At 72.4% G+C, this 115,343-nt stretch carries 82 protein-coding genes (1 of these 82 only partly in view); 42 read left to right on the top strand and 40 right to left on the bottom strand.

Annotation, left to right across the window (positions count from 1 at the left end; translation table 11 throughout):
• Positions 1-370: 370 nt before the first annotated feature.
• Positions 371-1,954, bottom strand: coding sequence for a chromosomal replication initiator protein DnaA (dnaA, locus tag BBK14_RS21435; RefSeq protein WP_071065017.1), 1,584 nt, complete (start codon positions 1,952-1,954; stop codon positions 371-373).
• Positions 1,955-3,062: 1,108 nt separating this feature from the next.
• On the opposite strand from dnaA, the gene rpmH reads away from it, so the two are divergent.
• The 10 genes from rpmH to BBK14_RS21390 all read left to right on the top strand — a co-directional run bounded on the left by rpmH (position 3,063) and on the right by BBK14_RS21390 (position 15,313).
• Positions 3,063-3,200, top strand: coding sequence for a 50S ribosomal protein L34 (gene rpmH, locus BBK14_RS21430; RefSeq protein ID WP_071065016.1), 138 nt, complete (start codon positions 3,063-3,065; stop codon positions 3,198-3,200).
• Positions 3,201-3,232: 32 nt separating this feature from the next.
• Entirely contained in the window at positions 3,233-3,598 is a 366-nt protein-coding gene (gene rnpA / locus BBK14_RS35680; RefSeq protein WP_020464713.1) for a ribonuclease P protein component, read from the top strand.
• Positions 3,595-4,101: a membrane protein insertion efficiency factor YidD gene (gene yidD / locus BBK14_RS21425; RefSeq protein ID WP_071065015.1), complete on the top strand. Its 507-nt coding sequence runs from the start codon at positions 3,595-3,597 to the stop codon at positions 4,099-4,101. The genes rnpA and yidD overlap by 4 nt, the downstream gene beginning before the upstream one ends.
• A 12-nt stretch (positions 4,102-4,113) precedes the next feature.
• Positions 4,114-5,499, top strand: a complete 1,386-nt coding sequence (yidC, locus tag BBK14_RS21420; protein WP_071065014.1) for a membrane protein insertase YidC — start codon at positions 4,114-4,116, stop codon at positions 5,497-5,499.
• Positions 5,500-5,730: 231 nt separating this feature from the next.
• Positions 5,731-6,324, top strand: coding sequence for a Jag family protein (locus BBK14_RS21415; RefSeq protein WP_071065013.1), 594 nt, complete (start codon positions 5,731-5,733; stop codon positions 6,322-6,324).
• Positions 6,325-6,476: 152 nt separating this feature from the next.
• A complete protein-coding gene (locus BBK14_RS21410; RefSeq protein ID WP_071065012.1) occupies positions 6,477-8,654 on the top strand; it encodes a hypothetical protein in 2,178 nt (725 codons plus the stop codon).
• Between the two features lie 535 nt (positions 8,655-9,189).
• The gene (locus BBK14_RS21405; protein ID WP_241831725.1) at positions 9,190-11,484 is read left to right on the top strand and encodes a GH92 family glycosyl hydrolase; all 2,295 of its coding nucleotides are present in this window, start codon (positions 9,190-9,192) and stop codon (positions 11,482-11,484) included.
• A 571-nt stretch (positions 11,485-12,055) separates the two neighbouring features.
• Positions 12,056-12,976, top strand: coding sequence for a 16S rRNA (guanine(527)-N(7))-methyltransferase RsmG (gene rsmG / locus BBK14_RS35675; RefSeq protein WP_083391135.1), 921 nt, complete (start codon positions 12,056-12,058; stop codon positions 12,974-12,976).
• Positions 12,977-13,148: 172 nt separating this feature from the next.
• Positions 13,149-14,387, top strand: coding sequence for a ParA family protein (locus tag BBK14_RS42920; protein WP_071065010.1), 1,239 nt, complete (start codon positions 13,149-13,151; stop codon positions 14,385-14,387).
• Positions 14,384-15,313, top strand: a complete 930-nt coding sequence (locus BBK14_RS21390) for a ParB/RepB/Spo0J family partition protein (RefSeq protein ID WP_071065009.1) — start codon at positions 14,384-14,386, stop codon at positions 15,311-15,313. The genes BBK14_RS42920 and BBK14_RS21390 overlap by 4 nt, the downstream gene beginning before the upstream one ends.
• An 88-nt stretch (positions 15,314-15,401) precedes the next feature.
• Here the strand turns inward: BBK14_RS21390 and BBK14_RS21385 are convergent, their stop codons facing one another.
• From BBK14_RS21385 to BBK14_RS21340, 10 genes are all read right to left on the bottom strand, one after another.
• Positions 15,402-16,040 carry a GNAT family N-acetyltransferase gene (locus BBK14_RS21385; RefSeq protein ID WP_071065008.1) on the bottom strand — a complete coding sequence of 213 codons (639 nt, stop codon included), beginning with the start codon at positions 16,038-16,040 and terminating at the stop codon, positions 15,402-15,404.
• Between the two features lie 273 nt (positions 16,041-16,313).
• Positions 16,314-17,567 carry an N-acetylmuramoyl-L-alanine amidase gene (locus BBK14_RS21380; RefSeq protein WP_071065007.1) on the bottom strand — a complete coding sequence of 418 codons (1,254 nt, stop codon included), beginning with the start codon at positions 17,565-17,567 and terminating at the stop codon, positions 16,314-16,316.
• A 634-nt stretch (positions 17,568-18,201) separates the two neighbouring features.
• Positions 18,202-18,528 carry a thioredoxin gene (trxA, locus tag BBK14_RS21375; RefSeq protein WP_071065006.1) on the bottom strand — a complete coding sequence of 109 codons (327 nt, stop codon included), beginning with the start codon at positions 18,526-18,528 and terminating at the stop codon, positions 18,202-18,204.
• 96 nt (positions 18,529-18,624) lie between these two features.
• Positions 18,625-19,671 (bottom strand): thioredoxin-disulfide reductase, encoded by a 1,047-nt coding sequence (gene trxB / locus BBK14_RS21370; protein WP_083391147.1) that lies wholly within the window; start codon positions 19,669-19,671, stop codon positions 18,625-18,627.
• A gap of 179 nt (positions 19,672-19,850) precedes the next feature.
• Positions 19,851-21,320, bottom strand: a complete 1,470-nt coding sequence (locus tag BBK14_RS21365) for an anti-sigma factor family protein (protein ID WP_071065005.1) — start codon at positions 21,318-21,320, stop codon at positions 19,851-19,853.
• Positions 21,321-21,326: 6 nt separating this feature from the next.
• Positions 21,327-22,211, bottom strand: coding sequence for an RNA polymerase sigma factor SigM (gene sigM / locus BBK14_RS21360; RefSeq protein WP_071065004.1), 885 nt, complete (start codon positions 22,209-22,211; stop codon positions 21,327-21,329).
• A 77-nt stretch (positions 22,212-22,288) separates the two neighbouring features.
• Positions 22,289-24,235, bottom strand: coding sequence for a protein kinase family protein (locus BBK14_RS21355; RefSeq protein ID WP_071065003.1), 1,947 nt, complete (start codon positions 24,233-24,235; stop codon positions 22,289-22,291).
• A 629-nt stretch (positions 24,236-24,864) separates the two neighbouring features.
• Complete coding sequence (murJ, locus tag BBK14_RS40400; RefSeq protein WP_338045484.1) at positions 24,865-28,332, bottom strand: murein biosynthesis integral membrane protein MurJ; 3,468 nt, start codon at positions 28,330-28,332, stop codon at positions 24,865-24,867.
• A complete protein-coding gene (locus tag BBK14_RS21345; RefSeq protein ID WP_071065002.1) occupies positions 28,329-31,076 on the bottom strand; it encodes a DUF6049 family protein in 2,748 nt (915 codons plus the stop codon). The genes murJ and BBK14_RS21345 overlap by 4 nt, the downstream gene beginning before the upstream one ends.
• Complete coding sequence (locus tag BBK14_RS21340) at positions 31,073-31,498, bottom strand: NUDIX hydrolase (RefSeq protein ID WP_071065001.1); 426 nt, start codon at positions 31,496-31,498, stop codon at positions 31,073-31,075. The genes BBK14_RS21345 and BBK14_RS21340 overlap by 4 nt, the downstream gene beginning before the upstream one ends.
• Before the next feature lie 252 nt (positions 31,499-31,750).
• Between BBK14_RS21340 and BBK14_RS21335 the strand changes: the two genes are divergently transcribed.
• Complete coding sequence (locus BBK14_RS21335; RefSeq protein ID WP_071065000.1) at positions 31,751-33,271, top strand: CCA tRNA nucleotidyltransferase; 1,521 nt, start codon at positions 31,751-31,753, stop codon at positions 33,269-33,271.
• A gap of 42 nt (positions 33,272-33,313) precedes the next feature.
• On the opposite strand, the gene BBK14_RS21330 is transcribed toward BBK14_RS21335, so the two are convergent.
• Positions 33,314-34,738: an MFS transporter gene (locus BBK14_RS21330; RefSeq protein WP_071064999.1), complete on the bottom strand. Its 1,425-nt coding sequence runs from the start codon at positions 34,736-34,738 to the stop codon at positions 33,314-33,316.
• A 287-nt stretch (positions 34,739-35,025) separates the two neighbouring features.
• On the opposite strand from BBK14_RS21330, the gene BBK14_RS21325 reads away from it, so the two are divergent.
• Entirely contained in the window at positions 35,026-36,792 is a 1,767-nt protein-coding gene (locus tag BBK14_RS21325; RefSeq protein WP_241831723.1) for a substrate-binding and VWA domain-containing protein, read from the top strand.
• 102 nt (positions 36,793-36,894) lie between these two features.
• Here BBK14_RS21325 and BBK14_RS21320 read toward each other — a convergent pair whose 3' ends face one another.
• On the bottom strand, positions 36,895-37,968 hold the full coding sequence (locus BBK14_RS21320; protein WP_020464691.1) for an inositol-3-phosphate synthase: 1,074 nt from the start codon (positions 37,966-37,968) through the stop codon (positions 36,895-36,897).
• A 158-nt stretch (positions 37,969-38,126) separates the two neighbouring features.
• Positions 38,127-38,816 (bottom strand): PadR family transcriptional regulator, encoded by a 690-nt coding sequence (locus BBK14_RS21315; RefSeq protein ID WP_071064997.1) that lies wholly within the window; start codon positions 38,814-38,816, stop codon positions 38,127-38,129.
• Positions 38,817-39,265: 449 nt separating this feature from the next.
• Here BBK14_RS21315 and BBK14_RS21310 point away from each other — a divergent pair, with 449 nt between their 5' ends.
• From BBK14_RS21310 to BBK14_RS40395, 14 genes are all read left to right on the top strand, one after another.
• Entirely contained in the window at positions 39,266-39,673 is a 408-nt protein-coding gene (locus BBK14_RS21310; RefSeq protein WP_020464689.1) for a DUF5318 family protein, read from the top strand.
• A 327-nt stretch (positions 39,674-40,000) separates the two neighbouring features.
• A complete protein-coding gene (locus BBK14_RS21305) occupies positions 40,001-43,750 on the top strand; it encodes a transglycosylase domain-containing protein (RefSeq protein WP_071064996.1) in 3,750 nt (1,249 codons plus the stop codon).
• Between the two features lie 87 nt (positions 43,751-43,837).
• Positions 43,838-45,688: a glycosyltransferase family 87 protein gene (locus BBK14_RS21300; RefSeq protein ID WP_071064995.1), complete on the top strand. Its 1,851-nt coding sequence runs from the start codon at positions 43,838-43,840 to the stop codon at positions 45,686-45,688.
• Positions 45,685-46,899, top strand: coding sequence for a glycosyltransferase family 39 protein (locus BBK14_RS21295; RefSeq protein ID WP_071064994.1), 1,215 nt, complete (start codon positions 45,685-45,687; stop codon positions 46,897-46,899). Before BBK14_RS21300 ends, BBK14_RS21295 begins: the two co-directional genes overlap by 4 nt.
• A gap of 169 nt (positions 46,900-47,068) precedes the next feature.
• Entirely contained in the window at positions 47,069-47,326 is a 258-nt protein-coding gene (locus tag BBK14_RS21290) for a hypothetical protein (RefSeq protein ID WP_071064993.1), read from the top strand.
• Positions 47,327-47,448: 122 nt separating this feature from the next.
• Positions 47,449-47,775 (top strand): 30S ribosomal protein S6, encoded by a 327-nt coding sequence (rpsF, locus tag BBK14_RS21285; RefSeq protein WP_020464685.1) that lies wholly within the window; start codon positions 47,449-47,451, stop codon positions 47,773-47,775.
• Positions 47,776-47,838: 63 nt separating this feature from the next.
• Positions 47,839-48,420 (top strand): single-stranded DNA-binding protein, encoded by a 582-nt coding sequence (locus BBK14_RS21280; protein ID WP_071065061.1) that lies wholly within the window; start codon positions 47,839-47,841, stop codon positions 48,418-48,420.
• A 62-nt stretch (positions 48,421-48,482) separates the two neighbouring features.
• Positions 48,483-48,719, top strand: a complete 237-nt coding sequence (gene rpsR, locus BBK14_RS21275) for a 30S ribosomal protein S18 (protein ID WP_006543269.1) — start codon at positions 48,483-48,485, stop codon at positions 48,717-48,719.
• A gap of 11 nt (positions 48,720-48,730) precedes the next feature.
• Positions 48,731-49,177 (top strand): 50S ribosomal protein L9, encoded by a 447-nt coding sequence (gene rplI / locus BBK14_RS21270; RefSeq protein ID WP_020464683.1) that lies wholly within the window; start codon positions 48,731-48,733, stop codon positions 49,175-49,177.
• A gap of 942 nt (positions 49,178-50,119) precedes the next feature.
• The gene (dnaB, locus tag BBK14_RS21265; RefSeq protein ID WP_020464682.1) at positions 50,120-51,478 is read left to right on the top strand and encodes a replicative DNA helicase; all 1,359 of its coding nucleotides are present in this window, start codon (positions 50,120-50,122) and stop codon (positions 51,476-51,478) included.
• 121 nt (positions 51,479-51,599) lie between these two features.
• On the top strand, positions 51,600-51,971 hold the full coding sequence (locus BBK14_RS21260) for an antibiotic biosynthesis monooxygenase family protein (protein ID WP_020464681.1): 372 nt from the start codon (positions 51,600-51,602) through the stop codon (positions 51,969-51,971).
• Positions 51,972-52,001: 30 nt separating this feature from the next.
• Positions 52,002-53,330 (top strand): hypothetical protein, encoded by a 1,329-nt coding sequence (locus BBK14_RS21255; protein WP_071064992.1) that lies wholly within the window; start codon positions 52,002-52,004, stop codon positions 53,328-53,330.
• A gap of 360 nt (positions 53,331-53,690) precedes the next feature.
• On the top strand, positions 53,691-55,544 hold the full coding sequence (gene ilvD, locus BBK14_RS21250; protein WP_071064991.1) for a dihydroxy-acid dehydratase: 1,854 nt from the start codon (positions 53,691-53,693) through the stop codon (positions 55,542-55,544).
• Between the two features lie 267 nt (positions 55,545-55,811).
• Positions 55,812-57,296 carry a glycoside hydrolase family 16 protein gene (locus BBK14_RS40395; protein WP_241831722.1) on the top strand — a complete coding sequence of 495 codons (1,485 nt, stop codon included), beginning with the start codon at positions 55,812-55,814 and terminating at the stop codon, positions 57,294-57,296.
• 87 nt (positions 57,297-57,383) lie between these two features.
• On the opposite strand, the gene BBK14_RS21240 is transcribed toward BBK14_RS40395, so the two are convergent.
• The 4 genes from BBK14_RS21240 to egtA are packed head-to-tail and all read right to left on the bottom strand — an operon-like array spanning position 57,384 to position 62,380.
• Positions 57,384-58,571, bottom strand: a complete 1,188-nt coding sequence (locus BBK14_RS21240) for an L-histidine N(alpha)-methyltransferase (RefSeq protein ID WP_071064990.1) — start codon at positions 58,569-58,571, stop codon at positions 57,384-57,386.
• A 43-nt stretch (positions 58,572-58,614) separates the two neighbouring features.
• Entirely contained in the window at positions 58,615-59,358 is a 744-nt protein-coding gene (egtC, locus tag BBK14_RS21235) for an ergothioneine biosynthesis protein EgtC (RefSeq protein ID WP_071064989.1), read from the bottom strand.
• Positions 59,359-59,411: 53 nt separating this feature from the next.
• The gene (egtB, locus tag BBK14_RS21230; RefSeq protein ID WP_071064988.1) at positions 59,412-60,995 is read right to left on the bottom strand and encodes an ergothioneine biosynthesis protein EgtB; all 1,584 of its coding nucleotides are present in this window, start codon (positions 60,993-60,995) and stop codon (positions 59,412-59,414) included.
• Complete coding sequence (egtA, locus tag BBK14_RS21225) at positions 60,977-62,380, bottom strand: ergothioneine biosynthesis glutamate--cysteine ligase EgtA (RefSeq protein WP_071064987.1); 1,404 nt, start codon at positions 62,378-62,380, stop codon at positions 60,977-60,979. The genes egtB and egtA overlap by 19 nt, the downstream gene beginning before the upstream one ends.
• Positions 62,381-62,984: 604 nt before the next feature.
• Here egtA and BBK14_RS21220 point away from each other — a divergent pair.
• Complete coding sequence (locus BBK14_RS21220; protein ID WP_020464673.1) at positions 62,985-63,776, top strand: nuclease-related domain-containing protein; 792 nt, start codon at positions 62,985-62,987, stop codon at positions 63,774-63,776.
• 103 nt (positions 63,777-63,879) lie between these two features.
• On the opposite strand, the gene BBK14_RS21215 is transcribed toward BBK14_RS21220, so the two are convergent.
• The 6 genes from BBK14_RS21215 to BBK14_RS21190 all read right to left on the bottom strand — a co-directional run bounded on the left by BBK14_RS21215 (position 63,880) and on the right by BBK14_RS21190 (position 72,880).
• Entirely contained in the window at positions 63,880-65,721 is a 1,842-nt protein-coding gene (locus BBK14_RS21215) for a conjugal transfer protein TraC (protein WP_241831721.1), read from the bottom strand.
• On the bottom strand, positions 65,718-67,220 hold the full coding sequence (locus BBK14_RS21210) for an SCO6880 family protein (RefSeq protein ID WP_071065059.1): 1,503 nt from the start codon (positions 67,218-67,220) through the stop codon (positions 65,718-65,720). The genes BBK14_RS21215 and BBK14_RS21210 overlap by 4 nt, the downstream gene beginning before the upstream one ends.
• A 7-nt stretch (positions 67,221-67,227) precedes the next feature.
• Positions 67,228-68,667, bottom strand: a complete 1,440-nt coding sequence (locus BBK14_RS21205) for a TrbL/VirB6 family protein (protein WP_071064986.1) — start codon at positions 68,665-68,667, stop codon at positions 67,228-67,230.
• Entirely contained in the window at positions 68,664-69,452 is a 789-nt protein-coding gene (locus BBK14_RS35670) for a hypothetical protein (protein ID WP_083391133.1), read from the bottom strand. The genes BBK14_RS21205 and BBK14_RS35670 overlap by 4 nt, the downstream gene beginning before the upstream one ends.
• 72 nt (positions 69,453-69,524) lie before the next feature.
• Entirely contained in the window at positions 69,525-69,962 is a 438-nt protein-coding gene (locus BBK14_RS21195) for a DUF6112 family protein (RefSeq protein WP_071064984.1), read from the bottom strand.
• Positions 69,959-72,880 (bottom strand): hypothetical protein, encoded by a 2,922-nt coding sequence (locus tag BBK14_RS21190; RefSeq protein WP_157904313.1) that lies wholly within the window; start codon positions 72,878-72,880, stop codon positions 69,959-69,961. The genes BBK14_RS21195 and BBK14_RS21190 overlap by 4 nt, the downstream gene beginning before the upstream one ends.
• Before the next feature lie 540 nt (positions 72,881-73,420).
• On the opposite strand from BBK14_RS21190, the gene BBK14_RS21180 reads away from it, so the two are divergent.
• The 3 genes from BBK14_RS21180 (at position 73,421) to BBK14_RS21170 (ending at position 75,461) form a co-directional block, all read left to right on the top strand.
• Positions 73,421-73,732, top strand: coding sequence for a helix-turn-helix domain-containing protein (locus BBK14_RS21180; protein ID WP_235013835.1), 312 nt, complete (start codon positions 73,421-73,423; stop codon positions 73,730-73,732).
• 74 nt (positions 73,733-73,806) lie between these two features.
• A complete protein-coding gene (locus tag BBK14_RS21175) occupies positions 73,807-74,445 on the top strand; it encodes a hypothetical protein (protein ID WP_241831720.1) in 639 nt (212 codons plus the stop codon).
• A 26-nt stretch (positions 74,446-74,471) separates the two neighbouring features.
• Positions 74,472-75,461, top strand: a complete 990-nt coding sequence (locus BBK14_RS21170) for a C40 family peptidase (protein WP_071064980.1) — start codon at positions 74,472-74,474, stop codon at positions 75,459-75,461.
• 15 nt (positions 75,462-75,476) lie between these two features.
• Here the strand turns inward: BBK14_RS21170 and BBK14_RS39030 are convergent, their stop codons facing one another.
• From BBK14_RS39030 to BBK14_RS21155, 4 genes are all read right to left on the bottom strand, one after another.
• On the bottom strand, positions 75,477-75,635 hold the full coding sequence (locus BBK14_RS39030; RefSeq protein WP_165938629.1) for a hypothetical protein: 159 nt from the start codon (positions 75,633-75,635) through the stop codon (positions 75,477-75,479).
• A gap of 460 nt (positions 75,636-76,095) precedes the next feature.
• On the bottom strand, positions 76,096-77,721 hold the full coding sequence (locus tag BBK14_RS21165) for an FAD-binding oxidoreductase (protein WP_071064979.1): 1,626 nt from the start codon (positions 77,719-77,721) through the stop codon (positions 76,096-76,098).
• Between the two features lie 33 nt (positions 77,722-77,754).
• Positions 77,755-80,049, bottom strand: coding sequence for a serine/threonine-protein kinase (locus tag BBK14_RS21160; RefSeq protein WP_071064978.1), 2,295 nt, complete (start codon positions 80,047-80,049; stop codon positions 77,755-77,757).
• A gap of 59 nt (positions 80,050-80,108) precedes the next feature.
• Entirely contained in the window at positions 80,109-82,823 is a 2,715-nt protein-coding gene (locus BBK14_RS21155; protein WP_071064977.1) for a protein kinase domain-containing protein, read from the bottom strand.
• Positions 82,824-83,222: 399 nt separating this feature from the next.
• Here BBK14_RS21155 and pgi point away from each other — a divergent pair, with 399 nt between their 5' ends.
• The 3 genes from pgi (at position 83,223) to BBK14_RS21135 (ending at position 86,136) form a co-directional block, all read left to right on the top strand.
• Complete coding sequence (pgi, locus tag BBK14_RS21150; RefSeq protein ID WP_071064976.1) at positions 83,223-84,875, top strand: glucose-6-phosphate isomerase; 1,653 nt, start codon at positions 83,223-83,225, stop codon at positions 84,873-84,875.
• A 157-nt stretch (positions 84,876-85,032) separates the two neighbouring features.
• Positions 85,033-85,380: an STAS domain-containing protein gene (locus BBK14_RS21145; RefSeq protein WP_071064975.1), complete on the top strand. Its 348-nt coding sequence runs from the start codon at positions 85,033-85,035 to the stop codon at positions 85,378-85,380.
• A 432-nt stretch (positions 85,381-85,812) separates the two neighbouring features.
• Positions 85,813-86,136 (top strand): hypothetical protein, encoded by a 324-nt coding sequence (locus BBK14_RS21135; protein ID WP_241831719.1) that lies wholly within the window; start codon positions 85,813-85,815, stop codon positions 86,134-86,136.
• A gap of 33 nt (positions 86,137-86,169) precedes the next feature.
• Here the strand turns inward: BBK14_RS21135 and BBK14_RS21130 are convergent, their stop codons facing one another.
• Genes BBK14_RS21130 through BBK14_RS21120 form a run of 3 tightly spaced genes read right to left on the bottom strand, consistent with a single transcriptional unit; the run spans position 86,170 to position 90,952 of the window.
• On the bottom strand, positions 86,170-87,264 hold the full coding sequence (locus tag BBK14_RS21130; RefSeq protein ID WP_241831718.1) for a right-handed parallel beta-helix repeat-containing protein: 1,095 nt from the start codon (positions 87,262-87,264) through the stop codon (positions 86,170-86,172).
• Positions 87,265-87,302: 38 nt separating this feature from the next.
• Positions 87,303-89,675: a right-handed parallel beta-helix repeat-containing protein gene (locus BBK14_RS21125; RefSeq protein WP_241831717.1), complete on the bottom strand. Its 2,373-nt coding sequence runs from the start codon at positions 89,673-89,675 to the stop codon at positions 87,303-87,305.
• Positions 89,672-90,952: a glycosyltransferase family 2 protein gene (locus BBK14_RS21120; protein WP_071064972.1), complete on the bottom strand. Its 1,281-nt coding sequence runs from the start codon at positions 90,950-90,952 to the stop codon at positions 89,672-89,674. The genes BBK14_RS21125 and BBK14_RS21120 overlap by 4 nt, the downstream gene beginning before the upstream one ends.
• Before the next feature lie 368 nt (positions 90,953-91,320).
• On the opposite strand from BBK14_RS21120, the gene BBK14_RS21115 reads away from it, so the two are divergent.
• A complete protein-coding gene (locus tag BBK14_RS21115; RefSeq protein WP_071064971.1) occupies positions 91,321-92,718 on the top strand; it encodes a UDP-glucose dehydrogenase family protein in 1,398 nt (465 codons plus the stop codon).
• Complete coding sequence (locus tag BBK14_RS21110; RefSeq protein ID WP_071064970.1) at positions 92,715-93,692, top strand: polysaccharide lyase; 978 nt, start codon at positions 92,715-92,717, stop codon at positions 93,690-93,692. The genes BBK14_RS21115 and BBK14_RS21110 overlap by 4 nt, the downstream gene beginning before the upstream one ends.
• Positions 93,693-93,719: 27 nt before the next feature.
• Here BBK14_RS21110 and BBK14_RS21105 read toward each other — a convergent pair whose 3' ends face one another.
• From BBK14_RS21105 to BBK14_RS21090, 4 genes are all read right to left on the bottom strand, one after another.
• Positions 93,720-96,920 (bottom strand): adenylate/guanylate cyclase domain-containing protein, encoded by a 3,201-nt coding sequence (locus BBK14_RS21105; protein ID WP_041255187.1) that lies wholly within the window; start codon positions 96,918-96,920, stop codon positions 93,720-93,722.
• Between the two features lie 104 nt (positions 96,921-97,024).
• Positions 97,025-97,819 (bottom strand): ABC transporter permease, encoded by a 795-nt coding sequence (locus tag BBK14_RS21100; protein ID WP_071064969.1) that lies wholly within the window; start codon positions 97,817-97,819, stop codon positions 97,025-97,027.
• A complete protein-coding gene (locus BBK14_RS21095; RefSeq protein WP_071065056.1) occupies positions 97,810-98,748 on the bottom strand; it encodes an ATP-binding cassette domain-containing protein in 939 nt (312 codons plus the stop codon). The genes BBK14_RS21100 and BBK14_RS21095 overlap by 10 nt, the downstream gene beginning before the upstream one ends.
• Positions 98,749-98,926: 178 nt before the next feature.
• Positions 98,927-99,382, bottom strand: coding sequence for a MarR family winged helix-turn-helix transcriptional regulator (locus BBK14_RS21090; RefSeq protein ID WP_071064968.1), 456 nt, complete (start codon positions 99,380-99,382; stop codon positions 98,927-98,929).
• Between the two features lie 268 nt (positions 99,383-99,650).
• On the opposite strand from BBK14_RS21090, the gene BBK14_RS21085 reads away from it, so the two are divergent.
• Complete coding sequence (locus BBK14_RS21085; RefSeq protein ID WP_020464648.1) at positions 99,651-100,271, top strand: nitroreductase family protein; 621 nt, start codon at positions 99,651-99,653, stop codon at positions 100,269-100,271.
• Positions 100,272-100,849: 578 nt separating this feature from the next.
• Complete coding sequence (locus tag BBK14_RS37225) at positions 100,850-101,530, top strand: hypothetical protein (protein ID WP_071064967.1); 681 nt, start codon at positions 100,850-100,852, stop codon at positions 101,528-101,530.
• A gap of 6 nt (positions 101,531-101,536) precedes the next feature.
• Here the strand turns inward: BBK14_RS37225 and BBK14_RS21075 are convergent, their stop codons facing one another.
• A complete protein-coding gene (locus tag BBK14_RS21075; RefSeq protein ID WP_198541370.1) occupies positions 101,537-104,884 on the bottom strand; it encodes a patatin-like protein in 3,348 nt (1,115 codons plus the stop codon).
• A gap of 194 nt (positions 104,885-105,078) precedes the next feature.
• Here BBK14_RS21075 and BBK14_RS21070 point away from each other — a divergent pair, with 194 nt between their 5' ends.
• Together BBK14_RS21070 and BBK14_RS21065 are read left to right on the top strand one after the other, a co-directional pair.
• On the top strand, positions 105,079-106,908 hold the full coding sequence (locus tag BBK14_RS21070) for an acyl-CoA dehydrogenase (protein ID WP_071064965.1): 1,830 nt from the start codon (positions 105,079-105,081) through the stop codon (positions 106,906-106,908).
• A 212-nt stretch (positions 106,909-107,120) separates the two neighbouring features.
• Entirely contained in the window at positions 107,121-107,486 is a 366-nt protein-coding gene (locus tag BBK14_RS21065) for a DUF6458 family protein (RefSeq protein ID WP_235014220.1), read from the top strand.
• 52 nt (positions 107,487-107,538) lie between these two features.
• On the opposite strand, the gene BBK14_RS21060 is transcribed toward BBK14_RS21065, so the two are convergent.
• From BBK14_RS21060 to BBK14_RS21045, 4 genes are all read right to left on the bottom strand, one after another.
• Positions 107,539-107,775, bottom strand: a complete 237-nt coding sequence (locus tag BBK14_RS21060; RefSeq protein ID WP_018504030.1) for a hypothetical protein — start codon at positions 107,773-107,775, stop codon at positions 107,539-107,541.
• 247 nt (positions 107,776-108,022) lie between these two features.
• Positions 108,023-109,780 carry a dihydrolipoamide acetyltransferase family protein gene (locus tag BBK14_RS21055; protein ID WP_071064964.1) on the bottom strand — a complete coding sequence of 586 codons (1,758 nt, stop codon included), beginning with the start codon at positions 109,778-109,780 and terminating at the stop codon, positions 108,023-108,025.
• 11 nt (positions 109,781-109,791) lie between these two features.
• Positions 109,792-110,829: an alpha-ketoacid dehydrogenase subunit beta gene (locus tag BBK14_RS21050; protein WP_198541377.1), complete on the bottom strand. Its 1,038-nt coding sequence runs from the start codon at positions 110,827-110,829 to the stop codon at positions 109,792-109,794.
• A 170-nt stretch (positions 110,830-110,999) separates the two neighbouring features.
• Positions 111,000-112,079, bottom strand: a complete 1,080-nt coding sequence (locus tag BBK14_RS21045; RefSeq protein WP_071064963.1) for a thiamine pyrophosphate-dependent enzyme — start codon at positions 112,077-112,079, stop codon at positions 111,000-111,002.
• A gap of 222 nt (positions 112,080-112,301) precedes the next feature.
• On the opposite strand from BBK14_RS21045, the gene BBK14_RS21040 reads away from it, so the two are divergent.
• The 3 genes from BBK14_RS21040 to BBK14_RS21030 form a co-directional block, all read left to right on the top strand.
• Positions 112,302-113,249, top strand: a complete 948-nt coding sequence (locus BBK14_RS21040; protein WP_071065054.1) for an LLM class F420-dependent oxidoreductase — start codon at positions 112,302-112,304, stop codon at positions 113,247-113,249.
• Positions 113,250-113,678: 429 nt separating this feature from the next.
• Positions 113,679-114,974: a CapA family protein gene (locus BBK14_RS21035; RefSeq protein ID WP_071064962.1), complete on the top strand. Its 1,296-nt coding sequence runs from the start codon at positions 113,679-113,681 to the stop codon at positions 114,972-114,974.
• Between the two features lie 330 nt (positions 114,975-115,304).
• A protein-coding gene (locus BBK14_RS21030; RefSeq protein ID WP_071064961.1) for a hypothetical protein crosses the window boundary here: on the top strand, positions 115,305-115,343 show its 5' end (the start). The gene runs 921 nt beyond the window's last position; only the first 39 of its 960 coding nucleotides appear in the window; its start codon is at positions 115,305-115,307; the stop codon falls past the right edge of the window.

Here is a 115,343-nt window from a genome sequence, read left to right as displayed (position 1 = left end):
CGCTGTGCATTGCGCGCGGAGCCGTTCGAGCCAGGAGTTTCGGGAAAATCCGAAATCAGAAGTCCGGCAAAAGTGTCAAAGCCCCCACGCGGCCTCCCCGGCCCGGCAGCGCGAGAACCTCAACCCGAACAAAGTGGTCGCTCCGGTTTCTGCCGTGGCAGGTGGAGTTCGGTGTGCGGGCACGTGCCGGGCACGGTGCCACGGCCAGAGCCAGGGCCTCGAGACGAATCCGCCCCGGACGTGATTCCGGCCCCGGAGCGGGATCAAAGATGAAGCCGCCCCCGGACGCGCCGCCGCCCCCGGGCGCTACGCCAAGCGGCTCAGTCGATGCAGAGTGTGYACACCGAAGGGTGCCGAGAGTGATCGAGAGTCAGGCGTGTCGGGCCTGGGCGCGGATGCGGTTGGTCAGTTCGGTTACCTGGTTGTAGATCGCCCGGCGTTCGGCCATCAGACCGCGGATCTTCCGGTTGGCGTGCATCACGGTGGTGTGGTCCCGTCCGCCGAAGTGCTGGCCGATCTTCGGGAGGGACAGRTCGGTGAGCTCACGGCAGAGGTACATCGCGATCTGACGGGCTGTCACCAGGACCCGGCTGCGCGACGTCCCGCACAGATCCTCCATGGAGACACCGAAGTACGCCGCAGTGGCGTTCATGATGGCCGCGGCGGTGATCTCCGGGTTGGCCGCGTCAGGGATGAGGTCGCGCAGCACGATCTCGGCGAGTGTGCGGTCGACGTGGGACTTGTTCAGGCTGGCGAACGCCGCGACCCGGATGAGCGCCCCTTCGAGCTCGCGGATGTTGCGCTCGATGTGTGTGGCGATGTACTCGAGGACGTCCGGGGGGACCGGCAGCCGCTCGGTGGCGGCCTTTTTCGAGAGGATGGCGATCCGTGTCTCGAGGTCGGGCGGCGTGACGTCGGTGATCAGCCCCCACTCGAATCGGCTGCGCAGGCGGTCCTCGAGGGCCGAGAGCTGCTTGGGCGAGCGGTCCGAGCTGATGACGATCTGCTTCTCGGTGTCGTGCAGGACGTTGAAGGTGTGGAAGAACTCCTCCTGCGTCCGCTCCTTGTTCTCGAGGAACTGGATGTCGTCCACCAACAGGACGTCGATGTCGCGGTAGCGGCGCTGGAACGCGAGCTGACGGTCGTCGCGGATCGAGGCGATGAAGTCGTTGGTGAACTCCTCCATGCTCACATATTTGATCTTGCTCTCAGGATAGAGCTTGACCGTGTAGTGGCCGATCGCGTGCAGCAGGTGAGTCTTGCCCAGCCCGGAGTCACCGTAGATGAACAGCGGGTTGTAGGCCTTCGCCGGGGCCTCCGCGACCGCCACGGCGGCGGCGTGTGGGAAGCGGTTGCTGTCACCGATGACGAAGGTCTCGAACAGGTAGCGGGGATTGAGTCGGGCTGGTTCGGACGGGCGAGGCGACGGGTCGCGGCCCAGGCCCGGGGCCATCCGCCCGGGGGGCGCCCCGTCGACCCGACCCTCGAGACGTCCGTCGAGACGATCTTCGCTCCGGCGGTCCTCGCCTCGGTGCTCCTCCCCCGGCCGGAGCTCGTGGCCGGTTCCGAGGAGCGAGCGGGGGCCGCCGCCGGGGTCGGTGCCCGGGAGAGTGAGGGGACCGGTCATCGGTTCCGGGTCCGGCGTGTGCTCGACGGTGACCGCGACCCGGATCTCCCGGCCGTAGGCCGTGGACAACGCGGTGGAGAGGAACGGTCGCAGCCGGGAGTCGAGCAGGTCCTTCGTGAACTCGTTCGGCGCGGCGAGCAGCGCGGTGTCCTGGACGAGGCCGAGTGGACGGGTCAGCCTCAGCCACGCGCGCTGCTGGCCGGAGAGCGTCCCGTCCGCGACGCCCGCCACTGCCTGCTCCCACACCGCCGACAGGTCCGGCTCCGAGGTGGGCGCGGCTCCCCGGGACGGCTGACCGGCGACGGAGTCGGCGCTGAGGTCGGTCACAGGGGGGCTCCTTGTGGCTCTTCGTGGCTCTCGGGCGGGACCACACGACCGCCGGGAGCCGGAGTCGCTGGCTGGCACTGTGGTCACTTTGCGTCGGTGGGCGTCAGCTGTGTCGGGCCGGCGACACTGCCGACCGGCGGTGGGGCGGTTCCGGCCGGTGGTGCGGTGCCCGACCAGGTGGTGGTGCTGTGCCGACGACAGTGCCGTGCCGGCGGCGCCGCCGTGCCGGCGGGACCTGGCCGCTCGGGTGGACGCGGCCATCGGCCGACGACGCTGTCGGGCGGGCTGATCGGGGACGGGTGCCGCCGGTGGTTCAAGTCTGGTTCGTGTCCGGTTCGTGCGCTGGTGGTCGAGAGGTTCCCGGTGGTTAAGAGGGTGATGGTGACAGGATGCGCGGCTGTTGTGTAGCCGAGGATTGTTCCGTGTCGCCGCGGTCGATGGACGTGGACCCCCGGCGTGAGGGCACCGGACCCGCCGGGCGCGCGGGCGGCGTGCTGCTCCTCCGAAGGCGGTTCTCCACATCGTCGTCCACAACCTGTGCATGGACATGACACCGCATCCGGCGTGGCGTCGGCGACCGGCCCACGAAGTGGACGACAGCCGCGCGGACCACTGGGCGGACCACTCTAGGGGGTGCGCCGGCGAGACCGGTCGGTGATGGTGCCCCCACCCGCGTGGTCCCCTGCCTGTGGAGTCCGCCAGCGTCCGCCCATGGAGTCCGCGTGGTCGGAGGAGTGGCAGGCGGTTCACGGACCGGGTTGTGGACAGAGAGTCAGACGTTAACAGCCGTCCCGGGGCACCCGATCCAGGGTGCCCCCACGGTGTCCGTCCGGCAACCTTGTCGTGGCCTGTGGTCCGGACGGAGCCGGCGTTGGTGGCATCGTGTGTAGGCTAGGGCGAACCACGGCGGCGGTCGGCTCGTGGGCCTGGCTTTGTGCTGGGCCTGATCTCGCGGGCCTGACCTCACGGACGTGGGCTCCGGCGACAGGTCTCCTCGGCTGAGGGCTCCTGGCGGTCGGTCGCCCGGGTTCTGGTCCCGTCACCAAGGTTCCAGCCACGACCGGCGTCCAGCCGGTTTCCCACCCGCCTGTGTCTCCGGAGTTCTCACGTGAGTAAGCGCACCTTCCAGCCGAACAACCGCCGGCGGGCCCGCACCCACGGGTTCCGGCTCCGGATGCGGACCCGCGCGGGCCGCGCCATCCTGTCCGGCCGTCGCAGTAAGGGCCGCAGCCAGCTCTCCGCCTGACGGCGGAGTGAGCGCGCCCGCCGCCGTCAGTCATGCTCCCCCGGGGCTCCCGAGTTCGTACCAGGCAGGAACACGCCCTTGTCGGGCGCTCCGGCCGGCGCGTTCGGGCAGGGTCAATCGTTGTCCACAGCGTGCAAACCGATGTGGACGGCCCGCCTCGAGCCGGGTTCGTCGTCGGCCGCCGGGTGGGTAACGCGGTGGTGCGTAACCGCGTCCGCAGGCGGCTGCGCGAGCAGACGCGCTCACGGCTGTCCTCGCTGCCACCGGGAACCGCTGTCCTGATCAGGGCGTTACCCGATGCGGCGGGTTCGTCGTCGGCCGATCTCGGCCGTTCACTCGACTCCGCCTTTCGTACCGTCCGTTCCCCGCGCCCCCAGCGATCGGCGCGGTCGGGATGAGCGCGGTCGCCGGCGTGGGCATCGCGGTCGCCGTCCTGGCGTTCGTCGATCTCGTTTTCGTCGCCCTCGCGGCGTCCGCCAGGTTCGCCACGCTGGCCAGGACGTCCGGTGACGCGGTGCGGGGCCCGCTGGCCTGGATCCTCGTCGCGGCGGTCAGGGTCTACCGGGCCGGCTGGTCGGGGCGGAACGCGGGCTGTTGCCGCTTCGAGCCGTCCTGTAGTGCCTACGCGCTGACAGCGGTGACCCGCCACGGCGGCGTCATCGGTGGCCTGTTGGCCATCCGCCGGCTGTTGCGCTGCCAGCCGCTTTCCGCGGGTGGTTACGACCCGGTGCCCGGTGAGGCGCCCGGAGGGTCCGTCGATCCCGGCACCGATCGGTGCCGGACGGCCTCGGGTCCGGTGGGCGCCGTCGACTCGGGTACGAGGCACGGGCATGGCACTGCGTCCCTCCACCGGGGGACGCGTTCCGAGATCGTCGGTTCCCGTCGCGGAACGCGGGTGTGAGGAGACAGTCTGGTGTTGGATCCGCTTTATCATCTCGCGGCGAACGCGATCGTCTTCTTCCACAGGGGTCTCGGGCCGATCTTCGGCGCGGACAGCTTCTTCGCGTGGGCGTTGTCGGTCATCCTGCTCGTCATCGCCGTCCGCATTCTGATCTTCCCGCTGTTCGTCAAGCAGGTGAAGTCCCAGCGGACCATGCAGATGATGCAGCCCCGGATCAAGGAGATCAAGGAGAAGTACGGGCACGACAAGCAGCAGATGCAAGCGGAGATCATGAAGCTCCAGAAGGAGCATGGCAATCCGCTGCTCGGCTGTCTGCCGATCCTCCTGCAGATCCCGCTGTTCATCTCGCTGTTCCACGTCTTCACCCACCTCGCTCCGATGAACGAGGGCCCCGGCGGCTCGCTGGTGTGGCGCCCACGGGTCGGTCTGTCCGCCGACCAGGTGGAGCAGATCGCCGAGGCGAAGCTCTGGGGTATCTCGCTGTCGAGCGAGTTCGGCTCGTCCCAGGATTCGCTGGACTTCCTGGGCGCGAACGGGACGAACGTCAAGATCCTCGCGATCGTATTGATCGTCCTGATGGGGGCGACGACCTTCCTCACCCAGCGTCAGATCATGGCGCGGACCGGGCCGGTCGATCCGCAGCAGGCGATGGTCCAGAAGATCCTGCTGTACGGTTCGCCGCTCATGCTGGCGATCTTCGGGTTCCAGTTCCCGATCGCCGTGCTGCTGTACTGGCTGACCACGAACCTGTGGAGCATGGGGCAGCAGTTCTTCGTCATCAAGAAGATGCCGCCGATCAAGCCGCTCGGTGCGGGCGGCAAGGTGCCCGGCGCCCGGACGGCGCCGACTGACGGTGCCGCCGTCTCCCGGCCTGCCCCGGGTGCCCGCGCGGGCGCGAAGTCGAAGAGCCGTCCCCGTCCCGCCACGACGTCCCTGACGAAGGGCGCGGATTCCGGCGCTGGCGGCCAGGCGGCGGGTGAGAACGGGCGAGACTCCGGTTCGGGGGTCTCTGTCGGCTCCGGTGAGCGAGTGTCGAGCGCCCCGCCCGGAACCCGCTCCCGATCCGGCTCGTCCGCCAGCAAGCCGAAGACCCCGGCCAAGGCAGCCGGATCGAAGGCCACACCCAAGGCCACGACACCCAAGGCCACGACGGCCGAGGCCGCCGGCGGCGCGGGGAAGGCGGCCGCCACGAGCGAGATCGCGGACTCCGGCCGGGAAACCACCCCCGGTTCGGCGACGGCGGCAGCGGGCACGTCCCGGTCGAACGGTGTCGCGGAGTCGGAGGGCGCCTCCCGATCCACTCCGCCGCCGGTTCCCGCGGGGATGCGCCGCGCCCCCGGTGGGTCGCGGCCGGCCAAGCGCCGGGGGAAGGGCAAGCGACCGGGCGGGCGTCGCTGATGAGCTGGCGGTTGCCGCGCCCGGCCAAGCGCCCGGTCGCCGCCTGGAGGCCTGGCCCGGCATCGGTCCCGGTCCCGACCACAGGCATCGTCCGGGCTGGACGGCCCGTCCGGCCTGGACGCCCCGGTTCGTCCCGGGCGGTTGCCCCCCGTAACCGCCGCGCTGACCCCGCGGCGCCCGGACGTCCCGTACGCTCGGCATCGCCGCCCCCTTTCCCCTGGAGTAACGCTGATGACCGGTTCGGCACCTGACCTGGCCGTGGAAGGACCCGAGGCCAACGAGGACGGCCCGACGGCCGGGGCCGACACGACCGCGGTCGAGGACACCACGAGCTCGAACGGCTCGCACGGCTCCGACGAGCGCCGGCTCGCCGACCTCGAGCAGGAAGGCGAGATCGCGGCCGACTACATCGAGGGCCTGCTCGACATCGTCGACATGGACGGCGACCTCGATCTCGACGTCGAGGGCGGGCGTGCCGTCGTCGCCGTGGTCGGGGACGGGCTGGACAAGCTGATCGGGCCCGGCGGTGAGACCCTCGAGGCGCTGCAGGAGCTGACCCGGCTCGCCGTGCTGCAGAAGACGGGTGTCCGCAGCCGGCTCATGCTCGACGTGGGCGGTCACCGCGCCCGTCGCCGCATCGAGCTGCGGAAGGTCGCGACCAACGCCGCGGAGCGGGTCGTCGACACCGGCGAGCCCCAGAAGCTGGCCGCGATGACGCCCTTCGAGCGCAAGGTCGTGCACGACGTGATCGCCACGATCGACGGCGTGCGCAGCGAGTCCGAGGGCGAGGAGCCCACCCGCCGGGTCGTCGTTCTGCCTGACTGACGGCCGTGTACCGTCGCCGGAGCTTGTCCGGGGCAGGGAACCGACCGCGGATCTGACGCTCGCGCACGGTTCTGACACCGTGCGCGGCCGTGATGCCGTGGGCGTCCGCTGCCCTGGACGTCGGATGCACGGCGAGGGGAACGAGGGCGCCAGTGGTGCTGCCGAGAGTGGGCGGGCCGCCACCGGAACCGACCACGACGCCCGTGACCATCGCCGCCGAGCTCGGTTGGTTCGGTGGGCCGGCTGACCTCGGCGGTATCGGCGAACACCCGTCCGCGGCGAGCGGGCCCGCGCTGCTGGAGCGGGATTCCGCGTCCGCTGACCTCCCTCCCCGGGCCCGGCCATGGGGCTGGCTGCGACTCCGGGCTCGGCCGCGACAGTGGGCCTGGTCGCGGCTGTGGCTGCCGGGATTCGTCGCGCTCGCGCTCATCGCTCTCGTGGTGCTGCTGCGCGCCTACCTCGACCGACCATTCTGGTACGACGAGATCTGGCGCGGGCATTTCGTCAGTGAGCCGGTGGGCACCCTGTGGTCTGAGCTGGCCGCCGCGAACACGCCGTCGGCCCTGGGATGGCTGAGCGTCACCCGGCTCTCCGGGGATCTGTTCGGCTGGCACAGCTGGGCGTTGCGGCTGCCGGGCTTCGCCGCGCTGCCGGCGCTCGGCGCGCTGACGGCCGTTCTCACCCGGCGGTTCTCCGGAACCGTGGCCGCCCTGTTCGCGGTGTGTTGGCTCTGCCTGAACGCGACCTTCCTCGACCTCGCCACCCAGCTCAAGCCGTACACGATCGAAACCCTTGCCGCGGTCGCCGTCGTCCTGCTGTGGCTTGGCCCGGCGCCCGGTTCCGGAATCGGCTTCGGAGCCGGCGGTGTTCACAGCGGCGGGGACGTCCGTCCGCCCGTCCGTCTCGGCTCGGTTGACCGTGGTCGTCTTGTCCGCCGGACGGCAGCTGGCGTGATCTCCCTGTTCTCCGTCCCGGCGATCTTTCTCGTCATTCCGCTCGCGGTGATGGACGTCCTGCCCGGCCCGGACCGGCGGCGGAGGATCACCGAGACGCTGCCGAGTGTGGTGCTCGTCGCCGCGCACACGCTTCTCTTCATCGGCCACCAGTCCGCGCAGCGCGCCGGGGGTTACTGGGACACGCAGTTCCTGGCCGGGCGGAACCCCTGGCAGGCCGTGAGTTTCGTCGCCGAACAGCTGTGGCGGTTCGGCACCGGCTCACCGCCTGGGATCGACCAGTTCGATCCCAGTCTGGTGCCCGGATTTGTCGATCTTCCGGGGTACCTGCCGGGGCTGTTGGCCCCCGTGATCGTCCTGCTCGGGGCGATTGGCGCCGCCGCGCTCGCCCGCCGGTCGGACGGCCGCCGCGTGCTCGGCGCTCTCGCCGGGGCGGAGCTGCTCATGCTGGGCGCGAGCGCCGCCCGCTTCTGGCCGTTCGGGCCGACGAGGACGAACCAGTTCGTCGTGCCGATGTTCATCCTGGTCGTCGTGGTTGGTGGGGATCGCGTCATCCGCCTCGCCGCCCGCCGGGCGGGTCGGGCCTGGCACGCCGTCCGCTGTTCGGGTGCCGTGCCGGCCCCCCGTACATCGCGAGACCCGGAGGTCACCGACGCCGCCGACGTGACGGCCGTTCCGGATCACCCGGATAGTTTCGCCGATCCGCTCGTCCCGCGTGTCCTGGATGTCGGGCGCGCCCCGGCCGCCCGGTGCGTGGTCGATGCGAGCGGTGCGGTGGCGGTGATCCTGCTCGTGGTCCTCGCGGCGGGCGTGGCGCTGTCGGGTGCTGTGTCCGGTGACAGGCTCGTCTGGGAGCGGCGGGATCGGATGCGCGGCCTCGACCTCATGGTGGACGCGGCGGTGGCCACCCGGCGGCTGGTTCGTCCCGGGGATCTTGTCGTGGTCGGCGGCCGGCTCGCCCGCCCAGGCTGGATCTACGCGATGGAGGTCAGCACGGACGCCCCCCGGGCGCCCGAAGGTCTCCCCCGGCCCCGCGTGGAGCGTGCCCCCGGAACCGCCGCGGGCGGGACCGGCGCCGGAACCACCTCCAGGACCGAGCCGCCCCGGGTGGTCCGTGCGGAGACCGTTTTCGTCGATCCCGGCCTCCGTGATTCCGTGGGCCGACTGGTGCCACTTGCTGTGCAGCTGGAGATGCCTCGCCGACCCGGACGTCTCGTCGTCTTCGTCTTCGATATCGATGCGGCCGCGATGGCTCCGGGGCTGGCGGCGTTGCGGGATGAAGGCTGGTGCCCCGGTGAGAGCTGGCGGTTCCGGCTGACCGGTTCGGTCACGGTCTACTCCGACTGCCCGAAGCCTTCAGTCGCGAGCCGCGGATGAGAAGGCCGACCGGGCCCGAAGAAGGCGTTCAGATTCCATCCGCTGTGGCCGTTGGACGGGTCCGGGGGACCTGTGTCGGTGCTGCTGAGCATGGGTAATGTCCTCAGGTGCGCGATCCGGTTCGCGATGCTCAGCGACGGGCGTGGGCAACGCGAGAGCCGGTGATGCCGGGCAACTCCTCGCGTTGCAAGGGGTATGTCCTGCCTTTGCCAGTCGTGAGGCGGTCGATCCGATATCCTCGAGGAGGATGCGGTCGCCACTGATCCCGACTGGCGGTGTATGCGCATAGCCCAATATGCGTCCAGTCCGGACCGCAGAAGAGAGCTCCGCCGGACCAGAGCCTCCTGGTCCGGCCTCCGTAACAGGTCGCGAGCATGGAACAGTGCTGCCCTGGCGGACGGAGATGGCCTGAGACTCGCCGTATTTTTTTACCTGACCGGCCGCGTCGATGACCGTCGGAAAGGGATTGTGCGTGTCTGTCGGAGGTTGGCGTGCCCGCACGGTCGCATCGGTTGTACTGTCTCTGCTGGTCGCAATGGCCGCGGCCGCGGGTCTACTCATCGAAATGCGGCCGGGTGCCCACGGCAGAACTACACGGGCATCAGACCTCGCGACTCAGACCGCGGACGCTGTCTCCGCAGGCGACGACCTGGCCAAGTTTGTCGACCCGTTTATCGGCACTGCGCAGCAGCGTCATGATGTCATACCCGGCGATGGGGTCGCGGGTGCCTTTCCAGGAGCCGCGGCGCCGTTCGGGATGGTCCAGTGGAGCCCGGACACCAACGGACGGGCGGCCGCGGGGTCAGGCGGGTACCGGTACACCGACTCGGTAATAGACGGATTCAGCCTGACCCACTTACATGGCACGTCGTGTCCTGCGGCCCAGGATATTTCGATCATGCCGTCTACCGGCTCCTATCCCTTCTATCCACCCACCGGCGCCGTGGACGAGCCATCGTTGTGGGGCGCCGGATTCTCTCATGGCGACGAGTCGGCCACACCCGGTCGCTACAGCGTTCAGGTCACCTCCCCGGTGGGTGATCGGATAGGTGTGGATCTCGCCGCCGGAGCCCATGCGGCGATTGGTCGCTTCTCGTTTCCGGCAGGCGTGGCGGGATCCCTGGTCCTCGACGTGGGACGCCGTGCCGACGGCGCCGGCCGGGCGGACCTGCATGTGGACTCCGCCACCGGGGAGGTTTCAGGCTCGGTGACCAGCCGGGTCTTCTGCCGGCAACCAGCCGTCAGCACGCTTTACTTCGTCGCGAGACCCGATCGGCCGCCGGCGGCTGTGGGCACCTGGTCGGCGGGGCGATGGTCACTGAGCCCGGACGTGGCCGACGAAGGAGGACCCACCGCGACGTCGCGTTCCGCATCGGTCGGAGTCTGGCTGAGAATGCCACCGGCAGCAGACGGAGCGGTCATGCTCCGTGCTGCTGTGTCGTATACCAGCGTCGAGGGGGCGCGCGCCAACCTCGAGGCCGAGTACCCCAGCAGTGTCGACGCGGTCGCGAGCGCCACCCGCGCCGAATGGAACCGGAGGCTGTCGACCGTGTGTGTCGCCTCCGCGCCACGGTCCGAGTTACGCACCCTGTACACAGCGCTCTATCACGCGATGCTGGGCCCCGGTGCCGTCAGCGATGCCGACGGCACCTACCGTGGCTGGGACGGATCCACCGCCGCCGCCCAGGGATGGACCGCACGCAGCGGGATCGCGGGCTGGGACGCCTACCGCAGCTCGTTCCCATTACTGGCGATGCTGGCTCCGGACGTCGCCACCGACACCGCATGGTCGTTGATGGCCGGCGCCATGCAGACCGGGTCGGTGCCAGGATGGACTCTCGCGACCAGTCGGCCCGACGTCATGCCTGGCGACGGCGGCACGGTCCTGCTTGCCGAGGCGGTGGCTCTCGGGTTGCCCCTTGACCCAGCACAGGCTTTGGCCGCCGCGCTGGCCAGCGCGGCCCGCCGCCCGTTCGCGGCCGAGTACGACCGACTCGGCTTCGTCCCGGTCGGCCACGCCGGCCCCGCGGATGCTGTGTCCATCACTCTCGAGTACGCCCTCGCGGACTTCGCGACAGCGCAACTGGCACTTGCCGCGAACCGGCCCGAAATCGCGGCTACCTTCACCGAACGGTCGACGCGCTGGCGGTCGGTATGGGATCCGGTCAGTAAGCTGCCCGCCCCGCGCAGCACGGACGGTGGCTTTCTACCGGTGGAGCCGACGACCCTGCCCGGCTACACCGAAGGCACCGCGGCCCAGTACTCATGGCTGGTTCCGCAGGATCCCGATGGCCTCGCCGAGGCGATGGGCGGACGGCGCGTCGCGGTCGCCCGGCTCGCCGACTTCCTCGCCCGGCTCGACGACGGCCCGATCGGGGCACATGCGGAGATGGGAAACCAGCCCAGCCTTCTCGTACCCTGGCTCGGTGGATCGTTCGGCGCCGTCGATCTGACGATCGACGCTCTCGACCGGACGCGCCGGACTTTGTTCCGGGATACTCCCGACGGTCTGCCCGGGAATGACGACACCGGGGGCCTGTCCGCCTGGTACGTGCTCGCCTGGCTTGGACTGGGCCCCGTCCAGCCGGGAACAGACCTGCTCATCGTCACTCCGCCGGTCGCCCCATCGGTCGAGATCACCCTTCCTCACGGACAACTTCGGTTGGTGAACCAACAGGTCGGCGGGGTGGATGGTCGCACACCGGTCGGGCTGAGACGTGACGGCGAGCCGCTCCCCGGGCCCTGGACCCGGTTTCGTGATCTCAGCGCAGGAGCGACTCTGACCTGGTCACTGTCCGATCAGCCGACCGTCCGGGGTACACAGAACTGACCGGATCATCGTCGACGCGGTGTCCTGCAGCCAGGCGGAAGATCCGGGCCAACCCGCTCCTGTGCGCCAGACCGCTGATCGAAAGATCTATTACTTTGCGTAGCGGGGATCGTCTCGCAGAGCCAGGTCGGCGACGTTGGTCGGAGTTTGTGTCAGTGCTGGTTTGATGCGGGTGAATCTGTCCGCCGGCTTGGTGATCGACTCCGCCTGCTCCGCTCGTCCCGCCGCGAGCGATGGATGATTCACGGGAAACATCTGCCCGCGGTGTCGGGTTTCTGGCGCCGAATTCCCGACACAGCACCTATCAGAGGCATCACCTGACGCGCCAGCACGGGTCCACCGGGGATGCTGGTGTGGTGCTTTCGCGTCGCACCCTCCCGTCTCGCCCCGAGCCGCCGCGGCCGCCTGCCGCTCGCTCGTCCATTCCGGGATGTCCGGACCGTCCGCTCTCAGCCCGGGGCGGGCCACATCCGAGCCTGGATCCGCGTGCCTGGCGCGCCTTCGTGACCTGGTCGACAGCTCGGACCGCTCAGCTGGGCCTGCCGGGTGTTCCTGTGGTTGAGGTGAATCGGTGACACCGCCCGAAGGGACGGCGGGTGGCCTCCGCCCCGACTCCTCCCCCGGCGATCCGCTGCCCCCGCCGTCGGATTCCTCGGCTGCGCCGGCGACGACATCCGAAGGCCCGACCGGCGCCGCCGAGGTGGTTCCCGACGCCGCTCGGACCGTCTTCGGTGATCGTTTCGGTCTCGCGGTGCGGTATGTCGAGATGCTTTCGACGGCAGGAGTCGAGCGAGGGCTGATCGGTCCGCGGGAGACCGGCCGGCTCTGGGAGCGCCACCTTCTCAACAGCGCGGTCCTGGCCGAGGCCGTCCCCACCCGTTCCGCCTCCCCCGGCTCTGACGAGGCCGCCTTCGAGGTCGTCGACGTCGGCAGCGGCGCCGGCCTTCCCGGAATTCCGCTCGCGCTCGCCCGCCCCGACCTGAGGGTGACCCTGCTCGAGCCGATGGAAAGGCGCTGCCGTTTCCTCGCGGAAGCCGTGGCCGAGCTCGGTCTGGCGGGTCAGGTGGAGGTCGTACGGGGACGAGCGCCGGACGTCGCCGAGCTGCCTCCGCATCGCACATTCGACGTTACGGTGGCGCGCGCAGTAGCCCCTTTGGGACGTCTTGGCGCGGTACTGCTGCCGATGACCCGTCCGGGCGGTGTCATGCTTGCACTGCGCGGTTCGCGAATCCTTGAGGAATTGCAGGCCGCGCGTAGTGATCTCGATTCCCAGGGTTGGCGCGAGGTGAACGTCATGACGTGCGGGGCTGGCCTGGTGGACGAACCCACCCGTGTTCTGTGCGCGACGCGGTCACCTCAGACGACCCAAGGGGACGGCGGGAGGGGACGGCGCGGCGCGGATGACCGGCAGGCCAGACGGACGACACAGCCACGGCGACCACGGGAGGGCACTCGTGATCGACCGGCACGTGGGAGGTCCCGTTCCACGTGAAACAGCGATGCCATATCAGACGGCGAGGGCACCTGAAGCAGCGTCGGCGGGTCGAGGCGGCCTGGCACACGGGGGGAGTCCGGGTGACACGTCCGGCCTCCCGGGCCTGGACCCCCTTGACTCCTCGACCCCGATCGGAGCGGCGGCGGCAGCAGCGGTGGAAGCACTGACGATGGAACGACGACGACCCTTTCCTCGACCCAGCCGGCGACGTGTCATCACTGTCGCCAACCAGAAGGGTGGCGTCGGTAAGACGACGACCACCGTCAATCTGGCCGCCGCACTGGCCATGCACGGAGTCCGTGTACTGGTCGTGGACCTGGACCCGCAGGGGAACGCCTCCACGGCGCTCGGTGTGGACCACCGGTCCGGCACTCCCTCGATCTACGAGGTGCTGCTCGGTGACCGCCCACTMGACGAGGTCGTCGTGCGGTCCAGCGAGTCCAGCGGGCTGTTCTGCGCACCGGCGACGATCGACCTCGCGGGCGCCGAGATCGAGCTGGTCTCGATGGTCGCGCGGGAGACCCGCCTGCGTCGGGCCATCGACGGCATGCGGAACGAGGTCGACTACGTCCTCATCGACTGCCCGCCGTCGCTGGGGCTGCTCACGGTCAACGCGCTCGTGGCGGCCCGGGAGCTCCTGATCCCGATCCAGTGTGAGTACTACGCGCTGGAGGGCCTTGGTCAGCTGCTGCGTAACGTCGAGCTGGTCCAGGCCCATCTCAATCAGGAGCTCCGGCTGTCGACCATCCTGCTGACCATGTACGACTCGCGCACCCGGCTCGCCGATCAGGTCGTGCACGAGGTGAAGGAGCATTTCGGGGACAGGGTGCTGAGCACCACGATCCCGCGCAACGTCCGGCTGGCCGAGGCGCCGAGCTACGGTCAGTCCGTCCTGACCTACGACCCCGCCTCCCGCGGGTCGCTGTCCTACCTGGCCGCTGCTCGCGAGCTCGCCGAGCGCGGAGTCGACCCGGCTCCACGTGGCACCGCCGGGAGCGCCCGCGATGGGGCTCCCAGCGGCCCCATCCCGACCGGTGGGGCTCCGGTGAACGGCCACTCCCCCGCAGGGCACGCGCCGCCCACCGGCCGCGGCACGGGCGCCGTCCAGGCCAGCCCTGACCGGCACGGCCCGCCGTCCGGCTACGGCGCCGCCAATGGATACGGCGCTGACGACAGCTACCCCGCCGACGACGACCGGTACGGCACGCCCGCCGACGGCTACGACTCGCCGGGCGGTCACGCCGCTCCGGCCGGGCCGTCCACGCCGGACGGCTTTGCCGTTCCGGACGGGCCGATGGTCCCGGGTGCACCCAGCACCCGGGACGGGTACGGACGGCCCAACGGCTACGGCCCGCACGGCGGTGCCGCGGGTCCTGGCGGTCCGAACCTGAACGGGGCCGGTCGATGACGGCGCGGCGTGGTGGTCTGGGCCGTGGTCTTGGCGCGCTCATTCCGGCGGCCGCCGAGCCGCAGGACGGCTACCAGAGCAACGGCCTGGACCACACTCCGGCAGCGGCTCCCGTCCCGGTCGCGGGCGCGGTCTTCCGGGAGATTCCGGTGGACTCGGTGACCCCGAATCCGCGCCAGCCACGCACCCACTTCGACGAGGACGCCATCGCGGAGCTCGCCGCGAGCCTGYGCGAGGTGGGGCTACTGCAGCCGATCGTCGTCCGGGAGCTCCTGCCCGGCCGCTACGAGCTGGTCATGGGCGAGCGGCGCTGGCGCGCGTCGAAGCTCGCCGGGCTGGAGCGGGTGCCCGCCATCGTCCGGGACACCGCGGACGACGCCATGCTGCGCGACGCCCTGCTGGAGAACCTGCACCGCCAGCAGCTCAACCCGCTCGAGGAGGCCGCGGCCTACGAGCAGCTGTTGCGTGACTTCGGGGCGACCCACGAGGAGCTGGCCGGGCGCCTGGGCCGGTCGCGCTCGCACGTCACGAACACGATTCGCCTGCTCGGGCTGCCGCCGGCGGTGCAGCGTCGGGTGGCGGCCGGAGTGCTGTCCGCCGGGCACGCCCGCGCACTGCTCTCGCTGGAGGACCCCGACGCCCAGGACAGGCTGGCGACGCGCATCGTCGCCGAGGGCCTGTCCGTGCGGGCGGTGGAGGAGATCGTGGCCCTCGGCGAGGAGGGGCCCCRCAAGCGGGCTCCGCGCGGGCCGCGGGCGGCCGAGCCGGCGCTGACCAGCATCGCCGACCGCCTGTCGGACCGGTTGGAGACCCGGGTCAAGGTGGACATGGGCCGCAGCAAGGGCCGCATCACCGTGGAGTTCGCGACGATCGAGGACCTGGAGCGGATCGTCGAGGTGATGTCCCCGAACTCGAAGGTCTCCTGACCTCGGTACCATGCCTCGGGGCGCACGTGGCAGACACGTGCGCCCCGAGGCATGTCCGGGGTGTGTGCCCGTCCCGGTGCGGTCCCGCTCAGACGGTGCCGGGGACGGGGTTCACCTGGCGCAGGACGCCTTCGGGATTCATCGAGCCGAGCAGGCGCTCCAGGGCGACCTCGACGTCCTCCCGCCAGCTGACGGCGTTCTTCACCTCGAGGCGCAGGCGGGGCCAGCGGTGGTGCGGGCGAACCGTCTTGAACCCGACCGCGAGCAGGTAGTCGGCGGGCACCACGCAGCGGGTGCCGGAGTCGCGCAGGTCGCCGAACGCCTCCAGAGCGCGGTAGCCGCGCCGCGTGATCTCCTTGGCCACCGACTGGATGAGCACCCGGCCCAGGCCCTGGCCGGTGAACTCCTGGACGATCTGTGTGGTCATGAGCAGCACCGCGTCCGGGCTGACGGGGCTGGTCGGGAACGCCACGGAGCGCGGGACGTACGCCGGCGGCGCGAACATGACGAACCCGGCCGGGACGTTGTCGATATACACGACTTTTCCGCAGCTACCCCATTCGAGAAGCGCCGCCGAGACCCATGCCTCCTTCTCGATGTCCGTGCCGCCGGCCTCCTCGGCCCGGCTGCGGGCCACCGGGTCGAGCTCCCAGAAGACGCACCTGCGACAGGGGAGCGGCAGGTCGTCGATGTTGTCGAGAGTGATGTTCGCGATCCGACGACTCATCGAGCCAGCCCTCCCAGCGGTCCGGACGACCGTCCCCGGCCGATTCTTCCGCTTACTTCGGACAGCCTAGGACGGTCGTCAGCGCATGTGGCCACGGGCACGCCGTGACCTGTTCCACGTGAAACCTCGCCAACGGATTACACGTTCCCGGGACGTCCACCACAAAGCCGGTCGCGGTAGTGAAACACGACAAGCGTGCGGGACGGGGGAGCGACCGCGGAGCCGTCCGGCACGGCCGGCGGCGGCAGTAGCCAGGCGTGGTGCGGCGAGGCCTCAGGCGCGCGCCGCGATGCGCGGGACGCGCAGCTGCCCCGTTGGCGGGTCCTGCTCCGGCGGCAGGAACAGGCGCTGTGTGGCGGCGAGCAGGCCCTCCGCGACGGCGGCCCGGAACTCGGTCGACGCCAGCGCGGCGGCGTCGTGAGTGTTGCTGAGGTAGCCGAGGTCGATCTGGACAGCGGGCATCCTGGTTCGGCGGAGCAGCTCCCAGGTCTTGGGATGGGCGCGGCAGTCCACCATGTCGGTCCGCGAGACGATCTCGCGCTGCACCAGCGCGGCGAAGCGCTCACCGACCGCCGACGAGCCTCGCGCGTGGCCGTAGTAGTACGTCGAGACACCCTGGGCCTGCGCGGAGCCGCTCGCGTCCACGTGCAGCGAGACCAGCAGGTCGGCGCCGATCTCGTTCGCCCGCGCCGCGCGTTCCGCCTCGGGCGGCGACTCGTGTGGCCCGTGCACCGGGTAGGCCTCCAGGCCGGACGCGAGCAGCCGGGCCTCCAGCCGTGAGGCCAGGTCGGCCATCAGGTCACGCTCGCACAGCCCACCACTGGACACGCCAAGGTCGTCGCCGCCGTGCCCGGGGTCGATGGCGACGACCATGCCGAGCAGCGACGGCCCCCGGGCCAGCAGGCGCATGGACTCGCGCAGGACGTCCGGGCGGCCACCGGTGACCGTGCGCTCGAGGCGCTTGAGCTCGCGCAGGGTCCGCGGCCCGCAGAGGCCGTCGGGGTCGAGGCCCCGGTTGCGCTGGAAGTCCCGCACGGCCGAGTCCGTCCGTGCTCCGAAGATGCCGTCCGCGCGGCCGACGTCGAAGCCCATGTTCGACAGCCGCTCCTGCAGGGCGGCGACGTCATCGCCGACGAACGGGTGAGTGACGCTGTAGTGAAGGAGCCGGTCGCCGAGGCGGCGGCGAGCCTCCTCGATGGCCCGGAAGGTGTCGGGTCCGATGATGCCGTCGACCGACAGCCCGCGGCTCTGCTGGAACGCCCGGACGGCGTTGTCCAGCTCGCTGTCGAACTGGTCGGTGGCGTCGACCGGGCCGCCGTTCCCGCCGTTCCCGGCGTCGCCGGCCGGCGACGCCGGGAACGGGTCCGGACCCGTTCCCGGCGCGGTGGAGGTCCCGAGGGCACCCGGACCGGGGCCGTCAGCCGCATCGGTCTGGCGGGGTGCGACGGGAAGAAAACCCAGGTGGATGAAAGCTGCCCGGGCCTCCGCCACAGAGGGGTCACGGTCACCAAGACGCAGCAGCTTCACGAATGAGTACCTTTCGAGTCCGCGTTCATCGAGCCGTCGACCTGCGTCGGGCGGTTCCGCCGCCGAATCCCGGTCATCAGATTAGGCCATCGGTCCCGGGCAGCGAGGACGGCGATCCCCCTCGTCCGGCTTTCTGCCTCGGTGCACCGTGCTCCGGTCGGGCCCGGTCCGGACCTGAGGTCGGAGCCCGGGCTCGGTGGGGTGGCCGCCGAAGTGAACTGCCTGAGTCACTCCAGGCGCCGCCGGGCCGACTCACTTCGGCGTGAACCCCGCCTGGAGGTGGCCATCCCGGGGAAACGGTCGATGACTACCCGATGTGACCAAAGGTGACGTGTGCGGTGCAGGGGCCGCCCTGCGCCGCACATTCGATCATGTTTACGGCCCACTCAGGGCCACTAGCGGCCGACGGTCCGGAAACATCCACCGGACGTGTGCTCCTGGCTACCGAAAGTTCCGAACAGTCGGACCCTGCGCGGCGCAGGCCGGTGCCGACTCCGCGGTGCCGACTCCGCGGTGCCGGCGGTGCCGGCGGAGACGAAGACGGCCCGCTCCGAGATCGGAGCGGGCCGTCAAGGTCGACCATGGCCGGCGGAGTGCGCTGGCCCGGCCCGAGCGGGGCCGGGCGCGGTCTGGATCAGATGTAGGACGACAGGTCGCGCAGCAGCGCGGCCTTCGGCTTCGCGCCGACGATGCTCTTGTCGATCTCGCCGTTGACGAAGACGGCCATCGTCGGGATCGACATGATCTGGTACTGCCGCGCGACCTCCGGGTTCTCGTCGATGTTGAGCTTGACGATCCGGAGCTTCTCGCCGTGCTCCTTGGCGATCTCCTCCAGTACCGGCGCGACCATCTTGCACGGGCCGCACCACTCGGCCCAGAAGTCGACGAGTACGGGCTTGTCGCTCTTGAGCACCTCGACGGCGAACGTGCCGTCCGTCACCGCGGGGGTGGAGCCTGCCATGGCGTTCTCCTCAGGGTTTGCGCTCTTGTGTCTTTGGACTGGTGGTTGACGGCTGTGCTGTGGCGGGGCTCCCGCCACAGCACAGGTTGGTCCGCGTCAGGTCGTCGCGGCGAGCTCCGGTGCCGGTACCCGGGGCGCCTCGGCGGCGCTGTCAGCGGCGCCCTCCAGGCTGGCGATGTAGCGCTCGGCGTCGAGGGCGGCGGAGCACCCGGTGCCGGCCGCGGTGATCGCCTGGCGGTAGGTGTGGTCGACGACGTCACCGCAGGCGAACACACCCGCGATGTTGGTCTGGGTGGTCGGGTGGGCCACCTTGATGTAGCCCTCGCCGTCCAGCTCGAGCTGATCGTGGATCAGATCCGTGCGGGGGAGGTGGCCGATCGCCACGAACAGGCCGGTGATCGCCAGCTCGTCCGTCTTGTCGGTGACCGTGTCACGCAGCCGGACGCCGGTGACCTTGTCCTCGCCGAGGACCTCCTCGACCACGGCGTTCCACCGGAACCGGACCTTCGGGTTGGCGAACGCCCGCTCCTGCATGATCGCGCTGGCGCGCAGCTTGTCGCGCCGGTGCACGATCGTCACCGACTTCGCGAACCGGGTGAGGAAGGTCGCCTCCTCCAGCGCCGAGTCGCCGCCGCCGACGACCGCGATGTCCTGGTCCCGGAAGAAGAAGCCGTCACAGGTCGCGCAGGCTGACACGCCCCGGCCGAGCAGCCGGTCCTCGTGCTCGACGCCGAGCTTCTTGTAGGCCGAGCCGGTCGCGACGATGACCGAGCGGGCCAGGTAGGTCTCGTCGCCCACCTTGACCACTTTCGGATCCGCGGCCAGGTCGACCTCGGTGACGTCGTCCGCGATGAGCTCGGCGCCGAACCGCTCCGCCTGGGCGCGCAGGTTCTCCATGAGCTCCGGCCCCTGGATGCCCTCGGGGAAGCCCGGGAAGTTCTCCACCTCGGTCGTGGTCATCAGCGCGCCGCCCGCGGACACCGCGCCCTCGAAGACGACCGGCTTCAGGTTCGCCCGGGCGGTGTAGATCGCCGCGGTGTAGCCGGCCGGCCCCGACCCGATGATGACGACGTCCAGGACGCGCTCGCCGGAACGCTCCGCTCCGGCGGCCTGACCGGCCTGGTCCTTGCCCTGGGCTGTCACACCCACTCCCTTCACGACTGTCGTACGAGGCTTCGTCGACTCTGTCGATCGTTGGCCCCGCCGACGTGATGTCTGCCCCCATAACCGTCGCGGACCGCCGCTGATTCCACCGCTGGGTCACCGTGGCAAGGGGGGCGTGCCCGTCCGTACGTGTGTGCCGTCCTGTCGCCGACCACCGCCTACAGCGCGCGGGTCGTGTTCACGGTGTACAACACCGCGCCCGGCATCGGTACCACGCCGCAGCGTGCGTCGATCACGACGACCCGCGCGGCGGCGGGCTGGCCGGCGACCGAGAGCACCACCAGCAGCGCCCGTTGGCCGTCGAAACGCACCCGGTCGAGGGCCAGTACCGATCCGCCCGTCTGGGCGGTGAGGCTGTCGTAGCACATCCGCAGTTGTGGGGTGTCGATCACGCGGGCGAGCGTCTCCGGCGTCGTGGCGGACGCGGCCGACGGATCCGTTCCCGGCACCGTGGTGGACGCGCCGTCATCGGTGGCCTGTTCCTCGCCCGCGGCGGGCGGCACGGACGTCGCACCGGAAAGCGCAGGCAGGACGGACCAGGTGAGCATGGTCGTCGGGATCCGCCCGGTGAGCAGGCTCCGGCCGTGCACGACGATGTCGCCGGCCCGGACCGCCTCTCCCGAGTCGGCGACCATCGTGAAGGCCGCGGATGGCTCCTCGGGCGTTCCGCTGGCACTGGGGACGGCCGCGGCGGCGGCCGGTCCGGGAACCCGGGCGGCTTCCGGACCGGCCGTCTGGGAGGCCCCTGACAGCGCCGTGGGCGCGTCGTTGGCCGCGGTGGAGCTCGCGTCCCCGCCGCCCGCGGTCAGCCCGCGCAGGGTCAGCACAGCCGCGCCGAACGCCACCAGCGCGACACAGGTCGCCGCGATCGAGACCCAGTCGCGGGCGACCCGGCCGCCGGCACCGGCGAGCCCGCCGCGCCGCCGCCCGCCGCCGTGCCGCGGGGGCCGCGGCGCCCCGGAGATCGGCGGCCTGCCCGGCTCCGTGCTCCCCCGTGTGGTGCCGTGTGCCGTGATGTCCGGCCCGGCGGTCCCCTGCTCGGCGATGCCTGAGTCGCGGTCGGCCGCGTCGGGACCTGTGCCAGCGGTGCCTCGGCCTGCGTTGCCCGGAGTGCTCTTCCGCTCGAACTCGCCAGGGGCGACGAGGCCCGCGGCTGGCAGCGAGCCGACCCGCCCGAGGCGGCGGCGTGGCCGCGGCGGGCCGCCGACAGTTCCCGCGCGGGGACCGCGCCCCGACCGGGCGCTCTCCCGTGCCCGGATGTCCGTGGCCGACCTGGCGGCCAGCGCGGCCTGGATGCGCTCGGCGACGTCGGCCGGCATCGTCATGCTCGCGAGGCGGGCGAGGTCGGCACGCACCCGGCGCAGCGCCGTGAGCGCCTCCTGGCAGGTGGCACACGAGTGGACGTGGCGCTCGACCCGGGCGGTCGCGGGCTCGAGGGGGAACCCCTGATCCGAAGGGTCCGGCCGGGCGTCGAGGTAGGCGTCAAGCGCCTCCACGTCGGGATGCCCGCCAGTGGTGCGACCGTCGGTCATGCGCTGGGCGGCCGTGCCGGCCCGGGTACGCGGGCCACGGTCGCCGGGGCGCCAGCCCGGATCAGGGGCGTGGGCGCCGTGTTCGTCCGTCACCACCGCTGATCACCTCCTCCGGCGAGTCAGCCGCCCGGCCGTCGTGCCGGTCCGGTCGGCGGGTCCCGGGACGCCGGCCGCGCCCGGCATCTCGGCGGGTTCGGCGGCGGCGCCACGAGTGGTCGTGCCGGTGGGGTCGGTGCCGTCCGCATCCGCGCGGTCGGACCCCGCCTGCTCGACCGGCCGGTCGTCGACCAGTCGGTCGACCGGTTCGTCGGGACCGCCGGCCGATGTGTCGTACCGTCCCTCATCACAGACGGAAGGCGAGGCCGGCTGGTTCCCGGCGACGGGCCGCCGAGCCCGTTCGGGGGCAAGGTGCCCGAGCAGGACGGCGAGCCGCGTCCGGCCGCGCGCGCAGCGGCTCTTGACCGTCCCGACCGGTATGTCCAGCAGTTCGGCCACCTCGGCGACCGAGCGGCCCTCGACGTCCACGAGGACGACCGGGGTGCGCAGTGTGACCGGAAGCATGCCGAGCGCGGCGCCGATGTCCATCCGGGTGTCGTGCTCGGCGATGGCGTCCCGGGCGTCGGCCGGCTCGTAGGGGGCGCCGTCGGGGGCCGAGGGCATCGGCACCGTCGGGCGCACGGCGCGGCGGCGCAGCCGGTCGAGGGCGGCGTTGGTGACGATCCGGTGCAGCCAGGTGCCGACAGCCGCCTCACCCCGGAAGTCAGCGGCCCGCCGGTGCGCGGAGAGCATCGCCTCCTGGACGGCGTCCGCCGCCTCCTCGGTGTCCTGCAGCAGCGCGAACGCCACCGACCACAGCCGGTCGGCGTGCGCGCGGAACAGCTCGCCGAACGCCGCCGGGTCACCCGCCACGTGCCGGCGCAGCGCCGCGAGGTCGGCCTCGGGAGCCCGGCCGGAGGATCTGGCACCGGCCGCCGCGGGCGGGTTCACCGGCTACCCGGGACGGGCGGTCGCCGCCCGGGACCGGCGCGCATCGATCTCGACCCACCGCACATGATTCCGTCCGGTCAGCCCCGGAACTCGATCTCCGCGATCGATCCCTTCAAGGACGGAAGCTCGGTCAACCACAACACCCAGTACCGATGAGTCGGCTGCTCGGACGGCATGCTGATGCGGACCTCGCCCGTCTTGTTCTGCTGCGGCACACCGATGACCGAGTAGCCGTCGATGTTGTCCGAGAGTGAGTCGCCGGCCCGCAGCTCAAAGGTGATCGGACCTTCTCTCCCGACGGTGACGACAATTTCGCTCGGGGTTATCGGCTGGTTGAAGTCGAAGCGCAGTCCCACGCCCTTCTTCAGGCCACCGAGCTGCGGGCTCCGGTATCCATCGGTCGTCCACTGGGTGTCCGAGTTCTCGTCGGTGGCGAGTGAGACGAGGTCCGGCTTCTCCGCCCCGTCACCGCCCGGGGGCGGGTCGAACGAGGTGACCGAACCGAAGGGGATCCGGTTGCCGGAGGGCACCACGGCCATCGAGGAAGGGCCGGTGTCCCCGCCCGGGCTGTCGCCGCCGTCGTCCTTCGGGCGCAGCGCGATCACGGCCACCACGGCGACGAGGGCGACGACCACCAGCAGCGCCACCCACGGCAGGACCCGGCGGACCGTGCCGCCGGCCGGCCCGCGCGCCGCGCCGCCCTGACGGTGCCCCCCGCCGGCCGGCGGGTAACGGTCGTCGTCGTACCGGCGCTGCTCGGGCGCCTCGCGCTGCGACGGGTAGCCGCCCCGGTCGCGGTCGTCGTAGGCGTCCCGGCCGCCGTAGCCGCGCTCGTTGTAGGAGGTCTGGTCGTAGGCGTCGCGGCCCAGGTAGGAGGTCTGGCCGTAGCCGCGGCGGTCGTAGTCGTCGCGGCCGCCGTAGCCGTTGCCGCCGGAGCTGTTCCCGCCGGCGTAGCCCTGCCCCGGGTAGTCGGAGGGGGCGGGGTAGTCGTCCGTGGCCGGGTTGTAGCCGTCGACCGACATCGCCTCGGTGCTCGCGGGGCCGTCGTCACCGAGACTCATCAGGCCGGTGTCGAGGACCTGGTCGACCGGGCTGACCGCCTCGAGCTCCGAGACCAGCTCGGCGGCGGTCGTGATCGGCGCGCCGGCCCGCTCGTCGCCGAGGGTCGCCAGGGTGATCGCGTCGAGGTCGCGCGGGACGGCCGAGTTGATCTGCCGGGGGGTCCGCAGCCGGCCGTCGCTCGTCGGGGCGGCTGGCAGCGCGTGCTCGCCGAGCAGCGGCCAGGTGCCGGTCAGCCCGGCGTACAGCAGCCCGCCGAGGGCCCGGACGTCCGCCAGCTCGGCCGAGGGGGGTGCGTCGTCCTTCTCCGGGTCGGAGCCGATGGTGGGCTCCGCGCCCGTCGCCGCGCCGTCCAGCCCCGCGAGGACGCCGCCGATCTCCAGGTCGACGACCTTCACGGTGCCGTGGCCGGAGACGATCACATCGCCGGGGTTGAGCCCGCCGTGGTGGATGCCGCGGTCGTGCGCGGCGGCGAGGACGCGCGCCGCCGCCAGGACGATGGCCCCGGCCTGTTCGGGGCGCAGTGGCCCGTTGGTGGCGAGCTGGCGCAGGGTGCGCCCCTCCACCCACTCCGAGACGACATAGGAGACACGGGCCGTGCCGGTGGTCGTGGTCGTGGCGTCGTAGGTCGACGCGGCGCCCGGGTGGACCAGCCGCCCGGAGTTGATCGCCGCCTTCAGCAGGGCGCGGGCCGCGTCCTCCCGGACAGCCGGATCGATCTCCGCCGCGGCGTCAGGGTCGACGTGCTCGACGATCCGGACGGCCACCGGCCGGGCGAGCGTGTTGTCGTCACCCCGCCACAGGGTCACCGGGCCGCGGGTGTTCAGCGGCGCCAAGAGGCGGTAGCGGCGGTCGAGAACGGATTCGGCCAGCACGGCCGTGCTGGCCGGGCGCTCGCCCGGCGAGTCGGTGGTCACGTCGTTATCGACGTCCGCGCCCCGCGGTCGGTTGCTTCCGTCGACCACAGCGCCTCCGTCGTCCGCATACCCGCCGGCCGACCCGACGGCGGGTTGCCCCACCTCACCCGGGCAGGGGATCCGCCCAGCGTTCCGCCACTGCGAACGAACATCCCGGACACCCTCCGTCGCATCGGAACGCATCGTGTGACCAACGCGACGAGCTGGGTGCTGCGCCTGGTTCACCGGCGACGTTGGGCGGGGCCCGCGCACAGCGTGTTCAGTGTACGAGTCCGGCCCTGGCATCTCGCGGATGTCTCCGGACAAGCCAGCTTGGCACACCGGGGCGAACCATCCGCCTATGGACACGCCATGGACCCGGCATGCGATCGCGCGGAATCAGTGGTAACGCACCGATCTTCACCCCCAAACCTGATTGACGCCTCCAGAGGATCACTTTCTGTGCGTATCCGGGCTTGAGTGTGACAAAACTTTACCGAATGATTTCCCAGCGTTACTTAACGTTGCGTCGATGTGTTGCCGGTGGCATGGGTGTGGACGGGGTTCCGCTGTCGGCTCCGGGCGCCGTTCGCCGCGCCGGTGGGACCTTGGTGCCATCCCGGCAGGTAATCCGGGCGACGGAATCGAGACCATCGGCCCGCATGGGTGAGGCCGTGTCGGGAGGTGGCCCCGGCCCGTCAGCCGCGCCGGCCCGAGGACCCGCCGCGGCGACCTGGTGGCCCGCCTGGCCGACCGGAGGGCCCGCCGCGACCGCCGCGATCGCCACGCCCACCCGGGGGCCGGCCCCGCCCGCCGTCTTCCCGCCCGCCGTCTTCCCGCCCGCCGTCTCCCCGGCCGCTGTCTCCCCGCCCGCCGTCTCCCCGGCCGCTGTCTCCCCGCCCGCCGTCTCCCCGCCCGCCGTCTCCCCGGCCGCTGTCTCCCCGGCCGGCCGATCGCGGTGGCCGGGCCGAGGACGCCGAGGCCGCGCCAGCGCCAGCGCTGGCACCGGCGGGCTTCGTCCGGCGGCCGACGCCGAGGCGGCCACCGACGATGCGCATCAGGGCCGTCATCTCGTGCATCCCGGTGCGCACGGAGATCACGACGAAGACCAGGCCACCGACGACCAGCGCCAGCACCACCGCGATCCCGGAGCCGAGCCAGCCCTTGCCGAGCAGGTCGCGCAGGCCCTCCGCGATGACGCTGGCGAGGACCGCGCCCACGCCGGCCGTCACGCTCACCCGGGTCGTCACCCGCGCGATGCGGTTGCCGTCGATGCCGCGCAGGCGGCGCCGCAACAGGACCGTCGTCGCGACCAGGCCGATCAGGTAGGCCAGCGAGAAGGCCAGCRCCAGCGCGGCCGCCCGGTGCTTCTCGGCGACCACCTCCGACAGCACGAACGCGGCCAGGATGTTCGTGGCGACCACGCCGATGTTGACCAGAGCGGGCGTGCGGCTGTCCCGGTAGGCGTAGAAGGCCCGCAGCTGCACCTGGAACAGGGAGAACGGCACGAGCGCGATCGCGAAGGCGCTGAGGGTGTCGCCGATCGCCATCGCGTCGTCGTAGTCGACCGCCCCGTGGTTGAAGACCGTCACGGCGATCGGGCGTCCCAGCGCCAGCAGGAACAGCGCTGAGGGGATGATCGCGGTGACCGTCATCCGGGACGCGGTCGAGAGGTCCTCGCGCACCAGGTCCGCCTGCTCGTTGGCGGCGTGGCCGCTCATCCTGGGGAGCAGGGCGGTGATCACCGAGACGCCGATGATCGCGTACGGCAGCTGGAAGATCTGGTAGGCGTAGCTGTAGATCGAGTACGCGGTGGTCGACGTCGAGAGCCTGGAGATCATCAGGAAGCCGACCTGGCTGATCAGGACGTAGAGCAGCGTCCAGCCGGCCAGCCGGGACGCCGTGCGCAGCCCGGGGTGGCGCAGGTCGAGCCGTGGCCGGTACCGGAACCCCACGGCGCGCACCGAGGGCAGCAGCGCGATGGTCATCACGACCACGCCGAGCGTCGTGCCGCCCGCGAGCACGATCGTCTGGGCGTCGGTGATGCCGCCCAGGGTCGGTGGGCGCGGCCCGGGCAGGAAGATGAACACCACGCAGGTGGCGATCACCACCAGGTTGTTCAGCACCGGCGCGAACATGGGCGCGGCGAAGGACTGGCGGGTGTTGAGGATCGCCCCGAGCGTCGCGCCGACGCCGTAGAAGAGGATCTGCGGCATGAACCAGCGCAGCAGGTCCGCGCCCAGCGCGCGCTGCGCCGGCCCGGTGTTCAGGTAGAGGCCGATGATCTGGGGCGCGGCGAACATCCCCACCAGTACCGCCGCGCCCAGACCGAGCGCCATCAGCGTGATCAGGGACGAGGCGAAGCTGTCGCCCCCGTCCGGGTCCTCCTTGGACGCCTGCACCAGCACCGGCACGATGACGCTGGTCAGGATCCCGCCGAGCAGCAGGTCGTAGAGGATGTTCGGGGTCGTGTTGGCGACGGTGTAGGCCTGGCCGACGGCCCCGGTGCCGATCGCCGCGGCGATCGCGACCGTGCGCAGGAAGCCCGAGGCCCGCGAGGCGATGGTGCCGATCGCCATTGTCCCGCTGGCGCGGCCGAGCCCGCCCCGCTTCGCCGTGGCGGCGCCCCGCGCGGCGCCTGTGCCCTGCTTGCCCGCAGCCTGCTTGCCCGCGGCCTGTTTGCCTGTGGCGGGTCTGCCTGTGCCCTGTTTGCCCGCGGCCGGCCTGCGTCCGGCTGGCCGGGCCCCCTCGGCCGCGGGGCGCCGGGTGGACGCCGGTGGCGGCGTCACGGGCGGCGCGAGCCGGCTGGTGCGATCGTCGGCGGCCATCTCGTCGAGCGGCTCGACCGGCGGCCGGGTCCGGCGCGCCGAACCGGCGCCGGCCCTCGGCGCCGCGCCGGGGGCCGGCGTGCGGGAACGCGACGACCACATCGCCGGCCCGCCCTCGGACGGCGGCGGCACCGCGGGCGCGCTCGGCAGCCGGCGGGTCTGCTCACCTGCCGGCGGACGTCCGCCCGCGGGACGCCTGCCGATCTCCGCGCCGCCCTCCTGGTAAGACTGGGGCGACATGCCCGCGTTCGGATCGGCGCGGCGCGGCCCGGTCGGGTGCGGCGCGGCGTCATAGGGATCGTCGGGATCGGAGCGCCGCCGGCCGGGCACCGGCGGCGGGGTGTCCGGGTAGGCGGAGCCGGTGGGTACCCGGGCCGTGGCATGTGACCCGTCCGCGTACCAGACCGGTGGCTCGCCGCCGTGGTCCGGACGCTCCTCGTAGGTCGGCGGCTGCCCGGGCGTTCCGTGCCGCGAGTCGTCGTACCGAGGTTCGCCGTATCGCGGTTCGCCGTGGCGGGAGTCGTCGTACCGAGCCTCGTCGCGCCCGTCGTACCGACGATCCCCGTACGGAGGTTCGTCGTGCCGAGGTCCGTCGTACTGAGGTCCGTCGTACTGAGGTCCGTCGTACTGAGGTTGGTCGTACGGCGGATCGTCGTACCGGGCGCGGGACCGGTCGTGCCGGGGGCCGCCGTCCCGCGGGTCCCACTCGTGGCGAGCAGGCTCGTACGGTGGCGGCCCGGGGGGCCGGTCCGGCGGCGGTTCCTGATCGCCCCACGGCGCCGGCGGGTCCTGAGCGGGCCGGTTCACGTTCGGACGGTAGCGGGCCGGGTGCTCATCGGCATGAGGAAACGGCGAACCCGGCCGATGCGGCTCACCGGCGTCCGCGTACCGGTCGTCCGGGTACGGGCTGTCCCGGTACGGGCGGTCGTCGTACCCGCCGTCCCCGTATCGGCTCTCCGGGTTCGCCGGGTGCCCACCGCCGTCGTACCGCCCGTCCGGCCGCGTGCCGCCCTCGTACCGCTCCTCTGGACGTCTGCCGTCGTGCCGGTCCTCCGGGTACCCGCCGGGGTAGCCGTTGTCGTAGCCGCCGTCCCGGCGCTGGTCGTGGACGTAGCTGTCGTCCGGGTAGCTTCCGCCCGCGTACCGGCCCCCGTCCTGGCCGCCCGCGTAGCCGCCGTCGGCGTACCGCTCGTCGGGATACCGCCTGTCCGGGTACCGGTCGTCTGGGTACCGGTCGTCTGGGTACCGGTCGTCCGGGTACCGGGGAGTGCCCTGACCGTCCCGGGTGCCGTGGTGGTCGTCGTCAGGCGGCCATCGCGACTCGTCCGGCGGGGTCACCGGCCGTCCCGTCGCCGCGGCTGGGACGCGGATCCGGCCGGGGCCGCGGGACGCCCGGACCACGGCTCGGCCGTCCTGTCGCCGGGGCCACCGGTGGACGGGCCGTACGGCGAGCCGGTGGGCTCCCGGTACGCGGCGGGCGCGGGCAGTCCGTCGAAGTAGGGATCGTGCCCGAGACCGGCCGGCGCGGGATCGTCGACGGGCCGCTCCGGCCAGCCGGGGCCGGCGGTCCCGGGGGGATCGAACGGCCCGGCGCCCGTGCCGGGGTGGTCGGGATCGCCGGCGCCCGAGGCCCCGTTCGCCCCGGCCGGGCCGAGGAGACCGGCACCGGCCGGCGGGCCGGAGCCGTCGGGCGGCGCCGCGGCCGCCGCCGATCCGCCGCCGGAGCGCGCGCGGAGCTTGCGTAGCAGGCGGATCAGCACGGCCAGCATCAGCACGCCGATCGCGCCGATCGTGATCGCCGTGGCGATGGCCCCGTAGACCGTCGAGCGCACCAGCACCCGGGCGGCGGCGTCCGGGCCCAGGGCCTGCCCGTCGACGGTCTCGAGCCGGATGTCCACCGGGAAGGTGCCGGCGCTCTCCGCGTCCACCTCGATCTCGAACTGGTCCTTCTGGAGCGGTTCGAGCACCCTGGTGACCTCGGTGGCCGACACGAGCCGCCCCCGGTCGGTGGACGAGAGCTTCAGGACCACCGTGACATTCCAGTCGGCACCGTTCTCCAGCGTCACCGGGACGCGCCCGCGGCTGCTGGTGAGGTTCACGATCCGGGACGCGACGACCCGGATCTTCGACCGGTAGTCACCGACCTGCCCGTCCGCCTGCTGGGCCAGGGAGAACCCACCGAGGCGGTCGGTTCGCCACCACGCCGACAGTGCCGCGATCAGCGTGTTGCTCATCGGGTCGATCCTGTTTATCCGGCAGTCCAGCCAGAGCAGCTCGGTCATGGTGGTCGGCGGGCAGAAGGCGGCGCTCAGGACGGCCACCTCGCCGCGGATCTGCCCGACCCCTTTGACGTAGTCGACCGGGAGCTCCCGGCTCTGCGCGTCGGCGTTGTAGGTCAGGCCGGCGCGCTGCCTGGTGGCGTCGGGGGACGGCTCCTCGATGCCGACCGGCCTCGAATAGGCACTGTCGAGGTCACGGAGGATCACGTTGAGCCAGCCGGAGGGAGGTGCGAAGTCGCGCGGGAGGGCCAGCACCGCGGCCCGCTCGCTCGACTGCTCGGCAGTGATCATCGCCAGCTCGGCACGGAACCGGGCGAGGGCCTGCTCCGGGAGCTCCCGGCCGTCGTAGCCGGCGACCGCCTCGGCCAGCCGGTGGTCCGCCGCCAGCACGCGCACCTGGCCGCTGGACGTCGGCAGGGTGACCGCCGCGGACGGGGTGTACCGGACGGACTGCGCCGCGGGCAGCAGCCGGTCGTCGACGATCACCGTGCCGGCGCCGTTGGCGCTGAGCACGTCGACGGTGCGCGGGTCGGCGATGCCCCCGGCGGGGTAGGCGATCGTGCCGCTCCTCGGGGTCTCGAGGCCCAGCAGCCCGGCGATGACGACCTGGCCGGTGTTCACCGAGTACTGCAGCGCGTCGAGCTGGTCGGCGCGGACGAGGGCCGGCAGGTCGGCGTCCCCGTAGGGCAGGGCGATGACCTTGCCGCCCCGCCGCGCGAAATCCTTGATCCGGTCGAGGAAGACGCCCGCGTCGATGTCCGCGGGGGCGTCCCTTTCCCCGCCGGGTGAGGCGTACTTGTACGGCTTCTCCATGCGCCCCAGCGCCTGCACCAGCGTGGGGTCGACCGCGAGCGTGACCTGGGGCGGCGGTGCTCCGGGAAGGGCGGACTCGAACGGGTCTAGCAGCGCGTCGAGCCGGCCGCCGTCCCGGATCTCGTCCGCCAGGGTGTTGTCGGTGAGCAGGCCGTCCGAGCGCAGCCGGGGCTTGCTGGAGATGGGCAGGACGGTGACGACCGCCGTCCGCGTCGCCGCCTGCGGGGGCGAGACGACCATGAACGTCGTCGTCGACGCCACCGTGGCCCGGGCCCGCCCGCTGATCCGGCCGACGACGCTGATCCGCACCGGCCGCACGCTCATGGCCGACGAGCGGAACATCGGGGTGACGTCCGCCTGTGCCGCGAACTGGCCGGGGGTCGTCGCGGTGGGGCTGATGGTCAGTGGCCCGCTGTCGAGCAGTGAGTAACGGATCTGGGGGGGCGGGCCGCCGCTGGTCAGCTGGGCGAGCTCGCCCCGGGACCGCAGCGGGCCGCCCACCTCGAGGACGACACCGAGGTCGGTCGGCAGCACCGTCCCGCCCACGTCGACCGTGCCGGTCACCCGGAGCTGGGGGACGGCGGCGCTCGGGGTGACGAAGCTGGTGAGGCGGACCTCGATGGGAAGGCCCGTGGTCCCGTTCGTGGTCCCACCGGTGCTTGGTGTGGTCTGTTGAGCGCCCGAAGTGCCGCTTGTGTCGGGGTTCGTCCGGGTTATCGGCTGGATGGTCGCCGCGCTGTCCGGCGAGATTCCCACAGATGAGGCCGATCCTGTGGACAACTCTGTGGACAGTCCTGTGGAAACTGTGGATGAAGCCTGTGGATTGTGCGAATCGAACGTGGTGCTCGTGCTCGTGGTGACGGGCGCTCGTGCGCCGTCGGGTGGAGCCGCCGCCAGGCCCACCTCGGCCCCGGGCCAGACCAACGCGACGGTCCCGAGCAGCGCCGCGGCCGCCAGCCGGTGCCGGCGGAACGGGTTACGGCCGGTCACGAGGCGTCGGCGAGGATCGTCGGCACCCCGTCGAGCAGCCGTCGTTCGTCGGCGTACGCGAGCCGTCGCACCACCTCGGACAGTGGGACCCACGCGACCTCCGCGACCTCGATGTCGTCGTCGGAGAGGTCGCCCGACGTCCGTAGCAGGAGGAAGTGGTGGACGGTCTTGTGCACGCGCGCCTCGCCGGCGACGAACCAGAAGTCGATCGTGCCCAGCGGGCCCAGAACCGCTCCGGTCACACCGGTCTCCTCGGCGACCTCTCGGACGGCGGCCTCCTCCGTGGTCTCATCGCGCTCGACATGACCCTTCGGCAGCGACCACAACAGCCGGCCACGCTTGTCCCTGCGGGCGATCAGCGCCGCGTTCGCGGCGGCCGACGCGGTGTCGAGCACGAGGCCCCCGGCCGAGGTCTCCTCCACCCTGCGCAACGGCCTGCGGCCGGGCGTCCTGGGCGGGGAGGGCATGGACTGATCGTACGAGCACCAGCCGAAACAGCCCCGTTGTGTGTCCCGCTCGTCCGGGAAAATCGCAGCAGAGGCCCGAGTGGGTACTTTCGTCCGTCGTGCGGGGGACCATACGACGATGGTCCCGCGTCGAGGGTGGCCGGACGCCTGCCAGATAGGCACGGCCACCAGCAACGGTCCGCGCGCCCGTAATCTGAACAGGTGGCTGTGATCAGTCTTGACAATCCCCGGGACTCGGCGGAGCAGGTGGTGAGCAACCTGCTCCGCGTGCCCGCGCCCGCCGACGAGCTTGGTCGGATCTTCGCCGACCACGGGCATACCCTCCATCTGGTCGGCGGCTCCGTCCGCGACGCGCTGCTAGGCCGGGCGGGTGACCCGAGCGACACGAGCGCGACCGGTGGCACGGGCGGGGGCGCGCCGGACCTCGACTTCACCACGGACGCCCGCCCCGAGCGCGTCCTGGAGATCACCCGGGGCTGGGCCGAGGCGACCTGGGACGCGGGCATCGCGTTCGGCACCGTCGGCCTGGCCCGCCGCGGGGTGCGCTTCGAGGTCACGACCTACCGCAGCGAGTCGTACGACCGGACGTCCCGCAACCCCGCCGTCACCTATGGTGAAGGCCTGCAGGAGGATCTCGTCCGCCGCGACTTCACCGTGAACGCGATGGCGGTCTCCGTCCCCGGGCACGACTTCGTCGACCTCTTCGGCGGGATGGCCGACCTGGCCCGCGGCGTGCTGCGCACCCCCGGCCCCCCGGAGGCGTCCTTCGACGACGACCCGCTGCGCATCCTGCGGGCCGCCCGGTTCGAGGCGGCCCTGGGCCTGACCCCGGTTCCCGAGCTGGTCGCGGCCATGCGCTCCCGGGCGTCCCGCATCTCGATCGTCTCCCCGGAGCGGGTGCGCGACGAGCTGCGCAAGCTGATCGCGAGCCGCGACCCGGTCGCCGGCCTGGAGCGGCTCGTCGAGGTCGGCGTCGCCGACCTGGTGCTCCCCGAGCTGGGCGCCATGCGGATGGAGATCGACGAGCACCACCAGCACAAGGACGTCTACGCGCACACGATGACCGTGCTGCGCCAGGCGATGGCGCTGGAGGACGACGGCCCCGACGAGATCCTGCGCTGGGCCGCGCTGCTGCACGACATCGGCAAGCCGCGCACCCGCCGGCACATCGCCGGCGGTGGGGTTTCCTTCCACCACCACGAGGTCGTGGGGCGGGACATGACACGCCGCCGCCTGGTGGCCCTGCGGTTCCCGAAGGACGTCGTCGACGCCATCTCCTCGCTGGTCTACCTGCATCTGCGCTTCCACGGGTACGGGTCCGGCGAGTGGACGGACGCCGCCGTCCGTCGCTACGTCCACGACGCCGGGACGCAGCTCTCCCGGCTGCACAAGCTCGTCCGCTCGGACTGCACGACCCGCAACCGGCGCAAGGCGGAGAACCTGGCCCGCGCCTACCGGTCGCTCGAGGAGCGGATCGCCGACCTCGCCGCCCACGAGGAGATCGCGGCGATCCGGCCGGAGCTGTCCGGTGACGACATCATGGCCCTGCTGGGCCTGCCGCCGTCGCGGCTGGTCGGGCAGGCCCGGGCGTACATGCTCGACGTCCGCTTCGAGCGCGGTCTCCTGGGCCGCGAGGCCGCCGAGGCCGAGCTGTTCCGCTGGGCCCGGGAGAACGACATCGTCATCCCCGGCGAAACTCCCACCCCGGACGAGGCCCCCGACGCCTGACGCCAGCCCGGGGTTCGTACCAGCCCGGGGCTCGCTTCGGCGTCACCGGGCCGGGCCCGGCCCGGTGGCTGAGACCGGGCCCGCAGGTCGGCTTGGGCCCGAGGTCGGCCCCGGGCTCGGGCCCAAGGTCGGGCCGGGGGCGTCGGAGGAGGCGGGTGTGTCGGCGCGGGATTCGCCGACGCCGCGGATCACCCGGTCCTCGGGGTGGCGCATGGCGGCCCGGTAGTAGAGGAGGCCCGCCAGGCTGTAGCCGATGCCTGCGGCGATGATGGTCGGTGAGGACCTCCCGTCCTCCGGAACCACCACCGCGGCGACCGCGGCCGCGGCCACGAAGGCCACGTTGAACAGCAGGTCGTAGAGGGAGAACGCCCGCCCCCGGTAGGCGTCGTGGGTCTCCTCCTGCACGATCGTGTCGACGCAGATCTTGCTCGCCTGCGCGGAGAAACCGAGGAGCAACCCGGCGGCGACGTACAGCGGGGAGAGGTACGGCAGCCCCAGGACCACCTCGACGACTCCGCCCGCGCCGAGGACGATCGCGATCCAGGTGGCCTTCGGCATCCGCCGGGTCACCCGGGGGGTGACGACGGCGGCGAGGATCGTCCCCGCGCCGCTCGCCGCGACCACCGCCGCGAGCCCGGCCAGCCCCCCGCCGGGCCCGGTGAAGTGGTTGCGGTACAGCAGTACCGTCATGACGAGCACCAGCCCGTAGGCGGCGCGGGACGTCGTCAGCGCGGCGAGCGCGCGCCGGGCGGGGCCGTGGTTCCACAGGTAGCGGACGCCGTCCACCATGTCGGCGACAACGTGCCGGGCCTGCGACCAGGCACCCTGCCAGGGCATCGTCTCGACCGGGCCGAAGGCGAGGCGGGCGGGGCGTGCCGCGGTGACGGCGGCGACGATGTAGGCGAGGGCCGCCAGGCCCGCCACCAGCGCGACGGCCCGGTCATCGCCGTCGGTGAGGCCGCGCAGCCCGCTGCCGACACCGGCCCCGACCAGGGTGGCGACAGTTCCGGAGGTGACCGACAGGGCGTTGGCCGTCACGAGCCGGTCGACGTTGACGACCATCGGGAGGCCTGCGGACAGCGCTGCCAGGACGAACCTGTTCACGCTCACCGAGGCCAGCGCCGTCGCGTAGAAGTCGGCGCCGGTACGCCCGCCGAGGATCAGGCCGACGAGCACGATCATCAGCAGCGTGCGGACCACAGAGGAGACAACGAGTACCCGCTGGCGGGAGACCCGGTCCAGCACGATGCCGGCGAACGGCCCGATGACGCTGAACGGCAGCACGACCACGGCGAGAGACGCGGCCAGTGCCCCGGCGGACGTCGCGCGCTCCGGGGAGAACAGCACATAGCTGACGAGGCTCRCCTGGAACACGCCGTCGGCGGCCTGTGACGTCAGGCGGCACGCGTAGAGCTGCCGGAACGCGCGACCGCCGAGCAGCGCGCGCAGGTTGCCGGTCCAGGCCACGACGGCCAGCCTACGGAGCCGGCGGACGCCCCGGGTCGCCGGGCGGCATGACGGATCACTCTGCGAGCACAGCGGACGGCGACGATCCCTATGGCCGGACGGCACGCGAACAGCGATGTGACGTCGAATCAATGCAGAGACTTCGGTTGTCCCATCCGGCGCAGACCTCGACACGTTTGGTTACGGTCGCGGTCCAGACTTCGGTTGTTCCGGGAGGTCCCGGTCTGATGCCTGGTGCCCGCCACCGCCACCGCCGTTCGGGCCCCTCGTTACGGGGGGTCGCGGCGGTGGCTGCGGTACCCCTCATGGTCGGTGCCCTGACCTGCGGATGGCTCGTCCTGCGCGGAGGGGCCGGCCCCGTTCGCTGCGATCGCACGATCACCCTCGGGGTCACCACCTCGCCGAGCCTGGCCACGGCGTTGAGCGCGGCCGCCGCGGCCTACGGCAGCGGGAAGCCGACGGTGTCCGGGTACTGCGTGTCCGTCCGGGTGGACACGGCGGGCGGCGGCCAGGTCGCCTCCTACATGAGAGGCGGCTGGACGGACCCGACGGCCGGTCCGATCCCGGACGTCTGGGTGCCGGACTCCACGGACTGGCTCACGCTGGCGCGGACCACCGAGCCGGCCAACCGGCTGCTGGTGGACACCGGCACCGTTATCGCCACCTCACCGGTCGTCATCGCGATGCCCCGCCCGATGGCCGAGGTGTTCGGCTGGCCGCGCCGCGAGCTCTCCTGGGCCGACCTGCGCAAGCTCGGTGGCGACGAGGGCTACTGGGGGTCACGGGGACGGCCGGCCTGGGGCGGTTTCACCGTCGGGCTGCCCGACCCCCGGGTGTCGACTGCCGGGATGACCGCGCTGGCCGACGCCGTGGCCGCCGCGCTGAAGACCCCGGTCGAGCGGCTCACCGAGGACATGTTCACCGACGGCCTCGAGGCCAAGGGTGCCCTCCTGGATCTGGAGCGCTCGTCGGCGCTGGTAGCCGCCTCCGACACCGACCTGCTCACGGCCGTCCGCGCGGCGGACCTCGAGGACCCCACGGCGACCAGGCTCACCGCGTTCCCGCTTCAGGAGAGTCTCGTATACCAGTACAACCGCCGGGTGGGCATCGGCGCCGCGCTGCCGGACGGCCGCGGACCGGAGCTGGCCGCCTTCTACCCGCGGGACGGCACCGAGCTCGACGAGATCCGGTACACCGTGCTGAGCCGGGCGTCGGACGACCCGGTGAAGGCCGAGGTGGCGCGGGACTTCCTGCGGACGCTGACGTCCGGGCCGGGGCGGGTCGCCCTGCTCGGGAACGGCCTGCGCCCCCCGGACGGCATCGCCGACTCGTTCACCGCCCGGACGGGGCTCACCCCGCGGCCGCGGATGACGCCCGAACGCACCCTGGACGCGACGGTGCTGACCGCGCTCCAGGGGAGCTTCGCAGGCGTCCATCAGCGCGGGAACACCCTCGCCGTGCTGGACACCTCGGGCTCCATGAACGAGGAGGTGCCGGGCAGTGCGGGCCGTAGCCGGCTGTCGGTGGCGCTCGACGCGGCGAAGTCCGCCATCCCGCTGTTCGCCGAAGACAGCAATCTCGGGCTGTGGCAGTTCTCCACCCGGCTGCGCGGCGACCAGGACTGGGAGGAGCTCGTGCCGCTCGGGCCGATGGGCGAGCGGCTGGGCGCCGGCACGCGCTCGCAGGTGGTGATGGACGCGGTGAACCGGATCGAGCCGCGCGGCGACACCGGGCTCTACGACACGGCCCTCGCCGCGTTCCGCTACATGAACCAGCACTACGTGCCGGGCCGGCCCAACCAGGTCGTGCTGCTGACCGACGGGAAGAACTCCGATCCCGGCAGCATCGCGCTCGACGAGCTGGTGCGGATCCTGCGCCGGGAGTACTCGCCCCAGCGGCCCGTCCAGGTGATCACGATCGGCTACGGCGCCGACACGGATCTCGCCGCGCTGTCGCGGATCTCGGCCGCGACCGGAGCCGAGACGTATCCCGCGCTGGACCCGAACACCATCTTCGAGGTCCTCGTCGACGCGCTGACCGAGGTTCCCGGCTGACCCGCGCATGCCCGTAGCCCGGTCGTCCCCCTCCGGACGACCGGGCTACCTGGCAGATCGTGGGTGCCGCTGGTGGTGCTGGTGCCGCTGGTGGTGCGGAGGTCAGCCCTCGTCGCGGATGAACGCCTCGACCTTGTCGCGGGCCTCGTTGTCGCGGTACTGCTCCGGCGGCGACTTCATGAAGTACGACGACGCGGAGAGGATCGGCCCGCCGACGCCGCGGTCCAGCGCGATCTTCGCGCAGCGGACGGCGTCGATGACCACACCGGCGCTGTTGGGGGAGTCCCAGACCTCGAGCTTGTACTCCAGGTTCAGCGGGACGTCACCGAACGCGCGGCCCTCGAGCCGGACGTAGGCCCACTTGCGGTCGTCGAGCCAGGCGACGTAGTCGGACGGGCCGATGTGCACGTTGTCCTTGCCCAGGTCGTGGGAGACCTGGGAGGTGACGGCCTGGGTCTTGGAGATCTTCTTCGACTCCAGCCGATCCCGCTCGAGCATGTTCTTGAAGTCCATGTTGCCGCCGACGTTGAGCTGCATCGTGCGGTCGAGGACGACGCCGCGGTCCTCGAACAGCTTCGCCATGACCCGGTGGGTGATGGTGGCGCCGACCTGCGACTTGATGTCGTCGCCGACGATCGGCACGCCCGCCGCGCGGAACTTCTCGGCCCACTCGGGGACACCGGCGATGAAGACCGGCAGGCAGTTGATGAACCCGACGCCCGCGTCGATGGCGCACTGGGCGTAGAACTTCGCGGCGTCCTCGGACCCGACCGGCAGGTAGCAGACGAGCACGTCGGCGCGGGTCTCACGCAGCGTGGCGACGACGTCGACCGGGGTCTCGTCCGACTCGTCGATCGTCTCGCGGTAGTAGCGGCCGAGGCCGTCGAGGGTGTGCCCGCGGGCCACGGTCACGCCCAGCGGCGGGACGTCCGCGATCTTGATGGTGTTGTTCTCGCTGGCCACGATGGCCTCGGAGAGGTCACGGCCCACCTTCTTCGCGTCCACGTCGAACGCCGCGACGAAGGTCAGGTCGGAGACATGGTAGTCACCGAGCGTGACGTGCATCAGGCCTGGGACCTGGGCCGCGGGGTCGGCGTCGCGGTAGTACTCGACCCCTTGGACGAGAGATGCGGCGCAGTTGCCCACGCCCACGATGGCGACACGTACCGAACCCATGACGGATGCGCTCCTTAAGCTGGTGGGGGATGCTGGTGTTTCCCGCGAGGAGCGGGATCGGCCGGTGCTGACCGGGACACCGGCTTGGTGCCGACGCCACGCGGTACCGCCGCCGGGTGGGCGTGTGCCGCCCCGCCGCCGGTCCGCCCGGTCGCCTGCTAGCTGTCGGGGGACGGAACGGCGCCGCCGGAGCCCTCGTCACCGTGCTCCGGGCCGCCCACCGCCTCGTCCCGTCCCGCGTCAGCTGTGGACGAACCTGTGGACAACTCTGTGGATGATGTGGACAACACCTCGCGCGTCGAGACCCCGCGTGTCGAGCCGGGCGCCTGTGCCCGTTCGGTCTCGATCAGCTCGCTGAGCCACCTGACCTCGCGCTCGACCGACTCGAGGCCGTGTTTTTGCAGCTCGAGGGTGTAGGAGTCCAGCCGCTTCTGAGTGCGGGACAACGCCGAGCGCACCTTCTCCCCACGCTCCTCGAGCCGGCCGCGCCGCCCCTCGAGGATCCGCAGCCGCACCGCCGCGTCGGTCTTGGAGAAGAAGGCGAAGCGGACGCCGAACATCTCGTCCTCCCAGGAGGACGGCCCACCTTCGCCCAGCAGTTCCGCGAGCTTTTCCTTGCCCTCGCCAGTGAGGGTGTAGACGACCCGGCTGCGGCCACCGAGGCGGCCGGCCGCGCCGACGTCGTCCGCCGTCACGTACCCCGAGGCCTGCAGGCGGCGCAGGCACGGGTACAGCGACCCGTAGCTGAAGCGGTGGAAGGAGCCGAGAACGGCGGAGAGCCGCTTGCGCAGCTCATAGCCGTGCATCGGGCTCTCCGACAGGAGCGCGAGCACCGCCAGCTCCAACATGCGCGCTCTCCTCTCGCACCGGGCCGCCGCCCGCCGCCGGACGGCCGGGTGTATCGGCGGACTGTATCGCTTGGTTCTCTCGCCCCGACATATCGAGGCGATACATCGAGGATAGACGCGCCGGTACTACTACGGCAACTAGGGATGGCCGACCGGCGACCGGTTGATGACGGACGGGCGTGGACAACCGCGCGCGGACAGCCGGGCCGGCGCGTGCGGACGAGGTACCGGGGCGGTGATCCGGGGTGCCTACACGTCGCTTCGACGGGCCGGACCGGTCGGCGGGACGCGCTGGCGTGGCCGTCGAACCGGCGGGCGGAACGGGTTGGCAGGAGCCGGGAACCGTCCACTGGTGCACCGGCTTTCACCAGTACGAACGGCCCAATCGGCTTGTCACCTTCTGTCGGTACCGTCTGCCCGGGACGCGGCGTCGGCGTACCGTGGATGCCATGCGTCCACGGTCGGTCATCGACTACGCGCTCGCCCGCCGGGCGACGCTGGGCGACCTGTTCGCGGGGCGGATCTCCTCGCTGGACGTGTGCGATGCGCACCCTTATCTGATCCGTGCGGCGAAGTACCACGGAGAGCCCACGAAGAAGCGGTGCCCGGTCTGTCGCGGGGCCGATCCGCTGATCAACGTCACCTATACCTACGGTGACGAGCTCGGCCCGAGCTCCGGCCGGGTCCGGGCCACCAAGGAGCTTCCCGGGCTGGCCTCCCGGTACAGCGAGCTGAATGTGTACGTCGTCGAGGTGTGCCCGCCCTGCGGCTGGAACCACCTGATCACGTCCTATGTGATCGGTACCGGCGAGCCGCCGGCGAAGAAGCAGCCGCGCCGCCGCGCCGCCGACACCTAGGCCCGGTCGGGGCGGTCCGGCGGCGTTCGGTGAGGGGTACGGKTAACCCGGCCGAATACCCGGTGTGRGCGGCGAGTCCTCCTCGGCCTTTCTGTCCGCGCCCTGTTGGCACAGCGCCGGGCCGTGGTGTGCCGAGAGTGCGCGCCATCCCCACTTCAGTGCCCTGCCGCAAGGGCCCCGATCTGGCGTGAGATTCTGGTCTGCCATGTGGGCTTCCACGTGGGTGCGGCCGCCTTCGGCGTGCTGTACCGGAATCTGGGGGCGCTGGCCGGACTATGGCATCGGCACGGTGACCGGGGGGATTCACGGCAACGGACGGGGTAGTGGGTGAGTACTCCCTATGACCAGGGCGCGCGGACGGTAGGACCTCGTGCCGGCGACGGGCGGGTTCCGCCCGGCCGCGCCGTGCCCGGTCCGGGCGGCGGGAGGCCGGCCCCAGATGGCCGGCCGGCCGGAGCGGGTTCGCCCGGTGGGCCGCTCGCCGGCAGTGGCGCGGCCGGTGGGAGCACCGCCCCCGACCAGGACGCCGGCGGCTGGACCCCGGACCGCGGCGCCGCCGCGCGCCGCCGCGCGGCCACGACCCGCTCCGACGCGGACGGTGCGTCCGGTACGACCGGCCGTCGGGCGGCTGATCGGGGCGCCGGGCGTCCGCCGGGCCCGCGAGGTGCTTCCGGCGGTACGAGCGGTACCAGCGGTATGGGTGGTACCGGCGGCGCTGATCGGTCCGGGCCCGCCGAGACGGGGCGGTCCGCCGCGGGCGGCCCGGCCACCGGGCGAACCGGGGCCGGCCGGGCAGCCGGCGTCTCCGACCGCACCGGTTCGGGCCGGGGCGCACCCGAGCGCGGCGCCCCGGATCGCGGTGTCCCGGACCGTGGTCTCTCCGATCGTGGTTCCGCGGGGCGCGAGGTCTCGGGCCGTGGCGGCTCCGATCGCGGTGCCGCCAGCCGTGGTGTCTCCGATCGTGGTGCCGCCAGCCGTGGTGTCTCCGATCGTGGTGGCTCGGGCCGTCCCGGCGCCGGGCCCGTGGAGCCGGGCCGCACCGGATCCGACCGCCTTCCCGCCACCCGCGGTGACTCGGCCCGCATTGACGCTGCCCGCGGTGAGGCGACCCGCGGGGACTCCACCCGCGGCGCCACCCGCGGTGATTCAGCCGGCGGTGGCTTCCCACGGGGCGATGCCCGGGGCGATGCCCGGGGCGAGCTCGCTCGCGGCGACTCCGGCCGCGGTGCCCCGGGCCAGCGCGAACCCGGGCGTGGCGAGCCTCGGCCCGGTGGCCCGGAGGGCCGTGGCCGGGCCGCGGCCCCGGACGCAGACCCGGCGGCCACCCGGACCCAGCGGCGGGCGGGCGGGCGCCCGCCCCGTCCCGTGGCGGGCCGGGCGGCCGCTGACCGGGCCGCGGCCCGGTCAGCGGCCGGAGTCGGCGCCGCCGAGGCGACCGGCCGGGACGGCCGGCTGACCGGCGCCACCACCCGGCTGCGGGCGTACCGCCCGGGCGGCGGGCGCGGGGCCGGGCCGGAGGAGCCCGCCGGCCGCACGAACGCCCTGTACGACACGGTCGACCAGGCTGCGCTGCGCCGCGTCGACGTACGCGAGCGCACCGCCGACGCGACCGTCTACCACAAGGTGGCGCCCGGCGACGGGCTCGACTCCTTCGGTGACGGGGACCGCACGGGCCTGCTCGACCGCACCGGCGGCGCGTCGCGCTCGGCCGGTACCCGGCTGGACGCGCTGGAGGGCGGCCGGCCCGGTGCAGGCCGCACCGGTGCAGGCCGCCGGCCGGGTGGGCCGACCCGGCCAAGTGACCGGGAGCGGGGCAGGCGGCCCGGCGCGGGCGAGACCTCCGCAGCGCATGCGACCGGCGGTCGCGCGGGCGGCCGGGGCCGCGTCCGGCCGAACGCGGGCAAGCGTGGCCCCAGATGGTGGCGGAACCGGCCGCGATGGCTGCGCCGCCTGGTGCTCATCGGGATGACGTCCGGCGCGTTTCTGTTCGTCGCGGGCATCGCGGTGATCTACGCGGCGACCCGGGTGCCGCTGCCCGACGAGGTGAAGACCGACCAGACGTCGATCATCTCGTGGGCCGGCGCGGACGGAAAGCCCGGCGGCGAGCTCGCCCGAATCGGCGACGTGAACCGCACGGACGTCCCACTCTCGCAGGTGTCGAAGGACGTCCAGCACGCCGTGCTGGCCGCCGAGAACGAGAACTTCTACAACGAGCCGGGCATCTCCCCGCGCGGTATCGCGCGGGCGCTGTGGGTGAACCTCAGCGGTGGTGAGATCGCCCAGGGTGGATCGACCATCACCCAGCAGTACGCGAAGAACGCCTATCTCACCCAGGAACGCACGTTCACCCGGAAGATGCGGGAGATCGTGCTCGCCATCAAGCTCGACCAGAAGTACTCCAAGGACCAGATCCTGGAGTTCTACCTGAACACGATCTATTTCGGGCGCCAGTCGTACGGCATCGAGGCGGCGGCGAAGACCTACTTCGGCAAGCCGGCCGCGGAGCTGACGGCGGGTGAGGGCGCGGTCATCGGGGGGCTCATCAGATCCCCGAACTATCTGGACCCGTTGGAGCATCCGGGGCCGGCCGAGGCCCGCTGGAAGGACGTCGTGGCAACGATGGTCGCCAAGGGCTGGGCGCCGGCGTCGCTGGCGACCGAGAAGCCGCCGACGGTGCTGCCCTGGAACCAGAACACCAACAACTCCTCGGACCAGGTCCAGTACATCAAGCTCCAGGTCAAGAAGGAGCTGAACGCCGCCGGCATCACCGAGGACCAGATCAACCGCGGTGGGCTGCGTATCACCACGACCCTCGACCTGAACCGGCAGACCGCTGCCTTCCAGGCGGTGACCAGCCAGATCTCGCAGGCGTACGCGGCCGTACCCGACCTGCGCACGGGGCTGGTGGCGATAAAACCGGGAACCGGTGAGGTGCTCGCCTGGTACGGGGGCTCCCTGTACGGCAAGGGCACGAACGGCCAGGAGCAGTACCTGGACAACGTCTCTGGTGCGGCGGTGCCACCCGGGTCGACGTTCAAGACGATCACCCTGGTAGCCGCGCTGGAGAACAACATCAGTCTCCGGTCGACGTACGAGGCTCCGTCGCAGATCACCCTGGAAGGCGGCTACGTGGTCAACAACGACGAGAGCGAACCCGGCCACCTGGGCTGGCCCGACCTCGTCGAGGCGACCGCGGAGTCGATCAACACCGTGTACGTTCCGCTGGGCAACGAGATCGGCGTCAACAAGATCATCCAGACGGCCCGCGACATGGGCGTTGACGCCGATCTCGACGACGTCGCCGGTGTCACCCTCGGCCAGGACAGCGTGACCGCGCTCGACATGGTCGAGGTCTACGGCACGCTGGCCAGCGGTGGCTACCGGGCCACCCCGCACATCGTCGCCAAGGTCGAGGACAACTCGGGCCGCATCATCATGGACGGCGCGACCATCAACGGGAAGCCAGTTGTCGACAAGGAGCCGACCGTTCCGCCGTCCGTGGCGCGGGACGCGACCTTCGCGCTGGAGAGTGTGATCGACCACGGCACCGGCAAGAGCGCCCGGCTCGCGAACAACCGGCCGGCGGCGGGGAAGACGGGCACCACCGACGACTTCCGGTCCGCCTGGTTCTGCGGGTACACGCCGGAGATCTCCTCCTGCGTGAACATGTTCCGCGGCAAGGGTGAGGTGGCCGACCAGCTCCGGGGCATCCCGGGCGCCGAGCGGGGTGTGTACGGAGGCGCCTTCCCGGCACAGATCTGGAAGGCGTTCATGGACGCGGCGCTGCAGGGCATCGCGCCGAAGCCGTTCGACCCGCCCGCCTACGGCGGGATCGTCACCCAGCGCAGCCCCGCGCCGGCGCCGACCCCGTCCGACCTGCCCACGCAGCCGCCGGTCGCGGGGACCGACGACTGGGACATCTTCGGCGACGACCAGAACGACAACGGCCAGAACGGCGGCGGGCAGGCCGGCCAGACGGGTCAGACTGGTCAGACGGGGCAGCAGCCACGTCCGAGACAGACCCGTCCACCCACCGGCGGCGGCGGCGGGATCGTGGTCAATCCGTTCAACAACTGAGCGAGCCGAGAACTGAGCAGCGCCGCGGGTGCCCCTGGCACCCGCGGCGCTGTGTCGTCGGGAGGCCTCGTCACCGCGTGTACCAGAATGGCCGGCATGGCCACGACACCGGCGTCGCCCAACCGGACCAGCCCGGCGCGCACCGACCCGGTGGTCGCGGGCGCGAGTGAGCTCATCGGGGGCCCACCCGGGCGGCACGCCCTGCTCGGCGCGAGCCGGAGCTGGTGGACGCCGCTGCGCGTGCTGATGCTCCTGGTGACGCTGACCTGTGTGCTCGGCTACGCGCAGAAGTCCGGCTGCCGCGACACCCGCAACTGGACGGACGAGTACCAGTACACCCGGATGTGCTACTCCGACGTGGTGGCCCTCTACAGCCAGGAGGGCCTGGTCGACGGCAAGCTCCCCTACCTGGACTACCCGACCGAGTACCCGCCGGTGATCGGCGGCGCGATGCAGCTGGTCTCCTCACTCGCCGGCCTCGGCTCGGCCCCGGCCGCGGTGTTCCGCACCGACGAGGCGGGCGCCCAGGTCTTCGACCACTACTCGATGGACTCCCGCTCGGCGCTGTTCTACGACCTCACCGCGCTGCTGTTCCTGGTGGCGGCCTGCGTGGCGGTCTTCTGCACGGCGCTGACCATGGCGCCGTCCCGGATCTGGGACGCGGCGCTGCTGGCCCTGGCGCCGACGCTCGCGCTGCACCTGCTGACCAACTGGGATGTCCTCGCCGTGGCCTTCGCGGCCGGTGGGCTGCTGGCCTGGTCGCGGCGTGCCCCACGGCTGGCCGGCATCCTGTTCGGGCTGGGCGTGGTCACCAAGCTCTACCCGGCGCTGTTCCTGCTGGGGCTCGCGGTGCTCTGCCTGCGGACCGGCCGGATGCGGGAATGGGCACGCACCGCCGTCTACGCGGTGGGCGCCGCGGTCGCCGTGATGCTGCCCGTCTGGCTCACCGCCGGCTACTTCGACGGCACGACGAAGGTCAGCGACGGCATCTGGTCCACCTTCTGGGGCGGCGGCGACTGGGTCGCGCTGCTCGACGGCAAGCAGGCCGGCGGGCACAACGGCCTGCAACGCTTCTTCGAGCTCAACTCCGAGYGCGGCGCCGACTGGGACTCCCTCGCCTTCGCGACGACCTGGCTGGCCGGCAAGTACGACACCGGCTGGTTCGCGCCCCTGCACCTGGTCGTCCTCGCCATCGGGCTGACCGCCGCCGGCGCGGCCGCCGCGCTGGCGGTGCGGCGCTGGCCGTGGCTGCGCGCGCAGGTCATCGGCACCGCCGTCGCGTGCTGGCTGGTCCTGGCCGTGGCCACGCCGCTGGTCCTCGGTGCCGTGCGCGACCACGGCATCCCGGTCGGGACGCTGAACGTCCTGACCGCGGTCGGCCTCGTCCTGGCCGTGGTGGGCATCCTGGCGCTCGCCCTGCTGGCGCCGCGCCGACCACGGGTGCCCCAGGTGGTGCTCCTCCTGGTGATCGCCTTCCTGGTGACCAACAAGGTCTTCTCGCCGCAGTACACGATCTGGCTGCTGCCGCTGATGGCCCTGGCCCGGCCGCACTGGCGGCTGTTCCTGGTCTGGCAGGCCTGCGAGATCTGGGTGCTGTTCACCCGGTTCATGCACTTCATCTACAACGACACCTCCGGCGCCGACGGGATCGACCGGGGCTGGTTCGTCGGCGCCGTGGTGCTCCGTGACCTGATGCTCTGTGTGATCGCGGCCTTCGTGGTGCGCGAGATCCTCCGCCCCGAGCTGGACGTCGTCCGCGACGGCGGCATGGACGACCCGGCCGGCGGGATCCTCGACGGCGCCCCCGACGTGCGCGGCGGGCGCCTGGGCCTGCGGCTGCCGTCCCGGCCCTGGGGCCGCGCGGTGCCCGTCTCGGCACCGGAGGCGTCAACCGCATCCCACTCCCCGCGGCCCGTCGACAGGCGGGAGCAGGGATGACGGCGGACGCTCCGGCCGAGTCGCACGCCGGGCGTCCCGTCGAGTCGGCCGGACACGCCGCTCCCGGTGGCAGCGATCCGGTGCGGCGGGTCTGGACCCGGCTGCCTGACGCCGTGCAGGCCTCGCTCCCGGTGTGGTTCGCCAGCCGGGTGGCGGTGATGATCGCGTCGTTGGCGGGGGCACGCGCCCTCTCGGACGGCCCGGCCGGCGACGCGCCCGGCCTCACCACACTCTGGGACCGCTGGGACGTCGGCCTGTTCACCAAGGTGGCCCGCTACGGCTACCTCTCGCCGTCCTACGCCGACCGGACGGAGGTCGACTTCCCAGGGCTGCCGCTGGCCATCCGCCTCGTCCACGTGGTCGTCCCGGACTGGATCGCCGCCGGACTGGTGGTCTCGTTCCTCGCCGGCACGCTCGCCGCCGCCGCGTTGTGGCGGCTGGCCGCCGACGAGGTCGGGCGGGAGGACGCGCGGTTCGCGGTCGTCGCGCTCGTCTGTTTTCCGTACGCGGTCTTCCTGTTCGCCGCGTACTCCGAAGGTGTCTTCCTGGGCTTCGCGGTGGCCTCCTGGCTCGCCGCGCGGCGTGACCGGTGGCTGCTCGCCGGCCTGCTGGGCGCCGGCGCCGCCTCGGCGCGGGTGACCGGTATCCCGTTCTGCGCCGCCCTGGTCGTGCAGTACGTGCTCGTGCGCCGCGCCGCGGGCCGCCCGCTCTTCGCCCCGCCGGCGCTGGCGCTCGCCCTGCCACCGCTGCCGATCATCGGGTACGTCCTCTACCTGCGCGCCCGGACCGGGCGGTGGGACACCTACACCGAGGCGATGCGCGCCGGCTGGAACCGCGGCGTCGACTGGCCGTGGCGGGGGTGGTCGCGGACGTGGGAGTCCGCGTTCGACGGGAGCGGGGCCTCGACGTTCGTCTGGTTCTGGCGCGGGGAGCTGCTCGCCGTCGTGATCGGCGTGCTGCTGACGGGCGTGCTGCTGTGGAGCAGGCGTTGGGGCGAGGCGACCTTCGTCGGCCTGATGACCGTCCTGATGAGCTTCTCGAACTACTACGCCTCGGGGATCCGCGGGATCCTGGTCGCCTTCCCGCTGTACCTGCTGCTGGCGCGGGTGGCCGCGCGCCGGCCGTGGGTCCGCGGCGCCTACGTCTGGCTCTGCGCACCGATCATGGTGGTCTTCGTCGTGGCCTTCACCCAGGGGAAATGGGTCGACTGACCTCGGGCGACCGCTCGCCGGGCGACCCCCTGCCGGGCGCCCATCCGACCACTCACCGCGAGCCGCCGGGACCGGCCGGCGACCCGCCGCGGCCCATCGGACGGCGGCGACACGACCATCGGGATCGGATGTCGGTCCGGGCGACCGGCGGATGCGCGAGGATAGGACGGTGGCGGCAGACGACGTACGGGTGGACGGGCCGGGGCCCTCGTCGCGGCAGCCGCCGGGCGTGACGGCGTCCGCCGCCGTGGCGGGCCTGCTGGCACTGGTGTTCCTGGTCCTCGCCCTCGTCGTGCCCGATCCGTCCCGGCACGCCCACGGGCTGCTGGTGGTCGTCGACCTGGTGGCTGTGGCCGGGGTCGGTGCGGTGTGGATCCGGGTGGTCCGCCTGGTCGGCCTCTCCGTGGACCGTCGCCGGGTCGAGTAATCTCGTCCAGACACACCGTGTGCCGACGTTTCAGCTCGCCCGTGGGGCGAACATCCGGCACCCGGTCCCTCCTGCCACGGATGATCCGTGGCCGCTAGAGTCCACAGGAGGTGGGTTCAGCCTTGCCACGCCACTATGAACTGATGGTGATCCTCGATTCCGAGCTCGAGGAGCGCACGGTCGCACCCTCGCTCGACCAGTACCTCAACGTCGTCCGTCAGGGCGGCGGAGTGGTCGAGAAGGTCGACGTGTGGGGCCGCCGGCGGCTCTCCTACGAGATCGCCAAGAGCTTCGAGGGCATCTACGCCGTCATCGACCTGCACACGGAGCCGGCCGTCGTCGCCGAACTGGACCGCCAGCTCGTCCTCAACGAGTCCGTGATCCGTACCAAGGTGATCCGGCTGCCCGAGCCCAAGGCGCCACGGCCGAACCGCCGGGCGGCGGCGTGACGTGCTCCGCCCGGCCGGCGCTGCGCGCGCTGACGCGGGCCCCTCGACCGGAGGAGCGTGATCATGGCCGGTGAGACGGTGATCACGGTCGTCGGCAATCTGACGAACGACCCCGAACTGCGTTTCACGCCGAACGGCGCCGCGGTCGCGAGCTTCACKGTCGCGTCCACCCCGCGCACGCTCGACCGCGGAACGAACGAGTGGAAGGACGGCGAGGCCCTCTTCCTGCGCTGTTCCATCTGGCGGCAGGCTGCCGAGCACGTCGCCGAGTCCCTCACCAAGGGTGCGCGCGTCATCATTCAGGGGCGTCTCAAGCAGCGCTCCTTCGAGACCCGCGAGGGTGAGAAGCGGACGGTGATTGAACTGGACGTCGACGAGATCGGTCCTTCGCTGCGTTACGCGACCACGAAGGTCACCAAAGCGGCCCGCGGTGGCGGCTTCGGTGGTGCCCAGGGTGGCGGCGGCTTCGGCGGCGGCCAGGGTGGCCCCGGCGGCCCGAGCGGGCCTGGTGGCCCCGGTGGCCAGCCCGGCGGCGGCTACAACGGCGGATCCCCACAAGGCGGTGGCTCCGGCTATGCCGGCGGCGCCGTCGACGACCCGTGGTCACAGCCCGCGGGTGGTTACTCCGACGAGCCGCCGTTCTGAGCGGCCGGGTGTCATCTTCGCGCGACCGGAACTCGGGCGCAAAACGAGGTAGGAGCTCATCCATGGCCAAGGCGGCCGTGCGCAAGCCCAAGAAGAAGGTTTGCGTCTTCTGCAAGGACAAGGTCCACTACATCGACTACAAGGACACTTCCCTGCTCCGGAAGTTCATCTCCGACCGGGGGAAGATCCGCGCCCGCCGGGTGACCGGCAACTGCAGCCAGCACCAGCGTGACGTCGCGACCGCGGTGAAGAACAGCCGCGAGATGGCGCTGCTGCCGTACACCTCGACGGCCCGCTGAGGAGGATGACGATGAAGCTCGTCCTCACCCAGGAGGTCCCGGGGCTCGGCAGCCCGGGGGACATCGTCGACGTGGCCGACGGCTACGGCCGGAACTACCTGGTGCCGCGCCGGTACGCGATTCTCGCGACCCGCGGCGCCGAGCGTCAGGTCGCCCAGATCAAGCGGGCGCGTGACGCCCGGGCGGTCCGCGACCTCGACCACGCCAAGGAGATCGCCGGCCAGCTCTCCGGCCTGTCCGTCCGGCTGGTCAGCCGCGCGGGCAAGGAGGGCCGGCTGTTCGGCTCGGTCACGGCCGCCGACGTGGTGTCCGCGGTGACCGACGCCGGAGGCCCCGCGCTGGACCGGCGCCGGGTCGAGCTGAGCACCCCGATCAAGTCGCTCGGCTCGCACACCGTCGCCGTGCACCTGCACCCCGAGGTCAGCGCGAAGCTGACCGTCCAGGTCACCTCGGCCTGACTGCGGACGCAGGCCAGGGTCGCGCCGTTCGTGGYGCCACCCTGGCCTGTTCTTGTTAGCAGCGCTCGGGATCCGGGACCGCAGGTCCGAGGGCTGGGATCTTGGGATCCAGCTCTGAGATGTCGGGACCTGGGAACCCGGGTCCGGGGGGTCGGGACCCGTTCTGGAGCAGGTCTCACAGACCTCACCCCCGCTGACGCCGGTTCCAGCACAACCGTGGCGGCTGAGTGAGTCCATGGACATGCTCTTCGCCAGGCATCAGCCGGTGGCTTCCTGGCCGCGCGGAGCTCGGTGCTCCGGGGTTCGGCGGCTTGGCGCCCGGTGACTTACTCGGATGACGCGACCACATCCAGATCACGTCTGTTTCCGCGTGTGAGCGGGTGGTGACGCTGCGGCTCGGGCAAAATGATCGTGGGCATGTCGCGGGGAGATCAGATCCCCGGACGGTATAGCTCAAAATGATTAGTCAGACCGCGATCTCGGGGTTGCGCCAAAGATTTTTTTGTCCACAGGTGTCGTATCCCTGTAGTCCTTCTGGCGCTGCGGTTCCGGGCACTCGCGGCGCCGTCATCCACAACGTCGCCGCCGCTCGTCCCGAGGCGTTCCCCAGAATCCCGCTCGTTACCAACAGGTTGTCCACAGGTGGGTGTGGATAACTTTTTGGAGCCTCCCCGTGGGGACCTCTACTGTCGAGCCCTCCACACTGGCCATGTATCCGTGGGAACGGGATAGTCCAGACGGGTGAGGTGGGCGTGATCTTCGGATCGGTGGGCGGGCGGTCGAGTTGACACCCTCCAAACTGCGGTCGAACATATGTTCGATAGTGTCGGTGGGATCGGGTCCGGTGGGATCGGGTCGGGAGCTTCCGGCGCACGGCGCTGCTCCGATCGCCCGGTCGCGGCGGCGCGCCGGTGGGCCGGTCGACATCCGAGAGGGGGAGGCTTGAGCGTCGCCGACATCGCGCGCGGGCCTGGATCCGCGGTCGAGTTCGATCGCACCCCGCCCCACGATCTTCCTGCGGAGCAGAGCGTGCTGGGCGGCATGCTGCTCTCGAAGGACGCGATCGCGGACGTCGTCGAGGTCCTCCGGGCGAGCGACTTCTACCGGCCGGCGCACGCCACCGTCTACACCACGATCGGCGACCTCTACGGCCGTGGGGAGCCGGCCGACGTCATCAGCGTCGCGGCCGAGCTGGGCCGGCAGAACCTGCTGGAGCGGGTCGGCGGGCCGGCCTACATGCACACGCTGATCTCCAGCGTCCCGACCGCGGCGAACGCCGGCTACTACGCGCGCATCGTCGCGGAGAAGGCCGTGCTGCGCCGGCTGGCCGAGGCCGGCACGCGCATCGTGCAGCTCGCCTACGGCCCGGCGCCCGACGTCACCGACGTCGTCGACCGGGCCCAGGCGGCCGTCTACGAGGTGACCGAGCGGCGCACGAACGATGACTACACCCCGCTCGGCGAGTTGCTGAACCCGGCGCTGGAGGAGATCGAGGCGATCCAGGCCCACGACGGCGCCCTGACCGGGGTGCCGACGGGGTTCACCGACCTCGACGAGCTCACCAACGGCCTGCACGGCGGCCAGCTGTGGATCGTCGCGGCCCGGCCCGCGGTCGGCAAGTCGACCCTGGGCCTGGATTTCGCCCGCGCCGCGTCGATCAAGAACGGGATGACCTCGGTCGTCTTCTCGCTGGAGATGAGCCGCATGGAGATCACCATGCGGCTGCTCTCCGCCGAGGCCCGGGTGTCGCTGCAGAACATCCGCACCGGCCGGCTGACCGACGACGACTGGGGTCGGCTGGCCCGGCGGATGGGGGAGGTCGCCGAGGCACCGCTGTACATCGACGACAGCCCGCACCTGACGATGATGGAGATCCGGGCGAAGGCGCGGCGGCTCAAGCAGCGCAACGACCTGCGGCTGGTCATCCTCGACTACCTGCAGCTGATGTCCTCGCCGAAGAAGGTCGAGAGCCGCCAGCAGGAGGTCAGCGAGATCTCCCGGTCACTGAAGCTGCTCGCGAAGGAGCTGGAGGTCCCCGTCGTGGCCATCTCGCAGCTCAACCGGGCCTCCGAGCAGCGGGCCGACAAACGGCCCCAGGTCTCCGACCTGCGCGAGTCCGGCAGCCTCGAGCAGGACGCCGACGCGGTCATCCTGCTCTACCGGGAGGACACGGTGGAGAAGGAGTCCGCGCGGGCCGGCGAGGCCGATCTGATCATCGCCAAGCACCGTAACGGCCCCACGGGCACCGTCACGGTCGCCTTCCAGGGCCACTACTCCCGGTTCGTCGACATGGCCAACTGATCCACGCCGTGATCCGGTGGAAGGGCGGCCGCCCGCTGCGGTCGGGTCGACTGGCCCGATCGGACTGGTCGGCGGGCCGACCGGCCTGAAGAGCCGGCCCCGCGGTGACAGACTGGGCGACATGAGCGTTTCCGGTGTTCCCCCGCGCGACTCCGGGGTCGTCGAGGTCGCGCGGTTCGACGTGTTGCCAGGGTCCGAAGAGGAGTTCGCCGCGGCGTACCGAACCGTCCGGCACGAGCTGGTCGCCACGCCCGGGTGCCGCTCCGCCCGGATGACCAGGGGGGTCGAGTCCCCGTCCAGCTTCGTGCTCCTGGTCGACTGGGACAGCCTGGAAGCGCACACCGAGACCTTCCGCGGTTCCGACCGGTTCACCCGGTGGCGGGCGGCGCTCTCCCCGTTCTTCGCGGCCGCGCCGTCGGTGGAGCACGTCGTGGCGATCACAGACCCCGTCGCGCCGGCACCGGCGTCGGCGGACCGGCCGGCCAGCTCCTGAGCCCGCCGGCCGTCGCGCGCCTCCGCCGCCATGATGACCTTCATCGGGTACCTCTTTCTGGCGCCCCTCTCGGCCGCGTTCTTCGGCTTTCTGGTGTGGCTGCTGCCCGCGATCGCGATGCGCGACGTGATCGGCCGAATGCGGATCCGGCCGTTCACGTTCTTCGTGACCGGCTACATCTTCATCGGCCTGATGAGCTTCTACCTGCTGGTCTTCTACGAGGACCATGAGGTCGCCCCGTTCCTCGGAACGGTCGCGTCGCTGGGCCTGGTGTGGGCGGTCCGGCGGTGGTGGCGGTCGCGGCGCGGCTCCCGCACGGTCGCCGGGTTCAACCGGCTGACGGGCCCCCGGCGGCGCTCGGGAGCGTCCGCCAGCGGGCCCGGCATCCCCCACCCGGGCCAGTGGGGCGTCCAGCCGGGGCAGTACGGCGTCCAGCCTGGTCCGCACGGCACCCACCCCGGCCAGTGGGGCGTCCAGCCTGGTCCGCACGGCACCCAGCCCGGTGAGCACCCCGGTCCGTACGGCGGGCCCGGGTATCCGGGCGTGCCCGGGCAGACCACTCCGCCGGGATATCCGGCCCCGCCCGGCCAGGGGGGACATCCCGGCCATCCGGGGGCCGCGGCCACGGGCGGTCCGCCTGGGTCCGTCGGCCAGCCGCCCGCGGATGGTGTCCAGCCGGGGGGTCCTGGCTGGACGCCCGGCCAGGATGGCGAGCACTTGGATACGGCGGGCGCCGGCGAGCCACCCGCGCCGGGCAGGACCGGCCGGATCGCCGGCTATCCGCTCGCGGCGCCGCCGCCGGACTCGCCTTCCGGTCCGCCCGGATACCCGCCGCCGGAGCGCCCGGCACCCGGCGGACCGGCGGCGGCGACACCGGAGGCATCGGGTGGACCTGTGCCGAATCCACCGGCGCCAGGCTCATCAGCGCCAGGCTCGCAGGTGCCCGGTTCGCCGATGTCGGGTGGACCTGCGTCGAGTGGTCCGGTGCCTGGTGGACCAGTGCCGGGTGGTCCGCCGGGTCCGCCGTCGGGACGACCCGCGTCGGGTGGTCCCGCGCCGGATGGTCCGGTGTCAGGTGCGGGCGGACCGGTGTCGGGTGGACCGGGCGCGGGCCCGCCGGCCTGGAGCGACGAGCCGGACATCGACCCGACCTGGCTGGAGTTCTTTGCCAGCGAGCCCGGCGGCCTGGGCACTGACGGTCCGGGCGCCGGTGGCCCGGGGGGAGGCGCCGGTCCGGCCGGTCCGGCGGGTGCGACCGGGCGAGGTGGTCCGGGCGGTCCGGTGGATTCCCCGGGACCCGTCGATCCCGAGGAGCCGGACGGGCCGACCTCCGGTCCTCCCGGCGACCGGAGGCCCTGACCTCCGAGAGCGTCGCGTGGTCGGTTCTCCGAGTGGTCTGCTCGGGCCGCCAGGTGACATGGTCGGTTCTCCGGGCGGTGTACTCGGGCTGGCGGGTGGCGTGGCTGCCGGGTGGCGTGGTCGGGCGGGTGCGGGCGAGGCGTAGCCTGATCGGTGGCGAAGCCTCCGGATCGGAGCGCGCCCGCGTGCCGCCTGTCGACTCGGGAACACCCGCCGACTCGGGAGCATCGACGTCGGAGACACCGATATCGGGAACACCGACGTCCGCTTCGTCGTACCGACGGCTGTTCGCCCGCCCGCGTCCGGCACCCCGACGCACCGCCCGTCTCCAGTGCCCCACAGCCCAGCTCAGAGGTCGAGATGCCCGCTCTGCGTTCCCGCACCACCACCCACGGTCGCAACATGGCCGGTGCCCGCGCCCTGTGGCGGGCGACCGGAATGACCGACGACGACTTCGGCAAGCCGATCGTCGCGATCGCGAACAGCTTCACGCAGTTCGTTCCCGGACACGTCCACCTGCGGGACGTCGGGAAGATCGTCGCGGACGCGGTGGTCGGGTCGGGCGGGGTGGCCAAGGAGTTCAACACGATCGCCGTCGACGACGGGATCGCGATGGGCCACGGCGGCATGCTGTACTCCCTGCCGTCCAGGGAGATCATCGCGGACAGCGTCGAGTACATGGTCAACGCCCACTGCGCCGACGCGCTGGTCTGCATCTCGAACTGCGACAAGATCACTCCGGGGATGCTGATCGCCGCGCTGCGGCTCGACATCCCGACCGTCTTCGTCTCCGGCGGCGCGATGGAGTCCGGTAACGCCGTCGTCACCGGCGGTATCGTGCGCTCACGGCTCGACCTGATCGACGCGATGACCGCGGCGGTCAACCCGAACGTCAGCGACGCCGACCTCGAGACCATCGAGCGGTCCGCCTGCCCGACCTGCGGGTCCTGCTCCGGCATGTTCACGGCCAACTCGATGAACTGCCTGACCGAGGCCCTCGGCCTGGCGTTGCCGGGCAACGGGACGACGCTGGCCACCGCGGCGGCCCGGCGTGGCCTGTTCGTCGAGGCCGGTCGCCTGGTCGTCGACCTGGCCCGCCGGTACTACGAGAAGGACGACGAGGCCGTCCTGCCGCGCTCGATCGCGACCGCGGCGGCCTTCCGTAACGCGTTCGCGGTGGACGTCGCGATGGGCGGCTCGACGAACACCGTCCTGCACCTGCTCGCCGCCGCGGTCGAGGCCGAGGTCGGGGTGACCCTCGACGACATCGACCAGATCTCCCGCTCGGTGGCCTGCCTGTGCAAGGTGGCTCCCAGCTCGACCGACTACTACATGGAGGACGTCCACCGGGCCGGCGGGATCCCGGCGATCCTCGGTGAGCTCGACCGTGGCGGCCTGCTGGACCCGAACGTGCACAGCGTGCACGCGGCCAGCCTGCGCGAGTTCCTCGACCGCTGGGACGTCCGCGGCACCGACCCGGCTCCGGACGCGGTCGAGCTGTTCCACGCCGCGCCCGGCGGCGTGCGCACCGTCGAGCCGTTCGGCTCGACGAACCGCTGGGACACCCTCGACACCGACGCGAAGAGTGGCTGTATCCGCTCGGTGGAGCACGCCTACTCGGCCGACGGCGGCCTGGCCGTGCTGCGCGGCAACCTGGCCCCCGACGGCGCCGTGGTGAAGACGGCCGGCGTCGACGAGAGCCAGTGGACGTTCCGCGGGCCCGCGCTGGTCGTCGAGAGCCAGGAGGCCGCGGTCGACGCGATCCTGAACAAGGTCGTCAAGGCGGGCGACGTGATCATCGTCCGGTACGAGGGCCCCCGCGGTGGCCCCGGCATGCAGGAGATGCTCTACCCGACGGCGTTCCTCAAGGGCCGCGGCCTCGGGCCGAAGTGCGCGCTGATCACCGATGGCCGCTTCTCCGGTGGCAGCTCGGGCCTGTCGATCGGCCACGTCTCCCCGGAGGCGGCGCACGGTGGCCCGATCGCGCTCGTCCGGGACGGTGATCTCGTCGAGATCGACATCCCGCGGCGGCGGATCGACCTGCTGGTGTCGGACGCCGAGCTCGCCGCGCGGCGGGCCGAGATCGAGGCGAACGGCGGCTACCACCCGGCGAACAGGGAGCGTGTCGTGTCGGCCGCGCTGCGCGCCTACGCGGCCATGGCGACGTCCGCCTCGACCGGTGCCGCCCGTGACGTCCGGCTCATCACGGGATGAGATCTCGCTCGGTAGCTGAATCAATCGCGGTGTGTGTGCGAAGGTGGAGCCTGTTCGCTTGGCGCGACTCCAGGTAGTCGCCTGATCACCTAGTGGTTGGGTGGGTGCGGGTGGTCGTGGCCGGGGCCGCGGGGGGCGCGACCGTTCCAGGAGATCCGCCTCGCCATGGCTCGTCACAGACGTTCGGACCGCCGCTTCGCTCGCCGCGGCCGCTTCGCTCGCCGCGTCGGCCCAGCTCGTCCTGCCGACAGCGGGATGAGGTTTCCCGTGAATCCTCGCGTCCACCGGCGTTCGCGTTCGTACCCGGCCCGGCTGCTGCTGGCGGTGGTCGCCGTGACGGTGGTCGGGCTGGGGATCCTCGGCCTGGTCGCGTGCGTGGATGGCTCCGGGGGGTCCGGATCGGGTGACGGGCCGGCCCGCCTCGGTGCGGCGGAGATCCCTACCGGCCTGGACGGATCATCCGGTCCGCTGGCGGCTTCCGGCACGGCCGGTTCCAGCACCGCTGCGCCAGGAGCCGCCTCGGGCGCCGCCGCCTCGGGTGCTGCCGGGGCGGACGCTGCGTCGGGTGCCGCTGGATCAGGTGACGCTGCGCCTGGTGCTGCCGGGTCAGCTGTCGCGGGGGCGGGCGTCGGCCGGTCTGCCGCGGAGGGCCCGGGAACGGGGGAAGTGGGCTCGGCTCCAGCGGGGACCCTTCCGGAAGGGTCGGCGTCCGGCGGCCAGGAGGGGGCGACGTCCGGTCGTGCCCTGGCGGGTGGCTCGTCAGGCGGCTCGGCGCAGGGCACGGCAGGTGGCACGGCGCAGGGCACGGCAGGTGGCACGGAGCAGGGCACGGCGGGAGGTGGCCAGGCCACGGGCACCACGGGTGGGCGGGAGCCCCAGATCCCGGGATCAGGCGTGGCAGGCACGGTGCCCGCGGCGCCGGGGGGCGCGGCCACCAGCACGCCCCAGCCCGCCGTCGAGCGGGCGATGACGCCCTCGAAGAGCGCCTCGACCAGCTCCGCACCGGTCTCCGGGGGCGACGACGGCGCGGGCCTGCTGTGGTCGGACGAGTTCGGCGGCGCGGCGGGCGCGGCCCCGGACCCGGACACCTGGATCACCCAGACCGGCTCCGGCTGGGGCGACCGGGAGATGCAGTGCTACACCCGCGACCCGCGGAACCTGGCGACCGACGGCCGCGGCCACCTCGTGATCACCGTGCGCAGGGAGCCGTCCTGCGACGGCGCGGGCTTCTCCTCCGCGCGAATCGAGACGCTCGGCAGGCGAACCATGCGCTACGGCTACCTGGAGACCCGGGCCGTGCTGCCTACCGGCCGCGGCGCCTTCCCGGCGGTGTGGCTCCTCGGCTCCGACATGCCGGCCGTCGGCTGGCCGGCGAGCGGCGAGCTGGACGTCGTCGAGGCGGTCTCGACGGCGCCCACGACCGTGCACACGAACGTCCACGGCGTGGACACCGCCGGCGCTCACTGGCAGGCCACCTGGGGCAACGGCGGGATGTACGACGCCGGGGCCGACCTCGCGGCGGCCTTCCACACCTACGGCCTGGAGTGGACGCCGTTCGCGCTGCGGTTCTACTTCGACGGCCGGCTCATCCGCACCGTCACCCGTGATCAGGTGCCGGTCTGGCTATGGGACCGGGAGCACTACGTGATCCTCAACGTCGCGGTGAACTCGGAGGGCGCGAGTGCCTCGGCCGCTGACTACCCGCAGTGGATGGCGGTCGACTACCTGCGGGTCTACGGCGCCAAGCCGTGATACTCCGACTGCCCTGGCACCCCAACCGCCCTGATGCCACCGCGCAGGCTCCGGCCGCCGCGCCTCGGCGCGGTCGGCCCGGTCGGATCAGGAGGGAACGGCCAGGGTCAGGGCGAAGTCGCCGTCCGGGTCCGTCCACTGGTGGCTGACGGAGAGTCCGGCCGCGGCCAGCTCGGCGGCGATCGAGTCGAGAGTGAACTTGGCGCTGATCTCGGTGCGCATCTGCTCGTCGGCGTCGAAGCGGGCGACCAGATCCAGGGCGCGGACCCCGACCTCCTGCTCGCGGACGCTGCGCAGGCGCATCTCGATCCAGGAGTTCTCCGCGTCCCAGGCGGCGACGTGGGCGAACCCGCGCAGGTCGAAGTCGGCCCCCAGCTCCCGGTTGATCACCGAGAGAACGTTGCGGTTGAAGGCGGCTGTCACGCCGGCGCTGTCGTCGTAGGCCGCGACGAGGCGTCGCGGGTCCTTCACCAGGTCGGCGCCGAGGAGCAGGGCGTCGCCGTCGGCGAACTGGTCGCTCAGGGCGCGCAGGAAGGCGCCGCGCGCCGCGGGCCGCAGGTTGCCGATGGTTCCGCCGAGGAAGGCCACAAGCCGCCGGTCGCCGCGGCCTTCACCGTGGCCGCCATCAGCACCGGCAGCACCGGCAGCACCGGCGCCCGCCGCCGCGCCCGTGTCCGCGGCGGGCCGGGCGCCGGGGAGAAGGCCGAGGTGGCGCTCGAAATCCCCGACCACCGCGTGCACCGAGATTCCCGGATACGCCCGCAGGATGTCCTGTCCGGCCTGGAGCAGGGTCTCCTCGTCCACGTCGAAGGGGACGAAGCGGCGTAGCACCCCGGTGGCGCGCAGCGCGTCGAGGAGCAGGCGGGTCTTCTCCGAGGTGCCGGAGCCGAGCTCGATGAGGGTGCCGGCCGGGCAGACGGCGGCGATCTCGGCGGCGTGCGCGGTGAGCACCGCGTGCTCGCGGCGGGTCGGGTAGTACTCGGGCAGGCGGGTGATCCGGTCGAACAGCAGGCTGCCGGTGGCGTCGTAGAACCACTTGGGTGGCAGCTCACGAGGGTGGGAGGTCAGGCCGGCGCGCATGTCCGCGGCGAGCGAGGCGTGCCGTTCGGCGGCGGTGAGGTGGCGGTCCACGGTGATCTGCGGGGTCTGGTCCGTTCGGGCGGGTTTGTCGGGCCTGCCCGACGGGTCGGACCCGTTGGTGGCCGTGGCGGGATGCGGCTGCCTGCCGGGCACGGGAATCGTCTCCGGGGCGGTAGCCGGTGTCCTCGATGTCATCGTGGTGCCCTCCGTCTGCCTCGTACGACTCACCGTAGTCGTTCTAAGAGATCAAACTACTAAGAGTAACTTTGTCTGTGTCGGCCACCAGGAGATATTGGTCCGGTACGTCGACCCAATCGGATTCGTCATCATCTGGCTCACTGGCGACGACGATCCCGTCCACCTCCTCGCGGTAGCTGAGGGTGTCCCGCCAGGTGCTCGCCACGAGCTGCGTGCCGTCGGTCACCAGCAGGTTCAGCCGGGACGGCGTCCCGTCCGGCTCGCGCAGCCCGCCCAGCGTCAGGACGACGTCCGCCACGGCCCGCGGCAGTGGCAACCGGGACGCGCTCTCCCACAGCAGGGCGGCCACGATGGCCGAGTCGCAGCGGGAGTCCGGCACCGGCGCGCCGGGCCGGGCCGCCAGCTCCCGCAGCGCGCCGTCGGCGGGCACCCGCCCGTTGTGGCTCAGCAGCAGCCGGCCTTCGGTGAAGGGGGCGGTCGCGGTCTCCTCGACGGGCATCCCGACGGTGGCGCTGCGCACCGCGGCAAGCACACATCCCGAGGTCACGGCGCCGGCGAACGAGCTGTAGGAGGCGTCCGTCCACATCGGCACCGCGCGCCGGTAGCGGGCGGGTTCGGGGCGCAGGCCGGGCGCGTACCAGCCGACACCGAAGCCGTCGGCGTTGACGGTCCCGTGCCGCATCCGGCGGGGCGCCCACGACTGGCGCAGCAGGCTGGACGGCCGGTCGAGGGTCAGCGCCGCGAGCGTGCGCGGGGCACCGAGCCAGGCCAGGTGACGGCACACGGGCAGGCGTGACCTTTCTGCGCGCGGGACTCGGCGCCGTGCCCCCGGCGGGGTCAGGGGGTGTCGGCGTCGCGGGCGAGCCGGAACCCGGCGAAGATCTGCCGTCGGATCGGAAAGTCCCAGTTGCGGAACGTGGAGCGGACGGCGCTGGGATCGGTCGCCCAGGAGCCGCCGCGCAGCACCCGGAACCGGGCCGGGGCCGCATCGCGAGGATAGAAGACCTCGCTGTACTCCCGGTACGGGAACGACGCGAAGCCCGGATAAGGGGTGAACCCGCCGCCGGTCCATTCCCAGACGTCCCCGATCATCTGTTCGGCGCCGTACGGGCTCGCGCCGGCCGGCCTGCCGCCCACCGGTGCGGGCCGCGCAGTGCGGTGCCCCAGGTTCGCAAGCTCGGGAGTCGGGTCGGTGTCGCCCCATGGATACCGTCGTGAACGCCCGGTGACGGGGTCGTGCGCACACGCCTTCTCCCACTCGGCCTCCGTGGGCAGCCGTCGTCCGGCCCAGCGGGCGTGGGCCTCGGCTTCATACCAGCACACGTGCTGCACGGGCTCGTCGAGAGGCACCGGTTCGACCCGCCCGAATCGGCGGCGTGTCCAGACGTCGCCGTCGCGTGACCAGAAAAGCGGCGCCGTCAGGCCCTCCTGGCAGCGCCACGCCCAGCCCTCGGCGGACCAGAGCCGCTCGTCGGCGTAGCCGCCGTCCGCGATGAACGCCAGGTGGGCCCGGTTGGTGACCGGGTAGCGGCCGAGGCGGAAGGCGGGCAGGAACACCCGGTGCGCCGGCCGCTCGTTGTCGTACGCCCACGGCTCGGTCGACGTGCCCATGGTGAACTCGCCGGCCGGCACCAGGACCTCGGCCGCCTCGTCCACCGGCCCGGCCGGGGAAGGCGGCGCCGGCCGCGGGTCGGCCAGGACGGGCGGGCCCGCGCGCAGCTGCAGCGTCGCGAGCATCGTCTCGTCGTGCTGGTGCTCGTGCTGGATCACCATGCCGTAGACGAACGACCCCGACAGCAGCCGAGCACGCCGGTGGACGGCCGCGCCGCCGTCCCGCTCACCGTCCCCGTTCGCGGCCCCGTTCCTGCTCTCGGCCCCGTTCCCGTTCCCGGCTTCGGGTCCGGCGGCCTCGCCGGCCGTCTCCGGGGCGTGCAGCAGGTCGGGGTCCAGCCCGGTCAGGACGTCCATCGCCCGCCCGCGGACGTCCCGCAGGTACGCGCGGGCCTCGTCCGGGCCGAGCAGCGGCAGCGCGGTCCGGCTGGCCCGGCTGTGCCGGAAGGCGTCGTAGACGTCGTCCAGGCCGGGGCGCAGCTCGGCCGCGCCGGTCAGGGCGCGCAGCAGCCAGATCTCCTCGTAGTTGCCGATGTGCGCGAGATCCCAGACCAGCGGTGACATCAGTGGCGAGTGCTGGCGCAGGAGGTCGTCCTCGGTGAGGTCGGTGTAGGCGAGCGACCGGTCCCGGGCCGCCGCCAACCCCGCCGCCAGCGCCTCCGCGTCGAGGGCAGGAGCGGCCGTCGGGCCGGCAGGGGCTGCCGGGTCGGGAGCGCCGGCCCGGCCGGTGGCGGCCGCCGCGGTGGCGGCCGCGGCGGCGGCGGGGCCACGGGTGGTGGTCGGGTCGCCGGTCAAGGGACTGGAACGCACTGGGACGCCTCCTCGCGCAGCAGCTCAGCCGGCCCGCGCGCCTCGAAACGCGCGTTCAGGTCGTCGGCCGGGGAGCGCCCCCGCCGCGTGTAACGGTTGGCGAATGCCTCCACCGCGGCCCGCAGCCCGGGATCGGCGTCCGTCCGGGCGAGCGCGTCCAGGGCCAGGTCGACGCACCGCACCGCCGCACGGTGCAGTGCCGGGTGCCGCAGGCCGAGCTGGGCCGCCAGCCGCCCCTGCCGGGTGACCGGGAGGCACGCGGCGAGCGCGGCCCGGGCGGCGGCCGGCTCGTCGAGGAGCACCGCCGGCACGGCGACGGCCACCGGCCACAGGTCGGACGGCTGAGCGTCCAGGTAACGCAGCTCCAGCCAGCCACGTGGCCGGACGGGCGGGAACAGCGTCGTCGCGTGCCAGCCGAGGTCCTGGGCGGTCGGGGGGCGTGCCACCGGCCCCGCCCCGGCCATCCAGTCCCCGAAGGTCGTCCGGTTCCGGACCGGCTGGTACCGCCCGTCCGGTTCGCCGACCATCATGAGGTCCGCGTCGTGCAGGTAGCGGGCCCAGAGCCAGGCCAGGTGGGCGTCTCCGGTGGGCGGCGCGCCGGGGGCGTCGCCGCGCCCGCCCAGGCCCGCCTGGGCGAGCCACGCCGTCGCCGGCGCCGCCGGGTCGGGCAGGACCGGCCCGGCGCGGCTCGCGTCGATACCGGCCCAGACCGCCTGGCGACCCGACTGCCAGGAGATCTGCCGGCCGTGGGCCAGCGGCGACGCGGCGAACATGGCGATCAGTACCGGCTCGAGCGCGTGCGCGAGCCGGAAACGCTCGACGGCCTGCGCCGTGTCCGTGCCGATGTCCAGGTTGACCTGGACGGAGGCGGTCGAGCACATCATCGTCCGGCCGTCGTCGCAGTCCCGGGCCAGGAAGTGCTGCTCCATGGCCACGTACCGGGAGGCGGTGGTGTGGCGGACGGGCGTCCGCAGCGGGTCGACACCCATGCCGACCAGGCCGAGCCTGCGCCGGGCGAGGGCGCCGCGGACGAGCGTGAGGTCGGCGCGCATCGCGTCCACGGCGGCGGTCAGGTCCAGCGGAGGACCCGAGAACTCGAGCTGGCCGCCCGGCTCGAAGGTGAGCCGGCTGCCGCCGGGAAGCCGCGGGGCCGAGCCGGTGCCCGGCGGGCCGCCGTCGCGGGCCTGGCCGTTCTCCCGGCCTCGGTCCGGTTGTCGGCCCTGGTCACCGGGGGCGAGGACGCTCTCCAACGCCGCGGCGGTCTCGTCCGCGGGGACGGGCCGGCGCGGGTTCGCGACGTCGACGACGAACCACTCGGTCTCGATGCCGACCCGGTTCGTCGTGGCCGCGTCCGGAGTCGGTGAGCCCGGGGCGGCGGGGGTCACGTCCCGGGCGGCGAGGCGCAGGAGATCGTCGAAGGTGGCGATGGGAGTCGCGGCTCCAACCGCGGTTGGAGCCGCAGTAGGAACAGTGGTCTCTGTGTGATCTGCTATATGATCTGTCCCGCTGATCAACTCGGGTCGAGCGGCCGGTGCCTCCTCGCCGGTCGTGCCCCGTCGTCGGCGTCCAGAAGCCTCAGGTGTCACGCAGGGTGGCATCGAGTGGCTCCTCTCTCGGCGCCTCGATCCTCAGAAGGCGCCTGTCGTGAGGGCGTTCTCCCCACGGCGGCGGCCCGGCTACCCCTCGTGGGGCCGCCGTGGGCTGATGCCCACCCGACACAACCCGTGGTGATGGCTTCCACTTCCCCAAAGGTGGGACATGGGACCTCCGTGGTTCTTCCGGTTATTCCACGCTTCAGGGCTGTTGTGGTTGTGAATTGGATGGAAGTGTGACTCTGATGGGGGAGATTCCCGGTAGCGCGCGGTGACCAGGGCACGGCAGACTCGCAGTCAMCCCCCTGCGGTCCGCCGAAGCGCGGCGGCGATATAGACCTGACGGGAGGTGGTGACCGCGGACACGTCCGATCGCGTGTCGGCCGGTAGGTCGGCCATGGCCGAATACCTGCGCCGAAGACAGTTGTACGCCGCCGAACGCGGCGACAGATCACGACGGGTGATGATCACTGCGGCGGCGGGCGCCATCGGTGCCGCCGTGCTCGTGGGGCTCGTGTGCGGTGCCGCCGGGCTCGCGGGCGGGACGGTCGCGCAGGTCGCGGTGCTCACCGGGCTGGCCGTGCTCGGTGTCCTGGCCGCCCGGCACTACCGCGTGCCGCCGGAGATCGAGGCCTGGCGGGTGGACGCGGAGGCCGAGCGCCGTACCGCCCGCTCGCTGGACCGCCTCACCCGCGCGGGCTACACCGTCCTGCACGACCGCCAACTCGCCGACTCGGCGGGCAACATCGACCACCTGGTCATCGGGCCGTCAGGCGCCTGGGTGGTGGAGACCGACGCCCACCGCGGGCCGATCCGGCAGAACGCGGCCGGGGTGTGGGCGGGCAAGGTGCCGCTGCGCGCCATGCTCGGCCTGGTCGCCTGGATGGGCGAGGAGGCCACCGGCCAACTCGTCGCCGAGCTCCCCTCCGGATGGCAGCTCGAGGCACAGTCGGTCGTCGCCTTCGCCCGTACCGAGGTGCCGAACGGCCTGGCCCTGGTCGACGGCGTGCTGCTGCTGCCGATGGCCGGAGTCGCCGACTACATCCTCTCGGCCGGGGTGGTGCTGCGCCCGATCGATGTGGCGATGCTGGTCGACGTCGCCGAGCGGGTGTTCCCTCGCTACGAGGTCGCCGGGCCGCCCCCGTCGTGGCCGACCCGCTCGCGGCTGCGCGGCCTGCTGCGCCGGTAACGGCGCCAGGCCTCTGGCGCGGCGCGCCGGGCTCACCCGGTCGCGCCGCGACCGGGTCTGCCCGGGCCCTTCGGCTGGCGCGTCGAGCCGGGTTCAGCCGGGTTCAGCCGGCGGTGTCGGGCGTGCCCGGCGGCGGGTCTCCCAGTGGATGTCCGGTCTCCAGCGCCGGGGCGGCGGCCCGCCGCACGAAGGCCGGTGGCCCCGGGGGGTCGGTCCACGAGCGGGGGGTGAGCTCGGGCGGGTCGAGCTCGCTGGGGTCCAGGTCGTCCGGCACGAGGTTGGTGTCATCGACCTCGCCGTGCATCTTCGAGCCGTTGAGGACGACCGGGATCTCCAGGTCGCCGACAACGTGCTCGACGTAGAAGGCGCGGTTCTGGATCAGCCACAGCGCGTAGCCCGGGTCCAGGCGGGGGAGCAGGTCGGCGGCCACGTCCGTGAGCCCGAGGGCCTCCTGGGTGTCCGCGATCTGGTCGGACGCCTGCTTGTACAGGATGCGGATCGCGGTCTCGGCGAGCAGGCCCTTGGCGATCTCCACCGAGTCGGGGGAGGCGGAGAGCAGGTCGGAGATGCGGTGCGCCACGATCGCGTTGGCGCAGCCCCACTGACGCGCCAGCTTCTGCTGGGCCGACAGCCGGCGGACCAGCCCGGCGAAGCGCATCAGCCGCCAGCACTCGTCGTAGACCACGTAGCGCTGCACGCCGTCCTGGCGCATCAGCGCGGCTTCCATCCATGCCTGCGCACAGGTCATGATCAGAGCGATCATCTCGTCGCTGCCCTGGACCCGCTCCAGGTTCAGCACCGCGATCGGCCGGTCGAAGTCCAACGGGGACGTCGTCGGGCCGTCGAAGAGACCACCGAGAGCACCGTGCGTGAGCCGGCGCAGGGTCAGCGTCGCGTCTCTGGACGCGTCGCGCAGCTCGGTGGCCGTCATCGGCAGCGCCGAGCAGTCCTCCTCGCTCGGGTCGGTCATCGCCTCGAGGACGTGTGGGAGCAGAGGGGTGGCCCAGCGGTCCGGTGTCGCGCCGGTGATCTGCCGGGTGACGACGTCCAGCGCGAGATCGACGGCGGTGTGCTCGGCCGGGGTGAGCGGTACCCCCTTCGCGGTCTCGATCAGTGACGAGAGCAGGGACGAACGCGCCCGCTTCACCTCGCGCGCCCAGTCGGCGTCCGCGATGCCGCGCGGGCGCGGAGGGGCGTCCAGCGGGTTGAGCCGGGTGGACATGCCGGGCCCGATGTATGTCGGCTCGCAGCCGAGCCGGCGCGCGAGCCGGGTGTACTCACCCTTCGGGTCACAGGGGACAGCGGCCTGGTACCCGAAGGCCGAACCCCGCGAGATCAGCGTCTTCAGCAGCGCGGACTTGCGGGAGCCGACGGCCCCGAACACCGCGAAGTTCGGGTTCTCGATCACCTGCTGCCGGTAGAGCTCGAAGACATCGAAGTCGAACGAGTTGCCCGACCAGACATGCCGGCCGATGTACATGCCGGGCGCGTCGAGCCCGGAGTCGACGACGAACGGATAGATCCCGGCGATCTGGGCCGTGGTCTCCATATGGGCTGGCAGGCGCAGCTTGTGATACGCCCGTCCGGCGAACGGGCCGAGCAGCTTCGGGGGCTGCGCGCCGCGGCGCAGGGCGGCCTGCGCGCGGCGCATCGCGGCCCGTTCGGCGTTGGCCGCGGCCCGCTCGGCTCGCCGCGACCGGCGGTCGTGCGCCGCCGCGGCCTTCGCGCCCCGGCGGCGGGTGCGCGGGCTGCCGCCGAGGTCAACGAACCCGTCGGCGTCGCGGCCGGGATCATGGCCCGGGTCAATCTGGCCGGCGTCGTCGTACTCGTACTCGTAGTCCGCGTCGTAGTCGGCGCTCGCGCCGGTGCCGCTACCAGGGACGTCGTACCGGATCGGGTCGCCCCAGGCGGCGTCGCCCCCCACCGCGGGCGGGCGGGCGGTCACACAACCCCCACAGCCAGCGGCAGCGCGCCGACGCTGAAGCCCTGGTCCTGCTCGCCGACGAGACGGACCATTTCGAGGCGGCTGCGCGAGGCCAGGGTCTCGGCCTCACCGCAGGCGTCCGCGAGCGACTCGAGGTCGTCGGCGGAGACGGTGACGAACCCGTGGAACCGGAAGGCGCCGAAGCCCGCGATCAGCTCCTGCTCACGGCGTTCGACCTCGTCGGCCTCGGCCACATCCCGCTGGGTCGTGACCTTGCCGACCTTGTCCCGCATCTGCTGCTCACCGAGGTGCGCCATCCGGCGCCGGTTGACCGCCTTCTCCGCCTTCCTGCCGGGCAGCGGCTCCACGACGAGCGACACCGTGCGCCGGCACGTGGTCTCCATCAGCAGCGGCGCGAGGAAGGCTGCCGGTGAGGGAACCCGGGGCCAGCCGTTGATCCAGTACGTGGTGTGGAAGCCGGAGTCGGTGCGGTAGTGGTCCCAGGCGTTGACCGTCCGGACCGGGCCGGCGATCGCCGGGTCGATGCCGGACGGCAGGCCCTTCAGCCCACCCGCGAGGTCGGTGCTCGCCCCACCCCGCGCATCGATCATCTCGATCGAGTACGGGTCGTAGGTGGTGCGGATGACCGCGGCCAGCGCCCGCGGTGGCAGCCAGCCGACGGTGCTGATCGACGCCCTGGCGAGTGCCGCCTCCATCGTCCGCAGCTCACCGAGCAGGACGGCGCACGCGGCCTGGTCGCCGCCGCCGGCGCGTTGGATCGCCCGGCGGGCGTCCTTCGCCCGGAGCTGGAAGGAAAGGTAGGTCTCGTGCCGCTGCGCCACCGGCCCGGCCGCGTCGATGACCTGCTCGTACGCCTGCGACGCCCACGAGTCGTCGTGATGACCGCGCACCCGCCAGTGCCGCTGGAGCTGGTCGCCCGAGTCCGGCAGCGTCCGCTCCAGCCACTGGATGCGGGACAGCTTGCCGCCACCACCGGTGAGACCGGCCAGCAGTTCGCCCCAGGCATCCACCCGGGCCTGCTGGTCCCCGGACTCGAGCAGCGCGAACTGGCTGCCCTTCACCTGGAGGACAGCGGTGTAGGTCTGCTTCTTCACGTCCTTGACGACAGCCACGTACCGGCTGCCACCGACCGGAACCGACAACATGACCAGGCTCGACAGCGGCCCTGGCAGGACCGTCCTGGTGATCCGGTCGTCGCCGGGACCGAGCCGGAAGAACCCTCCACGGAACACCGTCTCGCCCGTCACCTTCTGCATCGTGAAGCCGAACACGATCGGCACCCACTGGTCGAGGTTACGATCCTCCACCCGGACGAACGCGACGAAGGCGAACCCCGCGGCAAGCAGCAGCCACACGGGCACGAATACCAACGGCGAACGCAGCGCTCCCAGAACACAGAGCATCACGCCGATCAGGAGCGCGAGCTGAGGCCAGCGCATGCCGAGGAGCACACCGCCGCGTTCCAGCGGCCCGAAGCGGTAGCTGCGTTCAGCGGCCATGAGCTGCTCACCCACCCCCGGTACGCGCCGGCGGGGTGACCCGCGGCTGTGGTGACGGCGTCACCGGGGGCCTGCCGGCCGAGGCGCCTGCCGATCCGCTCGGCGCAGACGCGGTACTGCGCCCGCCGCCTGACGTGCCCGGACGGGCCGCGCCGCCGCCACCTGACGTGATCGCCCGCGCTGTCTGGGGCCGCGCGGTGGACGTAGCACGGACCGAAGCGGTCGCCCGCGTGCCGCTGGACGCCGCCTCGCGGCCGCCGGCCACAGCCGGGGCCGCGCCCGAGCGGGTGACCCTGGCACGAACGCCGCGGACCGCCGCGGTTCCGGCGGTTCCGCCAGCCGCCCCCGCGGCGGCCCGGGCCGGAACTCCGAGCGGGGAGCCGACGCCACCGCGACCCGGGCGAACACTCGGGCGGGCCGTCGGCACACCGGCGCCCGCGATGGCACCGGCGTCGCCGAGCATTCCCCGGTTCCGGGTCTGCAGACGCGAGCCGATCCCACGGAACGTCTCCCGGGACGAGGAACCGAGCAGAGCACCCGCTCCGTGCCCGAACGATGCGGCGCTGCGGCGCCCGGCCGATCCGACCGCGCGCATGAGCTGGACGTCGGCGAACCCGAGCAGGTGCATCAGCATGAACGGCGAGAACACCGCCGCGATCATCACAACGACACCACTGAGAATGCTCAGCGTCTGGTCAACGGCTGATCCACTGGGATCCTGGGCGATGCCCGCCCCGAGGGCAAATATTGCGTAGATCACCGGCTTCGCAAAAATCAGCGCCACCAGCATCTCGGTGGCCCGCTTCATCCAGGCACTCGTCGTCATCGTCGGCTGGCCCGCCAGGTACAGCGGGATGAACACAGCCACGACGATGATCGCGACCTTGCGGATGTAGAGCACCACGAACAGCGCGAACGAGAAGATCGCCACGAGCAGCGACAGCACTAGGTCGAGGGCGAAATTTCCCTGTTCGGGTAGTTGTCGCAGCTGCCCGACCAGGTCGGCGCCCAGCGCCTTGTTGTCGCCGAACGCATCCGCCATGCCGTCCGAGGCGGCGAGGACCATCTGCAGCAGCGTCAGGGCGATGAACGACCCGATGATCGCCGTGCCGGTCGTGGCGAGGGCCCGGACGAACACGTGCGGATCGCCCCGCAGGGCCGCCACGGTGCAGGAACAGAGGAAGAGCCCGGTGACGATCAGCACCGACATGMCGAAGACGATGTTGTAGTTGTCGACGACATACTGCGCGTTCAGGTCGACCGCTGTCTTCTGCGCCGCAAAGCTGAAGACAGACGACGACAGGTCGGCCGCCATGTTACAGAAGGCTTTACCAACCGAACTCAAAAACTCGTCAGCCGCACCACCAGCTAGATCCTGGAGAGGCGATAGAGGGGTCCAGGCAAGGACGATAGTATCGTCTGGTCCGGAGGTCGGTGTGCCAGTCATTCTTTAGGACCTCCAGCCATTATGAAATTCCTGTACTCCCCTGCGGAGCGGCTGCGAAGAAGCGGTCCGTCTGGGCCGTCATCTGCGTTAAGTAGCTTCCAGTCATCTTGATCCCAGCTAAGCTGGCATCGGTCGGATCCCCAGCGGCTTTGTGCTTGTTTATTGGGATCCGTCGAGTCGTACACCCCAAATGAAATTGTGGCCCAGACGAGAATTTTTACCTCAGAYTCCGAGCTGGATTCAACCTGATATCCGATGGGTCGAGCATCGAAGTTGACGCTGGGATCCTGAATAGAAGGAACACCTAGCGCCGCGGCGTTAGCGCGGTCGACTTCCAGTATTCCATTTGCAAGCATATCTGCTGACGTGGGAATCGAAATTGAGCGAAAGAATTCGTGAATTCTATCGGTTGTCCGGTTAGTGGGCGTGTTGTATGCGGTGAAGTAGTTTCCGCAGGCGCTTATTGCGCCGGCTTCTGTGTGTGGGTAGCCGACGGGCACGCCGAACTGGTTGACCCGGGTGGGTGCTCCGATCGGGCTGTCGCCGGCCGCGGGCGCCGCGGTCGCCTCGCTGCTCGGCGGCACCACCACGGCAGGCGTCCCGGTCGGGGGCGCCGCGGTGGGCACGTCGGAGACGGGCTCCGGGTCGGCCGAGGCCTTGGGACCGTCGTCCGATGAATTCCGTCCCATGAAGAAGCCGAGCGCTCCGGCCCCGATCGCGCTCACCGTGGCTGTCGCGACGATGACGATGATCAGGCGCCTGATCGCCCACTCTGCCAGGCTCACCAACGCCTACTCCCCTCCCGTGCCGGCAGGGTCATCATCGCAATGTCGGGGCCCAGATACCCCCGGAACCGCTTAGAAGCCTGTGGACGGCAGCTCATGGACCACGTCGGGGTCATCGACGACGTCTTCGGCGGGCTGGGGGGCAACAGTCTGGACCACGGCGGGTGGGCGCATGCCGTTCGTATCGTCGGTGCTGTTGGATGCCGAGGCGCCCGTCGCCAGGAAAAAGTTGACGAAGGCAGCGGCGGCGCCCACCAGGAACGCCAGGCCGAAGCCGGCCAGTACGCCGCTCTTACCCACCATCGAGGCGCGGTCGAGGCCCATGCGCTCGCCGAGCGCCCACGCGATTCCGCCGAGGAGCACGGCGGCCACGGCGGCGATCACGGCGTAGGCCGCAAGTCCGTTGACCAGGTCTTTCAAGGCGTTGATGCCGGGCGCCTTCGAGTCGTCCGGGTTGACCTCCACGGCCAGAATGGCCGCTGCCGAGGCCGCGGCTGCATCGACGATCATCGTGGTTCCCTTCCTGCGGGCGGTTGGCCGCCCGGACGATCCGGCCCGGACACCCGCGTGGGTGTTCTTCCGTGCCGCAGGTCGCCAAATGATACGCCCGACACCTCTGCGTGATCAGTATCGGCGTTGCGTGGCAACACCGGAGCGGTGCGTATCGGTCGTTCGAACTGCGGTTGAAAGGAGGGATGTTCTCCGCCGGCCGGTGTCCCGACATCAGCGTCGGCGATGCCGGCGAGCGCGTCGACGGTCTCGGCCGCCAGYCGGAGGTAGGACCTCCTGGTCGCCCACCGCAGCCGCGGGATGCGGACCGGGGTCCCCCTGCTCGGGTCGAGCCGCGGGTCGTACGGGACCCGCACGATGCCGTCGACGTGGCGGGCCAGCCGCGCCGTGGCGGTGCGTGTGCGTGGTGACGGGCGGCCGCGGCGGGGCGACACGACGGCCGCGATCACCGCGGGACCCGTCCGCTCGTGCGGCGGGTGGCCGGGGCCCTGGCCTGACGGGGTGCGCTCCCGCGCGCTCACGCCGACCTCCGCGAGTGAGCCCTGGGGATCGCGCAGGTCAGTGAGGGTGGCCTCGAGGTCGGACGCGGTCGCGAGGGTCACGAGGAGGATCACATCGGCGGCGCGGATCGCTTCCGGGGTCAGCGGTGCGGTCGCGGGGGCGTCCATCAGGATCAGCGGGTACGCGTGACCGAGCGCACCCAGGGCGGAGCGCAGCATGGCCGGGGTGATCGGCTCGTCGACCGGCACCAGCGCGTTCGTGGTCTCCTCGTCGCCGACCGGGCGGTCGACCGGCAGCACGTCAAGGTCGAAGACGCTGCCGGACCGCCGCGCGCCGACGAGCGAGCGCAGCTCGTCGGGCGTCGCCTTGGCGGCGGAGCGGCGCCGGCGGGCGATGTCCGCAACCGTGGTGGTGCCTCGGCTGCCGACCCGCGCGACCAGGTTGTCGCCTCGCGACTCGTCGATCTCGGCGCTCTCCGACGAGGTGGGCGGCACGAAACCGGGCGTGGCGGCCCCGGGGTAGAGATCGATCGCGAGCACCGGCTCGGCACGCACACCGGCCAGGGTAAGTCCGACGACCCCGGCCAACGTGGTGGTGCCGGAGTAGGGGAACAGGGAGGTCACGGCGATCCGCCACGAGCCCGGCAGGGCCACCGCGGCCCGGTCCGAGAGAGTGATCCGTAGCGGGATCTCCTCCCATGGCTCGAGGTCGTCGAGGTCGGCCCAGGGCTCCTGCCAGGGCCACAGGCCCTGGCCTGGGCCCTGGTCGGTCAGTGCCGGCGCGCGGTCGGCGCCGGTGCCCGGCCTCGGGAGGTGACCGGCGGGAACCAGCTCGGTCGAGGGCCGCGGGAGCACGTCGGACGTCCGCTCGGGTGCCGCGACGCCGTGACCAGCCCAGGCCGCGTCCGTGGACGCGGCCTCGTCGGCGGGCGGCGCTCCGCCTGTTGACGGGCTTCCGGCCGCGGCCGAATCGTCGGTCTCGGTCTCGCCGGCCGCCGCGCCCCGCCGGGTGCGCTCGGCCGGGCCGCTGCCGCTGGCGGGATCGCCGGGCGGGGCCGCCTCGCCCGGCTGGGCGGGCTCCCCGAGGCTGACCGGTTCGCCGGCCTCCTGCCAGGCGTCGACGGCGCCCCACACGGGAGCACCGGTTGACTCGTCGTTCCCGGCATCCGGCGCCGGGCCCGGCGCCGGATGGGGGGCCCAGGGGTCGTAGTAGGACCCGCTGCCCGGCTGGTCGCCGCTCGGCGAGCGGCTTTCCATCGGGAGACCACCGAACTCCACGGGGAGACCGTCAAGCTCCACGGGGAGACCACCGAGCGACGGATCCACCAGCGGGACGTCGGCCTGCTCGTAGCCCTGCGAGGGCCACGCCGGGGCCGGCGAGCCAGCTGCCTCGCCGGGCGCGAGCGGCTCGGACCGGTCGTACGGCCCTTGCGCGTCGAACGGCCCTGGCCCCATGCCCGGCGTGGGCTCGCCGAACGAGCCGCCGGACGCGGGACCAGCCGGTGGTGAACCCGCCGCCGGGTGGTCCGCCTGTGGCGATCCCGTGGCCGGGGCGGGCCATGCGGTCGATCCCGTCTCCGGCCCCGCCGGCGGGGGGCTGGCGGCGGGGGTCCTGGGCGCGAGGGCGGACGGGCGCCCGGGACGGCGCGGGCCGGCCGACGTCGGCCGGCGGCTGGGCGGGGGCGCGCTGGTGCCGCCCGATCCGCCGGACCGCCGGACCGGCGCCTCAGGGCGCTGAGAACGCGAGGCTGCGGACCTACCCGAGCCGGCGGCCCGGCCGGTTCCACCGGACCGCGCGCCACCGGACCGCATCGCGCCCGAACCACCGGCACTCGAGCTGCCGGAACCCGAAGCACCGGAACCGGGCCCGCCGGCACCTGACCCGCCGGAACCAGGCCGGGCCGCACTACCGGGCGTGCTCGAGCCCGCGTACCCACCCGAGCCGGCTGACGAGCCCGGGCTCCCGGCGGCTCCGGCGCCGCCGGGGGTGCCCGGAGCGGCCGTGGTGCCCGTACCGGCGGCGGCAGCGGCCGCCGCGGCCGAGGTCGCGGGCGGGAAGCTCGGGTCCTTGCGGCCCATCGGCGCCGGCGGCGGGACGGCGCGGGGTGTGGCGGCCCGGCGCAGCATCGGCCGGCGCGGCGGGGCGGAGCCGTCGAGGGAGCCGTCGGGCGAGCCGACCGCCGCCGCGGCGCCCGCGTCGAACCGCCGTGCCTGGTCAGCGGCCCTGGGCGATTCGGGGCGCGGCGAACGGGGCGGCACGGCGCGGCCGCCGCGGGCAGCGTCGCCGGGCGGAACGGGCGTGCCGGGCGGAACAGACGACCTCGGCGGGACGGGCCCGGCTGCCGGCGGCGTGCGCGGCAGGCGCCGCCCCCGACGCTGCCCGGGCTCGCGCGGCTCCGGGGCGGTGCCGCGGGTCATGCCCGTCCGGCCTGATCCCGATATGCCGGACCGGCCTGCGGGGGGCGGGTCGCCGGACACCGCATCCTCTAGATGGAACGCTTGGTCCTGCCACGATCCGTCACCATCGTCGGTGGCGGAGACATCGTCGGGATCGCCGCGCCGACGGTTCCGACGGCGGGCAGCTCGGGCCGCCGAGCGGTCGTCGCTCTCGCCATCGCGAGCCGGGAGCTTGGCCGCGGATGGCGTAGGTGAGGGGATTCGCGCACCTATCAACGAAACGGGCCGCGCGTCCCCTTCCTCGCCGTACGGTGCCTGTGGCACATCGCTCACGCGCCGTCGCCCTCCTGGCAGGTCTGGGCTGATTGCAGGTCTGGGCTAGTTGGTGCCAGTTACGGTTACTTACTGTTACTTGCTCTCGGCTGCGGTCGGATCGATGTAACACGAGCCATTCAAGTATGACAAGCGCCAGTTGGGACTCGCCAGGGCGGGCATTGCGGTGTTAGCCTCCCTCGCCGGTGCGTACCGGCGGACGATCGCCGGCTGAGAAAGGGGCCCTGGGTGGTGCAGGACGGCTTCTCGGTGGCCTCGTCGCGCCCGGCGCGGATGCCCGCGCGGCCTGTCTCCAGGACCGCGGAGCCGATGGCCCCGCCCGCCGCGTCGGGCGCTCCACCTGCGACGACGCCCCGCCCGCCGCGTCATGCGGACGACGACGACGTGCTGACCGTCGACGAGTTGGTCTCCTGGCTGCGGCTGTCCGAGAGCACCGTGCTCAAGCTCCTGTCGGAGCGCGCGATCCCGGCACGCAAGGTCGGGCATCAGTGGCGGATCCGCCGCGGCCGGGTTCGTGACTGGTTGGACGGCCACGAGTGAGACCACGCGGGAACGAGAGAGAATCACCGCATCGGCACTTTGGTTGCTCTCGGTCTAGGGCACCCGCGGCCTCCGTGATTTTGATCTCGTCGCTGCTGGTGGTCACGGCCGGGTGCGGGGCGATCGGCGACGCCACCCAACCGCCACCCTCGGCGACCACCGGGCCTCCGCCGGGCGCCAGCCAGGCCCCCGGCCCCCCGCTCGCCACCGCGACGGCCGACCCTCAGGGCACGGTCGATCCCACAGACCCGGTCTCCGTGGCGCGGGACTGTTTCACGAAGTGGCAGTCGTTCGACGCGCGGACCGACTCCGGCCCGTCGGCCGGGGTCGAACGCGCCCGTGACTGTCTGACACCGGATTTCGCCGCGGAGCTGAGCGGATCCGGTGCCGGCGCCCCGGCCTCCGGCGAGCCCGGCACCGGCGGTCCGGCCGCCGACCCGCAGGCCGGACCCGCCTGGGACAAGCTGCGTGCCGCCGGCACGCGGTCGACCGTCACGGTGCTCGCCGCGACCCCCGTCGGCGGCGCGGACACGACCGCATCCGGGCAGGTGTCGCTCCTGCTCAACGTGCGCCGGGAGACCGTGACCGGTGACGGGCCGCCCGAGGTCACCGTCTCCACGCCCGCGGTGACGATGCTCGTCGGCACCGACGGCACCTGGCGCCTTGCCGGCGCCGACCTCGCGAACGCCGCCGGCGACGCGCCGGGCCGGTAGCGGCGAGACGGACGGGGGCGGCTGGGATGGCGCTGAGATCGGGCCGGCGGAGAAGCTGGCTGGTCTGGCTGGGCGTCGGCGGCTTCGTGACCGTCGCCGGAGCGTTCCTGCTGATCTCCGTCCTGATCCTGCTGATCGCCGCGCCTTTCCTGGACGACAAGAACATCGGCGGCCGCACGATCGTCAACTCCGAGGGCATCCCGGCGGAGTACGTCCAAATGATCATTGACGCGGCCAACGCGGCGGGGTGCCCCGAGGTCACGCCCTCACTGCTGGCGGCGCAGCTGCGCCAGGAGTCCGGGTTCAACCCCCGGGCGCAGTCGCCGGTCGGCGCGATGGGCATCGCCCAGTTCATGCCGGGCACCTGGGCCTCGCACGGCACCGGCGACGTGTGGAACCCGGTGGACGCCATCCCGGCCGCGGCGCGCTACGACTGCGCGGTGGCTGCGTCGGTCGCGTCCGTCCCGGGGTCGGGGCAGGAGAAGATGCTCGCGGCCTACAACGCCGGGCCCGGTGCCGTGCTCGCGTACGCCGGTGTGCCGCCTTATCCGGAGACGCGCAACTACGTGCGCACCATCCTGGCGCAGGCGCAGGTGTACGGCGACGCCCTCGACACCGGGGAGACGGTCTCCGTCGAGGCGCTGGGTCCGGTGATCGACTTCATGCGCTCCCAGATCGGCAAGCCCTACGTCTGGGGGGCGACCGGACCGGGAGCCTGGGACTGCTCGTCGCTCGTCCAGGCCGCCTACCGGATGATCGGCATCTCCATCCCCCGGGTGACCACCGACCAGCTCGCCTTCGGCCCGCGCGTGTCGGGAGTCGACCCACAGCCCGGCGACCTGCTGTTCACCCCTGGTCCGGACGGAACGGCCCTGGCCCCGGGCCATGTCGGCATGTACGTCGGGAACGGGCAGGTCATCGCGGCGAAGGGAGCACGGTGGGGGGTCGTGCTCTCGGAGCTGTCGGACTGGACGACGGTCGTCGCGGTCACCCGTCCGCTGGCCCGCGACTTCTGACGGGAACGGGGCGGGTCAGACGGCCACGTCGGAGACGAAGTTGCTGAGGCCGTCGGCCACGGAGCCCAGCGCGCCGACCGCGCTGTGGATCACATCGGCTGCGTCTCCCGGCGAGTTGACCATGTAGAACAAGACGAAGATGGTCACACCCCACGGCCAGATCAGTTGCTTCATGTGGGTCCTCCCGAGGAGCTGTGGGCAGCCGGCGGCGTCGGCGACCGGTGCTGTTGGTAACCGTCGGCGGTTACCGACAGCACAGGTGTACTGACTTCGAGTAGCGGTCGCAAGAGGAACCGCCGTGCCACGGCGGGGTCCGCGCCGGGCCTACCGGTGGTCCTCCGGTGCCTCGATGTGGCGTCCTCGACGGGGGTGTGGCCTTCGTCCGGCCGCCGCCGGACCCGGCTGGCGTGGGCGGCGGCCGGATGCCGGGAACGCCTGTCGTCGCGCGAACACCGCCATGTGTCGGAAGGCACAGAGTGGACAGTGGTTAGACCATCCGTAGCCAGTAGTCGGGCCGGAGGATCAACGGGTGTACTGATCCATGTCGCTCCGGGCAGGTTGACGTCGACTCCCTGCTCGGAGCGACAGCCAGCCGTCCCGTCCGGTTACCTGGAGTAATGATCGCTCGGGTTGATCAGGCAGGAGGGATGCTCTGGGCGAAGCGGAAGACGTTGTCCGGGTCGTAGGCGCTCTTGACCGACCGCAGGCGCGGCAGGTTCGTCCCGTAGTACGCCTCCGCCCAGTTCCTGAGCTCCGGATCGATGTAGTTCTGGTAGGCCGATGCCGACACATGGGGCGCCATGGCCGCCACCGTGGCCCGCAGCCACTCGGCGTTGCGGTGGCGCAGGCCGGCGCTGTCCCGCACGTCGTAGCCGGCGATGTACTGCGCGCTGGCCAGCACGTCGCGGTGCACGAACGCCGTCTCCCCCGCCCCGACCCGGCCGATCGCGCCGCCCCAGGAGTCGAGGATGACCCCGCCGGAGCGCAGACCGGCCTCCCGCTGACGGCTCTCGATCGCGCCCAGCAGCGCCTCCGACCCGGCCGCGGACAGCGGCTCGGTGAGGAAGTTCGAGGCGGCGAGCTGGGCGACCCGTTCCAGGGCCCCGCCCGGGCTCCGCCCGGCGAGATGGCACTGCGCGACAGTCCGCCCCGAGCAGCCGGCCTCGATCAGCATCGCCTCCAGCGGTTCCCGCTGGGCGGCGAAGGTGGACGTCGGCGCGCTGCCCACGGCGTCGACCAGCTCCGCCAGCAGCGCCCGGGCCGACGACGGGACCCCGGGCGGTTCGCTGATCACGCCGCTGATCCGGATCGTGGGCGTCCCGGTCCCGTCGGGCGTCGGCGCGGTGGTGATGACACAGGTCGACCACAGTTCGTCCGGTGCGCCGGGGCGCAGGTTCCACTCCTGCCAGGCCGCGACGACGACGGCGGCCGCCGCCCACGGCCAGCGGTAGGTGAACAGGGTCAGCGGGGTCGCCCGGTGGGTGGCGAAGGTGAAGGACGTGACCACGCCGAAGTTGCCGCCGCCGCCGCCACGCAGCGCCCAGAACAGGTCGGCGTCGCGTTGGCCGTCCACCTGGATGATCTCGCCGGAGGCGAGGACCACCTCGGCGGCGAGCATCCGGTCGCAGGTCAGGCCGTGGCGCCGGCCGACGACCCCGATCCCGCCGCCGAGCGTCAGCCCGGCGATCCCGACCGTCGGGCAGGAGCCGGCCGGTAGCGCGGCGCCCGCTGCCGCTAGCTGGGCGTAGACCTCCACGAGCTGGGCGCCGGCGCCGATCGTCGCGATCCCGGAGCCGGGGGTTCCGGTGCCGCCGGTCGCGCCGCCCATCCCCGACCGGATTCCCGGGTGCACCGCGTTCAGGGTGGAGACGTCGAGGAGCAGGCCGCTCGTCGTCGAGTAGCCGCCGTAGCTGTGCCCGCCCGCGCGGGCGGTGAACGGGATGCCGGTGGACCTGGCGAAGGCCACACCGGCGGCCGCATCGGCCGGGGAGGCACAGTAGGCGATCGCCCGCGGCCGGATCCGGTCGAAGGCCGGGTCGAAGAGCTGGCTGGCGGTGGGGTACTCGGCGCCGCCGGGCCGGACCAGCCGGCCGGAGAGCCGGTCGGCGAGCCGGTTCCAGTCCCGCTCGGTCGGCTCGCCGTTGTCGTCGCCGCAGCCGGCGAGGCCCGCGCCGAGCCCACCCGTACCGAGCGCCACCAGGCCCGCCCCGGCGAGCCGCAGCGCCCCGCGCCGATCGAACATCCTGCCCGTCTCGTCCATCCCGCCCGGCCCGTAGCACCTCGCCCGGACTGTTTACTCCTCCGCCTGCCGCAGAACGGTCGTCACGGTGCGGTCGAGGGCGATCCGCCGGACGACACCGTAGCTGCCCTCGCTCACGTACACGGCGCCGGACGTGTCGACCGCCAGCCCCGTGGGGGAGGAGATGCGGGTCTCGGTGGCCAGGGCGCCGTCCGCGTCGTCCGCGGTGGACTCGTCGCTGCCGGCGAACGTCGTGATCTTACCGTCCGGAGTGACCATCCGGATCACGTTGTTGTACGTGTCGGCGATGTAGAGCTCGCCTGCCGGGCCGAGGGCCAGGTCCTGCGGGGAGGCGAGCAGCGCGTCGACCGCGGGCCCGTCGTCGCCCTCGTACCCGGACTGCCCCGGCTTGCCGGCGACGAGCGTGATCTTTCCGTCCTTCGTGATCCTGCGGACGGTGTGGGCGCTGCTGTCCGCGACGTAGAGGGTGCCGTCGTCGGCGAGTGCGAGCCCGGACGGCGAGGTGAGGGTGGCGTTCACCGCCGGCCCGCCGTCGCCGGCCGTACCCGACTCGTCGGCGTTGCCGGCCACCACCGAGATCAGGCCGTCGGTGGTCACCTTGCGGACGCGGTAGCCGGCGGTGAGGTAGAGGGTGCCGTCCTCGGCGGCGACCACCGCCGAGGGACCGGACAGCTTCGCGCCGACGGCGCGGCCCGCTCCGCCGCCGAAGCCGGTGCCCGGCCCCGCGCCGGCGACCGTGGTGATGGTCGTGTCGTCGTTGACGCGGCGGACGCGGCCATCGTCGCTGTCGGCGATGTACACCTCGCCGCCGGGGCCGACCGCGACCCCGGCCGGCCCGATCAGGTTCGAGGCCACGGCCGGGCCGCCGTCGCCGAGCACGGGGGTGGGGGACGGGGACGGGCTGGCGCTGCCGGTGGCTGTCGCGCTGCCGGTGGCCGTGGCGCTGGGCACGGGAGCGGGCGGGCCGACCCCGGCGATCCGGGTGACCACGCCGTCCGTGCCGAGCCGGAGCACCTGGCCCTGGCCGGACGAGCCGCCGCCGTCGACGACGTAGAGGGAGCCGTCCGGGCCGACGTCGATGCCCTCGGTGGTGTAGAGGCCCCTGACCTCCGCGGCGGCGCCGTTCCAGGCAGGGCGGTCGGGATCGTCGCCGGACCCGGAGACCCAGAACCCGATGCCGATCGCCGCGGCGAGGACGGCGAGGGTGGCGACCGAGGCGATCAGCGCCGTCGGGCGCCGCGGGCCGCGCCGGCCGCCGTTCGCGTGCCGCCGTCCGCCACCCGCCCGCCGGCCGCCGGCGCCGGCCTGATCGACCGCGGTGGGTGCCAGCGTCGCGTACGGACCGGAGCCGCCCCGGCCGGCCTGAGGCCGTCCGAGGTGCGCGGCGAGTTCTCCTGGGGTGGGGGTGGTCCCCTGGGTGTGGCCGGCGGCGGCGAGGATCTCGTCCGGCAGCCGCACCGGCACCTCGCTGGCCGTCAGCCAGCCTGGTCCGAAGACCGTGGTCGCCGCCGTGGCGAGCGCGAGCGCGAAGTCGCGGGCCGTCGGCGGGCGCCACCCCGGCTCCTTGGCGAGCGCCGCGAGAATCACCGCCGCCAGCGGCGGCGGCGCCTCGACCAGCGGCAGCGGGGCCACCGACAGGTGGTGGTGCAGCAGCGCGGGGACGGTCAGCCCCGACGGGAACGGGGTCCGTCCGGCGAGCAGCTCGTAGAGGACGACGCCGAGCGAGTAGAGGTCGGTGCCCGGCCCGAGGCGGCTCCCGGTGATCTGCTCCGGCGCCATGTAACGCGGGGTGCCGACGAGGCCGGTCGTGGTCGCCGCCGTGGTCTCGAGGATCTTGGCGATGCCGAAGTCGGTGACCTTGGGGATGCCGTCCCCGGTGAAGAGGAGATTGTCCGGCTTGATGTCGCGGTGCAGCACGCCCCGGTCGTGCGCGGCGGCCAGCGCGCTCGCCGCGGCCAGCCCGATCGCGCAGACGGCCCGCGGGTCGCGCATGGCCGGGCCGCGGTTCTTCAGGCTGCCGCCGGTGAGCTGCTCCATCACGAGCAGGCACAGGCCGTCGCGCTCGACGTAGTCGTAGATCCGCACGACGTGCGGATGGTCCACCCCGGCGAGGACACGGGCCTCGGCGAGGAACCGCCCGCGCAGGTCGCCATCACTGCCGCTGTGGCCGTCGCCGCCCGGCTCCAGCAGGACCTTGACGGCGACGTCGCGGTCGATCAGCCGGTGCCGCCCGGCCAGGACAGCACCGAAGCCGCCCCGGCCGAGCTCGCCACCGAGCTCGTATCCGGTCAGGGCCGCGGCGACGCGGTTGGTGTCGACGAATGTCACGTGACGGCCCCCCGCCGGGCCGCGTGCACTGCTCGCTGTCGGGTCATCTCCGCGCCGCCCTACTGCGCGACCGTCGTGATCGTCCCGTCCGGAGCGATGCGGCGCAGCCGGTTGTTGCCCGAGTCGGCGATGTAGAGCGCGCCGTCGGCGTCCTCGGCGACCGAGCTGGGCTCGTTGAACTGGGCGGCCGCGGCCTGGCCCCCGTCGCCGCCGGAACCCTCGGCCCCGGTGCCGGCGATCGTGGTGATCGTCCCGTTCGGGTCCACCTTGCGGACCCGGTTGTTCCCGTAGTCGGCGATGTAGATCTCCCCGCCGTTGCCGAGGGACACCGACGGGACGGAGAGCTGGGCCGCGGTGGCGGGGCCGCCGTCGCCGGAGAAGCCCTTCTGCCCGTTGCCCGCGACCGTGGTGATGATCCCGTCCTTGGTGATCTTCTGGATGGTGTTGCTGCCGAGGTTGGCGATGTAGAGCGTTCCGCCGTCATCCAGCTCGACGTCGTTCGGGCCGTCCAGCTTGGCCGCGGTGGCGGGGCCGCCGTCGCCGGAGTAGCCCTGGAGGCCGGTGCCGGCGATCGTGTTGATGATCCCGTCCGGGGTGATCTTCCGGATGCGGTGGTTGTCGTAGTCGGCGATGTAGATCGAGCCGTCCGGGCCGATGGCGACCTTCTCCGCGCTGTTGATCTGGGCGGCCGTGGCCGGGCCACCGTCGCCGGAGAAGCCCGCGGTGCCGGTGCCGGCGATCGTGTTGATGATCCCGTCCGGGGTGATCTTCCGGATGCGGTAGTTCTGCGCGTCCGGGATGTAGATGTTGCCGTTCTTGTCCGGCACCGCGGAGCCGGGGCCGTTGAGCTTGGCGGCCGTGGCCGGGCCGCCGTCGCCGCTGTATCCGTCCGCGCCGGTGCCGGCGAGGTCGGAGACCTCCCCGGTCCTGGCGACCTTCTGAATCCGGTCGGACGACAGGCTCGTGATGAACAGCGTGCCCTGCGGGTCGATCGCGACGCTGTACGGGCTGAGGCCCTGCACCGTCACCGGCGTTCCGGTGTAGGCGACACCGGGGACCGGGAGCACCGACACCTGGTCGCGGCTCGAACCGCTGTCGTCGCTGCTGCCGCCGCCCGACAGGCCCACGATGAGGCCGATGGTCAGCACCACGACCACGGCGGCGGCGACGGCGGCGAGGATCAGCGTCCGGTTGTTGCGGTTCGGGGGTCCCGGCTGGGGGCGGTGGCCGCCCATGGGCGGCCGTGGCGGGGCCTGGTGCGCGGGCGGGCGGGGCCCGGAGCCCTGCCAGCCCTGGCCACCGAAGTTCTGGGCGCCGGTGGGCCGCGGACCGCCCGGCCCCGGCTGGCCCGGGCCGGGCTGCCTGGGCTGCCCTGGCTGGCCGCCGTAGCCGGGGACGGGCCGCGGCGGCGGCGTGGAGCTGGGCGGGCCCATGGGGCCGGGGGGCCGGGGCGCCGCGGCGGGTGGTGTGAGCGGCATCGGCTGCGGGGTGGCCCCGCCGGGCTGGCCGTAGCCGCGCCAGCCGCCAGGGGGCGTTCCGGGAGTCGGCCCGGGCCGGCCCTGACCGCCCGGCACACCCTGCCCGGGCATGACCGGCGTGGCGCCGGGGAAGCCCGAGGTGGACGGATGCCCGCCGGTCGGGCGCATCTGCTGGTTGGGCCGGGGCCCGCCGGGCCCGAAGCCGCCGCCGACGGGCTGCTGCGGGCCGGAGCCCGGCACCGGGCCGCGGTAACCGGGGCCGCCCGGCTGCCCGGGCGCGTAACCGGGCCCGCCAGGCCTGCCAGGACCACCAGGACCACCAGGACCACCAGGACCACCAGGACCCGGATAGCCGCCCGGGCGCGTGGCGGCCGGGAACCCGCCGGAGTTCCCGGAGGTGGTCGAGCCGCCGATCACGCCGCGGATCTCGTCGTCCACCCGCAGCTTGACGTCCGAGCGCGCCACCCAGTTCGGCCCGTACGCGCCGGCGCCGGCGCGGGCCAGCTCGAGGGCGAACTCGGAGGCGTCGGAGAAGCGGGCGCCCGGGTCCTTGGCCAGGGTCCGCATGATGACCGCCGAGATCGCCGGCGGCACCGTCGTGAGCGGGTCGGGCATCACGGTCAGGTGGTGGTGGGTCAGCGGCTGCACCGCCATCGGACGTCCGAACAGCGGCCGCTCGGCGAACATCTCGTAGAGGACGCCGGCCAGCGCGTACAGGTCGGTGGCGGGGAACAGCCGGGCGCCCATGATCTGCTCGGGCGCCATGTAGCGCGGTGTGCCCAGGATGGCGCTGGCCGTGGTCTCCGCGCCGTCGAAGATCTTCGCGATGCCGAAGTCGGTGACCTTGAGCAGCCCGGCGCCGTCGAACATGATGTTGTCGGGTTTGACGTCGCGGTGCAGCACGCCCTGGCGGTGCGCGGTGGCGAGCGCTGCCGACGCGGCGACGCCGACGGCGCAGATCGTCTCCGGGGAGAGCTTCCCGGCGGTCATCCGCTGCTTGAGGGTGCCGCCGGAGAGCAGCTCCATCACCAGCAGGCAGGTTCCCTCGTGCTCCACGTAGTCGTGGATCCGCACGATGTGCGGATGGTCGAGCTCGGCCAGGACGCGGGCCTCGGAGAGGAAACGGGCGCGCAGGTCGGGGTCGTCGGTCGTGTCAAGGAGGATCTTGATCGCGACCTTGCGGCCGATCAGCCGGTGCTGCCCGGCGAGAACGAGGCCGTAGCCCCCCTTGCCGAGGTCCCCCTCGACCGCGTATCCGGGGAGCGCCGCCTCCACGAGAGATCTGTCGATAAGCAAGGTCGGTTCCGTCCGTCACCGGCTGCCGGGCCGTCACCACGATCACCACGCGGTGGTGACATCCCGAGGGCCACATCGTGCGGGTCGTGCGTGGGCTGTCCCGCGTGTTGTTCGTACTAGTCGCCGCGCTGGATGGCGCTGGTTCCACCTCGGTTCATCGGGCGGTTCATCGGGCGAGACGCGGTCGCGTGGGTGCACCGCGGTCTTTTGGTGTTCTTCGTCGCGTTCTCGGCGATCCTACGGCCTGTTCCCCCACATTCCGCCCCTCGCAGGGACCCGACGGGCGCGTCAGATGCGCGACTGCACCATGCTGGTCGTCGTCGACAGGTGTTCGGCCGTGTGGGCGCGCGGACGGCGCGGCACACGACAGCACTCCTCCGAGGAAGGGCCTCCAACGTCATGGCGAACACCGAGTCCACCGCCCTCGCCGCTGGAACGGTCGTCGACCGGACCCCGGAGTGGGCCGCGCTGGCCGCGCACCACGCGGAGATCTCCGGGGTGACCCTGCGGAAGCTCTTCGCCGATGATCCGGGCCGCGCCGATTCGTTCACCGTCGAGGCGGACGGCCTTCGGCTCGACTACTCCAAGAACATCGTCACGGCCCGGACGGTCGAACTGCTGCTCGCGCTGGCGCGTCGCGCCGGCCTCGGCGCGCGCATCGAGGCGATGTTCGGCGGCGAGCGCATCAACGTCACCGAGAACCGGCCGGTGCTGCACGTGGCGCTGCGCACGCCGCTCGGAACCAGCATCCACGTGGACGGCGTCGACGTGGTGCCGGAGGTGCACGCCGTGCTCGACCGGATGTCGGCGTTCTGCGACCGGGTCCGCTCCGGGGTGTGGACGGGGGCGACCGGCGAGCACATCACGACCGTCGTCAACATCGGCATCGGCGGCTCCGACCTGGGGCCCGCGATGGCCTACCAGGCGCTGCGGGACTACTCCGACCGCTCGATCGCCGTCCGGTTCGTCTCGAACGTCGACCCGACGGACATCTGGGAAGCCACCCACGACCTCGATCCGGCCAGGACGCTCTTCATCGTCGCGTCGAAGACGTTCACCACGCTGGAGACGCTCGCGAACGCCCGCGCCGCGCGGGCCTGGCTCACCGCCGCGCTCGGCCAGGACGCCGTCGCGCACCATTTCGTTGCCGTGTCAACGAATGCGGAGAAGGTGGCCGAGTTCGGCATCGACACGGCCAACATGTTCGAGTTCTGGGACTGGGTGGGCGGCCGGTACTCGATGGACTCCGCCATCGGTCTCGCTCTGATGGTCGCGATCGGCCCGCACCACTTCCGGGAGATGCTGGCCGGATTCCACGCGATGGATGTTCATTTCCGGAACACCCCGTTCGAACGGAACCTGCCGGTTCTGCTCGGCGTGCTCGGGCTGTGGTACCGGGACTTCTTCGGCGCCCAGAGCCACGCCGTGCTCCCCTACAGCCAGTACCTGGACCGCTTCCCGGCGTACCTGCAGCAGCTGGACATGGAGAGTAACGGCAAGTCAGTTGATCTGGCCGGCCGGCCCGTACCGGTGCCGACCGGCCCGGTGGTGTGGGGCACCCCGGGAACCAACGGTCAGCACGCCTACTTCCAGCTGCTGCACCAGGGGACGACGGTCGTCCCGGCCGACTTCATCGGCTTCCTCGCGCCCAACCACCCCGGTGTCGGCGACGTCGACCAGCATGTCCTGCTGATGGCCAACTTCTTCGCCCAGACGGAGGCCCTCGCCTTCGGCAGGACGGCGGAGGAGGTCGCGGCCGAGGGGGTGGACGCCGGCCTCGTCCCGCACCGGACGTTCGCCGGAAACCGTCCGACGAACACCCTGCTGGCGCCGAAGCTGACGCCCTTCGCCCTGGGCCAGCTGGTCGCCCTCTACGAGCACAAGGTGTTCACGCAGGGCGTCGTGTGGGGGGTGAACAGCTACGACCAGTGGGGCGTGGAGCTGGGCAAGGTGCTGGCCGGACGGATCATCCCCGAGCTGACCGACCCGTCGGCGTCCCCGCGGCACGACAGCTCCACCAACGCGCTGATCAACCTGTTCCGGTCGGTCTGAGCCGCGACCGCCCGGTCCAGTCCGGTCGCGGGCTGGGCTGGGCGTCGTCAATTAGTCATCAAGGTTTAACGATTCCTTGATCTATGTTACTCTCTGCAATCGACTCACGGGGCGGTGGCCCGTGCTGCGACGGATGGAGATCCCGGGGGGCGCACGCATGCGGGTCGACGCGACAGCCACGCGGATGACCGTGCGGCGGACCGGGGACGACGTCGTGATCGAGCTCGGGGGCGAGTTCGACACGGTCGGCAGGCTACGTTTCCGCGAGCAGGTCGGCGAGCTGCTGGGCCGGGGCGGCGGAGTGGTGACGGTGGATGTGGCCGAACTTCGGGCGATCGACATCGCGGGTCTCGCCGCCCTGCTCCGGGCGGATCTCCTGCTCCGTCGCGTCCACGCCGAGCTACGTATTCGCGCGGCCGCGCCGGCGTTCGCCGAGCTCGTCCGCGAGACCGGGCTCGCCGGCCGGCTTCGCGTCGAGGAGGCCGGCCGCCGCCGCGGCCACTGAACCGCCGTCGAAGCCTTCGTTCAAGCCGCTGTTCGGGCCGTCGCCGCCGCCCGGCGTGATCCCCGCCGCCAGCGCGAGCGGCGGGCCCACCTCGGCGATCGTCCGCGCGGCGCGGCCGGTGACGGTGAGGCTGCGTTCGACCCGGCTCATCATCAACATCCCGGCCATCGCGAGAAGCGGGAAGCCGAGCATGATCAGAATTGCGGGTGATGTCAGGTCCACCAGTGCCCCCAGTGGTCGGGCCGTCGGGGATCCGGATCGGTGTCCCCGCAGGTCCGCCTACCCGAACCAGCGGTCGCCTCACGTGCGGGGGGCGGTGCGGATCCGGACTCACCCGAGCCGGGTAATCACCCACCCGGTGCGTCAGGTCGCCAGAGTGTGGGCTATCCGGTGCTGTGCTCCCAGCCCAACTCCTCGTACCCTTCCTTCACCATGTCTGTGCGACGCGCCGATCTCTCCGCCGGCGGGGGAGGTCCGACCGTCAGTACCGAGGACATGCGCGCCCGCCTCGCGATGGTCACCGAGCAGGTGGATTTCGCCCTGGCGGAGGTCGCGTTGCGTGGAGCGGCCTACCGGCGCGCGGCCCAGGACGCCGCCGACTGGCAGTGGCCGCCGGAGTCGCCGCAGAATCTGGCCAGGCCGGTCGTCGCCCGGGCGCTGTTGGCGCAGCTCACGGCGGTCGCCCGGCTCCGCCTGTGGGCGCAGGAGCTCTACTGGCTGCAGGAACAGGTCCGGCTCAGGGCAATGGTGCCCTGAGCCGGACCTGCTGGATCTGGCGCGCGCCCCGCGTCAGGCGGATGAGCAGTCGATGTTGGACGGCCCCGATGACGCCCCGCTGACCTGGTTGTCGCAGCTGACGATGTTCTGGGTGTCGGCACCCTCGTGGATGTAGACGCCGTAGCCCTTGGCGTTCACCGGGAGCCGGTTACGGCGGAAGGTGTTCTGCCGGCCCCAGTTCTCCTGCTCGACGTGGGTCTGGAAACCGTCCTCCAGAGTGCCGCCGCCGATGCCGGTGTTGTCCTCGATCAGCCAGCCGTTGCCCTTGATGTCAATCCACGAGTCGGCCTCGGCGAGGGAGTCCGACGACAGGGTGTTCCCGCGGATCACCCCGCCGCTCGTGCCCTCCTTGATGTCGATGTTCTCCGAGGTCGTGCCGGCGATGTCGTTGCCGATGACCGAGTTGCGGTCGCTGCGGTCGGGCCCGCAGTCGGTATACTTGCACCAGTTGCTGTGCGCGCTCCCGACGTAGACGCCCTCGCCGAACTTCTCCCGCCGGTTTCCGGTGTCGCGGATGACGTTGCCGACGACCAGGTTGTCCGAGCTCGCCGTGCGCAGGTGGATCGCCTCGTCGCCGATCGTGTTCACCTGCAGCTGGGCGATGATCGAGTGCTGGACGCGGTCCGCCATCACGCCCTTCTGGCCGTTGCGCACGGTGAAGCCGACCACCCGTACCCAGGACGCGCCGTCCAGGTGCAGTACGTAGTCCGTGTCGTCCTCGCCGTCGAGGACGGCCTTGGGCGAGCCGCACAGCCAGATCGGCGCGGCCTCGGTGCCCGAGGCGGCCAGCTTGTAGCCCCCGGTGTAGACGCCGTCCGTCATCCGGATGATCGCCCCCGGCTTCGCCGCGGACAGGGCGCTGCGCAGGTCACCGCCGTTGTTGACGGTGGTCCCGCCGGCGGGGCACTCGACCGGCCGCTCCGCGGCGACGGGCGCTGCCGTCGCGAACGGGTCGGCGGCCGCGGTCGCCGGGGCGCTGGACGGGGCGGCCGTCCCGGTGCCGGCGGACGGCGTGGCGCTGGGCTGCGGGCCTGCACCGCCGCCGCCGGAGCCGCAGGCGGTCAGGGCGACCGACGCCGCCGCGAGCGTGCCGGCCGTCAGCAGCACCGCGGCTCGTCGCCGGGATCGTCCCGGCGAGATGGTCCTCACCTGTTGTTTCCCCCTTTGGAACGGCGGCGGCGACCTGGCGCCGTGCCCACCGGATCGATGATCTCGAGGTTCCCGTCGAACGGCCGTGTCGTGATCTCGGTCGTGACCTCTCCCGCCGACATGTCCGGTCCGACCGACAGGTCCCGGGGGGTGCGGTAGAAACGCAGGCCGCGCAGGGTCGGGTGGGCGTCCTCGCTGATCGGCGCGGCGGCCGGAGTCAGTGTCGCGGCCGGCGACAGAGCGGCGCCGACGTCGTCGGTGCCACTGCGGTCGCCGTCAAGGTCGCCGGTACCGGAGTGACCGGTACCGGCGCCACCCGTACGGAGCGCGGCCGTGTCGCCGGAGCCGGCCGTCGCGGACCGTGGCCGCGCCGGGGATCGACCCGGCTCCGCCGCGCCGGCGCGGCGGCGGGAGCCAGGCCTGGCCCGACCGCCGGGGGCTGGCTGGACGTCCAGCGCAGCCCCCGCCGGGCTCGCCGCGGTGAGCACGGGCGCCGCGGGGGCCAGGACGCCCGCGTCAGCCCTGGCCGGGGTCGGCCGCACTCGGCCCGGCGTGGGGTAGCGCTCCGCGGGCACCCGGGGAAGTGCGGTGCCCGCGGGCGAATGGACCGCCGAGGACTCCGTCCGCTGGTCGGGGATGCCGGAGAAGGCGGGATCGGGGCGCATCGTGCCCCCGGTCAGGCGGCGGACCAGCAGCTCGGACTCGGGGTAGGGGTGCTGCGGCGGACGGCGCCGGGCCCGCCGCCGCGCCCACCAGCCGGCGAGTGGGAACAGCGCCACCAGGCCCCACACGATGAGGGCGGGATGGCGGCGGATCAGCGTGTACCAGTGCTTCGGCTCGCGTGACACCCAGGCGTCGGAGTTGTTGCTGTGCACGTCGCGCGGGTTGATCCCGACCGCCTTGCGGGTGTCGACCGCGCGCCAGCCCTCGCCGGCGAGGGTGTTGTGCTGGATCGTGCTGCCGTCCGAGACGCCACGCAGCGTGATGGCGAAGTCGGTGGCGCCGCTCACCTGGTTGCGGCTGACGATGGTGGTGAGGGCGTCCTGGGTGATCACGCCGAGGCGGCCCTCGGCGAGTTTGTTGTCGACGATGGCGGTGCGGCGGGCGTCCGGGCCGATCTGGATGCCGGCCTCCTCCGCCCCCGTCACCTTGTTCCCTGTGATCTGGGTGCCGTTGGCGCCGCTCTTGACGACGATGCCGAGCTGGCCGCCGCTGATCGTGTTAGTGCGGACGACGGTGTTCTCGCCGCCGACGACCCGGATGCCGTACCGGCCGTTGCCGGAGACGGTGTTCTCCTCGATCAGGGTGTCCTTGATCTGGTTGACCTGGACTCCGGTCGCGGTGGCGACCACGCCGAGGCCACGGCCGTCCAGCGAGATGCCGTCGCCGCTGTTGTCATTCACGGTGCTGCGCATCACCCGGGAGCCCGAGGCACGGTCGATGGTCATGCCGTCGCCGTGGTTGCGGGCCGCCGTCACCCCGGACACGAGCGTGGTGATGGCGTCGCGGTGCACGGCCAGGCCGGAGCGCTCGTTGTCGGTGAGGCGCACACCGACCATCTGGATGCCCTCGCTGCCGGAGACGTACGCGCCGTAGATGTTGTCRCTCAGGGTCGAGTTCGCCGCGCCGCCCGTGCTCGGCTCGCCCTTGCTTCCCGTCCAGGCCACGCCGCCGGTCCGGCCGTTCCAGAAGCCGAGGTGGTTGGCGCTRGTGTTGCGCATGATCAGCTCGCCGCCCATGGTGCGGATGTAGGCGCGGCCGTCCACGGTGAGCTTGTCCGGCTCGAGGTTCTGAACGTCCCATCCGACGACGGTCAGCGGCTGCTCCGGGGACCGCCCGGCGAACTCCAGCCCGCCGCGCCAGGTGGCGACCGAGGCGAACCCGGACGCGCCGCTGGCCAGGCGCAACGCGGTCACGCTGGGATCGATCACGAGCCGGGCCTGCGGGCCGACCAGCACGTTCGCGGTGAACAGCACGGCGCCGTCCACCTCGCGGCGCCCGCCGCCGGCCGCGACGACGTCCCCCGCGGTGTAGGGGGCCTGACGCGCCGGCAGCAGCAGGGTGGGCAGGCTGCCCGCGGCCTCGACGAGCGTCGGCGCGGTCAGTACCCCGAAACGTTCGAACATCGAGCGCAGCCGGATGTCCTCGGCGTCGACGAGGTTCGACTGCTTCTTCGCGTCCGCCGAGCTGACCGGGGGCAGCGGCGCCACCGGTTCGGCGTGCGCGGGGACGGCCGTCAGCAGGCCACCGCCCCCGATCGCGGCCGCCGCGAGGGTGGTCAGCGCCGCCCGCCGTATCCAGGACGGGACCCGCGCGGTGACCGGGCGGCCGACCGGGAACGGCGATCCGGCCAGGCGCGGGGGCCTCATCGGGTACCACCCGTCGCGGTCGCCGTCGCCGGGCGGGGGCTCGCGGCCGGGCCGGTTCGCGTGGAGGCGTCGGTCTGGCCCTCCCCGCCGATGAGGTCGGAGCGCCGGGTCAGCCAGCCCTGCTTGTTCATCGACACGAACGCCCAGGTCTTGATGGGCAGCGCGACGACGATGATCATCAACACGGTGAGCGGGAGGATGAAGACGTCCCGCGGGTGCTCCTTGAGGTGGGAGAGCCCGCGGATGAACCGCCCGAGCAGCAGCCAGGCGATCGCGATGATCGGGGCGTTCGCCTCCGGCCGGAACATCCACAGCACGAAGTAGGTCATCGCGACACCCATGGTCACCGGCGTCAGCACGATCTGCAGCACGCTGACCTGGGTGATCAGCGGCTGCCGCCACAGCCAGCCCTTGTAGATGGCTGTCAGGTAGGTCCGGTAGGAGTTCCGGCTCCAGCGCACCCGCTGCTTGATGAAGGCCCGCAGGTTGTCGGGGAACATCGACATCGCGTGCGCCGTGTGCTGGTGCATGGTCTTGTAGCCGGACGCGAGCACCAGCCAGGTCAGCCGGCCGTCGTCACCGGCGATGCACCGCCGGCCGAGGAAGAACTCGTGCTCCAGGTTGTGCAGCACGGGCAGGATCGCCGAGCGCCGGTAGGCCGCCGTGCGCCCGGACAGGCAGGCGACGGCGCCGACCCGGCCCTGCGCCGGCACGTAGTCGAGGTAGCGGATGTCGACGAGCCAGTTCGCGACCCGCCGCCACACGCTGCTGCGCGGCTCGTAGACGTTCTGCCGGGTTCCGACCCCGCCGACCTGCGGGTCGACGAACGGCATCTGCACCGCGGCGAGCAGTCCCGGCTCCCACGCGGTGTCGGAGTCGCAGAGCACGACGATGTCCTTGGTCGCCGCGGACAGTCCGACCCCGAGCGCCGAGCGCTTGCCCTCGTGGACGAACGGGATCACGCGGACCGTCGGGTCGGCGCGCTGGGCGAGCCTCGCGATGAGCTCGGTGTCCTCCACGTCCGGGATGATGATGATCTCGTCCGGCTGCTGGGAGAGCCAGGTCTCCAGGCACCGGATGAGGACGTCGGGGTCTTCCCGGAACGAGGGAACGATCACCGAGGTGCTGGCTCGGAAGTTGTTCCGGACGGGGCGGTACCGGGTGGAGAGCAGGCGGCGAGTGAGCCACACCACCCAGGAGACAACGCCCGCGATCCCGATCGGGACCAGAGATCGATGATCGCGAACGAAATCGATCGCGACGCCGAACCACTCCATCTTGTGTGTTGCCCCCCCAGCTGCAGGCCACCGAGAACGCCAGGGTCATGGGGAAGCGTGTTGGGACGTGTACGAACCATCCGGCGCGCCAGCCGGATGGTTCAGGTCCCCACCGCACCCCCGCCGGTGGTCGCTGATGTCTATCCATTGATAGACGAAGCAGACATTAGCAGTGGTCGGGACAGGGTGTAACTGATCACCGTACCCAGGCGCCGGCAACGACAAACCGTCAACGTTAGGTAGTCAACCGGCTACCTGTCGCGGCGTCCGCCCAGCCCCGGCACCCCGCCTCATCTCCCGGAAACGCGAGCGGTCCACAATGCGCTCCGCGGCCTTGCAGCCCGACGTTGAGTGGGGGGATACACACAATGAGCACACCAGAAGCGGGGAGTCCGCTCCGGATCAGCGTTATTGGCACCGGATATCTCGGGGCGACGCACGCGATCTGCATGAGCGAGCTGGGTTTCGATGTTGTCGGCGTCGACGTCGACCAGGACAAGGTGCGCCGGCTCGCCGGCGGCGAGGTGCCCTTCTTCGAGCCGGGCCTCGAGGAGCTCCTGCGCAAGAACCTCGAGACCGGCCGCCTGGCCTTCACGACCTCCTTCGCCGACGCGGCGAGCGCGGACGTGCATTTCCTGTGCGTGGGCACCCCGCAGCGCGCGGACTCGGGCGCGGCCGACATGAGCTACGTCGACGGCGCCGTCGAGCGGCTCCTCGCCGCCCAGCCGAAGGCCGGTTCCCTGCTGGTGGGCAAGTCGACCGTCCCCGCGGGGACGGCCGTGCGCCTCRCCGACTGGCTCGCCCGGGAGGCACCCGAGGTCGATCTCGCGTGGAACCCGGAGTTCCTGCGGGAGGGCTTCGCCGTCGAGGACACCCTGCGCCCGGACCGGCTGGTCTTCGGCCTGCCCGCCGACGACGAGTGGTACGGCGTGGCCGACCGCACCGACCGGGGCGACCACACCGGGCGCCGGGTCCGGGTCGAGGCCAGGCTGCGGGAGGTGTACGCGACCGCGCTGGCCGCCGGCACGCCGTCGGTCGTCGCCGACTTCGCCACCGCCGAGCTGGTCAAGGTGGCGGCGAACGCGTTCCTCGCCACGAAGATCTCCTTCATCAACGCGATGTCCGAGGTCTGCGAGGTGGCGGGCGCCGACGTCAAGACCCTGGCCTCGGCCCTCGCCTACGACACCCGGATCGGCGGGCGGTTCCTCGGCGCGGGCCTCGGCTTCGGTGGTGGCTGCCTGCCCAAGGACATCCGCGCCTTCCAGGCACGCGCCGAGGAGATGGGCGCCGGCCCGGCGCTCGGCTTCCTGAGCGAGGTCGACCGCGTCAACCTGCGCCGCCGCAGCCGGACGGTGGAGCTGGCCATCCACCTGCTCGGCGGCGGCGCGGCCGGGCGGCGGGTCGCCGTGCTCGGGGCCGCGTTCAAGCCGAACAGCGACGACATCCGCGACTCGCCGGCGCTCGACGTCGCCGACGCGCTGCGCAAGGCGGGTGCCCGCGTGACGGTCTACGACCCCGCGGCCATGGCGAACGCCGCCCGCAAGTTCCCCGACCTGCGCTACGCCTCGGGCGTCTCCGAGGCGGTCACCGACGCCGACGTCGTGCTGCATCTCACCGAGTGGGCCGACTTCCGCGAGATCGAGCCGTCGCTGCTGACGTCGCTGGTGCGTCGCCCGGTCATCATCGACGGCCGCAACACCCTCGACCCGCAGCGGTGGCGGGCCGCCGGCTGGATCTACCACGCGCTCGGCCGCCCCAACGTATGAGCGGTCCGGGCAGGCCGGGGGAGGCCGGTCCGGACCGGCGCGGCTGGACGAGGCGGGCCCTGCTCGCCTCGTCCCTTGGCGCGTTCGCGCTGGCGGGGACCGGCTGCGGCCTGGTCTCCGACGACCAGCCGTTCGACCCGGCCAGTGAGATCCTGCCGCCGGACACGGCGGCGCCCGTCGCCGCGCCCGCGACCACCGCCGCCGCGCGGCGCACCCTCGCGGACCCGGCCGCGGCGAAGGAGTTCTTCGGCAAGGACCTGGTGGCCCGGAGCCGGTCGAGCTTCGGGCTGGACCGGGCGGAGATCATGGCATCGGACGATCCGCGCTTCCCGAAATTCCTGCGAATCTCACTTCCGGTTGACGCGATGAACCCCGCGGACGCCAGAATCTACGGCGACGGGCCCACGTACGGCGGGACGCAGGTCTTCGTCGATCACACCCTGAGATCACCCTACGAGTTGTACATGCGTTACTACCTGCGGTTCCCGGAGGGTTTCGCCTTTGGTAAGGGCGGTCGCCTGCCGGGATTCTTCGGCACCATCGTCAAGAACCGTCAGCGCACGGAAACGTTGCGAAGCGGATTGGCGACCCGTTTTGCGTGGCGGGACGGTGACGAAGGAATCGTCTATGCGAACACCGCGCGCACCGATCATCCGATCAATGTGATCGGCAAAGGCGCGTGGCACTGGCCGGCCGGCCGCTGGATCTGTGTGGAGCAGGGCGTCAAGCTCAACTTCGAAGGCTTCGCGGACGGCGTCCTGCTCGTCTGGCTGGACGGTCAGCTCGTCCACAAGGAGCAGAGCTTCAACCCGAGGATCTCCAACGACCTGCGCATCGGTGGGATTCTCGTCACAGCGACCTTCGGCGACGGCGGGACCTCGTTCGCGCCGACCTCGCCGCAGACCATGGACCTGGCCGGGTTCACCTACGGCACCGCGCGGCTCAACCCGCTCCCGAAACCCGAGGCGACCTGAGCCGGCTCCAGACCTGAGCCGGTCCGGTCAGCCGAAGCGCTCGGCGTCGAGGGTCTCGAACAGCCGTCGGCTGGTGGCCGCCGCCGCCCGGTTCCCCTTCTGCAGGAACCGGGCGCTGGCCGCCTCCAGGCTCTCGGCGGCGTCGTCCTTGCGCCCGGCCCGGTAGAGCACCTCGGCACGGGCGAGCAGCGCGTTGCCCTGCCCGTCGATGTCGTCGGTGCGGCCGGCCAGGTCGCACGCGGTGTCGGCGAAGCGCAGCGCCTCGGCGTCCCGCCCGGAGATCGCCAGCAGCTTGGCGTGCACCGAGCACCAGCCCGCCTGGGCGGGGAGCTGGTCGCCGGCGGCGGCGTCCCGGCACCGGTTGACGTACTTCTGCGCCTCCTCCAGCTTGCCGCGCCGGACCAGCACGTCCGACAGCAGGGCGGCCCGGGTGGCCAGGTGCGCGCGCTCGCCCATCCGGGAGAGCTGGCGGCAGCTGCGGCGCAGCTCGCGCTCGGCGATCTCCGGCTCGTCGGCGAGCAGCGCCACGCGGGCCACCACGAAGCCGCTGTGGAACGGGTCCGTGCGGGCGCCGCGGATGTCCCCGACGATCTCCTCGGCGTCCTTGAGGTGGGTGCGCGCCGCCTCCAGGTCACCGGACATGGCGTTGAGCAGCGCGAGCTGCGCGAGCACCGCCCGACGCAGGCCGCGGTCGTCGCCGGCCGCCTCCAGCGCCCTGGTCGCCTTCGCGATCGCGTAGGGCACCGGGCGCGGCACGAGGCTCAGCAGCAGGACCTGCTCGCGCCGCAGCGAGTGCGCGGCCCTGGGCACCCCGGACTCCTCGGCGTGGCGCACCGCGGTCTCCATGGCCTTCTCCGCGGCCGCGAACTGGCCGGCCGCGCCGTACGCCGCCGACTGGCTGCGGCAGGCCAGCGCCGCGCCGACGTCGTCACCGTCCCGGACGAACGCGGCCAGCGCCGCCGTGGCCTCGGTGAGCGTGCTGGCGACCAGGCCCTCGGGGTCGGTCGCGAACAGCACCCGCAGCTGGGCGAGCCGGGCGTGCGCCCGCAGGCCGTCCTCGCCGGCGCGCCGCGCCCGCTCGGTGACCTGCCGCAGGATGCGCTCGGCGTCGGAGAGGCGGCCGAAGGAGTACAGCGCCCAGCCGAGGTCGATCTCAGCCCGCAGCCGCAGCGGGTCGGTCTCCGGCAGCAGCGTGATCGCGCGTTTGAGGAGCTGGGCGGCGCCGGTCTCGTCACCCTGGCGGACGCGGTCTGCCGCCTCGATCAGGCAGGTGGCCGCCGCCCGGCCGAGTTCGATCATCTCGTTGTCGCGCTGCCCGAGCTCGACCCGGTAACGGTAGGCCTGCTCGAGGTGGTAGCCCACCAGCTCGTCGTGCTCACCCGGCCCGCCGACCATCCGCGCCTGCAACCAGCCGGCGAAACGCTGGTGCAGGTCGGCGCGTTGGCGCTTGGACGTCGCCTGGTACGCGCAGTCGCGCAGCAGGACGTGCAGGAACCGGTAGGCGTCGACGCCGGGCAGGTCCGAGCGGTCCGGGTGGACGAGCTCCTTGCGGACCAGTGACAGGCAGTGCTCCGTGACGTACGGGCGCTCGGCCGGGTCGGAGAGCTCGGCGACGGCGTCCAGGTAGAACCGCTCGCCGACCACGGCGGCACGCTCGAGCACCCGGCGCTCCGGGGGCTCGAGGCGGTCGAGTCGGGCGGCCAGCAGCGCGGAGATCGTCGGCGGCACCGTGACCCCGCGCAGGTTCCCGGTGGCGATCCAGCGGGAGCCCTCCCGGCGCAGCAGTCCGTCGTCGACCAGCGCGGCGACCATCTGCTCGACGAACAGCGGGTTGCCCGCCGCCGAGGTGGTGATCCGCGAGACGAGCGCGGGGTCGAGGTCGTCCGAGCCCATCAGGGTGCGGATCAGCCGGTGGCAGCGTGCCTCGGTGAGCGGCGCCAGCAGCATCGACGTGGCGTTCAACTTGCCGCCGCCCCACTCGCGCCGGTCCTCCAGCAGCTCCGGGCGGGACAGGCACAGCAGCAGGATCGGCGCGTCCCGCGACCAGTCGGCGACGTGCTCGATCAGGTCCAGCAGGGTCGGCTCGGCCCAGTGGACGTCGTCGAACCACAGCACCAGCGGGCGCTTCTCGGCCAGGGCCTGGAAGAAGGTGCGGACCGCCCAGAAGCTCTCCTGGGTGCCCAGCTCCGCGCCGCCGAGTCCGACCAGCGGGGCGAGCGCGTCGACCACCTCGGCGGCCTGCGGGACGTCCGCCAGCAGTTCCTTGAGGCGCAGGCGGCCGTCCGGCGCGCTCTCGTCGGCGGACATGCCGGTGGCCTGGCGCACCATCTCCATCAGCGGCCAGTAGGCGATGCCCTCGCCGTAGGACAGGCAGCGGCCGGTGAGCACGGTGGCGCGCGACGCGGTGGCCTGGCAGAACTCGCCGACCATCCGCGACTTCCCGATGCCGGCCGGGCCGAGCACGGTGAACAGGTGGCAGGTCCGCTCCTCGACGACGGCCTCGAAGGCGTCCTGGAGGCGGCGGCGCTCCCGGTTTCGGCCGATCACCGGCGCCGCGAAGCCCTGGGTGGGGGCCCGGCTGCCCGGGCCCGCGGTCGGGTCGACCAGCCCGATCAGGCGGTGCGCCCGCACCGGCTCCCGCTTGCCCTGCACGACCAGCGGGCCCACCGAGCTGACGGTGACGCTGTGCCGGATGAACCGGTACGTGCTGTCACCGATGAGGATCTCGTCGGGTGGCGCCGCCTCCTCCAGCCGGGAGGCGACGTTCACCGGGTCGCCGGTCGCGCCGCCGCCGGCGACGGTCACCTCGCCGGTGTTGATACCGATGCGCACCCGCAGCCGCAGGCCCCACTCGCGCTGGAGGTCGGCGTTGAGCTCCTCCATCGCCGCGCGGATGTCCAGGCTGGCCCGCACGGCGCGCAGCGCGTCATCCTCGTGCAGCACCGGGATACCGAACACGGCGAACACCGCGTCCCCGATGAACTTCTCGACCGTGCCGCCATGGGCGTGGATGACCTCGCGCACGGTCGTGAAGAACCGCCACATGACCTGCTGCAGCGGCTCGGAGTCGATCTTCTCACCGATGTCCGTCGAACCGGTTATGTCGACGAACATGATGGTCACTGTCTTGCGCGACCCATTGCCCGCGACGGGCAGCGGGTTTCCGCACTCGGAGCAGAAGCGCGCTCGCTTCGGGTTCTCCTCCGCGCATGTCGGGCACGGCACCATGTGCGGGATCGTAGGCCGATCGCGGTGCGGCGCGGCAGGGGATGGGGACACGCGCCGCGCCGGCAGTGACCTATGCCACATCACGGATTCGGTTGGTCCCTTGTTCAGGATGGCAGGTCCCGGTGCAGTGAGGCGCTCGCGGCGGCGGTGAGAACCACCGCCCACGAGATCGCGGCGAGCAGGGACGAGACATGTGTCTCGCTGGTGGGCCAGAGCAGGATGCCCAACGGTGCGGTCGCCGGGCCGTGGAAGCGGGCCCCGTCGAGCACGGCCTCGGCCAGCCCGGACAGGGCAATGGCGCCGGCGGCCGCGGGCGAGCCGCGGGTCAGCGTCCCCACCCCCACTCCGGCCACCCCGGCCGCGCACACCATGAGGACCACGATCACATAGGCCGACAGCAACTCCGCCGGCCGGTCCGCGCGCATCGCCGGCGCGCCATGCCGGGCCGCCCCGCGCGCCCACCAGGCGGCGAACGTCGCCGTGCTCAGCGCGGCGCCGATGGCGAGCACGGTGAGCACCTGGGCGCCCAGCACCCGGGACCGCCGCGGGGTGAGCAGCCAGGTGTGGGTGACCGTGCGGTACCGGTACTCGCCGGTCACCAGGATCACCCCGAAGAACATCATCGCGTAGGCGAGCAGGAACCCCGAGCGCGAGCGCAGGCTGTTCCAGGCGACAAGCGGTTCGGCCTGGGCACCCCACAGCAGCAGCAGCGGGACGTGGACCGCCAGTGCGACGCAGAGGCCGACGAACTGCCACCGCCCCGTTGTGATCTTGAGTAGCTCGGTGGCGACCAGCCGGCCCGTGCCCGGCCCCGCACCCGGCCCCGTGCCCCGGCGCCCGCGGGAGCGGCCGGAACGGCGGACGACCTCGACGGTCGGGCGGGCCTCGGTCACCGCCACCCGCCTCCGGCCCGCTCGCGCGCCCCGCCGCCGGCCCCGGTGTGTGTCTCGTCGTCGGCCCGGCTGGTCAGGTCGAAGAACGTCCGCTCCAGGTCGGGGCCGGTCGTGTGCAGCTCGACGAGCGGGATCCCGTGGGCCGCGCAGAGCCGTCCGACCTGCTCGGCGAGGCCGTGTGGCAGGCGCAGGCCGTCGGGACCGGTCCGGACGACGTCCTCGGGGCGCAGCAGCTCGGCGAGCCGGTCCGCCTCCGGGGTGCGGACCTCGACGTGCCCGCGGCCCACCTCGGTGGCGGGCGCGGCCAGCACCACCTGGCCGCGGTCGACGATGACGACGTGGTCGACCGTCTGGGTGACCTCGGCGAGCACGTGGCTGGACAGCAGCGCGCTGCGGCCGCTCGCCGCCCACGAGCGCAGGAACCGGCGCAGCCAGCGGATGCCGTCCGGGTCCAGCCCGTTCGCCGGTTCGTCCAGGACGAGCAGCTCGGGATCCCCGAGCAGGGCGCCGGCGATGGCGAGCCGCCCGCGCATCCCCAGCGAGTAGGTGCCGACCGGGCGGTCGGCGGCGGCGGTGAGGTCGACGGCGGCCAGCGCCTCGTCCACGGCCGGGCCGCGCCGCCGCCGGGGCAGGCCGAGCGGCAGCGCCAGGCAGCGAAGGTGGTTGCGCCCGGTGCGGGCCGGGTGCGCCGCCGGCTCGAGCACGGCACCGACCGTGCGGGCCGGGGCGGGCAGCTCGCGGTACGGCCGGCCGTTGATCAGGGCGTGCCCGTCGGTGGCGGCCACCATGCCCAGCAGAATTCGCAGCGTCGTCGTCTTGCCCGACCCGTTGGCGCCTAGGAACCCGGTCACCGTCCCGGCGGGCACGGTGAACGAGACATCACGCAGTGCTTCCACTCGCCCGTACCGCTTCGTCAGCCGGTGGACGTCCACCACCGCCGGCGCGGTGCCGGTGCCGGCACTGGGCCAGGCGCCGGGCTCGCTGGCCACAGCGGGGCGCGCGCCGCCGGCCCGGCCGCTGGTGGGGCGGTCGCCGCCGCGGCGCGGGGTTTCACCCACCGTGAGAGCTCCGGTTACCGTGGCCTCCTCGGGTTGGCGCGCCCAGGTGCTCACCTCACGGTAACGGCACCGTGTTAACGGCAGCCGCGTTGTCCCGCACCTGCGCCAGGAGCCGGCCCAGAGTGGCCCGATCGTCCGCCGACAACCCGTCGGTGAAGCGTCGGACGGCGGCCGACGCGCAGGCACGCCCGGTCTCCAGTGTGGTCTTTCCCTCCGGCGTCAGCTCCAGCAGGATCGCGCGGCGGTCGGCCGGGTCGATCTGGCGGCGCACGAGGCCGTCGGCCTCCAGCCCGTCCACTGTCTCGGTCATCGTCCGGGGTGCCACGGAGACGGCGCTCGCCAGGTCCCGCAGCCGCAGGGGGCCGGTCTCCGCGACGAGCCGCAGGACCTTGAGCCGGGGCAGGGTCAGGCCGGCGCCGGCCCGCAGCGACTCGTTCACCCCGCGCCTGACCTGATGGCCGAGGGCGAGGATGAGGTCGACGACCTCGTCGCCGGTGTCGGGTGGGGGCATGGGCCGGCCGTCCTCTCTGCTGGCGGCACACGGCTGCACGCGGTGCGCAGCTGCTGGTGGTGCGGGCTGCCGGAGGTGCGCGGCCGGCAGCCCCGGATTGCTGAGCACCATCTATTATGAGGGCGCCTCAGTGAAATGGGAAGAGCTCGTCCGCGGAAAGTGAACGATCGGGAACCTGGCGTGCGCGGCGCCGATCCGGATCGATCAGGGCCAAATTAGGTCAAATTGCAAAACGCGCGGACGCGAACCCGAACCGAATGGAGCTGCTGTGGACGCCCTCGACTGCCTGATGACCCGACGCACCGCGACCCGGCTCGTGGAGCCCGGCCCCACCGACGAACAGCTCGCCGTCATGCTCGCCGCCGCGACCACCGCGCCGGACCACAAGATGCTGCGCCCGTGGCGGTTCGTGGTGGTGCGCGGCGAAGCCCGCGAGGTGCTGGCGAACGCCATCACCGCGGCGGCCGAGGCGGTCGGCGGCCTGGCCGAACCGGTCATCCGTAAGGCCGCGGGCAAGGCGACCCGCTCGCCGGTCCTCATCGCCGTGATCGCCTCCCGGGTGCCCGGCGCGCGCGTCCCCCGCGCCGAGCAGGACGCGTCCGCCGCTGCCGCGGCGCAGAACCTCTGCCTCGCCGCGCACGCCCAGGGAGTCGCCTCGGCGTGGAAGTCGACGCCGCTGCCCGACAGTGACCAGGTCCGCGCGGTGTTCGGCCTGACGGGCGGCGAGGAGCTGCTCGGCTGGGTGGAGCTGGGGACGCTCTCAGACGCCATCCCGCTGCCGCCGCGTGAGCCGGTCGCCCTGTCCGCGGTGGCCTCCGAGCTGACCACGGGCGGCCAGCTCGCCCCGGTCGAGTGGGCGGCCCAGCCCGTCCCCGTCGACGCCTACTGACCGGCCCGCCGGCTGGTACGCGGGCGATCGCCCGGGCTTCTCCCGCCCGGGCCGCCCGGCCCCGGCGGCACCAGAAGACATGGCACCAGAAGACACGGCACCAGGAGACACGGGTCGGCACCCCGGGATGGCGGACTCGTCGGCACCCGTAGGAGGAATGTGGGCCTCAGTGGGGTAGGACACCCCCGCGGTCGGACGCCCGCGCCGATCCGAGCCGGATGGAGGAGCTTCCGGGAGAGCACCGATCACCCGGCCTGGAATCACATCCAGACCACTAGCCAGCAGCAACGGGACGACGGTCTCGGGCCCGGACAACCGGCCCGTTCCGGCCGCCGCCCGGCGCCCGTTCCGGTCAACTGGCCGCATTCGGTGCCAGCGGCTACCTAAGCTGGATCGAGGCTGTGGGCCGGACCTGCGAGGGGAGGGATGCCGTGACCGGTGATCGTCCGTTTGGCGTGGCCTCCCGTGGCACCTCGTCGGGGCACTTTCGGGGTGCGCCCACCGCCCTCGATTCGCTACATCGGAACAACTTCGACGGCCCGGTTCGCTCCACCGTTCTCTCACGTGCCGGTCTTCGTGTGGTGATCGTCGGTGCGGCCCTCGCTGCCGCGCTCGCCGGTTGCGGCGAGGCGGGGAGTGACACGACGACCACCCGATCCGAGCCGGCGGTGGCCGCGGCCCCGCAGCCACCGGGAGCGGGTTCGTCCTCGCCCGCGGGCTCCGGCGAGGACGCCGGGTCGGCGGGTGACGGTCAGACCACGGCCGGTGCGGGCACTCCCGGCGCGGACTCCGCGGCGGGCGGGCCGGGGAGCACCGGCTCGGCTTCGGCGGGCGCCGGTGCGCCGGGTTCCAACCCGCAGGCGGGGACCGGCCCGAGCACGCCGGCCGGCCCGGAGGCGCAGACCAGCCCGGACGCGCAGTCCGCGGAGCCCACCGGCCCGGTCGTGCCCGATCTGCCGTCGGTGGCGCCGTCGCCGGTGTTCCTGGGCGAGGCCTGCGTCCCGGGGCGCGATGAGGAGCCCGCCGTCGCCGTCAACGGGCTGGTTCTCTACTGCGTGCCCGGCGAAACCGGTACCGGGTCGGCCGTCTCCGGCCGGTGGTCGCCGGAGGCTCCGGTGCAGTCCACCCGGTCACGGCCCGAGCCGGGCAGCGAGTGCGAGCCCGCCGACGCGGGGCAGATCGTCCCGGGTGCCGACGGCCGTCCGGTCACCTGCCTGCGTGAGCCCGACGGCGGGATGCGCTGGGCGGACGTCTCCTGACCGCGGTCAGCTCGCCGGCCGGTGTCGGCTCCGCCGCCGCGGGCGCAGGAGTTCGGCGAGTGACCACACCGGCGGGAGCATCAGCAGGCCGAAGACGGCCGCCCATGCCCAGGGATGATCGGCCAGGTAGGGCACCGCGTCGTCGTGTAGCCAGGGGAAGAGATGGTCACCCACGACCGGGATCACCCCCGCCGCGGCCACCACCGCCAGCCCCGCCACGCCCACGACGGCCAGCCCCGCGGGCAGCACCCGCCAGCCCGTGAGGCTGATCAGCAGCAGCCCCGTCACGGCCACCAGCAGCCCCACGCCGCCCATCGGGCCGGACAGGATGAGCGCGCCCGCGAGTCCGGCGGCGAGCAGCACCGTGCCGAGGGCGATCGTCGCCCGGCGCCGGCCGCGCGTCACGTCGTCCACCAGCGCGTAGGCGACGCGGGCGATGGCGCGCACCGCCGCGACCGCCGGACGCAGCGGCCGCGGCAGCGCGCGCAGCGACGCCAGCCACCCGGTGAGGACCGCCAGCACCTGGGCGACCGTGATGGCGAGGATCGGGCTGTTGGCCCGATCGGTCAGCCGCTCGTCCGAGACGCGGCACGCCCGCAGCACCCGGGCGGCGTCGGCGGGATCGAGCTGGGCCGGGCCGGGCGCCATCGCGTCGAGGAACTCCCGGGTGGGCGCGGAGCCGACCCGGGCACCGGCGATGTCCGCCCGGACGGCGTCGGCGACGCTGGTCAGCTCGCCGGCGGCGATCTCGCGTTGGATCCCGGCGGCGACCCAGGCCGCGGTCTCGGGCAGGGCGGCCGGCACGGCCGCGTCCGGGTCGTCGAGCCAGGCGAGCTCGTCGAGGACGTCCGCGGTGACGGGGCCCGCGGCGACCGTCGCCAGCAGCTCCACGAATTCGGTGAGCCAGGTCGTGGTGCTGTCGGGCGGTTCCGCGCCCGGCGCGGCGGCATCGCGTAAGTGGACCAGCCGCCGGGGGTCGAGCAGGATACGGGCCAGCCAGGCGGCGCCGTCCAACCGGCCCCACATCCAGTCGCTGGCCCGCCAGGACGACTTCGCGAACGCGCCGAAGTTGCCGAGTTGGAGCCCGGTCAGCTTCCGGTCGGCGCTCGCCCGTGACGGGTCCAGATCGCAGCGGATGTCCGCGCTCACCTGGACCAGCTCCACCGGCTGGTCGACGACGTCCCCGCCGGTCAGGGCGTGGGTGACCAGGTGCAGGTCGAGCAGGGCCAGCGCGGCCCGCGAGCGCCGGGTGGGGAGGTAGCCGACGAAGTCCCGCAGGGTGTGGGCGGCGACCCGGCGCCGCCCGGCGAGGCTCAGCCCGTTCGCGTGGGTGCGCGGCCCTGGCGCGATCAGCGCCGCGGGCCCGAAGGGCCGGTCCTCGTCCTGCCCGTCCCGCTCGTGTCGACCCCCGTGCTCCCCGTCCCCGTGGCCGGGCCTGTCCGCGCGGTCGGTTGTGGCCGTCCGCGATGGTGCTGAGCGGGCGAGGACGCCGGTCAGAAGACCGCGCAGGTTCTCGGTGACCGAGCCCAGCGTGCTCCAGGCGAGCGTGAGGTCGGTCCGGCTGGTCTCCTCGTCGCCGGCGCCGCGTAGCCAGCGGCGGGTCGCCTCGGCCACCACGGCGGCGGACGACGCCCCCGCCAGGTCGCGCAGGGTGTGGCGGACGACGGTGAAGCCGCCCCGGTTCGCCGGCGTCGACGGGAGCGGTAGCAGCTGTGCTCCGGCCTGCTCGCGGGGCGCGACGACCGCCGCGTGCACCTCCCGGGCCAGCGTCGCCAGCGCCACCCGGTCGTCCGGGCCGGTCGACAGGAGGTATGCCTCGTTGATCATCGAAATCAGGATGCCCTTGGCGGCGTCCACCGCGGGGCGGCCCAGCCGCCAAAGGTCACCGAGGTCGTCCGGGCCGGGCAGCCGGTCCGGGAACTCCGCCAACGCGGCCGCGACCGCCGCGGCCCGCAGGTCCGTCCGTCCGGCCGGGTCCGCGAGCAGCGCCGCCGCGTCCGCGCCGACGTCCGCGCCGATGTTCGTGTCGGCGTTCGTGTCGGTGACGATCCGGTCCAGCGTGCTCAGGACGACGTCCGCGGCGCGTTCGGCCTCGCGGTGGCGGTAGGCCTCGTAGATTGCCTCGTCGGCGAGGCGGGGGCCGCCGGCCGGGGCGAGGCGGAACAGCCCGCGCCGGCTCGCGCGGACGCCGCGTACCGCCTCGTTGTGGTCMCTGATGCGCCGCAGGTCGCTCGCGATCGACTGGTTCAGCGCCGCGCCCAGGGCGCCGAGCAGCGTGTCGGAGACTGTCGGCGTCGACCCGTCGTCTCGGCTCGGCGTGGGGTCGTCCGGCGGGTTGGGCGCGGGCACCACGTAGGCGAGCACGCGGCGAACCTGCCGCCCGTGCGCCGGCCGGTCGAAGATCTCTTGTAGGGCCGGCCCGATCGGGCGGTTCACCAGGATGCCGCCGTCGGAGCCGTAGAAGCCGCTGGCCGCGTTGACGTAGTCGGCCATGTCGGGATGGTCCGCGTCGGGTGAGCTTTGGACGGGAATGTAGGCCGGCTCGAAGGCACCGGGGAAGGCCGCGCTGGCCCGGGCGGCAAGCGCCAGGCGGTTGGCCGCCTCGGGGTCGGTCAGGTCGTCCTCGCCGAAGACGAACAGGCCGCGGTGGTCGAGGTCGCGGACGATGCCGCCGAGGTCGTCCGACCAGCGCGCCGACTCGCCGCGCAGGATCGTGGTCGTGATGAACACCGAGGTCGGGCGAACCGTCCGCGCGGATCTGGCGCGCCTCGCCTCGGCGGTGTGACCGCTTCGGGACGGGGGCTCGAGGCTGCGCAGCGCGGTCTGCAGGGCGGGCAGCATCACGGCGTCGCCGCGCAGCAGCGACGGGAAGCTCCGCTCGCCCGGGCGTCGCATCAGCTCGCGCAGTGATCCCAGCGTGATCCACAGATCGCGCAGCGGGCCCAGGTCGGCGTCGTGGGCGTTGGCGTAGCCAAGCAGCGCCGCGTTGATCCCACCCGCAGAGGCCCCGGCCAGGACGTCCACCGACACCTCGACGTCGAGGATCTCCAGTAGCGCCGCCCAGCGGGACGCGGCCGCCGCGTCGGCGGCAGACAGGCCCTGGTCTCCGGTCCCGGCCACGCCGACGTGACCGTCACCCGCGGCGCGGTCGCGGTGCGCGGCCGCGCCGATGTGAGCGTTCTCCGCGGCGCGGTCGCGGTGTGCGGAGGCGCCGGTCAGGAGGTTGATCTCCCGGGCGACGCCGCCCATCCACACCGCCAGGCTCGCGCCGCCGGTCATCACGACCGCGAGCCGGACCTCCTGGGTCGACCCGTCGTCGGACTCGTCGGCGACCGCCGCCCTGCCCTCCGTCATGGCCGCAAGACTAAACGTGCCGGACATTACTGACTCGGCGTACTTTCCGCCCGACTCCGAACGGATGCGGCTTTCGTCGGCGGATCACCTGGAACCTTGGTTACTCGCGGGTAGCATGGGGCATGACCTACCAGCGAGTAACTACGCCCGCGCCGCCGATGATCATGCGGTGAGCCGGAGGGGAGGAGCCGTCCATGGGGCACTACCGGAGCAATCTCCGCGACATCGAGTTCAACCTGTTCGAGGTGTTCGGCGTGGACCGGACGCTCGGGACCGGGCCCTTCGCGGAGATGGACCGCGACACAGCGCATGAGGTGCTCGCCGAGTTGGAGCGGGTCGCCGTCGGGCCGATCGCCGAGTCCTTCGAGGACGCCGACCGGCACCCGCCGACACTCGACCCCGCCACCGGCACCGTCACGCTGCCCGAGTCGTTCCGCAAGTCCTTCGCGGCGGCGCAGGAGGGCGAGTGGTGGCGGCTCTACGTCCCGCCGCACCTGGGCGGCATGGGTGCCCCGCCGACCATCGCCTGGGCGGCGTCCGAGCTGCTCCTCGGGGCGAACCCGGGGGTGTTTCTGTACATGGCCGGGCCGACGTTCGCCGCGATCCTCGAGGGCATCGGCACGCCATGGCAGAAGAAGATCGCGAACTGGGCCATCGAGCGGCACTGGGGCGCGACCATGGTGCTGACCGAGCCGGACGCCGGCTCCGACGTCGGAGCCGGCCGGACGCGGGCCGTCGAGCAGCCGGACGGGACCTGGCACATCGAGGGTGTGAAGCGGTTCATCACCAGCGGTGACTGGGACATCCCGGAGAACATCCTCCACCTGGTGCTCGCCCGCCCGGAGGGGCACGGCCCCGGCACCAAGGGCCTGTCGATGTTCGTGGTGCCCAAGTACCTGCCCGACCCCGGGACCGGTGAGCCGGGTGCCCGTAACGGCGCCTACGTCACGAACCTCGAGAAGAAGATGGGCCTGAAGGTCTCGACCACCTGCGAGATGCGCTTCGGCGAGCGCGAGCCGGCCGTCGGATGGCTCGTCGGCGACGTCCACGACGGCATCGCGCAGATGTTCCGGGTCATCGAGTACGCCCGGATGATGGTCGGCACGAAGGCGATCGCCACGTTGTCCACCGGGTACCTCAACGCGCTGGCCTTCGCCCGCGAGCGGATCCAGGGCGCCGACCTGACCCGGGCGTCGGACAAGACCGCGCCCCGGGTGGCCATCATCAACCATCCCGACGTGCGCCGGATGCTCATGCAGCAGAAGGCCTACGCGGAGGGGATGCGTGCCCTCGTGCTGTACACCGCTACCTTCCAGGACGCCGTCACGCTGGCGGCGGCCCGCGGCGAGGTGGACGACAACGCGGTGCGGATGAACGACCTGCTGCTMCCGATCGTGAAGGGAGTCGGCTCGGAGCGCTCCTACGAACTGCTGGCGAGCTCGCTGCAGGTCCTCGGCGGTTCCGGATACCTGCAGGACTACCCGATCGAGCAGTACATCCGCGACGCGAAGATCGACACCCTGTACGAGGGCACGACGTCCATCCAGGGCCAGGACCTCTTCTTCCGGAAGATCGTCCGGGACAAGGGTCGGGCGCTGACCACTCTGTTCACGCAGGTCCAGGAGTTCGTGAAGGGCGAGGCGGGCAACGGCGCGCTCCGCGCGGAGCGGGAGTCGCTGGGCGCGGCGCTCGACGAGTGCCAGGCCATGGTCGGTTCGATGGTCGGGTTCCTCACCGCCACCGCCCAGGACAAGTCCCAGGTCTACCGGGTCGGGCTGAACACCACGCGGCTGCTGATGAGCATCGGCGACCTCGTCGTCGGCTGGCTGCTGCTGCGCGGTGCCGACGCGGCGCTACGCGGGCTGGACGGCTCCCCGTCCGAGCGCGACCGGGCGTTCTACGAGGGCAAGATCGCGGCCGCGCGCTGGTTCGCGGCCAACATCCTGCCGGAGCTGCGCACACGCCGGACGGTGCTGGAGGGCACCGGTCTCGGGCTGATGGAGATGTCCGAAGCGGCGTTCTGACCGTTCGTCCCAGCTCGTTTCAGCCTGGTCGGATCGGTCCAGCCAGTGTGATCCTCCCGGGGCCGCGGTCGTGTCGGCGCGGCCCCGGGAGGATCTTTGTCCGGGCTGGTTCGCGTGGAGTTGTGGCTACCCGCGGCGACCAGGGTCGCGCTCCGTCGTGGAGATGTGCCGATCGTGGTTCTACGGTGTCCGATCTGGGGTAGACGAGCCGTATGGGAACCCCGCTGAGCCTTCTCCTCTTCGCACTGGGTGCCGTGCTCGCCTTCGCCGTCCGTTCCGAACCGTCCGGCCTCGACCTCACGGCGGTCGGGGTGATCCTCATGATCGTGAGCATCGTGGGCCTGGGCGTCACGCTCTACCGCGATCAGTGGCGCCGGAAGATCGTCGAGGAGTCGATCGAGCACGGCGCCGCGCCTCCGATCAGCGTGGACGACACCGTGCTGGTCGACCCGTCCATGCAGATCGAGGCCCCGTCCCACCAGGATCCCGTCCGCCCCGAGACCGGCCACGAGCGCCCCGAGACCGGCCACGAGCGCGGTGTGCCGCACCGGCCGCTGCAGTCGTCCGACGGCAGGTGACGACATGCGGGCATCCCGGTACGGGCCCGGATCCAGGTAGGGGCCGGCTGGCTCAGGTGGTGCGCAGCGGCGGGAACGCCTGGTCGAGCTCGTTGCGCATGTCCCGCTTGAGCAGGTCGTCGGCCTCGGAGGACGACTGGCCCTCGAGAAGGAACCGGGCGACCCGCAGCGTGAGGTCCACGCGCTCGGCCAGGTTGAGCGCCCCGTTGAACCGGCCGCTGGTGCTGGCGGAGGTCAGAACCTTCGCGACGAACTCGTCGGCGGCCTGCAGAGCCTCCACGCGCGTCATGCGTTCACCTCTTCGTGGTGGAAGTTGAGCCGGATGCCGGGTGTGAGGCGCAACCGTACCAGGCAGGACACCTGTCTCCGTTGTGCACCCCTATGCGTCCGTTGTTCCCGGGGGGGTGTATGTGGCGAACTGCGTAGTTCGCCCCGATCAACCAGCCGGCCGGAAGCCCCACCAAAAGCTCACTCCAAGCCGCGGCCGGACGTCCCGCCGAGGCTCGAGTCATTGTGCGTCGTGTGATCGGGCTGGGTCAGCTCCAGGCGAGCGCGATGACGGGGTCGGCGAGGACGGCCGCGACGTCGGCCAGGACCGCCGAGCCGAGCTCGCCGTCCACGACGCGGTGGTCGAAGGACAGCGCGAGGTGGGCCACCGTCCGTACCGCCAGCTCGCCTTCGTGCACCCAGGGAGCCGGGCGGATCGCGCCGAGGGCGAGGATCGCGGCCTCACCGGGATTGAGGACCGGTGCCCCGGTGTCCACCCCGAGAACTCCGACGTTGGTGATGGTGATGGTCCCGCCGGAGAGGTCGGCCGGGCGCAGCCGGTCGGCGCGCGCGGCCTCGGTGAGGGAGTGCAGGCTGCGGGCGAGGCCGACCAGGCCGCGGGATCCGGCGTCCGGGATGTTCGGGACGACCAGGCCACGCGGCCCGGCCACGGCGATGCCGAGGTTGATCCGCTCGTGCACCTGGATCTCGGCGTTCTCCCCGGACGTGTCGCCCACCCAGGTCGAGTTGATCATTGGGTGGCGCCGGACGGCGGTGAGGAGCGCCTTCGCCACGAGCAGCAGCGGCGTGACCCGGATGCCGGCGAAGTCCGGCAGGGCGGCGATCCGCTCGCGGGCCGCCATCGTCTCGGTGACGTCCACGCTGAGGAACTCGGTGGCGTGCGGGGCCGAGAACACGCTGGCCACCATCGCCCGTGCCATGGTGCGCCGCACGCCCGTGACGGGGATCCGCCAGATCCGGTCGGTGTCGTTGAATCCGGCGTCGGGCGGGATGGCTCCGGGCACCCGCCGCATGGTCTCCGCGTGTCCGTTCAGTTCCGGCTGGCGCGGGCCGTCGATTCCGTTGGACGAAGGGACAACGCCAGGGACACGGACCGGCCCAGTGCGGGTCGTCGGAGTGGCGGTGGTGGGGACGGGCGCGGGCTCGGGGCGCGTGGCCTGACGCGCCGCGGTTTCGACGTCGGCGCGGCTGATGGTGCCCGCGGGACCGGTGCCCGCGAGCGTGGAGAGATCCACACCCAGATCACGCGCGAGCTTGCGGACGGGTGGCTTCGCCGCGACGCGCCCATGCCGCGGGGCCGCCCCGATCGGCACTACGGCTGATCGGTCCGGCGCACCGGCCGCGGCCGACGCCGGGGATACGGCTGGCGCCGAGGCCGGCACCGACGACACGACGGGTGCCATGGCCCCGGGCGCCGAGCTGGCAGTGGGCGCTGTGCCGGGAGCGGGCGCGGGGGCGGCGATGGTCGCCGCGGGCGTCGTCGAGCCGGGCAGGGGGCCGTCCGGGTTGCGGGGGCGCCGGCGGCGGCGCGGGCCGGAGTCGCTGCGCGGGCCGTACCCCACCAGCATCGGGGTGCGCCCGGCGGCCATCGGTGACAGGTCGGCCGTGCCGGGCCCCCCTGGGACGTCCGCGGCCTCTCCGGTCCGGGACACGGGCAGGGATGCCGCGCCGTTGCGAGTGGCGTCCCCCGGCATGGTCTCCTGGCCGGTGGCTTCGGTAGCTCCGGTGACTGACCCGGTCGTCGGGCCGGTCGCGGGCTCGTCGCCCGGCTCGTCGATGGTCAGCAGCGGCGCGCCCACGGCGAGCTCGGTGCCGGCCTCGCCGTGCCGTTCGACGAGCACACCCGCGAACGGGGACGGGATCTCGACGACCGCCTTGGCCGTTTCCACCTCGACCAGCGGCTGGTTGACCGTCACGGTCTCGCCGACCTCCACCAGCCACCGGACGATCTCCGCCTCGGTCAGCCCCTCGCCGAGATCGGGGAGGCGGAACTGTCGATGGGTCACCGGAGATCTCCTCAGTAGCCGAACGATCGGTCGACGGCGTCGAGGATCCGGTCGACGTCGGGGAGGTAGTGGTCTTCCAGCCGGGCCGGGGGGTACGGGGTGTCGAACCCGGTGACCCGCAGCACCGGCGACTCCAGGTGGTAGAACGCCTGCTCGGTGACCCGGGCCGCGATCTCCGAGGACAGCGAGACGTTCGACGGAGCCTCGTGCACCACCACGAGACGTCCCGTGCGGCGCACCGACTCGACGACCGGGTCGAGGTCGAGCGGCGAGAGCGAGCGCAGGTCGATCACCTCGAGCGAGCGGTCGTCGTCCTCGGTGGCCACCTGGGCGGCGTCCAGGCAGGTACGGACCATCGGGCCGTAGGCGACCAGGGTGGCGTCGGCCCCGGGCCGCACCACCCGCGCGGTGTGCAGCGCGAGCTGCTCCTGCCCCGGCATGCTGGCGAGTGGGGTGGTGTCGACCTCGCCCTTCTCCCAGTAACGGCGCTTGGGCTCCAGGAAGATCACCGGGTCGTCCGAGGCCACCGCCTGCTGGATCATGAGGTGCGCGTCGGCAGGGCTGGAGCAGGTGACGACCCGCAGCCCGGCGGTGTGGCAGAAGTACGCCTCGGGTGACTCGCTGTGGTGCTCGACCGCTCCGATCCCGCCGCCGTAGGGGATGCGGATCGTGACCGGCAGCCGGATCCGTCCGGCCGAGCGGTAGTGCAGCTTGGCGAGCTGGCTGACGATCTGGTCGAACGCCGGGTAGACGAAGCCGTCGAACTGGATCTCGCAGACCGGGCGGAACCCGCGCATGGCCAGGCCGATGGCGGTGCCGACGATGGCCGACTCGGCGAGTGGGGTGTCGATGACGCGGTCCTCGCCGAACCGGGCCTGCAGGCCGTCGGTGATACGGAAGACGCCACCGAGCTTGCCGACGTCCTCGCCCATGATCACGACCTTCGGGTCGGCGGCCATGGCCGAGAGCAGGCCCGTGTTCAGCGCCTTCGCCAGGGTCAGGGTCTGGCGGGGGCTCGCCTGCGGCTCCCCGTCCGTCGCCGGGCCCACGGAACCGACAGAGTCCGGAGCGACAGAGTCCGGAGCGATCGAGCCCGGAGTGATCGAGTCCGGAGTGATCGAGTCCGGACCGATGGAGTCCGGATCGACCGGACCCGGGTCGATGGCGTCGATAGAGCCGATCGGGCCGGTTGCCGCCCCCGTGGCCGTATCGCTGGTCGTCAAGGCAATGCTCCCCGTAGTTCCGTGAACGCGGCGCGCTCGGCGGCAACCAGATTGTTCTCCGTCACCTGGACGTGGTCGAACAGTGCGGCCTCGGGCGGGTCGGGGAGCGCGAGGCAGCGGGCGCGCAGGTCCGCCGCCACGGCGTTCGCCTCAGCGGCCAGGCCGGCCTCCCGCTCGTCGGTTAGCGCGCCGCGGGCCCGCAGATGGATCGTCAGCCGCTCGATCGGGTCGCGCATCCGCCAGCTGGACACCTCGTCCGCCGGGCGGTAACGCGACGGGTCGTCGGCGGTGGTGTGCGGATTGATCCGGTACGTCAGCGCCTCGACCAGGACGGGGCCGCCCCCCGATCGGGCCTGCCGCAGCGCCCACCGGGTCACGGCGAGGGTCGCGAGGACGTCGTTGCCGTCCACTCGCACGCTGGGGAAGCCGAAGCCGCGCGCCCGCTGGTAGACCGGCACCCGGCTCTGCCGCCGGTACGGCTCGGAGATCGCCCACTGGTTGTTCTGGCAGAAGAACACCAGCGGCGCGGAGAAGACGCTGGCCCAGCCGAAGGCCTCGCTCACGTCGCCCTCGCTGGACGCGCCGTCCCCGAAGTAGGAGATCGCGGCGCCGTCGCCGCCGTCCCGGGTGATGCCCATGGCGTAGCCGGCGGCGTGCAGGGTCTGCGACCCGACGACGATCGCGTAGAGAGCGAACCCGTGTTCGGCCGGGTCCCAACCGCCGAGCGACGTCCCCCGGAACAGGCCGAAGACGTGCAGCGGATCGACCTCCCGACACCAGGCCACACCGTGTTCCCGGTAGGAGGGGAAGGCCATGTCGGATGGGCCGAGCGCGCGACCGGAGCCGACCTGCGCCGCCTCCTGGCCGCGCAGGCTGGCCCACAGGCACAGCTCACCCTGGCGCTGCAGCGCTGTTCCCTCGTCGTCGAGACGCCGGACGATGATCATGTCCCGCAGCAGGCCGAGCAGGTCGTCGTCGGTTACGTCGGCCACGAATGCCTGGTAGTCGGTCTCCTGCCCGGAGTCCGAGGCGATGCGGCGGCCGTCGGGGGTGAGCAGCTGCACGAGCTCCGTCACACGGGCAAACGATAGTCCTCGTCCCGGCCGCGGCAACCCGACAACGCGATGTTCGTCGCGCCTGGTGAGATCCCGGCGGACGATGTTCGCCGGGCCGGGTGGGACCCCGACAGGCGACGCCCGCCGCGGCGGGTGGCGGTCGGGTGCCCCCGATACGGTGACCCCGTGAGCGACCCAGTGAGCGACGCAGCCAGCAGCTCGGCGGGCCATCCCGGCACGCCCATGACCGCCGGGAGCCCGCGGGGTTCGGAGCCGCCCGGCGAACGCCCGCCGGCCGGGGCGATTCTCGGCAAGGTCGGCATCTGGAGCGGGCAGTTCGACTTCTCCAACGCTGCCACGGTGCGCGAGGCGGTGTCCGAGCTCGACGAGCTCGGCTACTCCACCCTGTGGACAGGCGAGGTCAAGGGCCGCGAGGTGCTGGTCACCGCCGGCCTGATGCTCGCGGCGACGTCCCGGATGACGATCGCGACCGGGATCGCGCAGATCCTCGCGCGCAATCCCCTGACCATGGCCGCCGGCCAGCTCGCGCTCGCGGAGGCGTACCCGGGGAGATTCCTGCTCGGGCTCGGCGTCTCGCACGCGGAGCTGATGCGCATCCGCGGCGCGACCTACGCGAAGCCCCTGGGCCAGATGCGGGCCTACCTGGACGAGATGGACCGGATGGCCGCCGAGCAGTACCGGGCGGTCCCGCCGGAGGGAGTCCAGCCGCGGGTGCTGGCCGCGCTGGGGCCGAAGATGCTCAGCCTGGCAGGCGAGCGCGCGGACGGCGCGCACACCTACTTCGTGCCGCCGGAGCACACCGCCGACGCCCGCGCGGCGCTCGGGCCGGGGAAGCTGCTGATACCCGAGCAGGCGTTCGTCCTGCACCGGGACGCGAGCGAGGCGCGGGAGCTGGCCCGCCGGCACACGGGGTCCTACCTGCGGCTGCCGAACTACACGAACAACCTGCGCCGGTACGGCTTCACCGATGACGATCTCGCCGGCACCGGGTCCGACCTGCTGGTCGACACGATTGTTCCGTGGGGGGACGCCGACGTCCTGCTCGGCCGGGTCAAGGAGCACCTGGACGCGGGCGCGGACCAGGTGGCCGTGCAGGTCCTGGACTTCGATCGCAGGGGGCTGCCGCGCCGGCAGTGGCGCGAGCTGGCCCCGGCGCTGCTGTCGCTCTGAGGCCGTTGCCCGGGGTCGTTCCGAGGTTCCCGCACGCTCGGAGGCGGCCGTCGCCCGCCGTGCTCGGGCCAGCCGTCGTGGATACGACACTTTTCAACCTGATTGAGTATTTAGTCTGGTAAGCGACATTTTTCGGTGGGTCGCAATCCTCGGACGGCCCCCGGCCGGATCCACTGCCGTCCCGGTCCTGCGCGCTCCGTGTCGCAAATACGACTCGTTGCCCCGGGGCGGCGCGGACGGCGATATTACGGTCGGTGCCGAATTTCCGATCGCTCCGGGGCGGCGCGAGTGTTTCGCGCCGTTCCCGGTTCCGGAGTGCGTCCGGTATGTATCGGTGGGTTCCGTGCGGCGCAGCGGCGATGTGCCGTCGCGGAGATTCCCGGTAGGGTTACTTTCGTTCGATGATTATCGCGGGCGGGGGTCGGGTGAATGCTCGGGGATGACGGAGACGACCGGCAGGGGCCGACCTCCAGACGCCGGCACGGCCGCCGGTCGGGCCCCGCGCGCCGATCCGGCGGATTCCGGGAAAGCTGGGGCGCCGCGGTCGCCGGAGGCACTGTTCTCGCGGTCGCCGTGTGCGTCGGCCTGGCCACGTTCGGCCTGATGGGCGGCGGTGACGACCCTTCGGGGAATCTCACCGCGCTCGGCGGCACCGGGCAGGGCCGGGACGRCCAGCCCGCATCCCAGCAGGGCGCATCCCAGTCACCCCAGGCGTCTCCGCCCGCCGAATCGTCGGCCCCCGCCGGGCAGGGGGCGGTGGGTAACGGCCCCCGGCGGCCGACCGGAAACCCGGTCCGCATCGCCTTTGGCGGGGACGTCCATTTCGAAGGCGCGCCCGGGCAGCGGTTGGCGGCTGATCCCAAGACCGCGGTGGGGCCCATGGCACAGACCCTGTCCGCGGCGGACCTGGCCATTGTCAATCTGGAGACCGCTGTCACGACCGGCGGCACGCCGGCCACCAAGGCGTTCGTATTCCGTGCACCGCCCGCCGCATTCACCGCCATGCGCGCCGCCGGTATCGACGTGGTGAACATGGCGAACAACCACGGAATGGACTACGGGGTCGAAGGCCTCGCGGACTCGCTGCGCAGCGCCCGAGAGGCCGATTTTCCGACCGTCGGTATCGGCGCGGACGACTCGGCGGCCTACACCCCCTACGTGACCACCGTGAACGGCCAGCGAATAGCGATCTTCGGTGCGACGCAGGTTCTCGACGACGAGCTGGTCTCCGCGTGGACCGCCGGGCCCGGCAAACCCGGCCTCGCCTCGGCGAAGAAGGTCGAGCGGCTGGCCGCGGCGATCCGCGAGGTGCGGCCGACCGTGGACACCGTGATCGTCTACCTGCACTGGGGGGTCGAGCGCGAGGCCTGCCCGAGTGACACGCAGACCGGCCTGGTCGCGCCGCTGGTCGCCGCGGGCGCGGACGCGCTGGTCGGCGGGCACGCGCATGTCCTGCAGGGCGCCGGGTGGAACCACGACGGCGTGTACGTCGGCTACGGCCTGGGCAACTTCGTCTTCTACGCTTCGGGCGGCGGCCCGAACACCGAGACCGGCGTGCTCGAACTGACCTTCCAGGGCCGGGCGGTCACCACGGCCAACTGGGTACCCGGCCGGATCGTCGACGGGGTCCCGCGCCCGCTGACGGGCGCCGCAGCCGGCCAGGCCCTGACCGGCTGGAACAGTCTGCGCGACTGCACGGACCTCTCCGGCACGGCCCCCTGGTAGACGGCACCCCCGGGCCGGTCACCGGTACCGCCCCCCGGTAAACGGCACTCCCGGGCAGGCCGACGGATGCCCGTCCGCCCGTTCAGGTAATTGTCCCCCGGCGTTCGCCGCCGGGGGCTTCAACCTGCTGTACCTTGGCTCGCAGGAAGCCGTGACAAAAGCCGGCACGAGTGGTGCTCCCATCGCCACATCGCGGTGCCTCGGAAATGCCTTCCCGTCCTTTCCTTCTTTTGGTGACGCGTGACGCCGGTCTTCTGTCGAGAAGACGCGTCGCGAAATCGACGCCTGTCCTTGGTGCTCCGTCCAGCCCTTTATCGATCCGGGAGTGTCGTGTCGCGTACCCTGCGCAAGAGGTCGAGCCGCCGCGGA

The sequence above is a fragment of the Parafrankia soli genome (assembly GCF_001854695.1).
GTDB lineage: Bacteria > Actinomycetota > Actinomycetes > Frankiales > Frankiaceae > Parafrankia > Parafrankia soli.
Note: the sequence above shows the minus strand (reverse complement) of the source record. Positions and strands in the feature narration are given on the sequence as shown.

Coding starts and splice junctions, on each gene's coding strand:
- rnpA (WP_020464713.1), top strand. CDS start 3,233: ATGCTCCCCCGGGGCTCCCGAGTTCGTACCAGGCAGGAACACGCCCTT.
- yidD (WP_071065015.1), top strand. CDS start 3,595: ATGAGCGCGGTCGCCGGCGTGGGCATCGCGGTCGCCGTCCTGGCGTTC.
- BBK14_RS21415 (WP_071065013.1), top strand. CDS start 5,731: ATGACCGGTTCGGCACCTGACCTGGCCGTGGAAGGACCCGAGGCCAAC.
- BBK14_RS21405 (WP_241831725.1), top strand. CDS start 9,190: ATGGCCGCGGCCGCGGGTCTACTCATCGAAATGCGGCCGGGTGCCCAC.
- BBK14_RS21385 (WP_071065008.1), bottom strand. CDS start 16,040: ATGAGTCGTCGGATCGCGAACATCACTCTCGACAACATCGACGACCTG.
- trxA (WP_071065006.1), bottom strand. CDS start 18,528: ATGGCAGGCTCCACCCCCGCGGTGACGGACGGCACGTTCGCCGTCGAG.
- BBK14_RS21320 (WP_020464691.1), bottom strand. CDS start 37,968: ATGGGTTCGGTACGTGTCGCCATCGTGGGCGTGGGCAACTGCGCCGCA.
- BBK14_RS21315 (WP_071064997.1), bottom strand. CDS start 38,816: ATGTTGGAGCTGGCGGTGCTCGCGCTCCTGTCGGAGAGCCCGATGCAC.
- BBK14_RS21310 (WP_020464689.1), top strand. CDS start 39,266: ATGCGTCCACGGTCGGTCATCGACTACGCGCTCGCCCGCCGGGCGACG.
- BBK14_RS21295 (WP_071064994.1), top strand. CDS start 45,685: ATGACGGCGGACGCTCCGGCCGAGTCGCACGCCGGGCGTCCCGTCGAG.
- rpsR (WP_006543269.1), top strand. CDS start 48,483: ATGGCCAAGGCGGCCGTGCGCAAGCCCAAGAAGAAGGTTTGCGTCTTC.
- rplI (WP_020464683.1), top strand. CDS start 48,731: ATGAAGCTCGTCCTCACCCAGGAGGTCCCGGGGCTCGGCAGCCCGGGG.
- BBK14_RS21260 (WP_020464681.1), top strand. CDS start 51,600: ATGAGCGTTTCCGGTGTTCCCCCGCGCGACTCCGGGGTCGTCGAGGTC.
- BBK14_RS21255 (WP_071064992.1), top strand. CDS start 52,002: ATGATGACCTTCATCGGGTACCTCTTTCTGGCGCCCCTCTCGGCCGCG.
- ilvD (WP_071064991.1), top strand. CDS start 53,691: ATGCCCGCTCTGCGTTCCCGCACCACCACCCACGGTCGCAACATGGCC.
- BBK14_RS21240 (WP_071064990.1), bottom strand. CDS start 58,571: ATGACATCGAGGACACCGGCTACCGCCCCGGAGACGATTCCCGTGCCC.
- BBK14_RS21220 (WP_020464673.1), top strand. CDS start 62,985: ATGGCCGAATACCTGCGCCGAAGACAGTTGTACGCCGCCGAACGCGGC.
- BBK14_RS21210 (WP_071065059.1), bottom strand. CDS start 67,220: ATGGCCGCTGAACGCAGCTACCGCTTCGGGCCGCTGGAACGCGGCGGT.
- BBK14_RS21195 (WP_071064984.1), bottom strand. CDS start 69,962: ATGATCGTCGATGCAGCCGCGGCCTCGGCAGCGGCCATTCTGGCCGTG.
- BBK14_RS21170 (WP_071064980.1), top strand. CDS start 74,472: ATGGCGCTGAGATCGGGCCGGCGGAGAAGCTGGCTGGTCTGGCTGGGC.
- BBK14_RS39030 (WP_165938629.1), bottom strand. CDS start 75,635: ATGAAGCAACTGATCTGGCCGTGGGGTGTGACCATCTTCGTCTTGTTC.
- BBK14_RS21165 (WP_071064979.1), bottom strand. CDS start 77,721: ATGGACGAGACGGGCAGGATGTTCGATCGGCGCGGGGCGCTGCGGCTC.
- pgi (WP_071064976.1), top strand. CDS start 83,223: ATGGCGAACACCGAGTCCACCGCCCTCGCCGCTGGAACGGTCGTCGAC.
- BBK14_RS21145 (WP_071064975.1), top strand. CDS start 85,033: ATGCGGGTCGACGCGACAGCCACGCGGATGACCGTGCGGCGGACCGGG.
- BBK14_RS21135 (WP_241831719.1), top strand. CDS start 85,813: ATGTCTGTGCGACGCGCCGATCTCTCCGCCGGCGGGGGAGGTCCGACC.
- BBK14_RS21120 (WP_071064972.1), bottom strand. CDS start 90,952: ATGGAGTGGTTCGGCGTCGCGATCGATTTCGTTCGCGATCATCGATCT.
- BBK14_RS21110 (WP_071064970.1), top strand. CDS start 92,715: ATGAGCGGTCCGGGCAGGCCGGGGGAGGCCGGTCCGGACCGGCGCGGC.
- BBK14_RS21105 (WP_041255187.1), bottom strand. CDS start 96,920: ATGGTGCCGTGCCCGACATGCGCGGAGGAGAACCCGAAGCGAGCGCGC.
- BBK14_RS21090 (WP_071064968.1), bottom strand. CDS start 99,382: ATGCCCCCACCCGACACCGGCGACGAGGTCGTCGACCTCATCCTCGCC.
- BBK14_RS21065 (WP_235014220.1), top strand. CDS start 107,121: ATGGGAACCCCGCTGAGCCTTCTCCTCTTCGCACTGGGTGCCGTGCTC.
- BBK14_RS21060 (WP_018504030.1), bottom strand. CDS start 107,775: ATGACGCGCGTGGAGGCTCTGCAGGCCGCCGACGAGTTCGTCGCGAAG.
- BBK14_RS21040 (WP_071065054.1), top strand. CDS start 112,302: ATGACCGCCGGGAGCCCGCGGGGTTCGGAGCCGCCCGGCGAACGCCCG.